Origin of the sequence: Sodalis sp. (in: enterobacteria) (genome assembly GCF_036327475.1) — a bacterium.
Lineage (GTDB): Bacteria > Pseudomonadota > Gammaproteobacteria > Enterobacterales > Enterobacteriaceae.
Map to the genome: position 1 here is coordinate 173,015 of NZ_CP132913.1, position 115,343 is coordinate 288,357.

A 115,343-nucleotide genomic window follows, 5' to 3' on the forward strand; every position below is an offset into this window, starting at 1 on the left:
GATCACAGCGGCGAACTGGACCGATTTCTGGTGGAGGGGCATTGCCACCAAACGGGCCCTGCCTGGCTGCCGCCTGATCCTGCTGCTGTTAAGCGCGCTGGTCATGCAGCTGGCGCAGATGAGTGGTCGCAATACTGGAAAGTCATCACCGGCCAAGAAGCCGCTGGCGGCGTATAAGATAACGTAATTTGCGCAGGAGTGAAGTCGCTGTTTAATGCGGTTTTCGGCATTCTGATGGCTTGGATCCTCACTTGCCACCGTTTTCCAGGCCGAGCGCTATTAAGATGGCCGATGGATTTACTGTGCGCACTGCCTACCTCGGTGGCTGATCTGACGCTCTGGCCACGCCATTTTCACGACCGATTGGCACGACGGCTGGCTGGCCCAATTTCAAAGTCCCTTATATCTGGCCCGGCATCGCCGTGTCGATAGCCTTTGGCGGCATCCCGTTTGTGGTGCGCACCGTGCAGCCGGTGCTCGAAGAGCTCGGGCCGGGATATGAAGAAATGGCCCAGACGCTTGGCGCGGGGCAATGGCAGACGTTTCGTCGCGTCATTTTGCCGGAGGTGGCGCGGCGCCGGCGTTGCTGGCGGAACTGCACTGTCGTTTATCCGCAGCTTGGGCAATTTGGCACGGTGATTTTTATCGCCAGCAACATCGACCGGAATCACGCTTTGGCCGCCGGTTAGGAGGGTAATAATGACAGATATCTCTGCTTCTAACGGCGCCGCGCGCGTCTTCCCGTGGGGAAATGCCTGTTGATCGAAGCGCTGATTTCACTGCTGTTGCTAATGGTGTCGCTGATTTCGATTTTACACCTGTAGAGGGGCTGGCGGCGGTGGGGAGTATTATGGATACCACTGGCACCTCACAAGCGTCGGCCGATTTTTGAAATTGCGCCGTGCGGACGTCACCATCGTCGGGCTTCAGCCGCCTGCCTATTTGCCGGATATATTTCAGCCTGAGCTGGTAGATCGAACCCTGGATATGCTTCAGGACGAAGCGGAAACGACGATACGCCGATTGGCTCCATGTAATCTGGTGGCCGCCATCTGCTGAGACCGCGGCGATCGCTACTTATCTATCAGTCGATTAGGCTGATGCTGCGTCAGCGCTTTTGCCTGGCATTATTAGCAGCACCTTTTACTCACTTGCGGGTAAAGCAATGGCAGGTCCCGTGACACGATGGATGATGCAAAGCTGTTTGGCGCTAACGCAAGAGAGCAATAGCGACGTTTGTGAGGAGAAAAAATGAAAATTTTGCTGGTTGATAACGATCAGGAATTGGACAAAATGCTGAGCGAATACCTGACTGCGGAGAGTTTCGATACTTCCTTGGCCCTGGACCGGCCAAGGAAGGGGGATGCACGCTGTCCGGTAATTATGCTGCTACGATTCCCGATGTCTTGCGCCAGGTTCGCAAAAGCAGCTGTATGCCGATTAGCATGCTGACTGCGAAAGTCGGTAATGTCGATCACGTCATCGGCCTGGAAATAGGCGAAGACGATTACCAGGCCCTGCTATCCCCACGAGCTGGTCGTGTGGCTGCGCGCTGTGCTGCGTCGTTTCTAGGAACGGAGCCTGGCTGAGAGGTGTACGATCGCAGCGTCGACGCGCAGTATCGGCTATCAGAGTCCGCTGATGAGAATACCGAAGCGGTTGTTCTGGAAGATCCTGCTCAGCTTTGGTTGATATTCCTGCTGATTACCCAGGCGCTGTGGGTCGGTTTTATCGCCTGACGTTTCATCCATTTGCAAATGGTGTCGACCAGGTCAGCGCAAAACTGGTAGACTGCAAATTTATTTGCGACTACTCCACTGGCAGTAACCGTTTGCGGCCTGGCTGCCGACGACAAAATTAATGGCACTCGTTGAGCGCCGTTATTGTTGTTCAGGTCGCTGCGGCCGAAAAGGTAGGAGCTACTTGCGGATACGGATGATCGGTGTTTTGCCGACCACGACGCTGCCGGACAGTTTCACCAACTCTTTAATTTCATCCATATTGGAAATCACTACCGACGTCAGGGTCGATTTCGCTTTTTCTTCCAGCAATGGCAAATCGAACTCGATCACAACGTCGCCTTTTTTCACACGTTGACCTTCTTCAGCGATACGGCGGAATCCTTCGCCTTTCAGCCCAGCGGCATCGATACCGAAATGGACGAACAGCTGAATGCCGTTGTCGGATTCGACGGAGAAAGCGTGATTAGTCTCGAAAATTTTGCCAATCGTGCCGTCTACCGGAGCGACTATTTTGTTGCCGCTTGGCTTGATAGCAATCCCATCGCCCACGATCTTTTCAGCGAAAACAACGTCAGGAATATCTTCAATGTTTACGATCTCCCCCGAAATAGGTGCAACTATTTCAATGCTCGTGTCTTTCTTGTCATCGGAAATCAGAGACTTCAGTTTATCGAACAAACCCATGATCTTCTCCTAGGCATTTATATCGGGTCAGCGTCGTGAAATCAGCAGAGCATGTTTCTTCAGTAAATTTATTGACCGGATTCATCAACTCTTCTGCTGTTAGCTGAGTTAATGCTTCCTCGAATAATTTTCTTGATGCACGGAATAGGGATAGCACTCATGCTGAATTCATCCAGTCCCATCCCTAATAACAGTAGTGTAGCACGTTCATCTCCTGTCAGCTCGCCGCACATACCGGTCCATTTGCCCGCAGCGTGAGACGCGTCAATGACTCGGAAATAAGCTCACTACCGCGATCTACGGCAAGAGTATACTGTGTCAGGTCGTTCTGTCCCAATACTAAAGAAATCGACTTCTTGAGCCAGATGGCGGGTGATCACCACGGCGGCGGGCGTTTCCACCATCACGCCGACTTCGATACCCTCGTCGAAGGCCTTGCCATCTTCGCGCAGCTGCGCTTTTAATAGTGAGAGTTCCTGCTTCAGGGTGCGCACTTCTTCTACGGAAATGATCATTGGATACATAATGCGCAGCTTGCCGAACGCCGAGGCGCGCAGCTTCGCGTGCAACATCTCTTTACGATCGAGCCCGATGCGGATAGCGCGCCAGCCAAGGAACGGATTGTCCTCTTTCGGCAAATTCATAGTAAGGGTAAATCTTTGTCGCCTCCGATATCCGTGGTGCGCACGATAACCGAACCGGTGGGCATGGATTCGACCACCGCTTTGTACGCCTGGAACTGCTCCTCTTCGCTTGGTAATAAATCGCGGTCCATAAACAGGAACTCAGTGCGATACAGGCCTACGTCTTCCGCGCCGTTATGTTCGGCGCTCGTCACGTCGCGCACGGTGCCGATATTTAGCGCAGACTTCCACCTGATGGCCGTCAAGCGTGACGGCGGGTAGATCCTTAAGCTTGGCCAATTCGCTCTTCTCGGCGGCGTATTGGCTTTGCAGCGCTTTCAGCTCTTTAATCATCGCTGATTCGGGGTTGATATAAATCTGATTGTTGAGAGCGTCTAGAATCAAGTAATCGCCGTTGGTAATTTGCTTGATGATGTTACCCGTCCCAACAATCGCCGGTAGTTCCAGCGAGCGCGCCATAATGGATCTATGGGAGGTTCGGCCACCGATATCGGTGACGAAGCCAATACTTTATCCAGATTCAGCTGAGCGGTTTCCGACGGAGTGAAGTCCACCGCGACCAGCACGGCTTCCTCGCTGATGGCGCTCAGGTCGATAATCGGCATAGCGAGAATATTTCGCAGTAAACGTTTACCAATATCGCGCACGTCGGTAGCGCGCTCTTGGAGGTATGCGTCGTCAAGTTCTTCTAGCGCTTTCGCCCGCGTTTCAATCACGGTATACACGGCAGCATCCGCGCTGGCAATGTCTTCTTTGATAAGGGCTATGATGTCCTGCTCAAGCTCTTCGTCTCCCAAGAACATGATATGGCCTTTGAGATTGCTTCCCTTTCCTCGTCGAAGGTTTCACCCGCTTTGGTTTTGATCGCTTCCAGCTGCGCGGAAGCTTTGACGCGTCCAGCAAGAAACGCTCAACTTCAGGTTCGATTTAGTCCGTAGTGATTTTTCCGGTTGATGAGAATCTTATCTTCCTTCAGTAGCAGCGCTTTACCAAAGGCTATGCCGGGTGATGCTAAAATGCTTGAAATCATAATCCTACCTACTCATGACACATATGAACTAAAAGACCGAGCCGTATGTTACTCAAGGTCTGCCATCAGTTTAACCAAATGTTCTACCGCCTTTTGTTCATCCTCGCCTTCCGCGGCGATAGCTGGCGACGGTACCTTGCGTCAGACCAAAAGTTTGCAGTTTGAACCAGCTTTTCGCGCTGGCGCTTTTGCCATTGGAGGTCACGGTGATTTCGGAACTAAAACCTTTGGCTTCCTTGACAAACCGGGCGGCGGGACGGATATGCAGACCATCGGGAGCCTAAAGTTTAGCCTAAAAGATTCACTTTAGCCCATATGATGGCGGAGTTTGCGGCACGATCGTAGGCTATACTCGTCCTGGAGAGACCTCACAGCATTAATTGCTTCATTACGCTGTTTGAGGCATTAATGCTTTTGACATTAATCATTATGTCGCTTTTCGTCGGAATCAATAGGCCGGCCAGCATTTTTATTGACTGTATGATAGTGGGTTAAAAGCATGATCTTGCCGACAAAAGCACCCGCAAGGTGCTTTTTAAAGCAGATCAGCAAACAGCGCGACGCTGAGATAGCGCTCAGCGGAGGGGCAGGATCACCACAATATTTTGTCAGCGCTGCCAAAAAGGCGCGCCAGAGGGAATACCGGCTAGGGATGCCTTCCCTTTCCATTATGTGGCACGCAGTGTTGATCGCCTCATCGTTAATAATTTTTCGACCCGGTCGATAAGCTTCAGATCCAGATTATCGGGAATGAAACCGGCGCCGATCCCATGGATTTTATGCGGTCCAGACTTGAGTTTTTCTCCGGTCAGCGCCTGGATGATGACGGGAAGTCGGTGGGCTCTACCGCGACGGCAAACACATTTTTACCCTGGGTATTTTTCAGATAACGGCGATAAAAACCTCTACATCTCAGTCGGTGTCTTGTCAGATTCCCTGGCAGGTGATCTGCTCATGAATGGCCGGATTGCTGAACTGCTGGAGCATCAGAGAGCGCTCGGGATCGGTCGCGACAATTTCTTCCGCCTTAGCAATGGCGCCTTTCATCCCTTGTGGGCCGTCTGGCAACACCAGTTTGGCGCACAGCCTTTTAAAGGCTTACGGCGCTCGTGCTCATCGTTTCAGGCATAATCAGCGTCAGTTTATAGTAGAGGGCTACCGCGGCACAGGCCAACGCAATAGCGGTGTTGCCGCTGGTGGGCTCCACTAGCTCCACGCCAGATTTAAGCACACACTGCTTTTTCGCATCCACAATTATATTCGCGTCAATGCGGCATTTGACACTGCAGCTGGGATTGCGTGATTTCACCTTCGCCAGGATATGGCTATTGCCTATACGGTTTAGACGGACCAGCTGGGTGTGACTGATAGTTCAGTGAACTATTTTGATAAATTTTACCTATGACAAGTCCTATAGTTCTGGTGTGGAAATGGGGGGGGTAAGCAAAGCATACCCTTTCAACATAGGGGTGAAAGTGGCAGAATCTTGCATTATTATATTGTTAAAACATAAATTTTAAGAACCGGATAAAGTATGGTCGGCGCGATGGTTGTTTATCCACATCGCCGTGGCGCCACATACTGCCACCGGCAAAATCACCAAATTTACCACCGGTATCAGGGTAAACAGGCTCACCATCGCCCCAAACTGCAGATTCGCGACCTTGTGACGGCGCAGCGCGGCGCGCATCGCCGGAAATGGGACCTTGTGATTATCAAACGGATAATCGCAGTATTGAATTGCCAGCATCCAGGCGCTGAAGAGGAACCACAGCGCTGGAACCAGCGTTTGGCCGAGGGGGGGGATAAAATGCAGGATCAGTAATACCAGCGCTCGAGATAAGTAATAGCACAGCTTCACAAATTCGCGGCGCAACATGCGCGGTGTATCGCGCATCAAAGCCACCAGGCTACTATTTTGGGCAATATGGCCAATCAGACGCGATTCTAGTCGTTCGGCCAACAGCCCGCTGAACGGCGCGGCAATTAAATTTGCCACGGTACTGAAGAAATAACTGAACGCTATCAGTACTGCTAGTACGCATAAAGGCCAGAGGAGGTAATTAAACCAGCATAGCCAATGAGGCATGTGGCCCATCAAATACGGTATCCAGACGCTGAACTGGCGATACAGCCACCAAAAAGCGCCGCCCAACAGCACGATATTGATCAATAGCGGTAGCAGAACATAGCGTTTAATTCCGGGTAACATGATCAAGCGCCAGCCGGCGAAAAAATAATGCACGCCGCTGCGGGGAGTTATCTCGTTTTGCATGTCGTTTGTGCCATTTTTGAATAGATAAGAGCATATGACCCTGGTTTTAAGTGTTTATGGCTGCCGCTTGACCAATTGTGTCTGAAAAAGCAGCAAAAAATAACGTGCTAAACTCTTTTTGCCAGAAAGTATCCTGTAGACTTGCACTTGCCTACGCAGGCAAATACAGTTAAGGGAGTAAATGTTTGCCGCTATGGCAATGTGCAATGAATTAGAACAGTTGAGATGTGAGATGGCAATAATGCAGGATTTGCGTCTGGTATTGATCGTCGTGGGTACGGTCGCAATTATGGTGTTACTTTTACATGGTCTTTGGACCAGTCGTAAAGAGCGCTCTGCAGTTTTTCGCGATCGCCCGCTCAAACGACTGAAACAAGAACGTCAAGATCAAGACGAGCCGCCGTTGTTTGAACGGGATGGGGGGGTGGACGAAGTTCGCATCACGTCCGTGTGCCACCACGACGACGCGCCGTTCTCACGTCCCTCCGCTCGCGCCGCGGCGCCGCAGGATGAATACCGGCCGTCGGCGCCGTCCGCCGCACTTGACCCTGTAGACGTGGACGCGGCGCAGCCATCGCCGGTACGGGAAAAAGAAACAACGGTGCTCGTGCTTCATGTCGCTGCCCACAACGGGACGGTGTTAGGCGGCGAGAAATTACTGCAAAGCGTACTTCAGGCCGGTTTTCAGTTCGGCGAAATGAATATTTTCCACCACCATCTCAATCCCGGCGGCAGCGGGCCAGTACTGTTTAGCCTGGCCAATATGGTCAAGCCCGGTTCTTTTAATCCTGATAATATGGCTGATTTCACTACTCCCGGTATCTCCATGTTCATGATGGTGCCTTCCTATGGCGATGCCCACCAAAATTTCAAACTGATGTTGCAATCCGCACAGCGTATCGCTGATGATTGCGGTGGCGTCGTGCTTGACGACGAGCGACGCATGATTACCCCGCAGAAACTGGACGGGTACAAAGCACGCATTCGCCAAGTGCTGGATGCCAACGCCGGAGCCTGAACGCGTGAGTGACCTGTGCGCACCGCCGGTTGACCTTAAGCGGATCGGGTGTCACCAGCGCCTACCCGTTCGTGGGTTTTGCCAGACCATTTGGCGGCTGGCGACAGCGTTTGATGCGCTCGCCGTCGTGACTGTGCTTATTCAGTCGGTTACCGCTAAATAGCGTTACTCTTCAGCCCCGCCTGCAGGGGTTTTACTGCTGATGGCGCATCATGGAACAGATTGAACAACAGATCCTGCGACTGCGTGAGCAGTTGAGACATTGGGAATACCTCTATTACGTGGCATCCGCCCCTGAGGTGCCCGATAGCGAATATGACCGGGTCATGGCGGAATTGCGCGAGCTGGAGGCTAAACGGCCGGACCTATTGACCACCGATTCTCCAAGCCAGCGCGTTGGTGGGCAGGCACAAAATAGTTTTGGCCAAGTGCGCCATGAAGTGCCGATGCTTTCGCTAGATAACGTTTTTGAAGAGCCCGGTTTCCTGGCATTCGACAAACGGGTGCGAGACAGGCTTAAGCGCGATGACGATATAACCTACTGCTGCGAACTCAAACTGGACGGTATGGCTGTCAGCCTGTTGTATGAAAACGGCGCGCTGGTGCGGGCCGCTACCCGCGGCGACGGCGCCACCGGCGAGAATATCACCGCCAACGCGCGCACCATTCGCACCATTCCGCTGGATTTGAAAGATAACGGCGACCTGCCGCGTCTGCTAGAGATTCGCGGCGAAGTGTTTATGTCGGAAGCGGGCTTTCAACGGCTGAATGAAACCGCCAAACGGGAAGGGGGCAAAGTTTTCGCCAATCCGCGCAACGCCGCTGCCGGGTCCTTGCGCCAACTGGATCCCGCCATCACCGCTAAGCGACCGCTGACATTTTATTGTTACGGCGTTGGCCTGCTGGAAGACGGCGCACTGCCGGAAAGTCATTGGGAACGGTTGCAGCAGTTTAAAACATGGGGCGTACCGGTCAGCGATCGCGTCCGCCGCTGCACCGGCAGCGCCGCGGTGCTGACGTTTTATCAACAGGTGCACGAGGCGCGCGCGACGCTCGGCTTTGATATCGATGGCGTGGTCATTAAAGTAGATTCGCTGGTGCTTCAGAAGCGCTTGGGGTTTGTCGCCCGCGCGCCGCGCTGGGCTATCGCCTATAAATTTCCGCCTCAGGAGCAGTTAACCCTGGTGCGGGACGTAGAATTCCAGGTGGGACGTACCGGTGTTATCACTCCGGTGGCGCGGCTTGAGCCGGTTCTGCTGTCTGGCGCCATGGTCAGCAATGCCACTCTGCACAACGCCGATGAGATCGAGCGGCTGGGATTGGTGATTGGTGATACGGTGATTGTCCGCCGCGCCGGCGATGTCATCCCGAAGATCGTCGGTGTCGTTGCCTCTAAACGGCCTGAGGATGCGCGACCGGTGGTGTTTCCGTCCCATTGCCCGGTTTGCGGCTCGGGTGTGGAGTGTATCGAGGGCAAGGCGGTATTGCGTTGTACTGCGGGCCTTGTCTGTGCCGCGCAACGCAAGGGAGCGCTGAAACATTTTGTTTCTCGTCGAGCGATGGACATCGACGGCATGGGAGATAAGATCATCAATCAGCTGGTGAGGCGTGAGCTGGTAAAAACTCCGGCTGATTTGTTCCGACTGACGAAAGAGATCCTGGCCAGGCTCGAGCGAATAGGGCCAAAATCGGCGCAAAATTTGCTGGATGCGCTAGAGAACGCCAAACAGACCACCTTCGCACGTTTTCTTTATGCACTTGGGATCCGCGAGGTGGGCGAGGCGACGGCGTCAAATCTGGCTAGCGCTTATGGTTCACTGGACACGCTGATAGCCGCCGATATTGACTCACTGACTGGAGTGCAGGGTATCGGCAAGATTGTGGCAACCCACGTAAGCCACTTTTTCGAGGAAAGTCATAATCTAGAGGTCATTAGAGAGTTGCTGAACCCGACGATAGGCATCCATTGGCCGGTGCCTGCAGCCGCATCCGTCTCGGCGGGGGATAACCCGTTTGCCGGTAAGACCATTGTGCTGACAGGATCGCTCAGCACCCTGTCGCGGGATGAGGCCAAAGATCGGCTAGTGGCCCTCGGTGCTCGTGTCAGTGGCAGCGTTTCCGCCAAGACCGATCTGCTGATCGCGGGGGAGATGGCCGGTTCTAAACTGTCCAAAGCTCAGCAGCTAAATATTCCGATAATGGATGAGACGGAAATGATGCGTTTTTTAGGAGATTAACCTGACGCGCAAGGAAAATGGAAAGATGGTCTGGCTTCCATTGCCAATACCACGACGTTTAGCAAATATCAGGGGCGGATGCTTATCGATCCGCCCGAGCCTTACCTGCTCCTGCCCGCAGAGGGGAGTTTCTGGAAGGGTGGCTGGGCCCGCTTAGCACTAGTGATAAATGGAGGGGTTGGATAGCCTCACGCCGTTAAAGCAGCGTTAAACGCCGTCTCAGCCAGTGGTAGCGGGGCGTTAGGGCACCACACCCGCCCAGGGCGCTGGCTGGCGGATGCGCCGAGGAGGCTTCCCTTGGCCGCACGCCTCGGCACGCCGATGCTGGCGTGCCGCCACTGAGTCTCGCGTTGAGACTCCGTGCGTTATTAGTGTCCCTCGTGCGCGAGAGCCTGATGCCGTTAATACGTTACACAGCACAGCGTGGGCCAATAATACCGCCAGCAGACCGAGCAAAAGGCCGTTGGAAACCTGACCGCCAACAGCATCCGCGACTGTTGTTCCCAGGACAGATTGCGGGTTTGTGGCACGGTGGTGGCCGGATCCGCCAGTAATAGCTTGACCAGCACATTGGTTAGCGAAATGCCGAGAAAAGATATCAGCAGCCCATGCGAGTTAGCGAAGTCTGCTACTCAGAGAGAGCCAGACGTCATTCGTCATTTACGCAGGATAAGACTATGATAGGTCAAAAGGTTGACACCAATCAGTCCAAGCAACAGACCGGCCATCAGAAGTGTTAATCCGATAGGTGGCAAAGAAATCCCGTTTCCAGACATAAGCGCCTTAACCCGGCATCGGCACTATTTTGACCATGTCAACGATCTGTCCACGGCGCAGGATCGCAACGCAATCGGCAAGGCCAGCAGTTTATCGAGAGCGGGAGAACGGGAAATAAGCATAACCACCGCCCCTGTGCCACTGTCTGGCGTGTGTGTTCACGGATGGCCAAGCTGTTGTGCAAATCAATACCATGGGTAGGTATTGGCAAAACATCACCGCTCGGGCACGGTTGTTGAGATCGTATGCCAACAGCGCTATTTGCCTATTTCCACCGGATAGGGGTACCGTGGTCGGGGAGACAGATATCGAACGCGCAGTCCCGCCGGTGGGCAAAGGCATTGATGCGTGCCAGGTGGCCTATGCCAGCGCGCCCAAAAAGAAATGCCATCTGCTTGAGCAAGAGATTTTCCGCTACCGGGAGAACGCGCCACATGCCTTTGCTCAGCCGGTGTCGTGCGTGCCAGTAATGCCGCGTCGATTATAACAGTCAAGATTAAGCAATACGGCACCATCATAATCTTGTCCGACGATTTAACTGCGCCTTTGATTGATGTGGAGGCCAATGTGGCGCGCGCAGTTGATTGCGCCGGCCGCGGTGAGCCTGCCGAAAGGTTAGTCGAACGCCTTTTATCCCAACTTGCGGTTTATCTCTAACGATAAGGGAAGGGAAGCCTGCATGCAGCGTCAAAGTGTAAGCTCACACCTTTGCGTTTGCCGCCTACGTCAGCGCGGCGGGCGTCTTCTACGCTGCTGACAAAGCTTCCGGCGACCGGCGTAGTCATGTCTGTGCGCCGTAAAGAACTGAACAAGATGGACCAATGCGACAACAATCGCGACAATCTTCGCATAGGTTAGGTTTCACATGTGAAAAATAATAATACGGCGTGGGTGGTAAAGACGTCTATGGGTGGTAAAGACGTCTATGATTAGTTTTGTCTTGAGTACGATCAACTAATAGTGTAGCGAAAACCTCGTCTGATATACCCAAGAAATTTATTGCTTGCGAGATAATCGGCGATGCAAGTTTTCTGACAAAGGCAATTTCGCTGCATCATCTCACCTTGAGATAATCCGTTGTTGTCTGGTATTGACGATCTTTACCGGTAGGCAAGCATAGGGTGTATGCACCAATCGGCAGCTCTCGCAATGTCATCGTCGGGCTGTCTATACGTATTTTATAAGCGTAACGCGCCTCCTCTTAACAGAATCAGGTCATTACCATAAACCTACGAAAAGTCATCAATACTCAAACGCAAGCTGACATTGCCTTTCTGGTCGGTAGCTTTTAACTGAGTTGCATCAACCAGCCAAAGGGTAGCATCAAACTGCAATTAGTTTTTCACCACCTCAAACTGATGTTTATCAACTAATTGATACAGCGGGTACACGGCCTTGGCGTGACTAAATTTATTGCGATTGTGCCGCGGTTTATGGCCTAACTGCACAAAAGGATTTACGCCCACCTGCTCTCCAGCTACAGAAAAACTTTCAGACAGTAAATCCAGCAGTGAATGTACGTAAGGAGCAAAGTCTGACGTATTACAGCTTTTATTGTACTTCTGATTAAAATATGTGAAGGAATTCTTACTAACTTTGTCCATCATAAAGTAAAGCTTGAAACGCAAATACCACTGATTAAGTGGCTTCCCTTTGAGCGATCAGTTGAAAGATAGTCCCCCCTCTTCCTCATATAGCTAGCCGTCTTGGTACTTACGATCATCCCAGCATCACATCCTGGTAACTGATGGCATAAATGTTACCCCAGTTGCTGGCTTGCGGTGTTAGCCAAAAACATCTAACCGAAGCGGAAGATTCCGTTGTCCAATTACAGCCGTAATAGCCACCCCTGCTGTCACCTTTGTCGTCTTTCATTCATTAAGTATCGATTGATAATATTTCAATCTGAATCGCGCTCGGCTTCGTAGGAGAGGCGGATAGCGTATTTTAGAAGCTAAAACACCTTCATATAAGGTGTTTCAATGAAAGAACTGAGACCGCGCTGACGCTAACATCTACCTAGCTACTGCCGACGCTGAAGCTAGCTTCAGTTTTTCTGTCCTCAATGCTGGGTGATCGTGGTTAACCAATTTACTCATGCCAGCAGCGTCTAACCAATAAAGTCTTGTCCGCGTATAATTGGTAACACTATGCATTTTATTTTCCTCAATGGTTTTAGTTAGCTTGAAAAAATTGAGAATTGGTCTGTCACAGGTTTTTAACAATTAAGTGTGCCTGGTGATATGTTATCAAGAAAACAGAATGGTAAATACTTGAATTGGGGAAAAGAGAAATAGCATTATTGCTGCAATAGTAAATATCTTTACCATCTAGAAAGGAATACACACTTCAAGCAATTCGGCAGTTTTGCTGTTGGTCAGAAGTATGGTAATGGATGCCATATTTATGAGAGTCAATCATAAATTTTGGTTACTTTGAGCCTAAAGAAGGATGCTGTTTCCAGCAACGATATCAATTCCTTATTCTGCTCAGTTGTAAGGGTATTATTTATTCATGGATATAAAGTCTTGTTATTCATTCCACTGGCGCCCATAAACGTGATATTGCTCCAGAGGATTTTATAACACCGCCATAGGCACTATGTTTATATATAGTCAAGCAATGATATATTATGATATTTGCGCCGATTAGCCTGCTGTGGCATTTGAAGTTGATGTAACGAGCTAGTGAATCGTAGGCAACGTAATCGATTTTTGTCTATGACAGATAGCGTGGTCGTTTTGCGTTTTGACTAGATAAAGGAGAACAGGGCACAGAGACTACCGTCTGCGGCGGCGAATAGCAACCTGAACGCACGGACGTATTTGCAGCGTGCCTTTGACAGCAGCACGACAGGGTAGGCGACGATGTGTACAGCAGGCAAACGGAGAAGAGAAAAAGAAGTGGTGGGTCGTGCAGGATTCGAACCTGCGACCAATTGATTAAAAGTCAACTGCTCTACCAACTGAGCTAACGACCCACCTAAAAACGTCAGAATTGGTGGGTGATGACGGGATCGAACCGCCGACCCCCTCCTTGTAAGGGAGGTGCTCTCCCAGCTGAGCTAATCACCCCGCTACGTGGAGTCGCATTATAGGGAACCGCCGCAATGAGTCAACGATTTTTCCTGTGAATTTACGTGTTCGTATTAAATTTAGCCATCCTGGGCGGCGGTCTTAGGCCATGATGTGTGTGAAAACCGCCCCGATGAGGAAGACAGGCGTTGAGGATTCTGGTATGAGTGGTAGACTATTTGCCACTTTTTATTCTTGGCCGGATTGACTGGAAGTACCATTCCGGCCCTTCGCCATGCGTAATGCGTAATGAAGGCAATGTAGCTGATGAAAATTAAAACCCGTTTTGCACCCAGCCCCACGGGCTATTTGCATGTTGGTGGCGCGCGTACCGCGCTCTATTCGTGGCTGTTTGCCCGCAAACTGGGCGGTGAATTCGTGTTACGCATTGAGGACACCAATCTTGAGCGCTCAACGCAGCCGGCGATTAAGGCAATTATGGACGGTATGAACTGGCTCAACTTGGACTGGGATGAAGGTCCATATTTTCAGACTAAACGTTTCGATCGCTATAACGCAGTCATTGACGACATGCTGTCCCATGGCAGTGCTTATAAATGTTATTGCCCCAAAGAGCGGCTAGAGACGCTGCGCGAAGCGCAGATGGCTTGTGGCGAAAAACCGCGTTACGATGGACGATGTCGCGACAGCTACGACCATCACGCCGCAGATGAACCCTGCGTGGTGCGTTTTAGCAACCCGCAGGACGGCTCAGTGGTCTTTAACGATCTTATCCACGGGCCTATCGAGTTCAACAATCAGGAGCTCGATGATCTAATAATCCGCCGAACCGACGGATCGCCCACCTATAATTTCTGCGTGGTGGTGGATGATTGCGATATGGCGATAACCCATGTCATCCGAGGTGAGGACCATATCAATAATACGCCACGGCAGATTAATATCCTCAAGGCCCTGGGCGCACCTGTGCCGGATTATGCCCATGTCCCGATGATTCTGGGCAACGACTACAAGAAGCTTTCCAAACGCCACGGCGCGGTGGGGGTCATGCAGTACCGCGATGATGGTTTTTTGCCGGAAGCGCTGCTGAACTATCTGGTGCGTCTAGGATGGTCCCACGGTGATCAAGAAATTTTCAGCGTCGACGATATGAAGCGACTATTCAGCCTTGACGCGGTAAGCAAATCCGCCAGCGCGTTCAACACCGAAAAACTACTGTGGCTTAATCATCATTACATCAATCATCTTCCGGCTGACTACGTTGCCACGCATCTGGTCTGGCATATTAAGCAACATGGGATCGATACCCGTACTGGGCCCCAATTGGCGGATCTGGTAAAACTGCTCTGCGAACGCTGCAAAACGCTCAAAGAGATAGCCGCCAGCTGCCGCTATTTCTACGAAGATTTCAGCGAATTTGATGTCGATGCGGCCAAAAAGCATTTGTGTCAGGTGGCAGCCCCGGCGCTGCAGGCGGTTCGCGCTAAGCTAGCGGCGCTCAATGAATGGACGCCGACTTCAGTGCATGCGGCCATTGAACAAACGACCGAGCAACTGCAGGTTGGCATGGGCAAAGTGGGTATGCCGCTGCGCGTTGCGGTAACCGGCGCCGGTCAGTCTCCAGCCCTTGCTGTTACTGTGCATGCAATAGGTCAGTCGCGATCTCTGGCACGCATTGATTTGGCACTGGATTTTATCGCCCAGCGGGCGCAATAAAGGGCCCATCACGGCTTTTCCAGCGTTTGGCCCGTTTGGCGATTTAGCCATTGACAGAGCTTGTTGGAATTCATATCATGCGGCTCGTCTACCAGAGCGACATCATGATGTATACGGGGCTATAGCTCAGCTGGGAGAGCGCTTGCATGGCATGCAAGAGGTCGGCGGTTCGATCCCGCTTGGCTCCACCGATAAAAAACCGGCCGAGGCTGGTTTTTACGTCTGAAGCGGGCGTCTTCAGAAAAACGGTCCGGCTAGGGTCCGGCTAGACTGACCCCAACCGACAGGCCGAAGTACATCTCACGCGGCAGGCCTAGTGCTAAATCACCAGGCCTGCGATGGCGGACGACAGCACGCTGACCAACGTAGAGCCATAGACCAGTTTCAGGCCGTAGCGGGAGACCACGTTACCCTGATGTTCGTTCAGGCCTTTGATTGCGCCGGCGACAATACCTATCGAGGAAAAGTTGGCGAACGACACCAAAAACACCGACAGAATCTCCACCGAGCGCGGCGATAATTCACCGGCGACTTTCTGTAAATCGATCATAGCCACAAATTCATTCGACACCAATTTGGTAGCCATGATGCTGCCAACCTGTGGCGCTTCATGCGCGGGCACGCCAATCACCCAGGCAAACGGAAAGAAAATATAACCGAGGATGCCCTGGAAACTGATGCCAAACAGCAGGCTAAACAGCGCGTTAACGGCAGAGATTAGCGCGATAAACCCGATAAGCATCGCCGCGACGATAATTGCCACTTTAAACCCGGTGAGGATGTATTCTCCCAGCATTTCAAAGAAACTTTGTCCTTCATGCAGATGGTTCATCTGCAAATCTTCTTCTTTTTTTACCCGGTAGGGATTAAGCAACGATAGAACGATAAAGGTACTAAACATATTAAGCACCAGCGCCGCCACGACATATTTTGGCGCCAGTATGGTCATATAAGCGCCGACGATGGACATGGACACAGTCGACATCGCCGTGGCGGCCATAGTGTACATGCGCCGTTCAGACATTTTGCCGAGGATATCTTTATAAGCGATGAAGTTTTCCGACTGGCCGAGGATCAACGAGCTCACGGCGTTGAATGATTCCAATTTGCCCATCCCGTTGATTTTAGACAGTACAGTACCGATGATGCGGATAACAAAGGGCAGCACGCGGATATGCTGCAGGATGCCGATAAGCGCCGAGATGAATACAATCGGGCAAAGGACGTTCAGGAAGAAGAACGCCAAACCCTGTTTATTCATATTCCCGAACACAAAACCGGTGCCTTCGGCGGCAAAACCCAGCAGCTTATCGAACAGGGCGGAGAAACTTTGCACGAAGCCCAGACCGATGTGAGAATTGAGGAAAAAGTAGGCGAGTAAAATTTCAATTGCTAACAGTTGGATAATAAAACGCACGCGAATGTTTTTACGATCGCGGTTAACCAGCATTGCCAGGCTCGCCACCACGGCGAGTGCCAGGACAAAGTGAAAAATACGAGACATAGTTGCTCCAAAAATGAGGCAGGCAGAATTCGCCGCTCATTCTATTTAACGGGGCAGGTAAAAACGAGTTAATAAGTTGCAATACAGCAAAATCCTCCTTCTCTCCCGCGTGGCCATCGTCCACACCCGAAATTTATACACTTTATTAATTATTAGTATCAAAATGATAATGACCACGATATAGTATAGTATGTACTTTTGTCAAGGTGAAACGACGTTGAGCCCAGGCCGCCAGCCCGTGCATTAATAGCTATTATCGTAGAGATAAGAAGAATTGCTATAAATACACTTGATGATCATTATTATTTGTTTATTCTCATAAACATGTTCTATGATTGACGGCCGTGCCAATCGTGCAGCGAGAAAAGTGAACCCCCCTATTCGGACCAGCTTTTACCGCTAATATTATGGCGATGCTGATTCAGCTTTTGTCCACGAAATTGGGATCGCCACCGATCTGGTTGAACATATCAGCGATCGTTTTCTCGTCCGTTGGTCTAGGCCTATAGGTACAGGTGGAAATCATCGCGATGGCTACTGATCTGTCAGAATTTATCGACGCCGCCATCGGCAAATGCTGCTGAGCAACGCTGCTTCAAGGCGCAATACTTACCGGCGTTGTCACCCCACCTTCAATCTTGATGCTGAAAATCGCGGGGAAAAACCGCTTGAAGTACGGCTAAGCGGTATTCTTGGCCGCCGGTGCATCGGGCGGCCAAGAATACCGCACGCAGTTTATTTGCACTCCTCATTAACCCAGAACAGCTGCGTGGGCAGCCCGCGCCGAACGTTTAAACTGGATGTGGCCATCATGACGACTGCGGGTTCGTCAATCTGGCAATGATGGTAACCGCAATGGCGGTGTTTCATTTCAGCGGACAGATATCGCTGGTTTGGATGAAGCCTACTTGACGTTGTCGCCATTGCTCAACCATACCGCCGCCGCTACGGTGTTCTGTTTGAGTCTGGTCGCGGTGGGACTCTTATCCACGGTGGTAGGCATGATGGCCGATCAGGTTGTGATGTAGGATTTGTGCATTCCCATATCCCGCTGTTGCTTCGGCAGGTGATAAACATGCTGCCGTCGTTTATCGTCATTCTACTGGGGGCTGGATCCGACGTGTATCCTCTCAGCTTTTGCATCGTGCTGGCGCTCATGCCGTTGCCGGTATTTCACCGGCAACCTCCAGCTAGTAAAATTGGTTAATAAGCCGATCATCAACATATTGTGCTGGCCTATCGTGGCGGTAGGCGTCACGCTGGACCCCAGCTCGCGCCCGCTAAATTTCCGGTTAGACAACATGGCGGATGCCGTTAGTGTACCTATCGGTCAGTACTCCGCCCGTCAGCGGCGAAAAGGTGATTGCGTCGACGGCATGGCTGGCCAGACTGGATAATAATTGCGGTTCCGCCCAGGAATACCGAATATTTCGGCTGATGAATAAGACAGGGTGTGTCAAGCTCACACAGCAGATCGAATGTCCGCTCCTCCTTCCGGCCGGTGATGATAGAAAATATCCATATAATCCAACCTCAGGCGCCATAAACTCTGATTCAGGTTAGCCACCAGATACTTCTTCGATCCACAATCACAATAAGACATGGTGTAGTCCGCCTTGGTGGAGATAATCAAATTCACCACGGTAGGGTGTAAAATCCTCGCGCAGCAGCCTGCTAAAGTTTTCCTCTGCCGATTCCGGAGATGGGCCATAATTATTGGCAAGATCGAAATGGGCAATGTCCAGTCGAAGGTATGACGCAACATTTTGCGGTTAGTATCCAACAAGGTGGCATCGCCAAAATTGTGCTAAACCCCAGCGAGACCGCCAGATAACTTCAGTCCGATGTTGCCACAGTGGTGATATTCCATCGTTTCGTAACGGAACGGGTTTGCCTGATATACCATAGAGATTCCTTACTGTTCGCCAAAATGAGAAAAAAGGCGTCAGAATGACGTGGGCTAACGCTGCGCCAGACGGTATCTTTATCGAGCGCTGGAAATAACACAAGAATTATCCACACGGACACCCCAAGGAAAGCGGATGAAAACATTGGGATTGCTAGTCGGCATGAGTTTGGAATCCACCGTGCCGTATTATCGGTTAATCAATCAGGGTGTCAGCAAACGTCTGAGCGGATTGCACACGCCTCCATGGTTTTGGCGAGCGTGGATTTCGCCGATATTGCCCGCATGCAGTCCTCAGAGTCATGGCAAGAGACGGGAGAGGTTTTGTCCGAGCGCGCGTCGCTGCACCAAGTCAGCGCCAAGGGCGTCGTCCTGTGCACTAACACCATGCATAAAGCGGCGGATATTATCACGCAGCGCTGTCCGCTACCACTGCTGCATATTTCTGATGCCAACGCTCTCCACATCAATCGCACGAAGGTGCGGCGGGTCAGTTTGCTCGGAACCCGCTCCATGGAAGAGGCGTTTTATCGTAACCGACTATCGGCGCTACACGGGCTGGAAGTAGTGGTTTCAGGGCCTGACAAGCGTAAGCGGATGTACGACATCATTTTTACCGATATGACATCATTTTTACCGAACTGTGTTTAGGCATTTTACGCGACGTTCCCGGCGGACGCTGAGCCAGATTATCGCCGAATTGCAGTTGGAGGGAGTGGAAAGGGTAGTGTTGGGAGACACGGAAATCGGCTTGCTGCTCAGCCAGGATCAAGTCTCGGTTCCGCTATTCGACATCACGGCGATTCATGCCGCAACAGCGGTAGAATTTGCCGTTGGCTAAAGGGACGATCGGCGGCGGCACCGCCCGTTGTCATCATTCCTAAGTGGTTATCTAGCTTATATAAATGAAGCTTATAAATATTATTATTTTACTATTGATATTAAAGCTTGTCGTCCGGCTAACGCCTTGCGGCAAGCGATTGAGCAAGTGGAGCCTGAAACGAATGACAAATTATGTCCTGGTCGGCGATGTTGGCGGAACCAATGCCCGGCTGGCGTTGTGCGATGTGGACACGGGAGAAATCTCACATATCCATACCTATTCCGGAGATGATTACGACACCCTGGAGCGAGTTATCTGCCATTATTTGATCGGCCAAAAGGTTGCAGTCAAAGAGGCCTGCATCGCTATCGCCTGTCCGATAACCGACGATTGGGTTGAGATGACCAATCATTCCTGGGCGTTCTCCATCAAAGCGATGAAAGCAAGCCTTGAGTTGGAGCAGCTCGAAATTATCAATGATTTTACTGCAGTATCGATGGCTATTCCGATGATGACAGCAAAAGACGTCATTCAGTTCGGCGGTGGTCAGGCCATCGCCGGAAAGCCGATTGCGATTTACGGTGCTGGCACGGGGCTGGGTGTCAGCCATTTGATCCAAACGAAGAAGCAATGGATTAGCCTGCCGGGCGAGGGCGGCCATGTGGATTTCGCGCCTAACAGTGAAGAAGAGGATAATATTCTGTCGGTGCTACGCGCAGAGTTAGGGCACGTTTCCGCGGAGCGTGTACTGTCCGGCCCTGGACTAGTGAATTTATACCGCGCGATCGTCAAAGCCGATGGACGCTTGCCAGAGAATCTGCTGCCCAAGCAGGTGACAGAGCAGGCGCTGGCCGACAGCTGTATCGATAGTCGCCGCGCGCTCTCGCTGTTCTGCGTACTGATGGGCCGTTTCGGCGGCAACCTGGCGTTAAATATGGGGACTTTCGGCGGCGTATATATCGCCGGCGGTATCGTACCGCGCTTTTTGGATTTCTTTCGCGCCTCCGGTTTTCGCGCAGCATTTGAAGATAAAGGGCGTTTTAAGGATTATCTGCTGAATATTCCAGTGTACTTGATTCGCCATCAGCAGCCCGGATTACTTGGCGCCGGCGCCCATATGCGCCAACTTATGGGCCATCAGCTTTAACATGCGCGCTTCCCGCACCCGCCGCGGGCGGGTACTCTCCTTCCCATCGCCGTGTTTTATATAAGCGCAGGCCGGTGGGAAATTTACCTCGTGCGTTTTCCGCGCCACAGCACAGGCCGCCGTTCTGCGCTTTGAGACTCTGGGGGATTAACCGTCGCGTCTGGCTATCCTTTGGCTTTTGCCATGAGCCGACATTATGCCGGCCGATATCAGAGTCCTATCATCAAGCGAAGGGCTTTCATCTTGCCGCGACTGACCCGTCACCTCACAATCAAAATCGTTAAGGTGAAGCAGGTGGGTATTGTTAAATCAGGGCACAATTTCTCCGATTTTATCTTTGTTGATGGTGTAAGAGCGGCGAAAATACGTCATCCGGAAAACGGGCGCAAAATCCGTTATCTCCATCAATATCGTGTAGATTTCGCTGGCATAAAAACCTGCGTGACCTTCTCCTGCGCGGTGGCATAACAGAGGTTTTCATGTCGGATAATGCGTTCATCTTTGATGAGATTAACGGTATGGCTGTTGCGGGCGCCGGGAGTGCTGAGTGCGCTGAGCTGGGTAGGGGGTCGGTGGCCTCAAGCTTTTGCAGCATGGTGACGCTACGCTGCTCGTAGAAGGGCTTGCTAATACATCAAACACAGCTCAAAGGTTTTAAGCAGTAATAAAAAATAATCGCCAGTCTCAGGTGGCAGCGATGTCCAGATGGTTGTGTTTTTACAAATAGCATAACTCTTCCTGGAAATTAGTCTTCAACAATAATGGCTTTCATTCTGTTTCGCTTGTCAGCCGCGAAAATAATTATACGTTAGACAGCCCGCTTGCGGCCGTCGGCGGTCAAATAAAACTAAATCTCAGTGCCGAGCTCCCAGAGACGGATGTGTAATCTTTCGTCGCAGAGCAAGGTGGCCCGTTAATGCATATTGAGTAATCCGATGCGTCACGACAGCTGTTCGTTGCGCCGCACCTACTCAATTGCCGCCTCGCTGATGCCGCTGTCGGTATCGGTGACGAAAATGCGAATACGCTCCTGCTCGGCTTTAATGGCAGTCACCACCGCGCTACTACCATATCCGATGGCGTTCGTCAACGGTTGAACGAGTAGACTGGGAATGGTGAACGACGATTCTTCATCAATATCGTAGATGACGGTAAGTCTATTGCCGAAGCGCGCCTGCTCAATCGCGATATAATCTTGAATTTAGTAAAGCTTTTTTAATATCAATGTGTTCGTCGTTCAATTCCAGATTAATAGCATGAAAATATGCAGATCGATACACGGTTGACTTCGATACAGAAAGCGAAGTGGCATTTAAATTTTCCATGAAATTGAGCAGGGATATTCCTGTAAAAAGGTTTTATTATAGTATAGTCATCCATAATAATTCTCCGTTTAACAAAATTAGATGGAATTACACTTAAATTATCTTTAAGTCTGTGGTATAGCTTGAAGAGAAAAAATATAATGACCATGATGATTGCATGCGGGAGTGAATGGCTATTCATCCCATCGAGATAATTAGCATATCATCGTATCATTTCTCCTTGCTTATTGAGATATTAAGCATAATTATAAATCTCTCTCGCCTTGTTCAACAAGTACAAGTTGACTCTCTATCATATCCGGATCGAAACCGTGCTCGTTTGAGATTGTACTCATCTGATCACGGAACCCGTGACTCATGGCCATACTATTAAAGCTGATACGAGCGGATTTGCTAGAGTTTCCATGTAGGCTTATTTTGTCATTTCTCCCTGGAGAGTGGTATGTACAGTGGCCAGTGATGATAGGCTTTAAAAATTAAAGTAAAGCAACTAATGGACACAGGCACAATATGAGGCCAGCGAGGCTTTATCAATTCTGCGGGTATTTCCAGTGTCTTATTCTCAAGATTGATTTTTACCGGAGCACCTCTACCAATAAACCGGCCAATGTACGATTAAATCCCCCTATTCGGTTTATGAAGAAACAGGAAATTTCAGATAAATGTAAAAATGTCTTTGTCAAACATGCTCATGATTTCGGTGGCATATTTCTGACCATCTTTTTCGGCTTTCAGCACCAGGTCGCGACACTGCAGGCGTTTTAACGCTTTCTTGTCGCTGGCTGGATTGTTGCCGGCCTGTCTTTCAGTTTAGTTGGCGCCTGGATGGCTCTGGCTCTGACAACGATATGCCCGGATAATCATCAGTGCTAAGTGCTTGTTCCTCACCCGAAACGATAACGTATCCGCCAGACCTTGGCGCCAGACTGGGTTATGAACAAAAAAAAGCCGCCCATATCGGACAGGCGATAACCTTTGTCTTTTGGTTTGGCTTGCTCTATCTGCTTTGCGGTTAGGATGTGTGGGTATCGCTGTAAGGGCATTTAGATTATGCTCGTATGAATGCCCGCGAGAGTTCGGCATCGTCAATGTATTTTATGTAATGTCAAGTAATTGCAATTTGGCCGGAGGCATTGTATGGAAAAGGCCAGGTAATGCGGGGCTATGCACGTGGAATGCTTAGCACGTGGAATGCTTAAATGGTATCCCCGACAGGAATCGAACCTGTAACTAGCCCTTAGGAGAGGCTTGTTATATCCGTTTAACTACGGAGACATGTCACGCAACAGTCAGTATAGCGTATCTAGCCACGGAAATAAGCACTTGGCGGCGCGTTTGCTCAATGCCTGGCCAAAGGCGGCGTTACTCGCCTCATGGAGAGAAACTCGTATTAAGAGGGAGAGGGACTGACGTCAGAGAGGATGTGCTGCGCATGCTTCATGCTGGCCAAGTGGCATCGCGCGCATTGCGCGACTTAAGTCTTTGGCGTCACACAAAGGGCCTGCCGCAGTGCCCGGGTCGGGACTAATCTTGCTTGTCGGAGGCCGTTCTATATGCCGCTAGCGGCGGATGTCCCGCCGGTGATGGCTCAAGTCGTTGAAACGGATAGAAAATTGCCACCACGAGATATTGCCGTTGAAGACCAAACACAGGATTTCGATCGATCCCACCACGATATGGGTCAAATTACCGATGCATATTAAATATGTAATCAGGATAATGATGAGTAACTCATTGTGTTTTATGGGTATCATCTAGACCAGCGATGCGATGATTCGGCCGGAGATAATGGCGTTGCAAAATATCTCCACAGGGTGTTGCCCATCGCCCCTTGGAAGAGCGAAATAAGAGCCGCGCGCATAGCGCTGTCAAACACAGGCAGGTAGATTAAAGGCGAAAGCCATCAACACCGTGCCAATCGGGTTACTTACCAGCACCACGTCCCAAAGCCGCATCAGGATAACAAAATTATGATGGGTCGGTTTATACATAAACGGCAGCACGGCGGTCAAGGTGCTCTCCGTGAGCAGATGCTAGCGCGCCATGATGACAACCACAAAAACAATGGTGTAGTCCAGATTTTCGACAAAACCGATTGCGCCTTCAGGGAGCACGCGCGTGAAAACGCCCTTTGCCATTGCGAGGTGCCCATCGACAGGTCGGCTGACATGGCGGACATTCTAATGCCAGACTGTCACCTTCCAGCCCTTTCTCTCCTTCCTGGCGAATCTCTTCATGTATCACGGCGGCGGGGAAGGGAGGTTATCCTCCTTCACCTCAATCACCTCAATATCGATTCCTTCTTCATTCTCTTGGCTTTCAACTGCATGCTCTTTGCCGCCGGCATGGGAAAGCTCGTCGTCCCGAAGCGGGCTATGGTATTTGCTGATGGGCGACGGGGTCTTTTCGCGTGTCTGGTGCGTAGATTGGTCTCTTTAACAGCGGCAAGGATCGCAAACCTTAAGCATAGCGGATATGGCGCAATCGGTCGCGTGCGTGCGGCGGCGGTCGTGAAAATATGTCCAACTATAATTTAGGGTGAATGAACAACAAAATTTTAACGTTACTGGTTGCATACGTTTTATTGATCTAATACAGACTTTCGGCAACAGACAGAAGGCAGCATCGGCGACGGCTTTTCCTGCGATGCCCAGTGTTATGATACGATCCTTTGTTAATACATGGTTTAATTTCTGATGCTAGCAATCCACAATTTAGCCTGTGTGCGATGATCGCCGCTTATTTTTAGCGGATTGAACGATGAGAGCGGTCCCGGTGATTAGGTGCAAATAGAGGGCGCGAACGGTGCCGGCAAAACATCGCTGCTGCGGATCCTTGCCGGTCTGGCACCACCGGATGATGGTGAGATCCGCTGACGCCAGCGCCCGCTACGTCAGTGCCGGAGCGACTATTGTCATGAGCTGCTTTTAGGCTATTAGGCAGGCATTAATGCCGCCCTAACGCCGTTGGAAAATCTGCTATTTATCAAGGCATCGGTGGAGCACGACATGACGTGAGATCGGGCGGGCGCTTGAGTAGGTAGGGTTTAGGAATGTGAAGATGTGTGCACAGCGGGGTTATCGGCGGGGCAGCAGCGGTGTATCGCCTTGGCTAGACTGTGGTGACGCCGGCGTTGATTTGGATCCTGGATGAGCCGCTCACGGCGCTCGCCTCCATGGGCAAGGAGTTGATTAGGCAGTTTGAGCAGTATTGCGCCACTGGCGGCGTGGTGATTCTAACCACCCATCAACCATTGCCGCTCTCGGCGTGTCGGGTACGCAAGATGGCATTGGATATGGCGTCATGTTCTGGTTAGTGTTGCGTCGTGAGCTGTAGCTGGCGTGGCGCTATGGCAATGAGCTAGCTAATCCGCTTTTCTTATTGTTATTACGCTATTCCTTTGGGAATAGGCCGGAGCTGGCGTTGCTCAAATGTATCGCGCCGAGCGTCATGTGGGTAGCGGCGCTATTGGCCTGTCTGCTCTCTCTATGAACGGTTGTGAACGGTTGTTCCGCGACGATGTGCGGGACGACTCGCTAGACAATTGCTATTATTGCCGGCGCCGTTGCCGCTTACAGTACTTGGTTAAAGTCTATACCAATTGGCTGGCATCGGTCTACCTCTGTTGTTGATGTCTCTGCTAGCGGCGCTTTCACCGTGCAGTTGACGCGCAGCGCCACGGTGGCGGTTTTACGCACCTGGGGTCGGCGTTGATAGGAAAACCGTTGCCGGCTATGACCATGGCGTCTTTGTGCCATCTGTCTGCGCTGAGTATCAATTCCTTAACGGCCTCGCCGCGCGGGGCGCGAGGATCCTCGGCATCAATTACAAAGGTAGTCGCAAGCAGCCTTGGCCTGGCTGAACACGTTCAGCAACCCCTACACCCTGAACGTGATAGACGGCAACGGAATGCTTGGTCTATGGGATGTATAGCGCCGGCGATATGAACGACCGGGTCTGTCGGTAGGGGATTGCGCCGCTCTTACTTTCCAGTAAGGTGGGGAAAAATGATGTGCTCAGCGATATTGGCGTCGTTGGGCGACCTGCTGCTTAGTACTTACGCTGCGGAGGCGGTTGATATTCATCAATTCAGCAGCGTGGCGCAAGAACAGCAGTACCGAGAATTGATAGCCGAATTATGCTGTCCGAAATGCCAGAATACCAGCATCGCCGATTCGAATGTCGTCATCGCCGACAAATATGCGCGATAAAGTTTATCACTTGATATTGCAAGGCCAGAGTAAACAATAAATTGTAGATTATATGGTGGCGCGCTACGGCCGTTTCGTCACCTATACGCTTACGCTCTTGCTGTGGCTTGGCCGTTGCTTATCAGTCGCCCACCGCAAGCACGCCATCAGCGCGCTGTCGTCGGCGCAACAGTAGCGTTTGGCGCGAATTCTGCCTGCCGATAGGGATGCGCCATGATAGCTTCTCTGCTTCTGGCCGTCCGTCCTGTCGATGCTTTTTGTCTGCGCGCTTTTGTGCTACCGACGCTGCGCTATCGCAGCGAAACCGAAACCGTTAGCCGTGATCAACTCATCAAGCGCTTTTATCAGCGCCGGCTCCATGAGTGGCCCACGTGGTGAGTGTCGGCGCTGGCGTGGTCCTCGCTGCTGCGTTGTGTGCTTATCCCGGGGTGGACTGCTGCTGGCGGTGGCGCTGGGAATGCATGGCCTGACCGGCGGCGCGAGTCAGGTACTACGCAGGCGGCAGACGGTTAACGAATTTCCGCAAGGGCAACCGTTAAGTACCGAAGTACTTAGCCGTTTCGCCGTCGATTTGCGCGCCGAGCTGCAACAGCATCCGGAGGACAAGCAGAACTGGCTGATCCTCGGCCGTCTCGGTGTAGTGCTCGATAACATCGATATGGTGACCCAGGTGTTCGCTAAGGCTAGGCGTCAAGCGCCGGAGGATGATGCCATTGCACTACTTAGTGCTGACCCGTTCTTCTGATTCGACGGCAACGGCAGCGGGCAATCAGCTGCCGCGCGAGATTATCACTAAACACCTACATAATCTACAGATACTATCAGCAGCCCATGATGCCAAGCGATCGCGCTGTGGCACGAGGTGTTGGCCCGTCTGCCAGCTACCGACTCCCGCGCTGACGCCTTTTGGCAGTACATTGAGTAGGAAAAGGCGCAGGGCTGGCTGGAGTGGGGCGCTTTGAACGGTTGAGATAGACCAGCAACTTCCCTAGCGATGGTATAAGAAAATACAATGGAGTTTATAATGCATTTCCGCCTGTCAGGTGTCGCGTTTGCCAGTGTCCTGCTTCTGGGGTGCGCCACTCATCAAAATCAGGACGACCAAGGCCGGCCAGATCCTCTGGAAACTTTCAACCGCAGCATGTTTAATTTCAACTATAACGTGCTGGATCCCTACGTGGTGCGCCCGGCGGCTGTGGCCTGGCGGGATTATGTGCCGAAGTCGGCGCGTAACGGGTTGAGTAATTTTTTCACCAACCTGTCAGAGTTCGCTACCACGGTCAACTACTTTGTCGAGGGCAAGCCATACAAAGCGATGGTGCATTTCAATCGCTTTTTCCTTAATACCTTGCTTGGCATGGGGGGCTTAATCGATGTAGCCTCCATGGCGAACCCAAAACTGGCCAAAGAGGAGCCTCGGTGCTTCGGTAGTACGCTGGGCCATTATGGTATCGGTTATGGCCCGTATGTACAATTGCCTGGCTACGGCAGTTTCACGCCCCGTGAGGACGTCGGCGGACTGGTCGATGACCTCTACCCACTCTTGAACTACCTGACATGGTGGATGTCCGCCGGCAAATGGGCGCTGGAAGGCCTGGAAACCAGTGCCCAACTGCTGGATTCGGATGGCCTGCTGCGCAATTCGCAAGATCCTTATGCCATGGTGCGTGCCGCCTATTTCCAGCGCCATGATTTCCTGGCCAGTGACGGTATGTTGACGCCGCGGGAAAACCCGAACGCCGCCGCGATCAAAGGCGATCTTAACTCGATAGATGCCCAATAAGCGGAGCTACCCTGTGGTCGATGGGCTAACGTCAGGATGGAAGAGAGGTCGTGCGCCGATCGGTAAGGGCGTGTGTGCGGACAAGGGCTGAAGTGTAACGACCCGACCCGGAGCGGTGATGTTAGTGTCATCGCACAGGGTATGACGTTCCGTTTATGGCGCTTGCTATATCGGTAATGCGCTGGGAATAGCGAGCAATTCCGTTTACCTCGGGTGACAAAACACGTCCTTGACGGCTCTATCGTCCGCCTGATCTGCTGTTAACGCCGGCGCAAGGGGCGTATAATTGTTTTTCCTATAATAAGTAAGGATGACCAGCGCCATCCCGGATTACCGGGCGAGGAGAACACAATGGCGAATGCACTGAACAAATGCAGCGCAAATGAAACGGCAGCCTGCTGTTGTGTTGACGTTGGCACTATTATTGATAATGAAAACTGTAAGGCGAGCTTTAGCCGCGAAGTTACGGTTCACCAGTAAGTGGAATCGATGTTGGCCACGCTGACGGAAAATCCCGCGCGGGGTGAAATCCGATCCTTGCCAAATCGATGCCAGGATTAAACCGTAGGACAACGATTTCACTGTCAGGTGAAAGCGCTGATTTTCCAACTGGACCTGTGTTAACGCCCGTGCCGAATCTCTTTGCTGAACTTTTACGGCGCGGCGGGGAACCGTTTTGTTCCACGTTGAAAATATTTCCACTGTGTTTATGCACAATTTGACTAAAGTGTTGTCATGGCCTGATAGTCATCGTAAAGGCGCGGTGCATTTTCATTCCGAAATCGCGGCTCGCGTGCAAATGGCCTTGCGCGTGATATTGACTTCTTGGGTGGAGTTGATGTAAAAGACAGCGTTTTGGCCAGATGAGACTGTCCATCTGGCACGGTCGTTATGTCGTCACCGCAAGTACATGGCGGCACGATCCGTGCGTCGATGGCAGGCTGTGGGCATTCCCAAGCCGACTGGGCGCGTTTTCCCAACAACAACGGTGCATTATGCAAGTTCTAATTATGCGGCATGGCGATGCTGTTTCCGAGGCCGCCAGTGATGCGGAAAGGCCCCTAACCGATCGGGGTCGTGACGAATCCGGTCTGATGGCGCGCTGGCTTAGCGGCCAAGCAGCAGATATCGATCGGGTATTGATCAGTCCCTATTTGCGCGCTAGGCAGACGCTCGACACCCTGCAGACATATCTGGTATTGCCGGATGGCCATGAAGTGTTGCCGGAGCTGACGCCAGGCGGAGATGCCGGACTGGTGTGCTGCTATTTACAAGCGCTGGCGAATGAAGGGCTTACCCGGGTGCTAGTCATCTCCCATTTGCCGTTGGTGGGATATCTGGTGGCGGATTTATGCCACGAGAAGCAGCCGCCGATGTTCGCCACTTCTGCCGTGGCAGGCGTGGATTTGAACGCCGTCAGCGGCAGCGGCAAGCTGTGCTGGCAAATGGGGCCAATGCAACTGCTGTCGAAAGTCTGAACAAATGGCGTGCGGACGCAGCGAAAACTGTCCCTTGAGAGGTGACTTATAACCTTCCCATACTAGACCGTTGCCGCGACGACGTTTTTGACGCTGACGCCGCTACGACAATGCTATGGCTTACGTCTAACGGGTTTCGCGCCCTGCTTAGTGGCTTATCGCTCTGTCGCGCTGGCGAAAGACTGAGTGGTGCTTTGGCTGAGATCGCCGCTTTTGTGGCACTTAATCTTCCCGATGCGGGTTAGCAGGGCGCTTTGTCAGGGTGAGGATCGGCAGCAGATGTCTTATTCTTACCGCTCACCGTATTTTGTGCGCCAGACTTGTCTCGCCTTCCGGCGCGTCTTCGTCCGTCCTTAAGAAACATTAACCCTCAAATCCATCCCCTCCACAAAGCTCATCCCTAATGTCAACCGTATTCGCCATAAAGCGTGGTTTACACGGTGAATCCGCTGGTGCTATTAGGCTCCGTGGTCAGGTGGAGACAGTCGGTACCGTCCGGTCTAGGAGGGAGGTTGTGGTTGCGACTTACTTGGGTGAAACGGTATATATTGTTATATAACAAATCAATTAATAATTATTAATATATGAAAGTTTTGTGTTTGTTAACATATTAAGACTTGCGAAGAACCGGCGACATTTTGACCAGCGGAAACAGGAGTTTAATGGGAATAAACTGAAAAATTTAGGTAATCAAGCACTGTAAGCCATTCCGTTTATTATCCTGCATTCCAGGTGATTCGCTCACACAAACGGCAAAATTTTGTTTGGTCGGGTTACCAAATACCGCGCCCACAGCGGCGGTTATTTTCACCCTTATTCATGTTGCACCCTTATTCATGTTGGCATCAACATTTACCTGACTAATTTCATCTGTTGTGCGGTTAGCATAGTTTGCGGTTTCATTTTTGCGTGCACTATCGAAGAAATGGCGACAATTGTTTTAAGCGAACCCCCACTACCCTTTTATCAAGTCATGACCTCAATGGGAGTTGAATACATTCAAGATTAAGCCGATTTCAGACTTCTCAGCCGGCGCGCATTAAAAGCGTTATTAACTTTATACAAAATATTTGTCTGTGTGATATGGTTCAGTTAGCAAAGGTCTTTTATTCACGCGCGGTGCGCGTGGCTAGCGAGAGAACTGGACATCGATATCGCTTTCTATTTTGTTTTTCGTCTGTGTGCAGTTACTTTGCCTCAGTGTGCTTGGAATACAAGCGCAAGTGGCTGATGTTATCCAGATATAATATTTTAAATAATAATCCTAAATAATGGCAGATAAACCGCAATGAGTAATCATAATTTAGCACTGAATAAAAAATTACTGAACGGTAAGTAAGCTTGCTGCACTCATTGCCGTTTTGTTGATTTGGTTGGCTATCGGATTTATCCATCAGTATTACATCTATCTTATCTAATTTTATGCAGGTGCTTGCACTTGTTATCGTAGAAAACATAGCCTGCCGAAGGTTTTTCCTATGGCAATCAGATGATCTTCCTCCGTTCTAGTTATTTTATCGCCATTGTCATGCTGCTTGGGATGTCTGATTATAAATCTTATATCGTTAGCTCTACGCTCAGTCGGTGTTCCCGCGTTGTTCTAAACGATCTGAATATGATATTAGGGCAACAATCGCATTGGCAAATATTTTATTAGCGCTTGTCGCGGCTTTAGAGTCACTCATTAGAGGTGCATTGGTGGCACTGTTACTGGTTGTGTTTTTATTCATTTGCTTCGGTGTCGGCAGAAGCCTTTTTCTTTAGTGTTATCATTAGCTGGCATCATCGTCGGTTTTGTTGGTAATGCAGTATTACCTAGACACACCAGTCCCCTCGAAGTGCAGTTGTTAACGTTTTATAATTTTCCCGCTGTCATGGATAATCTATCATAATTCGTAATTGTCCTGCTGAGCTCAACAATGGTCACGGATTATTTTGCAGGAATGCAGATAGTCAGTGTGGGTTTCCTGCTTTATATCCTATTTATATCCAAAGCATCGACATACTACTCTGTTACATGGCCTCACTTATTTAGGGCTATGAAAAGAGTGTGGGAAAGCTGGCCGCCGTTAATGATGGTGAGCCTGGCTTGATCAACTTTTTCTTGATACTCGTAGCGATAGGTATCGTAATCGGTTTATTCGCGGTGTCAAGTCTGAAGCCCGACCAACCACGTCACGTGCAATGGACTATGGCGGCTCTCTACAGCGCGCTGGTATCTCGTAGTAAGCAATAAACACTTTAATCTCAGTATTCATATCACGTTCCATCGCAATCTCTAATATCTATAAAATTCACAGCGTAGACTCTTGATAATATTATTGCTAAATGCGATTGATAATCGGGTGTTGCCATGAATGGAAACAACTTTGTTTCTCTGCATCACAGGAGGTGTTTTACTATTTAAACCAGGATGTCGAAACAGATAGGTTAGCAAAAGATCGGATAGTGAAGCGCCATCAATGCATTAACTGACCCCCGATTGATTATTAGCGTAAACACTTGCGCCAAATCCTAGTAACCGGATGGCTTCGCTATCGTAGTAATCGTCATCTTTAGGATGCCAGCTCCATTCAGTGCTAAATAAAACCTTTAATATCAATAATATTGTGCTAGCCATAAGGGGAATCTGTTGCTTTAAAATATGTTTGCCGTATCTATACGCAGGCGCAATACACATTTTCTCGTCGGCAGGCGGCAAGAAGTGCGCCGAGCTCCTGTTTTACCTCCGCCTGCGTGAGTCCGTGCAGATCTAAAAACATCTCCAGCAGCTTTTCATCTAATGAGGCCCACATCCGAGCGGACATAGCACGACACTCCCCTTCCTGAAGCAGGGACTGGGATGCATCGAAAAGTAAAACTGGCGTCCACCTGCTCCTGAATCAATCGTCACTGGAGTAGAGTGGATTCGTATGCCGCAGCGGTGGTTTTACCCGGCTCTGTGGCAGCGGCTTGACACCTACCACCGTCTGCCTGACATAGCGGCAGATCGTCCTCCGTCAGTGTCAATCGTTTCTTCATTGTTTCGCTCTGCGCCTAGTATTTTATCTCAGTTTACACTTTCCTTACCGTCGACGGCGAAAAAGTGGCGCCGGTTTCCCTTCAAGGCTTACCTGGCTGCTGCTTTGTCAATCACTTCATAGAACACTAGCACTTGTTGAAGAAAGTGAAGGTCACGAAGGGTGGATTGGACAAAATTTTGGATGAAGATTTTGGATGAAGTAGTAGCGGAAATATATACCTACAGGATATGCTGTGTTGGACGATCAACCGGTTTACGCCGCGCAGTTCTATTACGGTCACAGTAATCCCTGGGATGAACCGGTTACAGCTAGTTTCGCAATCTACCCCACTCCGGTGCGTATCCTTGATATGTTTACCGGTAGTGGTTGCATTGCCATCGCCTGCGCTCCGCCCACCCAGAAGTGGGGGTAGACGCGATGGATGGGGGTAGACGCGATGGATATTGCCCGGTGTATTGGTGGTGGCGGAGCAAAATATCCAGGCGCACGGCGTTAAGCATCAGGCCACTCCGATTCGCTCCGATTTATTCCCTGACTTACCGCCGCTGGCCTATGACGTGATCGTGACTAATTCTCCCTATGTGGATGAAGAAGATATGAACGATTTGTCGGCGGAGTTTAACGCTGAACCGGTGCTGAGCCTGGCTGCCGGCAGCGATGACCTAAGTTGGTGTGGCATATTCGATATCTTGCCAAGAATGGCATGTTAGTGTGTGGTGAATTTAGTGGCGCAATACCTGCAGGTGCCATTCCGCTGGCTGGAGGTTGCCATAAGGTGGCGACGGTGTATTCATGTCGACGCGGCAACAGTTGATCCCCTGCGGCGAATAAGCTGCACCATGATAAAACCCCCGGCGCGGCCGCGGAACTCGCGTGCAGCCATGTTGTGTCTGTTTTATATATCAAGAATTGGTAAGGAGTCCCAATGACAGGGAACAGTATTGGACAATCTTTTCGCGTTACCACCTGCGGGGAATCCCACGGCCCGGCCTTGTGCGGGATCGTCGACGGCGTACCGCCAGGTATCCCGCTTAGCGAGGAGGATCTTCAGCGCGATCTCGACCGCCGGCGTCCTGGCACATCGTGCTATACCACGCAGCGACGCGAGCCGGACCGCGTGAAGATCCTCTCCGGAGTATTCGAGGGTGTCACTACCGGCACCAGCATCGGGTTGCTTATCGAGAATAAAGATCAGCGCTCCCAGGATTACAGCGCTATCAAAGATCTCTGCCGTCCTGGCCACGCTGATTACAGTTACGAACAGAAGTATGGCCGACGGGATTATCGCGGCGGCGGTCGTTCATCGGCGCGGGAAACGGTGATGCGCGTCGCCGCCGGCGCCATCGCTAAGAAATATCTAGCGCAACACTGCGGCGTGCAGGTGCGCGGTTTTCTGGCGCAAATGGGCACTATTCGCTGCGAGCTCAAAGATTGGACACAGGTGGAGCAAAATCCCTTCTTCTGCCCGGATGTTGACCGTCTGGAGGCGCTCGATGCGCTGATGCGGGATTTAAAAAAATCCGGAGATTCCATTGGCGCCAAGGTTACGGTCGTAGCAGAGAATTTGCCTGCCGGCCTGGGTGAGCCGGTGTTCGACCGCCTTGATGCCGATCTGGCGCACGCACTGATGAGTATTAACGCGGTGAAAGGAGTCGAGATAGGCGATGGTTTCGCGGTCATCAGCAAGCGCGGCAGCGAAAACCGTGATGAGATTACTCAAGAAGGTTTTCAAAGCAATCACGCCGGTGGCATTCTCGGCGGCATCAGCAGCGGCCAGCCGGTCATCGCTCATCTTGCCCTGAAACCCACTTCTAGTATCATGGTCCCTGGTCGGACGGTGAACCGCAGCGGCGAAGTGGTGGAAATGGTGACCCTCGGTCGTCACGATCCCTGCGTCGGCATTCGTGCAGTGCCGATCGCTGAGGCTATGATGGCGATCGTGTTGATGGATCACCTGTTGCGCCAGCGTGTGCAGTGCGCGGGTGTTGTTGCGGTGCGCCGATATAGTGACCATGATGCGTAGGCTAATACGGTCTGGCTGGCGCTGGTGGCATTCGACGCCGGCGCCGTGCAGACGCCGTAGCAAAAATAGAGCATCCCATCGCCGGCTCGCCCAGCGTCATCAGCGCTTCGCCAACTGATGTATTGTCGGCGCTCAGCTGTTGCCGCTGGAGGTGGGGAATGATCGGGTGTTACGGCCGAATCAGCGGCGCTACTTCAGCCATCCGGATCTGTTGTTGCCCATCCAACGCCTGAGTAATCAGGTGAAACATTTAGGGCTGGGAGAGGTGCTAGTCGGTGATATGGCGATGCTGACGGACGGTCGGTTCAGTAGCGGACTTTAGCCACCAGTCGTGACTGGATGCGGATATTTTGTTACAGACGCCGCGTCAGCGCTGGAGCGCCTCCAACTGCTGAAACCCAGCCGCTGGATCTCATGTCGGCCAACGTCTGTGTCGTAGTGCCGTGCCTACGCTGTGTTAATTAAACTAGCAGCGGAGGATGAACGGGTCACCCGTATTTTGTCAACCCGGCCATTATAAAGATGCGGGCAGCGATCATTGGGGAATTGAGTGTGGATTGGTTAGTGGTTTTGTCCTGGCTGCTGAAATGCGTGGTTATTAAAGGCGATGAAGGCCCCTTCATACCCATTTAGCCGCGCGGGGCGCTGATGGATAGCGACGGGGAGTAGCACGGTTACGCGCGGCGATCAGTGGCGGTAGCGGACACCAGGTTCAGCTGTCCCGCGCAGCGGCTTACAACAACGACTGTCCAATTAGGAGAGTAATGCAGTCCTCCTTGCGCCCCGCGCTCGCTTCACCCACTTATGAGTCCTCTGCGCGTGGTGAGGAAGGGCTGTTGCTGAACGATCTCTTTCTTCTTCAATAAGTTGCGTATCCAGAAACGGTTGGGATTCAAGGTCTGCGCCACGGTGCGATTGACTGGCAAGGTCTCGCCAAATATCTGGGCCGCCACGATTTCCGCCGCCAGCGGCGCGCTGAACAGGTCGCTGGAACCCAACCCCCACGTATGGATAAATTGGCGAACCTCAGCCTCCAACCGTCGCTGCCATCGACTCTTAGGCCGTTGACCGGCCTAAAGTAGTGTGTTTAAGCCCCTGGCGCTCGGCAAGTTGTAGCGCGCTAGCAACAACTGCGCCGGATTGAACCAGTCTCCAATCGGGTAAATTAGGTCGTCCCGGTCGGTTTCTACCCCGACTAGAGCGGCCATGTCTTCACGCGCCACCGGCTGCATCAAGATAGTTAGCCAGCCGAAGCCAAGGATCTGGGCATTCTTGACGGCGCTTTTCTCGTCCAAGGCCAGCTGGGTAACATCGCACCAATGATGTTCAAAGACCACGCATTGTGCCGCTAGCTGTTGATAACAGCGCAAGGGAAAAACGAAATTAGACCAAAGCATCATACTGGTTGGGTGGCGGATAGAGTGTGCCCTGCCATCGTCAACGCCAAAAAATTGAGGCCGGTGCCGAATCCGGTTTCCGTTACCCTAAACACTGTCCGTGGATAATAGCTAAAGCGGGCGGGCAGACTGTTTCCTGTTGAGAAAGCGTGACGCGTTTCCGCCAGTCCATCTATCTTGATTGGGAAAATAAACGTTATCAAATTTTTAGGATGCAGGTGTGCCCTGTTCGCTCCAGTGCGCGAAGAGGAATACAATAGCGTGACGGTTCACGGCAGCAGGCTCACGGCAGGAAAAGTGGTACGATTCTAACCACGCGGGCTTTTTTTGCTAACATCCACCGATCGGACTTGTTCAGCTTACATCTGTAAGCTAAAGTGCGTGACCGAGACTCAAATATTATCGCAAGGGGTATTAAATGAAACGTGCTGTGATCACCGGCCTGGGGATCTTATCAAGTATCGGTAACGACAAAAAAGAAGTCCTGGCCTCGTTGCAACAAGGCCGCTCCGGGATTACCTTTTCTCAGGAATTGAAAGATTCAGGCATGCGCAGCCATGTCTGGGGCAATGTCAAACTCGATACCACTGGGCTGATTGATCGCAAAATAGCGCGCTTTATGAGTGATGCCTCTGTCTACGCCTTCCTGTCTATGGAGCAGGCGATTGCCGATTCCGGCCTAACCCCCAATATGGTCTCCAACGATCGTACCGGCCTTATTGTGGGCTCCGGCGGCGGTTCACCGCGCAATCAGGTTGCCGGATCCGACGGCATGCGCGCCCGTGGTTTGCGCGGCGTGGGGCCATATATGGTCACAAAAGCCATGGCTTCTGGCGTATCGGCGTGTCTGGCGACGCCTTTTAAAATTCGCGGCGTCAATTATTCCATCAGTTCCGCCTGTTCGACCTCCGCGCACTGTATCGGCAATGCAGTGGAAATGATCCAGCTTGGCAAACAAGATGTGGTCTTTGCCGGCGGCGGTGAAGAGCTGTGCTGGGAAATGGCCTGTGAATTTGATGCCATGGGGGCGTTGTCCACTCGCTACAACGAAACGCCGCAGAAAGCGTCGCGAACCTATGACGTTAATCGTGACGGCTTTGTTATCGCCGGCGGCGGCGGTATCGTTGTCGTGGAAGAGCTGGAACACGCTCTGGCCCGCGGCGCCTATATCTATGCTGAAATCATCGGTTATGGCGCGACCTCCGACGGCGCGGACATGGTAGCGCTGTCCGGCGAAGGTGCCATTCGTTGTATGCAGATGGCATTGAAAAAGGTTGATACGCCGGTGGATTATCTTAATGTCCACGGCACCTCCACCCCTGTCGGTGACGTGAAAGAGCTGTGGGCGATTCGTGAAACCTTCGGCAGCCAGCATCCGGCGTTCTCCTCTACCAAAGCGATGACCGGCCACTCACTGGGCGCAGCAGGGGTACATGAGACAATCTTTACGTTGCTGATGTTGGAGCATGGTTTTATCGCTCCGAGCGTCAATATTGACGAACTCGATCCTCAAGCGGAAGGGATGAATGTCATCACTGAGCCGACTCAGCGCACCTTGACTACCGTGATGAGCAACAGCTTTGGTTTCGGCGGCACCAACGCTACGCTTGTGATGCGGAAATACCGTTGAGCCGCGTCAGATGCGGGCGTGCCGTGGAGTGGCGGCCTTCGCGGCTCCTTTGTCGCACACCGGCGTGAGCCGTCACGCTAACCAATGCTTCCCTTTCTACCGTGATGCCCTCGACAGAGGAAAGGGTGTTGGTTTTTATAATCTCTATTTCATTAATTATCATGAACAAGCCCGCACTGTGCACGCCGAACCGGCTATGCTGGCTATTCAGGGAACAAGACGATGTTCTCGCTGTGTAGCGCGATGTTTCTGTGTTATTTAACCGTGGCGTTATCGCTATCGGTTGTCCAGTTCGTCCATGACGAGCTTGGGCTAAGTAATACCTTGGCTGGCGTCGTAGTCGGTGTTCAGTTACTGGCTACAGTACTGATCCGCAGTTACGCTAGCAGACTCGCCGACCAGTTCGGCACCAAGCTGATCAGCACTTCAGAGGATGGCGGCATGCGGACTTGCCGGCGTGTTCTATCTGCCTTTCGCCATGCTGCCGTCCCCGGTTTATCCGGTTAGGCGCTGCTGCTGATAGGACGCGTAACGCTGGGTTTTGAGCCAATCGCTAACCGACACCCTAATTGGGGCAGCCATTGGCAGGATCGCTTAGGCGGCGTATGGCTTATGGCTGACGTTCCTCTCGCTGGATGGGAAGCGCTCGGCCTCGCCCTACCTGTGGCTAGCGACGGATCCCGGTTTGGTACTGTTAGGGCTGGCTTGACCGGCGCTGGATGCCATACGGTAGGTGGCTACAGCGTGTTTCAGGATGTTGCCTATGCCCTGCCGGACTATTACGCGCCTCGGTATTTAGCGCTGCCATGCTATCGCGCTGCGCTGACGTTGCCGTAACGCTGCTGAACAGCACCTGTGTGCGTGCAAACGGCGGATTTCGCGCCGGCCTACCATGGTAACGCCTCCCGTGCGGCGCTAATCGCGCAAAACCGCGTTTGCTGCAGCACAACCGTTGTCGCCCGTGCCAACTCGCCGCAGGCCGGCGGCAGTTGCGTCCAGCGCAGTAACCACCTCAACCGCGTTCATCGTCAATCTTTCCTCGCGCCTATCCTGGCGCCGTGCCAGGCTATCGGTGGGTCAGCAGCCAGACGACAAGCAGCGCCACGGTGACAAACACCAAGATCACCAGCGGTGAACGCGCTGCGCGGACGGACCGCGGCTCGTGTTCCGTCGCGATGAGTGGATGAGTCATCGGCTGAAGCAGTCGGACATCGGTGGTTAAATGCTGGCTGTGGGTGCGGCTCAGGCGATAAATAAATAAACAGATACAGATACTGCACACCGTGTCAACCTAGGCGCTAATTTCGCCAGGGTGGGATGCCCTTACTGCGGCAGCGTAAGATGGCTTTGTAAAAACTGGCTTAACAGCGGGAAATAGCGGGCAAGAATCGGATTGCCGGATTTCAGCCTCATCATGCGATGCAGACTTTCCCAGCGCGATCGGCGTTTCGCCGATCAATGCCGCCAATCTTGTAATGAGCTGACTGATGACCTAGTGTGCCGCCGCCAGCAGAGTGTGATCGGTCCGGAATATCCAAGCCCGCTTTGCAGTATTTCGCGGGTTTGCTGGTACTCAGAGCCAAGATGCGGGTAATCAGCCGCTCAGGCGCGGTGCGCTGGACGGTGGTCAACAGCTGATCAGGGCCGGCGGCGGTGACGTCTGACACCGTGGCGGCGTACCGGTAACTGGTTGGATGGCAGACGGTGAAAATCCGGCGCGACGGCGCGAACGCGTGCGGCTGTAGGGGACTGATAATAGCAAGCCCCGCCGCAAAGGTAGCCTTTGGCGCCTGGAGGCATTTTCTGCCGGACTGGCTCATTAGACTGTGCCACGCAATCTTAGCTGGTTGCGTTGACGACAATGGCAAAATGAAGTGTGATAGAATTGTGATTCCTGTGCATTCGGTGGCAGAATATTCCCAATTTAACGTTTGAGAGCGGGGTATTACCGGAGTCTAATGTGAAAATCCTGGTCGATGAGAATATGCCCTACGCCAGTGCGCTGTTCGGTCGCTTGGGCGATGTACAGGCGGTAGCGGGCAGAGCTATTCCCACGCCGGCGTTGGCGCTGGCCGACGCGCTAATGGTGCGTTCGGTGACCCGTGTCGACGGCGCTCTGCTCGATGGCAGCCGAGTCGCGTTCGTCGGTACCGCCACCGCTGGAACCGATCATGTGGATGAGGATTGGCTGGCGCAGGCGGGAATTAGTTTTTCCGCGGCCCCTGGCTGCAATGCGATTGCGGTAGTGGAATATGTTTTTTCCGCGCTGCTGTGGCTGGCTCAGCGCGACGGTTTCGCCCTACGCGATAAGACCGTCGGCATTGTCGGCGCCGGCAACGTCGGCGGCCGTTTACAGCGGCGGCTGAATGCGTTCGGCGTACGTACTTTGTTGTGCGATCCGCCGCTGGCGGAAGCAGGGGCACCGGGCGACTGGCAGCCGCTGAAAAAGCTGGTGGCTGAGGCGGATGTGCTGACTTTTCACACGCCGCTCACCCGCGACGGCCGGCATGCGACCTGGCATCTGGTCGACGAGACGCTGCTGGCGGCGTTGCCGGCCGGCCGTATTATCATTAATGCCTGCCGAGGTGCGGTAGTGGATAACGCCGCCCTGCTGCACACGCTAGAACAGGGTAAGCCCATGGGCGTAGTGCTGGACGTCTGGGAGCCGGAGCCGGCGTTGTCGCTGCCGCTACTGGCCCGCATTGATATCGGTACCGCTCATATTGCCGGCTATACGCTGGAAGGCAGGGCGCGCGGCACGATGCAGATCTTCAATGCCTACAGTGCCTTTGTTGGCAGCGACGCGCGCGCGAGCCTGGCGGCGATGTTGCCGCAACCGGCGGTGGATCGTATCCATCTACGCGGTGCTATTGATGAAGAAGCGCTGCGCCTGTTGGCGCATCTGGTCTATGATGTGCGGCGTGATGATATGCAGTTGCGTCGCGCGGCCAGTCTGCCTGGCGAGTTTGATCGCTTGCGTAAACACTATTATCAGCGCCGAGAGTGGTCGTCGCTCTGCGTAGAGACCGACGACGACGCCGCTGCGAATACTTTGCAGCAGCTGGGGTTCCAAGCCAGGCCGGCCGTCGATTAAGGCCGCGAAAGGCATATGATGTCTTTGGTGTCGAGTGATGCCCCATCGCGCCGGCGGGCGCGTACTCGCTCACGCATCCTCAGGCCTGTGGCGGGCAGCGGATACGCCAATGGCATCTCACCACATTTTGATGACGCATACTGCCGCGGAGCGCCATAGAGTATCTCAGTAATGGGAGACGGCAATATCGCCCTTCTTGGGGCAACTGGATATTGTACAAGAACGCCAATTCCTGTTAGGGGAACTTTTTAGTGAGACGGTGTGGATCAACGAGCAAATCTCCAGGTCAGTGAAGCGACGCAATTTGACTGGTCGCAGGCGCAGTGTTTTTATCGCCGGCGCCAGATCTCGGCGCTGTATGCCGCTGACGCCGCCGTCGGCCGTCTGGTTATGGATGTCGGTGACCTGTTCACCCTGGAACCGGACGTCCTGCTCGTGGCGCTGGGGTTAATGATGATGTGCTTGTCGATTACCGAAACTGTAGCATGGTGGCAGTAGCGGATGCCCTGATCAGTCAATTACTGCTGGCGGTAAAACCCCTGACTGGTTTGTTGGGTCAGAACGCGTGTCTGTTGAATGGTTTGGCCTCTGAGCCCGGCTTCTTTCCGCGTCATTTGCCGCCGCTGCTGCCAGACGATGCGGGATCGGCGCGTAGCGAGCGCCGCCTGGTAGGCGAAGTGCGCAAATCCTGTGCGATGAGGGGCTACTGTTTCGGTCAGCAGCGTGCAACGCCGATGTTCTACGGCCATACACAGCTGGTGCATCTGGAAACGCTGCCGCCAATGCAATGCCGCAGAGAGATACGCGTGGCGCTGGCGGCCAGCAAGGGGCTGACCTTGAGCGATGAGCCGAACTACCCGATGCCGGTGGAAGGTGCCTCAGGGAATGTCGATCTGAATATTGACTGTTTGCGTATTACGTAACGATTATGGCATACCTGATTTACTGTAATTCTGGTCAGTAGTGGGCAATGTTCACTTCGGCGGTGCATTGATGGCGGCACTTACTGCGGAAAAACTGATAGCCGAGACTAACGCATGGTAATGGCGCAAACGGCGCTGCTCTCAGGGGTTGGACGAAGCGCCGGCGTCGGCGGCCAATTGGTGGCGTGATGAAGCTGGCGCTCGGAATTGAGTATGACGGCAGTGCGTACTACGGCTGGCAGCGTCAGCAGGAAGCGCCCAGTGTGCAGGCGTGTCTTGAGCGCGCTCTCTCGACGGTCGCCAATGAGCCTGTCGTGGTTCACTGTGCCGGACGTACCGATGCCGGCGTGCACGCGACGGGGCAGGTCGTTCATTTCGACACCCGGGCGCGCCGGCCGGCCACCGCCTGGACGCTAGGCGTTAACGCCAATCTGCCCCATGATATCGCCGTGCGCTGGGCGGCGCCGGTGACGAACGATTTTCATGCGCGTTTCAGCGCCACCTCCCGGCGCTACCGCTATCTTATTTATAACCATCGCCTGCGTCCGGCGCTACTCGGCCGCGGGCTGATGCACTATTATCACCCCCTTGATACGCCATCGATGGCGCGCGCGGGCCAGTGTTTGCTTGGAAAGCAGGATTTCACCTCTTTCCGCGCCCTGCAGTGCCAATCGCGTTCTCCATGGCGCAACGTGCACCATTTGTACGTCACGCGTCAGGGGCAATATGTAGTTGTGGATATCAAAGCGAATGCTTTTGTTCATCATATGGTTCGTAATATTGTAGGCAGTCTGCTGGAGGTAGGTTGCGGCAACCGGCCGGAAAGCTGGATAGCCGAACTGCTGGCGTGCCACGACCGAACTCAGGCCGGCGCTACCGCCCCGGCGGAGGGGCTTTATCTGGTGGCAGTGGAGTATCCATCGCGTTTCGCTTTGCTTTCGCCGCCGCCGGGGCCATTATTTCTAGCGGAGTGACCGCTCATGTCTATCGCGCTGCATTGATGGAATAACTGCATGAAATATATAAAATTTATCATCGATTTTATTTTACATATCGATCTCCACCTGGCAGAACTTGTGGCGCAGTACGGTGTTTGGGTATACGCTCTCTCATTTATGATTCTGCTTTGCGAAACCGGTCTGGTAGTCACGCCTTTCCTGCTAAGGACTTGCTGCTGTTTGTTGCCGGGCTTGATATTCATGTGATTGTGCTTTTAAAGGTTCTGGTAGCGATCGCCGGCGATACGATCAATTGTGCCATTGGCCGCCTATTCGACGAAAAGCGGTTCAGCCACCCCGTCAAAACTATTCCGACGAAGCTATCTAGAAAAAACCATTTATGCCCGCCACGGTGGTAAAACGTGCGCTATCGCCACCCGCCCGATGACGGTAAAAGTGAGCAATTTCTCGATGCCGCAAAATGTGTACAAAGTACAGAGTTTTCTACGAAAAGTCGCTGACTGTTATGGTTTAATTGGAAACTTTTCGGCGTAGAGTGCGCAAAACGGCGGCCTTCCCGCCGCGGTAAAGGTCAAGTATATATGTAAAGGTCAAGTATATGTAGCGGCCTGGCGGATGTCAGGTTCAAACAGAAAGGTTATCGATGAGCTGGATTGAACGAATTCTCAATAAGAGCACTATCACCTCGGCACGCAGGGCGAACATTCCCGAGGGCGTATGGACCAGATGTGATAGCTGCGGACAGGTACTGTACCGCGCAGAGTTGGAGCGCAATCTGGGGGTCTGCCCCAAATGCGATCACCATATGCGCATGACCGCACGCGCACGCCTGCGTGCTTTCCTGGATAAAAGAAGCGAGTCAGAACTCGGTAGCGAGCTGGAGCCGAAAGATATCCTGAAGTTTAAGGACTCAAAAAAGTATAAGGATCGCCTGTCTGCGGCCCAGAAGGCCACCGACGAGAAGGAGGCGCTGGTGGTAATGAAAGGCACACTGTACGGCATGCCGGTGGTCTCCGCGTCCTTTGAATTCGCCTTTATCGGCGGGTCGATGTCCTCTGTTGTCGGCGCACGTTTTGTGTGCGCTGTTGAGCGGGCAATGGCGGACGACTGTCCACTGGTATGCTTTTCCGCCAGCGGCGGCGCCCGTATGCAGGAGGCGCTGATGTCGCTGATGCAGATGGCCAAGACCAGCGCTGCGCTGGCGCGGCTGCGCGAACGGCGGTTGCCTTACATTTCGGTTCTGACCGATCCCACTATGGGGGGCGTTTCGGCCAGTCTGGCAATGCTTGGGGATTTGAACGTCGCCGAGCCGAAAGCGCTGATTGGCTTTGCCGGCCCACGCGTAATTGAACAGACGGTGCGTGAAAAACTGCCGGCCGGCTTTCAACGTAGTGAATTTCTGCTGGAAAGGGGCGCCATTGATCTTATCGTGCGCCGCCCGGAAATGCGTCTGCGTCTTGCTAGCCTGCTGGCGAAACTGACAAATCGACCGCAGCCGCAGGATCTATTGCCGCACGAACCGCGCCCTGATGTGGGCCCAGAGGATTATCAGGAGGAGGCCTAAACGAACGGCGCAAGCCCGCCAATAGCCATCTGCCGTGGCGGGCAGGCTTAGTGATAACCCAGCATAAGTCAAGAACGGACATATGGAAAATCTGCCTATCCCCCAAGCCACGTCGCCACTGACCGCGTGGTTTCGTTATCTTGAACGTCTGCACGCCAAACCTATCGATCTGGGCCTGGAGCGAGTTAACTATGTGGCTACCGACCTGCATCTGCTACGCCCGGCTCCCTGTGTCATTACCGTTGGCGGCACCAACGGTAAAGGCACCACCTGCCGGCTGCTGGAAGCCATCTTGCTGGCCAGCGGCATGCGGGTTGGGGTCTATAGCTCGCCGCATTTACTGCGCTACACCGAACGGGTGCGTATCCAGGGCAATGAATTGCCAGAAGCCGCCCATAGCGAGGCGATGGCGATTATCGAAACCGGTCGCGGCGCCACCTCTCTCACTTATTTCGAATTCGGTACGCTCGCGGCGCTACAGCTATTCCGGCAAGCGTCGCTGGATGTGGTGATCCTGGAGGTTGGGCTGGGGGGGCGGCTGGACGCCACTAATATCATTGACGCCGACGTATCCGTGATCACCTCCATTGCCCTCGATCATACCGATTGGCTAGGGCCGGATCGCGCCAGCATTGCGCGAGAAAAAGCCGGTATCTTCCGGTGCGGCAGGCCGGCGATTGTGGGTGAGCCCGATCGGCCGGATACCCTCGACGCCGCCGCGGCCGATATCGGTGCCATCTTGTATGCCTGCGACCGCGATTGGTGGTGGCACCAGGATGGCCAGCACTTGCACTGGTGGGACGGCTTGTGCGAGCTCACGGCTCTGCCGTTGCCTGCCATTCCCTTGGAAAATGCCGCCACCGCAGTGGCCGCTGTTGGCTGCCTGCCGTTCACGGTGCCGGAGGCGGCGGTGCGCCATGGGTTACGAAAGGCTGCGCTGCCTGGACGTTTCCAGTGTATCGACCGAGTGCCGTTAACGATACTAGACGTGGCGCACAATCCCCACGCCGCCGGATACCTGGCCCGGCGTCTGGCGGCCCTGCCCCATACCGGCAAGGTGCGGGCGGTGGTTGGCATGCTGGCGGATAAAGATGTCGTCGGCACGCTCGCTTGTCTGCGTGGGCAGGTGGATGTCTGGTATTGCGCCTCCCTCGATGGGCCGCGCGCCGCCAGTGCCGCACAGCTAGCCGCCCATCTTGACAGCGACGCGCAACGGTTCGAGGACGTGCTAAGCGCCTGGCATCAGGCAACAGCGGACGCTTCGCCGGAGGATTGCGTGCTGGTTTTCGGCTCTTTCCATGCCGTGGCACCGGTCATGGCGCTGACTGAAAGGGAGAAATATTGTGGCGAGTAAATTTCAGAACCGCCTGGTGGGGACTATTATCCTTGTCGCCCTTGGCGTCATTATTTTGCCTGGCTTGCTAGACGGTAAAAAGAAACACTATCAGGACGAGTTCGCTGCTATTCCGCTGTTGCCGAAACCAGGCGACAGCGATAAGCTCTATGCAACGCTGCCAGCCAACAGCGGTCAGCTAGCGGCGCCGCTGCCCAATGTCGCCAGGGGTTCTCGCCAGCCGGAAACGCTGGCGACACCGGAGATAAAAACTACGCCGCCCGTGCTAGCTAAACCCGAGCCTAAACCGGTCGCACGGCCTGAGAGCAAGTCGGTACCCAAACCGCAGGCGCCTAAGCCCGACAATGGGTCGGCCGCCGAGCAGGCGCCGAAAGGGCAGGCGTGGGTGGTGCAGTTGGGCGCGCTAAAAAACGCCGATAAAGTGTCGGAGATTGTGACCAGGTTGCGGCTGTCCGGCTACCGCGTTTATACCTTACCATCGGCGCCAGTTCGGGGACAGATTACGCGGATATTTATCGGTCCGGATGCATCCAAGGAAAAACTGCAATTCGCGCTCGACGAATTGAATCAGTTGAGCGGCCTTAACGGCCAATTGCGGCCCTATGGCGTACGTTAGGCTTTCGCCGTTCCTAACTACGGGTGCGACCCGATGCCAGTGCCAGATATAAAACGCTGCTCCGGCGCGGTAGGATGCTCACCTTCTACACGGGGCAGTAGAAGATAGCTGAGCTGGCGAATTTTATTGGATGCATGCATGATCTTGGTTGATTACGTCATTATTGGTATCATTGTTCTTTCCGCTTTTGTGGGTCTAATTCGCGGGTTTGTGCGCGAGGTATTATCTTTAGTTACCTGGGGTTGTGCATTTTTTGTCGCCAGCCATTGCCATGATTACCTTGCGATATACTTCACCCGCTTTGAAGAGCAGATGGTACGCAACGGCATTGCGATTGCCCTGTTGTTCGTGGCGACCATGATTGTTGGGGCGATCGTTAATTGCGCGATTAGCTCACTGGTGGAGCGGAGCGGTTTATCCAGCACCGACCGGATCCTTGGCGTCTGCTTCGGCGCGCTGCGGGGCGTTCTAATCGTGTCTGCAGTGCTGTTCTTTCTTGACGCCTTCACTGGTGTCTACCACGGCCAGGAGTGGCAGCAGTCCAAGCTGATACCGCAGTTCAGCAGTATCATCAGATGGTTTTTTGACTATTTGCAAAGTACGTCGAGTTTCTTACCGAGGTAGTAGGTTGTACCGGTAACGCTGATGAGGAAATCGGAATCGCCGGTTTTATGCCGGCAAACCAGAGTGTCTATCCATTGATGCATTAACGGCGCTGTAGCACCGTGGGCAGGATGCGGCACATTAAATTGCTTTCGCCTCCGTAAAGCCATGGACTGGTTAAGGATGTTTCAAGGGCTCATATGCAGCGCTTTCAGGGCAATTATGGGGAGCGAGCCATGTTTTGCTACACTACCTGACCGACAGCAGACAAGCGCCTCCGAGGCACAGCTGTTTTACGTTACTTCCCGTTCGGCATTACCCTGGCGCACAACAGTAACCTGACCAACGCTCACGAATTGCGTAAAAGTTGTTTGGAAAGGAGCGACACCATGTCAATACTACCTCCTACTCGAAAATCCTGTTTAGCGTCAACGCACTCTTGCGGGCGGGCGCAACGAGTATATTGTGGCCTCTGAAAGAATGGCGCCGGATACGCTTGGCTTCGATTTCCTGACATCTCGCCGGGCGAGGCGATGCATATCGCGGCAAAAGGGAAGCTATTTACCTGGCAGTGCGCCGAAAACCTCCGGCGCCATCCGCGTCCGTTCGAGTATATCTATTTCGCCCGGCCGGATTCGTTCATCGATAAAATCAGCAGGTTCGCCGGCAGTTGGTGCGCCGAAAGCGTAATATTGATGGACGACTCCATCGTGCGCGGTACGACCTCGGAGCAAATCGTGGAAATGACGCACTAGGCTGGCGCCCGTCACGTTTACCTGACCTCTGCTGCACCAGCATCCACTTCCCGAACCGCTACGGCATCGATATGCCCAACGCGTCAGAGCTGATTGCCCACGGTCGCGAGGTCGACGAAATCCAGTAACTTATCGGCGCTGATACGCAGATATTCCATGATTTGGCCGATTTGGAACAGACGGTGCGGGAAGATAATTCCGATGTGGAACAATTTGAATCCCGGTGCTATCTCTATTTGGAGTCACTGCCCAACGACAATTCCGAAGCACTACGCGCCCAGACCGAGGTCGAAAACCCTCTCCGGTATCGTCCGTGCGCGGCGGATATGGTACTAAAGGAGCGGCGCTGGTTTCAGCTCGTGGTGCGTGAAACGCTGCTGCATCTGGGCCACTTGCGCCTGATGACCATTGCGGCCGAGCTCGTCGCGGTCATCATGCCCAGGTCCTGGCCTTTTACTGGTCTGCCCAAACAACGATATCATTTGATCGACCGCACGCTCAATTCAATCTAGTGCGGCCGTAAAATCTGCTCCAGCGTTAGCATGGTGGCTGACACTTGAGTCAAGTCATATATTTAATTTTATAATTAATTGTTAATATTATTAAAACAATGAATATACTGGATAAAGCGTTGCCGACGGCGATCGTACGCGATGGGTGGCGCGCCTAATGCAGCGCGCGTTTGTTGCGGCGTAAAGGTGTGGGGCGGCGTAAAGGTGTGGGTTCGACGGGTCTCGCCGCGTTCAGCGCCATGCGCCCCGGCGGCGCGATACATGGCATGAAATATGCAATAGTTCAAGCGGAATTTGCGGCGCTGGCTTAGGTGGGGCAGCATGTTTGCTGCAGTATCCAAAACATCAAAATTGGCTCCGACTGCGCCCCTTTTAGCGGTGGTTGGTTTCGACAGCGATTTAGCCAAAAATCTGTGCAAACGTATTGAGGCAAGTGTGCCTTCGTCGAAAGCGATTTCGATGCACTGATCCCGTCGCTGGAGACGAAAAAATCGATTCAGTTATCTCATCGCAATTACTAAAACGCCAGCAGGAGCTCAACGTTACCGATAAGCTTTCTGCGGGGGTCGACACAAGAAACCTACACCAATGCAAGGTGACAGTCGAAGGGCATGGATGTGGTCGCTTATCAAAACCAGGATCTGATCTATGCCGATTTGATCTCCGGCCGCATCGATGCGGCATTTCAAAACAAGGTCGCCGGCAGCGAAGGCTTCCTGAAACAGTCCGCGGGAAAAAGTTATAGTCTCACCAGTCCAGCGGTGAAAGACGACAAATTCTTCAGCATCGGTACCGGTGAGACTTACAAGGAATGGGTCACGCCGGTATTTCTCCCCCAACAGGACAGGTATGATTGATGCTTTTGCGTATTCGCAATTGATTATCAACGGCGCGCTAGTGACGCTTAAGCTGGCGGCTCAGCTCCGTTTTACTGTCGGTGGTGATCGATCTTTTATCGACGTCGACAAACTTTCCTACAGCCGCTTGCTGACGGACTGCTTTGAAGACCATACTACTCTGATCGCGGCGTGCCTGATCTGGTGCTCGGGCCTCTGTTTTGCGCCATGATGCGCTTCGCTCTCGGGTGGTATACTGTCCCTCCAACGGCGTACCGCTGTAGCTGGCACGGCGCTATGAAGTGATTTTAATGCTGCACTCCACCGCCATGGTTCTGGATACATTAAAATAGCCCGCGATATCAACTCGGCAACCTATCAGCTATTTTATACCTTTGGCATTGCCGCGGTGATGTATCTGATAATCTCTTTTGGTTTGATTAAACTGTTTAAACAGGCGGGCAAAGCGCTGGCTGCGCCATTTCAAACCGCAATAACACACGTGCAGGATACGCATACAGAAATCAAACTGTCGAGATCCAGGAGCTGCATAAACGCTATAGTGACTATGAAGTATTGAAAGGCATGTCGATGGAAGCACATACCGGCAATGCGATCAGTATTATCGGATCCTACGGGTCGGGCAAAGGTACCTTTTGCGCTGCATCCACTTCCTGGAAACATATGGTGCGCGATTATGACGGCCAGATAAAAATGTTTGACAAAAAGCAGTTGCATTCCAGTATTTTGTCTCTTGAGACCTATGACTGTACTGGAAAACATTATGAAGCACCAGTGCAGGTGCTAGGTCAAAAACGACGCGCGCGAGCGCGCGGTGCGCTATTTGGACAAAGTCGGTATCGATGAACAGGCACGCACCAAATACCCCATCAACCTCTCCAGCTGGCAGCAGTGCGTTTCCATTGAGCGCGATGGTAATGGAGCCAGAAGTGCTATTGTTTGATGATCCCATCGGCGCTGAACCTAGAGCTGTTCGGTGAAGTGCTGCGTATTATGCAAAAGCTGGCCGAAGAGGACGAGGCTGTGCGCCATGTTTACAATCACGTCATCTTTCTGAATCAGAGGATTATCGAAGAGCATGGGCGCCGTCGGCGATATCATGGGCGCCGTCGGCGATATTCGCAACCTGCAGAGCCCGCGATTGCAACAGTTAAGTAACCGCGTCGATCTGTGGTTAGCATGAACAGCAGCGTGTTGACGCTATCATCGATGTGGATCTAGGACATAAACTGGGTGCCGTCGCCGATGGGGTCTCACCTAGCGCAACTTTGTACAGCGGCAAAAGCCTGCCAAGCAGGCCGTCGTCGGCGGCCTACACCACGACAGTGCGCGATAGACACACGCGGGTTTTCACTGCGGCCAGTAGCGCCAAATCCTCCCAGTCAGCGCATAGCGTGTGGGCGAAATCGATAAATCGGCGGTCCATCCTTGTCCACCATGACCTCATCCTGATCGCCATATCAGTAGATTCAACTGGCCGATAACGTCTCAACGGCTCTGGCGTACGGTTGTTTTTGCTCGTCGGTTCAGCGGCGTTTTGCGATAGGCTCGCCGGCAAGGTTTATCACCGCATCGAACTCGTTGAGGTGCGCCAGCGTAGTCATAGTGGTAATTTTCGACCCAAGCGTCTGCTGCGGGCGCTGGGCGTCGCGGGTCAACATGGCAACATAGTGCGACAAGGTCTGTAGTCCATAATCAGCTATCGGCTAATCAGCCTGAACCCGCCGGTCACTAAAATTTCATGGTGGCGTTCTCCGCCAGACGTCAATCGCTACGCGCGGACCGCGGGGTGTGTGGCAGCGATGGCAAACTCCATTCTGCCTAAAGCAGAGACCGCGGCGGCGGTAAATGCCAAAGTGGACGCAGCGTCGGAATTTGCGCGCTACCGAGGGTTTAGCCGTTGGCTCGCCGCCAGGCGCGCTACACCACCGGACGGGTATGGATTTTATTCTCTCATAGGACACCGCCAGGGGTAAGTGGCGATATCGGCGATACTGTGCACTTGCGATATAGCAATGGTTATGCGACTACTTGTCCAACACGCCGTACAGCTGCGTGGTTTTGGTACGGTAGCGATTGATGGTGTAAGGAACTTTTTCCGTAGGTACTGTCTACAGTGGTGGTTTGGCCAAGCACCGGGCCGAACCCCGCTATTTGCCAGAAGAACCACTGCAGGGTGGCGTGACGTTCACGTAGTTCGTGCAACAGCAGCTGGCCGGTTTTCCCGTCAAATAGAGTAGAATTGGCGCCAGATTCAAACAGCCTTAACGGCGCACCGCCGGCTGGTTGTCGACAATCGCTGGGATTTTGTTATTCAGCGAGATGGCTAGGAAGGCCGACTTGAATTGATCGCCGGCGCTGATATCCAAGCGGTGAAACTGATAAGGTACCCCGGTCTCCTCTAAAAACAGTGCAATTTTATGGCCATTGGGCGTGAGCGCATAATAAACGTCGAGCATAAAGCCTACTTAGGATAACGCGAATAAGCGGCATGATGAGCGGACTTATGGTGCAATAACGCTGCATCGGCCACTGGCGACGGGATAGCGCTGACGTAGGCGGGGTAAAGTTTGTTAAGCTTGGACTGCTGTACTGCCTGTGCAGGGGTGGCGGACCAACGCGTGTACAGGAGAAGGGAATGGAATTAATGATAGTGTCAAAGGTCGCCGCCGCGCTTAACGCTTATTTCCGGCGGATTATCACGGTACGCGGTAATTGCGACAGTGAATTTCCCTTTAGCGCGCCTTGGGCGCAGGTTTTGCTGGGGGAAACGCGGCAGCTGTTTCATTAGTCCGGTGCATCTGCCTCCGCTGGCGCCCGGCTACGCGTTCTTATGCAGCTACACCCACATTCCGTAGGCGGAGAGGCTGGGAAGCGTATTCTGTTCAATCCGGGATCGGTCAACTTACTCAAGGGCGGTTTTCCGGCGAGCTATGATCTACTGGCGGACAGTTGGTTACAGGTACTGTTTTAGATGGCGGGGAAACTATTTAAATTACGTAATCTCACCGCGCGGGCAGTTCGCGCTATTGCATAAGAGTGTCATAGGATGGAGCAACAGAGTCAGTCTGCCGGTGAGGAATAGGTCGACATTGTCAATAAAATATGAAGTTATAGCCAAGGCCAGCCGTCAGCAGATGCGCGCGCGGAACGTCTGCGTCACTGTGCCAGTTATATTGTGGTGCATGATGGTTCTGGCAATATTTTTGGTTTAGTATCGTACAGCCAGAAAAGATCTCTATCCGGGCTGTCTGGATGCGATCGCTGGCGACGTGGTGCAGAGCGGTGAAGGGATGCTCGTTCTGCCCATCGTGAGGTGGAAGAAGGGCTAGGCATTGCAGATGTGCTGTTCGCTGAACACGGGTGATTTGATTTTGAGAATACTGCCTACCGGGTGTGTGGATCGCTGTTTAGTTACGTGACTCGTGGCCCGTTCGCGCTACAAGGAGCGAGGTGGAAGCGGTCAATTGACTAACGCCGGAGGAAATACTGGCCGCTTCGACGAGTTCACCCCGGACTCCCTGAAAGCGTTATCACTGTGGCTGAGCCGCAATGATACTGTGGCTGAGCCGCAATGATGGCCAAAGCTTTGGAAAGCCCTTGGCCGCGCAGCGCGGGTCACCTTCGCGCATGGGCTAAATGTAGGCGTGCTATGGGAGGTTGCGCCCTGCTAGCTCGGGCAGGGCAAAACGCCGGCCTCAGACCGGCGTGGTCATATCTGACAAACACGGAATTAGCCTTCCGCCTGTTTCGACTGAATGGCGGTCAGCGCGATCGTATAAACGATATCGTCCACCAGCGCGCCACGCGAGAGGTCGTTGACCGGCTTGCGCATCCCTTGCAGCATCGGGCCGATAGAGATCAGGTCCGCCGAACGCTGTACCGCTTTATAAGTGGTATTACCAGTGTTCAGGTCAGGGAAGATAAAGACCGTCGCCTGACCCGCTACCGGTGAGTTGGGTGCTTTCAACAGCGCGACATCGGCCATAATGGCGGCGTCATACTGCAGCGGGCCGTCGATGACCAGATCCGGGCGCTTTTCCTGCACCAGGCGCGTGGCTTCACGCACTTTTTCGACGTCGCCGCCGGCACCGGAGTTGCCCGTCGAGTAAGAGATCATCGCAACGCGCGGCTCAATACCAAAGGCGGCAGCGGAGTCGGCCGACTGAATGGCGATTTCTGCCAGCTGCTCGGAGGTCGGATCCGGGTTGATGGCACAGTCGCCATATACCAGCACCTGCTCAGGCAGCAGCATGAAGAACACCGACGACACTAGCGAACTTCCTGGAGCAGTCTTGATAAGTTGCAGCGGCGGGCGGATGGTATTGGCCGTGGTATGCACCGCCCCTGACACCAGGCCGTCCACCTCGCTCTGCTCCAGCATCAGCGTGCCAAGCACTACGTTATCTTCCAGCTGTTCGCGCGCCACCACTTCGGTCATGCCCTTGCTTTTGCGCAGCTCGACCAGCCGTGCGACATATTTCTCGCGCGCCACTTCCGGATCGATGATTTCGATGCCGTCGCCGAGCGTAACGCCCTGTACCGCGGCCACACGCTGAATTTCATCGGGGTTGCCCAATAGCACGCAGTGGGCAATACCGCGCTCGGCGCAAATGGATGCCGCATTGACAGTGCGCGGCTCATTGCCTTCCGGCAGCACGATGCGTTTGCCTGCTTGACGTGCCAGCTCGGTCAACTGATAGCGGAACGCCGGTGGCGACAGGCGGCGCGAATGTTCGGAGCTGGCGGATAGGGATTCAATCCAGGTATTATCGATGTGGCCCGCGACATAGTTTTGCAATTTTTCCACCCGGCTATGGTCGTCAGCCGGCACTTCCAGGCTGACGCTCTGTAGGTTGAGTGACGTCTGCCATGTATTGGTCTGCACGGCAAACATCGGCAGACCGGTCTGGAAGGCGCGTTCACACAACTGCCGAATGCGCGGATCGATATCATAGCCGCCGGTCAACAGCATCGCGCCGATTTCCACTCCGTTCATCGCGGCGAGACAGGCGGCGACCAGCACATCGGGACGGTCGGCGGAGGTCACCAGCAGTGAACCTCGGCGGAAATGTTCCAGCATGTTCGGCAGGCTGCGCGCGCAGAAGGTGACGGATTTCACGCGGCGGGTCTGAATTTCCCCTTCGTAAATAATGGTGGCACCTAAATGGCTGGCTATGTCAATGGCGCGCGTGGCGATGAGATCGGAATTCCACGGGATGCAGCCCAGCACCGGCAGCGGGCTATTTTCAAGCAGCAGGTTCGGATCCACGTTGGTAACGCTGGCCTTGCTGGAGTCGTCGAAAATTTCCGACAGGTCAGGACGGGTGTGACCTTGCTCATCTACCGGCGCGTTCAATTTATTGACGATAACGCCGGTAATGTTTTTATTTTTTCTGCCGCCGAAGCTTAAGCGTACCAGCTCGATGCGTTCTTTCAATTGGTCTGGCGAGTTGTTGCCCAGCGAGAGCACGAAAACGATTTCGGCGCTCAGTGTGCGGGCGATTTCATAGTTCAGCGCGGTAGCGAACTGGTGTTTACGCGTGGGCACCAATCCTTCCACCAGAACCACTTCCGCTTCTTTGGTGTTGGCATGATAGTGGGCAATGATCTCTTCCATCAGCACGTCTTGCTGGTTGGAGCCCAGCAGAGATTCCACATGACTCATGGTTATGGGTTCGGCGAAGGGAATGGTAGAATTGGTGCGGATAATACGGGTGGTGGCGTCGAGGGTATCATCACCAGATCGGGACTGGGCGATGGGTTTGAACACGCTTAGGCTCACTCCCTTTTGTTCCATGGCACGGATTACGCCGAGGCTAACGCTGGTCAGACCGACGCTGGTGCCGGTAGGGATCAACATGATTGTGCGGGACACGGCTAAACCTCTTTCAACGGTTGCTCGTTAGTCAAAAACAGCTCCGCCGGACAAAACTGGCAGGGAGATGAGAATTATGCGGTCAGACGCGCGGCGTCCTGGGCGATGACCAATTCCTCGTTAGTTGGGATGACGATAGCTGGGCGGCTGGCGTCGACGGTGATCACGCCAGCGTGGCCGAAACGCGCGGCCAAGTTGCGTTCGTGATCTACCTCGAAGCCCAGTAGCGCCAGTTTTTTCAGCGACAGTGCGCGCACCATCGCGGCGTTCTCGCCGATGCCGCCGGTAAAGATCACCGCATCCAACCGTCCGTCCATCAGCGCGCTATAGGAGCCGATGTACTTGGCCAGACGGTGGCAGTAAACATCCATGGCACGGCGGGCGTCGGCTTTATCACGGTAGTTGTCTTCGACATAGCGACAGTCGCTGGTCACGCCAGTCAAGCCCAGCAGACCGGATTCTTTGGTCAACAGGGTGTTGATACGGGCGACTGACATGCCTAATACATCGTGTAAATGGAACACGATAGCCGGATCAATATCGCCGCTACGGGTACCCATCACCAGGCCTTCCAACGGAGTCAGCCCCATGGACGTATCTACGCACTGTCCGTTTCGGATGGCAGAAACGGAGCCGCCGTTGCCTAAATGGCAGGTAATCACATTAAACTGGTCAACCGGCTTGTTAAGCATCTTGGCCGCTTCGCGGCTGACATAAAAGTGGCTGGTGCCGTGGGCGCCGTAGCGGCGGATAGCATGTTCTTGATATAAGGAGTATGGCAGGGCATAAAGATACGATTCTTCCGGCATTGTCTGACAGAAAGCAGTATCAAAAACTGCTACATTCTTTTGTGCCAGCTGCGGAAATTCTTTCAGGACTTCGCGGATACCGACAAGATGCGCCGGATTATGCAGCGGCGCAAACGGGATGGAATCCTCGATGCCTTTTAATACCTCGTCATTGATAATGACTGACTGTGTGAACCGTTCACCACCGTGTACGATGCGGTGGCCGATGGCGGTTAATTGTGTGGATAGTTCCGGTTTTTGTGCCAAAATAGTGTTAACGATAAAGTGCAGCACTTCACTGTGCGCGCTGCCGGTACCCAACACCGCTTCTTTCTTGACGCCGTCCATCTTCCATTTGATACGTGCTTCCGGTAGATTGAAGCACTCGGCGAGACCGGAGATATGTTCTTCACCGTTGGCGGCATCGATAATGGCGAATTTCAAAGATGAACTGCCACAATTAAGAACTAGTACTAGTTTACTCGACATGGAAGTACCTACTTGTTATGTGTGGTTAATAGTTCGTCAAACAGGCCTTAATCGTCGCGCATTCCGGCGCTGACATTCATGATTAATACTATGGATGCGGTGAATTCGTTGTTATAATGTCGGCAATGCGCTCATGCGACCCTGATGTGTTAGCTCTATTCGGCTTTTGCCTGTTATAGCCGGCCTGAACGCGTGGCACCGCATGCTAAGCCACGTGGCACGGAATAGGATAACGAGAGACAGCGGTAAAAACAAAATATATTTAAGTGTTATAAAATGCTTATTGAAATTGTGCGAGGATTTTAATCATTGCTCATAAAGTTGAGAGCCGCTATGTCGGCGCTCCCTTCTGATTCGGTAAGTTGGTAAAAAATTTTTAATGCGGACAACACCATATGTGCCCGTCGAAAAGCCTGGTGCATATCTTCACTGAACACCGTGTGGTTCGCGCTACCTATTTCGGCGTGCACGACATGCCAGCGGTCGCGGTCTTTACCCTGAACTGGCAAATTGTCCTCGGAGGAGCAGCTCGGTCTCGCGGTGGCGACCCCTATCTTTGCCTGTAGCTTGCCGATAAGGCCTGCGGTGACTCGGCAGGCGGTCGGTTACGCCGACGCCTTTGTTATTGAACTAGTTCCACGAGATGCAGCAAAAGCTCAATGAGGCCGGCCAGGGGCTGACGTTGATGGAAGAGGTACCGACCCATCAGATGTTGGCTGAAGTGTTAAAAGAGCATTTAAGCTACTAAAGCGTTTCTGGATGACTTGTAAATTCTGCCGCTATAAATATTTCATCCGGTTATGCTTTACATCAAATAAAGCGGGTTTTGTATTACTCTGGCGTTCAGCGCTATGCCATATCTGACGCCTGCGAACTTTCCTGTCGCGGCCAGGCTTTTAACACCAAGAGTGTTTTATGGACATGACCAACGCCCAACAGATTATCTTGTCAAATCAATACAAAATGATGACCTTGCTTGACCCCGGCAACGGCGTATCGCCGATTGCAAACCATCGTCGAGCGCGGCTACGGTCTTCAAATGCGCGAGTTGGATCGCGATTTCGGCGCGTTGAGCGAAGAAGTTTACCGTATTATCAATATCATGGAAATGCATCACGTCATGCAGATGTCCTGGTCCAATTTGAAGGACCGCCATGACATTAACGAACGCCGCCTGACGTTTTCGGTTTTGATGCCACTACGAATGCCCGCTGTTTTGACTATTGTCCGTTTTATGGTATTCACCGAAGAGCGCTATACCAACTTTGATTCCGGTACCCGCGGTTTCAACGCCTAGACAAAAATATGGGATAAATACCTGCGTATGTTGGCTGTCTGGCAGACCTGCCCGCGTCAATATCACCTGAGCACGGTGCAAATCATCGCAGCTTGTGTGCGGTTGAGGTTTATGGGACTTTGATCGATTCGTTGCCGGCGGTGGAACTGGCCTTGGGCAACTGGGCGTGGTGTCACAGCACACCGGAGGTAGAGGTGTGATATTATCCACAAAGCCGAAGAGATGATACAGCATGAATTTCATCTGCTGAAACGCTTTGAAGCCGAAACCATCGACGGCGTAAGCGCGCTACCGGGCGCACACGAGCTGTTGAACGACACCAACCACCTACAGTCTGATCTGTTTGCTGCACCAGTTGGTGGTGACGTATATCCTGGTGAGTCGCTGAGAGGCCGCCTGATTGCACAAAATAGTTTGAGCCCCCTCGCCGAGAGTTTTTATAACATACCGTAATGTCTGTATTAAGACTGGGATGTTGATATGAGCGACAGACTCCTCTGGGTGCTTGCCTGCTGCTGGCGGCGGTGGCGCTGTTTATCACTGGGAATGTGCATGGATGTGGTGACGCTCTTAGTTATTTTCGCCTTCGTGCTGAGCGAACGCTGACCCTGGCTGAAGCTACTGCTGGCTTCAGTGCCCCTACCTAACGTGCTTCTTATCGCCGTACTGTTCGTCATCGCCGACGAAGTGATAAGTACTGGCATTGCGCTGTCGGTGGGATGTGAACTGGCTAGCATGAATGGCTGGCAGCAGCGAGCTGCGCATGCTACTGCGATATTCGCTGGGCAGGTTTATGAGCTCAATCGGCGTGGCGGCCATCTTTATTCTGGTAGTGCTCAGCACGCGCAGTGTATGAAAACATCGCTGGGCCGGTTGATGATGCCTCTCAGTTTCGCCTGACTTATCAGCGGCATCACTGGTGGTGACGCCGCCCAATATGGCGCTCAATAGCGAACTGTTGCGCAACAATCTGCCAGCGTTCGGCTTTTTCGCGGCGACGCCGATCGGCTATCTGGTGCTTGGTACAGATTATATGGCGGTAGCCGTTTTGGCTGACGCCCCTGATGACGGTCGTTCCGGCTCGCCGCTTATCGACCGCTGACTAGATGACATGCGCCTGCGCGATCGCTAACGTTGGCGTAAGTTCCACCGGGTAACGTCAGCGCTGGCGGTAATACCTATCTGCGCCCGTGTGATGGATGCAGGCCAGGCGCGTGACATGGAAATGACGGAGGTCAGCCTGATCCAAGAACCGCTCTGTTGGGCCATAGCCTAAGAAAAGGTGACGTTTCGCAGCCGTTACGGACTGAATGTGGCTGGCGTCCGCCGCAACGGCGAGACGCTACTGGGTATGCTATCGACGAGCCGTTACAGCTGGGGGATATCCTGCTGGTGATAGGCGACTAAAAACGTATCCGGCAGTTACAGTCTCGCACGCGCGATTTCATCCTGCTCAATCTGCCGGCCGAAGTGGACCAGGTTGCATCGGCGGCCAGTCAGGCGCCCCATGCGCTGTTGGCGCTGGTGCTCATGGTCTGCATGATGACAACCGACATATTCCTAATCCTATTGTTGCTCTCGTCACCTGTCTGCTAATAGGCAAGTTTCGCTGTATCGATATGGACAGCGCCTATAAAGCGATCCACTGGCCGAGGCTCATTCTGATTGTTCGTATCGGCCTGCCGTTCATCCTGTTAGTGGTGGCCGCGAGCGTGCCGGTGGTGCCGTTACTCCACCCTCTCTGACTGGCCAGAGGCAGGTCATCTCTTCAGGCGAAGGCACGTTTTAGCAAGGTGACGCTACGGCGGCGAATCTTGGCTAATTTCATCCAGCGATAGGCTGAAGCTCGGGATAAACACCGTCTGGAAATAGTCCATCGCAGGGCTGTGCCGCTCGTTCAGCGTTTTTTCTAGGCGCGCCATCGCTATGGTAAATTCGGTATTGCCGGCGGAAATCTCCTCCAGACACTTGAGATAGGCGCACAGCGCATCGGCCTGCTTGACTACGTCTTTCTCTTCCGGCAAGTAGTGCTGCTCGTCGATGAGCAGACGAAAATCCTCGCGTAGGGTTTCCGGGATCATATCTATCAGCTTTTGTTGGGCGATTTTTTCAATGTTTTTGTACTCGTGGGCGATTTGGGCGTTGTAATACTTAATGGGCGTCGGCATATCGCCGGTCAGCACTTCGCTGGCGTCGTGATACATTGCCAGCAGCGCAATACGCTCGGCATTCAGGTCAGCGCCGAATAGGCGATTATTGATGAGTGCCAGAACGTGTGCGATAAACGCCACCTGCAGACTGTGCTCCGAGACATTTTCTGTACGCACATTGCGCATCAGCGGCCAGCGGTTAATCAGTTTTAGGCGTGACAGATGGGTGAAGAAGTGGCTTTGGGTCATATACGTTTCCAGAAAGACGCGACAACGGAAATGCTATTGTGCGCACCCGGCGGTGGATATGCAAATCTCCCGATCGCCGGCGCGCAGTCCTCTAACACTCGGCGCCGACTCGCGGTAGCTCTAGATATCTCTGCTGCTACGGCATCATCGGTAGGGCTCTATATTAGCTTGCCGTGGGCTTGTTGGTGATAATGCTGCATAAAGCGGCTAAATTTACCGATGGCGGTTTCCGACTCACTGACCCGCGGCAATGTAACGACCAGCTTTGATCGTCATGGATACTGAAGCGTTTGGCGTTATGGGGATATCGTTGATAAGCTCCAAGGCCCAGTTCGCTACTCATATGGCCGTATGCCTGGTTGCATAACTCGCTGATGCTCTGATAACCGCCTAGGGCGGTCTGGAGCCATGCTGTACAGGCACATTGGCACACAGGCGCATCGACGCCAGCGTCTCCGGCCCTTAGATATAGCCTTTTGCGTGTTTCTTCTGGCCATTGAGTACCATCTAGCGCATGGCTGGCTACCGGACGCGCCCGCAGTCAGGCGCTTACCGCCGGTTCGGTGGACCTGGCGAGGATATTTCTGAAAACCGCGGCCTACGGGATGCTGCGCTTTAGCATGCCGCTGTTTTCTCACGCCTCGCACCAGTTCACCTATATCGCCAATGTGGCTTGGGGTGGTTGGCATCTTTTACGGCGCCTGGATGGCGTTCTCGCGGGCCGATATCAAGCGCCTCATCGCCTACTCAGTTTCCTACATGGGCTTTGTGCTGATTGCCATCTACAGCGCCAGCCAGGTGGCCTATCGCGGCGCGGTGATACAGATGATCGCTCACTGTCTGTCAGTCGCCGGCATGTTCATTATTTGTAGTCAGCTGTATTGAGCGCCCGCACACCCGCGATATGCGCCAAATGGGAGGTCTGTGGAGCAGAGTGACTCCTCAACAACTGATCGCATTATTACCGCTGTTGATCGTGGGCTTAACGGTGGTGGTTTTGATGCTGTGCATTGCGTGGCGACGCAACGACTTTATCAACTCAACGCTGACAAGTCATCTGGCTAAACCTGGCGCTGCTGTCGCTGTGGTTCGTAGCGCAGAATGACACGATGGACGTGACACCGATGATGCGCGTCGACGGTTACTCCAGCTCTGCGCAGGGCTGGTACTGATTGGCTATCCTGGCGATCAGCGCGCTGGCCTATGTCTGGATGGTAGGCTATCTGGACAATTGCAATGAAATTTTATCCGCTGGTGCTGATCCTCGGTATTGAGATGATTTCGCTGTCGCTATTAGGTATGGTGGGTTATGCATTCCGCCAAAAGCGCTCGCTGGAAGTCAGCATTAAGTACACACTACTGTCCGCGGAGACGCCTCCTTCTTGCTGTTCGTATGGCGCTGGTGATACTAGAACTCTTCACCTGCTTTTCACCGGCATTGGCCAAACGCTTAACGACGGCATGTTGGCGCAACCGGTTCTGTTGGCTGGTTTCGGCATGATGATTGTCGGCGTCGGCTTCAAGCTGCTGCTGTCGCCGTTCCACCCGTGGACGCCAGATGTTTACCAGGGCGCGCTGGTGTCCACCTTCCTGGCGACCGCCAGTAAAATCACGATTTTCGCGGTGGTGATGCGCTTGTTCCTCTGCGCGCCGGTGACCAACAATGAAGTGGTGCGACTGGCGCTGGCTATCATGAGCCTTCGCCTCAATGCTGTTCGGCAACCTGAATCAAACAGGTGCTGGGGATTATTCGTCCATTGCTCATCTTGGCCATTTGTTGGTAGGATTAACCGCGGTACAGGCCCGCATACTGGCGCTGGAAACCGCCGGCATTTATCTGGCGGGTTATGTGTTCGCAAGCCTTGTGGCGTTCGGCGTAGTCAGCTTGATGTCCAGTCCCCATACCGGCGAAGATTCGGATTTACTGTATTCCTACCGCAGTCTGTTTGGCATAAGCCACTGCTGTTGTCAGTGCTGACTGTGATGATGCTGTCGCTGGCGGGCATCACTATGACGCTCGGCTTTATCAGCAGTTCTACGTCATCGCGCTCAACGTGAATAGCCATCTGGGCTGGCTGACCGGTGCGGTGGTAGTTTGTACTGCTATCGGGCTATCTTACTACTTGCGTATCATGGTCAGCTTCTGCCTCGCGCCGCCGGAAAACCTGCGGCGCGATGCCCCATCCAATTGAGCACTGACCGCCGACTGGGTTATGGTGCTGATTTCCTCGCTGCTGGTGTTGACGATGACGTTCAGCTCCTGTTCGAAACTCTGGACGAGGTGCTATCTTATTCCGTTGATAAAACTGATCAAAAGTATGTCTAGCTAAGTGCGCAGCAAGCCCTAGATGATATTAAAACGCGGATGAGCCAGGCGCGACACCCACTATCTGAAAACCCGACAGGCAGTGAGTACCGCGGATGATTATTTGCAAGAAATCCCCTAGCACGGCGTCGGTATCGATGCCCTGGTTGTTCTGGTGGTAGGGCTGCTTTGGCACGCTGATATAACCCATCCCATTGTTTCAGTATTGAAATAAACGTATGCTGTCACTGTTTTTCCACTTTGCTTCAATACTTCGATGCTGGTTTGATGCCGGCGGCAGCTGGCGTTTGGCAAGTGATGCTGCCTTTGTCGGACGGCACGGCGGCGGCGATGCTGAACTGGCTCAAGGCGTGGCCGCTGTATCTGTTGGCAGCATCTGTTGGCAGCACCGCAACACTCATGAAGAGATGGCAACTGCAGAGCGGTGTGCCGTTTCCCCTTCCTTGGCGATGCACAGCGCTTCCTGATCGCGCAGCCGGCGGTAAGGGAGGGGATTGCGGATTTTGTGGTTCAACGCCTTTGGTGCCGACGCCAGTAAGCCGGAAAGCGCACTGTTTTGCCGCGCCTGGGCTGGCAGCATCTGCAGGATCGGTATCGGATAATAATGACTTTATCCACGGAGCCCCTTCCGTTGCTGACGGCCACAGCAGCCGGCGTAATGCATCTCCCCGAGAGCTGCCGGCGTAGCGACGCCTTGTCGCTCAGGTATTGGAGCATTCAGCCAGGACGGGCTGAAGAAAGTGGTGCTGCTTGCGTTCCACGCTGCACGTAAAAAATCAAATCTGCTGGCGGGGATATTTTCCAATGATTACACAGGCCCGCGCGGGCGCTAGATGTCAGCGGCCCAGAAATCATCCTCCTGTGCCGCACAGCATTTACGGCAGGGAATTCAGGGAGATTTGCAGCATGCCGACGACGGTTCTGACTAGCGCTATTACAGACGGCGGCAGCGTTTATCCGGCATCGCGAATCCCTTGCCAGCCGCTAGTCTGCCGGACCAGCAGACTACCTGACCCTTAATGAGAACAGGTTTTGTGTAGCGTTACGCTTGGCCTGGGTGTCAAGTCACCAGATCTGGCTGTTATGCCGGCGCCGGTATTGTGCCGGGATCCGATGCCGATTAAGAATGGCAGGAAAATAAAGCCGCCGGTCTCCAATAGTTATTCAGCGGTGCGGCGCGGGAGTAGCAAACGTCGCAAATCGGTGTTTACATATCTGCCTCCGCAGAGGACTTACAATAGGGTATCGTCCTCACCACACCTAAGCGCCAGGCCCATCATGTCCCGTATTGTATTTAACTCGTTGAGGACCGTTGCTGCTGGAAACTCTGGCCCGACCGACCAGCGTAGGGCTGTTTGTATCGCTTCAGTTCGCGCTCAACGCCGCTGACGTTCGCCGCAGCTGTTCATTTGCACCGACTCTCCATACCCATTTCGATGAGTGCAAGCTCGGATAGCTAGCGCTCGGCCTGACGAAAGCCGGCGGTAAGCCGGTGGCGTTGATTATTACTACCTCGCTTTGATAGAAGTCAGTCTGACCGGCGAGTGGTGGGCGCTGCTTACTGCGGACAGGCCGGGCCGGACTTATTGACTTCGGCGCGGATCGGGCGATTCGCCCGCCAGACCAGTATGTTTCTGGTTTTATTGTGCAAACCGGCTTTGGCGCAGCGGTTAATCTGCGGCGCCGGTGCGTCCATTACCATCTCGGCATCAATCCAACAAGTTACGGATGGTGATAATCACCAGTGCCGGTACGGCGCCAAAGCCGAAGATCAGTCGCCATAGCCAAGTAGTACGCCCTTCCGGCAATACTGGCGACTTTGTTATCTCGTCTACGTAGGCGGGAAAACTCCGCCAAAACGCCATCGCCACCGGCAAATTAAATCAATCCCCATACCCCAGCCCATCACAAGGCGTGCGGTGGTGAGCACCCATTCATCGAGGGTGAAGGCATAGGTTAGCGCTGCAAGCACAAAAACAGCAAATATCCAATAGCGGCCAATTTTATCGGTGAAATAATCACCGAAGAACGCGCCGAGGATAGCACAAAACGTAATGGCCGATGTCACCATGCTAGTGGCGGCCGGAGTCAGATTAAGCTCTCGCTCCACACCCTTATCGTAGGCATAGGCACAAAGAAACACTCTGCCGAGCACGATGGTAATAATGATGGAGGCATGAGAACGATTATCGGGTGAGAAAACATCGCTGACGCTGCAAATTGCATACCGCTCGCCGGTACGCTATGGCCATTGGCCAATGTGGCGACATGCGACGCAGTGAGAAGTAAAGATATGGATGTGAAGGCTTAGTTAAAAGTTTTCGGTAGCCAAGCATGCCGGTTTGCGCAATTTTGTTACGGAATAAGTTACAATTAATGGTTTAATCGGCCCCTTCGGCCACCCATTATAATGAGCGTGATGTCGGGAGAATACTGCTTTAGCCACGTCGGTAGATGTTCTTTGAGATTGTCTAGACTTTTCTGCTGGGAAAAGCTGACGTGTGTCAGCATTTTGGGTAATTAAGGTAAGGCACGGCATATCACACTAATTACGGAGCATTAATGATCCGACCATCGCCAGTGCGGGCGAAAATGGTTGGGAAGACGCTGAATGCGCTTTGTTGAAAGACTTCTATGGCCTGGGGAACCTTCGCTTTACGTCAGGATAGCCGCGTACGTTAAATGTGATAAGCGCTTCGAGTGGATTGACCGAGCATAACAGAGGATTCGACTTGAGAGGTTTTTCGAGTTTGAGGGGTGTCGCGCGTCGCGGTGTAACACGTCAACGGTGTGTGGAAGTTGTGTTGCGGTGAGGCCCTTACCTTCCAATTGACGGATCAGTAAGATGCTCGGCGTTCTCCTGGTAACCCGTCCTGCAGTAAACACGCTTTTGCAAGTTCAGCAATAACACCGGTTTAAGGTCTTTAAGGGTGAACTTCAAATCATTTACTTTGGTAAAGTGAAGCCTGTCGTCGCAGTTTGCTTTCCCTGCAATGATTCAAAATAGATTTTTGACAGAGTTCATGCAGGACGAAAAGACATTTCAGGGTGTCGCCTTTAAAGAAAGGCTTTGATTTTTTCCCAAGGGTCATGGTCGGTAAAGACTCACCGTTATTTTTGCCGAGTTGAGAGTGTTTGAAAAAACATTTCACTCATTGCTACAACACAATTAAAATAACTGCTGGTTCATGCATTTCCAATCATGCGGTGTTTGCGTATTATGGCGCTGCGCGACGCTGGAAAATCAATTTCATGGTGTATTTATTACGCACGATGGCGGCAGGTACATTGGGGTGAGGGCTAAAGTGGAGACGTTGAAGGTGATAGAGATGCCGGAAGGAAAATAAGAGCCTCTGGCCTTGCCAGGCCAGGATTACACTCTGGCTCAATATCGTCGACCGGTAAGCAGCAGAGCAGAATTTCCTCGCGGCTGACAAACATCTATTGGTGATATTTCACTTCTCCCGCCAGCAGGCGCCGCAGTAACCGGAGTGGCACTGGAATCCACCGGCACTTGATGCGCCTCCAGCGCGTCCAGCAGCGGTTGAGTTGTTTGGCGCAGGTGGATTACAGGCTGGGCCATGTTACAACTGGAAGTCGCTGAGGTCATTGCTGTTAACTTCGGCATCAATCTGCCCCACCAGATAAGAGCTTACTTCCACCTCCTGCGGCGCCACCTGAACGTTATCCGACACCAGCCAGGAGTTGATCCATGGAATTGGGTTAGAGCGGGTGGTAAAGGGCAGATCGAGACCGACCGCCTGCATGCGGATATTGGCGATGTATTCCACATACTGACATAGAATATCTTTGTTCAAGCCGATCATCGACCCGCCGCGGAACAGATAGCTCGCCCAGTCTTTCTCCTGTTGCGCCGCCAGCAAGAACAGATCATAGCTTTCCTGCTGACATTCGCGCGCAATCTCGGCCATTTCGAGATCGTCCTCGCCGGAGCGCATCAGGTTGAGCATATGCTGGGTGCCGGTTAGGTGCAGTGCTTCGTCGCGGGCGATGAGGCGAATGATTTTGGCGTTGCCCTCCATCAATTCGCGCTCGGCGAAAGCGAACGAGCAGGCAAAACTGACGTAGAAACGGATCGCCTCCAGTGCGTTGACGCTCATCAGGCACAAATAGAGCTTTTTCTTTAGCTCATGTAGATTCACCACAACCGTTTTGCCGTTGACCTGGTGCGTGCCTTCTCCCAGCAGATGATAATGGCTGGTCAGCTCGATAAGATCGTCGTAATAGCCGGAAATATCCTTGGCGCGTTTTAGGATCTCCTCATCGGTGACGATATCGTCGAACACCAGTGACGGATCGTTGACGATGTTGCGAATAATGTGGGTGTAGGAGCGCGAATGGATAGTTTCTGAAAACGCCCAGGTTTCCACCCAGGTTTCCAGTTCCGGTATCGAAATCAGCGGCAGCAGTGCGACATTGGGGCTGCGGCCCTGGATGGAATCCAGCAGCGTCTGGTACTTGAGATTGCTGATAAAAATATGTTTTTTGTACTCCGGCAACGCTTGATAGTCGATGCGATCGCGCGACACGTCCACTTCTTCCGGACGCCAGAAGAACGACAATTGTTTCTCAATCAGTTTCTCAAAAATGTCGTATTTCTGCTGATCAAAGCGGGCAACATTCACTGGCTGACCGAAAAACATCGGCTCCTGCAGTTGGTTATTTTTAACTTGTGAAAATGTAGTATAGGTCATGGGAACTCCCGTTACATGCAGGCGGCATCGTTACCGCCAGCGTAGATGTTCAAATCTTGCAGGCGCCGCCTTCGCAATCGTCCTGCTGCGTTGACTGCATGTCTTCCTGAGCGTCTTCTGCCCCATCGCGAGTATTCTGGTAATACAGGGTCTTCACCCCGAACTTGTACGCAGTCAGCAAGTCTTTCAATAGCTGCTTCATCGGGACTTTACCGGCCGGGAACCGGGACGGGTCATAATTGGTATTGGCGGAGATGGCCTGATCGACGAATTTCTGCATCACGCCCACCAAGTGCAGATAACCATCGTTGCTCGGCATTTTCCACAGCAACTCATAGGCTTCTTGCAAACGGATGGACTCCGGCACCACTTGACGCAGGATGCCGTCTTTGGAGGCTTTGATGCTCACCAGGCCGCGCGGCGGCTCGATACCGTTGGTGGCGTTGGAAATCTGCGAAGACGTTTCCGACGGCATCAGCGCCGACAGGGTGGAATTACGCAAGCCGTGCCGCTTGATATCCACGCGAAGCGCTTCCCAATCGTAATGCAGCGGTTCGCTGACGATGCTGTCGAGATCTTTTTTATAGGTGTCAACGGGTAGAATACCCCGCGCATAGGTGGTCTCATTAAACCACGGGCAGGCGCCGCTATCACGGGCCAAATCGTTTGAGGCTTTCAACAGATAGTACTGAATGGCTTCAAATGTACGGTGGGTCAGGTTATTGGCGCTGCCGTCAGAGTAACGTACGCCATGTTTGGCTAGATAGTACGCAAAGTTAATCACCCCCACGCCAAGGGTGCGGCGACCCATGGCACTGCGCTTAGCCGCTGGGATCGGATAGTCCTGATAGTCGAGCAACGCATCGAGGGCGCGCACCGCAAGTGTCGCCAGTTCGCCTAAATCATCCAGGCTATCGATTGCCCCCAGGTTGAAGGCCGACAGAGTACACAGGGCGATTTCGCCGCTATCGTCGTTAACATTCTCGAGCGGCTTGGTGGGCAGGGCGATTTCCAGGCACAGGTTGCACTGGCGGATCGGCGCTACCGCAGCGTCGAACGGGCTGTGGGTATTGCAATGATCCACATTCTGTACATAGATACGACCGGTAGAAGCGCGCTCTTGCATCATCAGCGAGAACAATTCCACCGCCTTGATACGGCGTTGACGGATGCTGCTGTCCTGTTCGTACAGGGTGTACAGCCGATCGAATTCATCCTGATCGGCGAAAAAGGCGTCATACAGCCCCGGTACGTCGGAGGGGCTAAACAGCGTAATGTCCCCGCCCTTGACCAGGCGCTGGTACATCAGTTTGTTAAGTTGGACGCCGTAATCCATATGGCGCACCCGATTGGCTTCCACGCCGCGGTTGTTTTTCAGCACCAGCAAGCTTTCCACTTCCATATGCCACATGGGGTAGAACAAAGTAGCCGCGCCGCCTCGCACGCCGCCCTGTGAGCAGGATTTGACCGCGGTTTGGAAATGTTTATAAAACGGAATACAGCCAGTGTGGAAAGCCTCGCCGCCGCGGATCGAGCTGCCAAGCGCGCGGATTCGGCCGGCGTTAATGCCAATCCCCGCACGCTGAGAAACGTATTTTACAATCGCGCTGGAGGTGGCGTTAATGGAGTCGAGGCTATCGCCGCATTCAATGAGTACGCAGGAACTGAACTGACGGGTCGGTGTGCGTACGCCGGACATAATTGGTGTCGGCAGCGAAATTTTAAACGTCGACACCGCATCGTAGAACCTTTTTACGTAGTCGAGGCGGGTCGCGCGCGGGTAGCCGGAAAACAGGCAAGCGGCCACCAGAATATAGAGAAACTGGGCGCTTTCGTAAATCTCTCCAGTTACTCGGTTTTGCGCCAGATACTTCCCTTCAAGCTGTTTGACGGCGGCATAGGAAAAGTTCATATCGCGCCAATGATCGATGAACCTGTCCATCTGCTCGAATTCGTCAGCGCTGTAGTCCGTCAGCAAATGTTTATCGTATTTGCCTATCTCGACAAGACGCGAAACGTGATCGTAGAGTTTCGGCGGCTCAAACCGGCCGTAGGCTTTTTTGCGCAAATGGAACACCGCTAACCGGGCGGCGAGATACTGGTAGTCTGGCGCCTCACACGAAATCAGATCCGCCGCGGCTTTGATAATAGTTTCGTGGATAGTGGCGGTTTTGATGCCGTCGTAGAACTGGATATGGGAACGCAACTCCACCTGGGAAACAGAAACGTTTTCCAACCCTTCGGCCGCCCAGTTGATGACCCGGTGGATTTTATCGAGATTAATGGTTTCTTTACGCCCGTCGCGCTTGGTGACTATCAGACTCTGGTTCATGCGCCTTTATACCTGTCTGTGTGACCCGCAGACGCCCTGCTGGCGCGCAGGAAAATAGTGCCTTGCCATGGCAAACCACTATATGGGGTCTTTTCGTTAGTTTGACAAGATAGTGACAAAGTCACCGCAATGCAAGTGAGTAACTTGCCAACTTCTGTGGATAACGTTAGGGGGGAATAGTCAGCAAACGGGTAAGCCGCTATTGTGCCTGCGCTTCGCCCTTGTCAATTAAGGGGATAAATTTTCTAAAATAACGCGATCGTTGCTTAATTAAACGCCGTCTGTTTTTGACGGCGCCGTACACGGGCACCAACAACCAGGCAATTGACGAATCTCGGGAAGAAACGGCAGCCCATGACGCGTTAAGCGGCCCAACAGAGAGGATTACGTCGTGACGAGCCTCCCCGCGAGGCGGTCAACGCCATCGACCTGACGAAGACGTCTGGAGGAGTGTGCACTCCTGCTCCGTGGCGGCTAGCACCTTACGCTTGCCGTCGCGTATGCAGCATATAATTCACATCCACATTACCGCCCAAATAGAAACGATCCCGCAGCGGATTGTAATGTAAACCGATAATATGCCGCTCGCGCAGCAGGGTGTCGTCCACCCAATCCAGTAGCTCGGCGGGTTTGATGAATTTATTGATATCGTGCGTACCCCTCGGCACCAGATGTAGCACATATTCGGCGCCGACGACAGCCATAAGCCAGGCCTTCGGATTGCGGTTCAGCGTTGAAAAAAACACCTCGCCGCCAGGTTTTACCAACCGCGCGCAGGCGCGGACGATAGACGCTGGATTTGGCACATGCTCCAACACTTCCATACAGATCACAACATCATAGGTGCCGGGATGCGCCTCGGCGTGCGCCTCGACCGTCTCTTGGTGATAATCCAGGGCCACACCGTTTTCCAAAGCGTGCAGCCGGGCCACCACTAGCGGTTCTGCGCCCATATCCAGACCGATCACCTTCGCCCCTTCGCGCGCCATACTTTCCGCCAGAATGCCGCCCCCGCAGCCGACGTCCAGCACGCTTTTTCCAAATAGCCCACCGGCGCGTTCGAGAATATAATCCAAGCGAAGGGGATTGATGCGGTGCAGCGGCTTGAATTCGCCATCAAGATCCCACCAGCGGGCAGCGACGGTGTCGAATTTAGCGATTTCGCCCGGATCGACATTTTTAAAGCGGGGCATTATGGTTCGCCTCTCTTACTTACTTCTGAGGTCATGCAAAAGCTCCTTACTCATTTATCGATTAAGTATACGTGCAACCGGGCCGTATTGCAGCCCGTTTGCTCACAAAAGCTTGTATTAGCGGCGCACGGAGAGCGTAGGAGGGTGCCACTGGGGCATGAGATGATTCCGCTGCGCCTTTCAACGGCGACCGCGCCCTTTCACAGAAGAAAGATGGTATACTTTTACACCTTTAAATCCGGGTAAAAGTTTCATTTAGTAGAGGGATAGCAGCTCCATGAGCGACCTTGCCAGAAAAATTACACCAGTCAATATCGAAGAAGAGCTGAAACGTTCTTATCTGGATTACGCCATGTCCGTCATCGTCGGACGTGCGTTGCCGGATGTGCGGGACGGACTTAAACCCGTACACCGTCGCGTGCTGTTTGCGATGAGCGTGCTCGGTAATGACTGGAATAAACCTTATAAAAAATCAGCGCGCGTCGTCGGCGACGTCATCGGTAAATATCACCCCCATGGGGATATTGCTGTCTACGACACCATCGTGCGTATGGCACAGTCGTTCTCGCTGCGTTATATGTTGGTGGATGGCCAGGGCAACTTTGGTTCCGTTGATGGCGACTCCGCCGCGGCGATGCGTTATACTGAAGTGCGCATGGCGAAAATTGCTCACGAGTTGCTGGCGGATCTGGAAAAAGAGACCGTTGATTACGTGCCCAACTATGACGGCACCGAGCAGATTCCCGATGTCATGCCCACTAGGTTCCCTAACCTGCTGGTCAACGGCTCTTCCGGCATAGCAGTGGGGATGATTACCAACATTCCTCCGCACAACCTCGCGGAAGTCATCGACGGCTGTCTGGCCTATATCAACGACGAGAACATTAGTGTCGAAGGTCTGATGGAGTATATCCCCGGTCCCGATTTCCCCACTGCCGCCATCATCAATGGCCGGTGCGGTATCGAAGATGCATACCGCACCGGGCGCGGCAAAATCTATATACGCGCGCGCGCCGAGGTAGAAACGGATGGTAAAACCGGCCGCGAAACCATCATCGTGCATGAAATTCCCTATCAGGTGAATAAAGCGCGTCTAATTGAGAAAATTGCCGAGCTGGTCAAAGAAAAGCGTATCGATGGCATCAGCGGCCTGCGCGATGAATCCGACAAAGACGGTATGCGCATCGTCATTGAAGTTAAACGTGATGCGGTTGGCGAGGTGGTGCTTAACAATTTGTACTCCCTCACTCAGCTGCAAGTGTCGTTCGGTATCAATATGGTAGCGCTGCATCAGCGGCAGCCGAAGATCCTGCCGCTGAAGGAGATTTTATCCGCCTTTGTGCGCCATCGCCGCGAAGTGGTAACCCGCCGTACTATCTTTGAGCTGCGTAAGGCCCGCGAGCGTGCCCATGTACTGGAGGCGCTGGCGCTGGCGCTGGCGAACATCGACCCGATTATCGAACTGATCCGCCATGCGCCGACACCGGCGGAAGCGAAAGCCACCCTGGTGGCGCGTTCGTGGGCGCTTGGCACCGTTTCCGTCATGCTGGAGCGCGCCGGTGACGCCAACGCCAGGCCTGAGTGGCTGGGGCTGGAGCCGCAGTACGGCATTCGCGGCGATCAATATTATCTGACCGCGCAGCAGGCCCAGGCGATTTTGGATCTGCGGCTGCAAAAACTGACCGGTCTGGAACACGAAAAACTACTTAATGAATACAAGGAGATGTTGACCCAGATAGCGGAACTTATCCGCATCCTACAGAATCCAGACCGCCTGATGGAAGTAATCCGCAAAGAGCTTGTCGCTATTAAAGAGCAGTATAGCGATCCGCGCCGTACCGAGATTACTGCCAATGCTTCAGACATCAATATCGAAGACTTAATTAATCAGGAAGATGTGGTGGTCACTCTATCCCATCAGGGTTACGTGAAGTATCAGCCGTTGACGGACTATGAGGCACAGCGCCGCGGCGGAAAAGGCAAGTCAGCGGCCAGCATCAAGGAAGAGGACTTTATCAACCGGCTGTTGGTGGCGAACACTCACGATACCATCTTGCTGTTCTCCAGCCGAGGGCGGATGTATTGGATGAAGGTCTATCAGTTGCCGGAATCCAGCCGCGGCGCCCGCGGCCGGCCGATAGTCAATCTGCTGCCGCTGGAGTCCAACGAACGTATTACCGCCATTTTGCCGGTACGTGATTATGAAGAAGGACGCCACGTCTTTATGGCGACCGCCAGCGGCATCGTGAAGAAAACCTCGCTTATCGAGTTTAGCCGACCGCGCAGCGTCGGGATTATCGCTGTTAATCTTAACGATGGTGATGAGCTGATCGGAGTGGATCTGACCGACGGCAGCAACGAAGTCATGCTGTTCTCCGCTTATGGCAAAGTGGTGCGTTTTCCGGAAAATCAAGTGCGCAGCATGGGGCGGACCGCGACCGGCGTCCGAGGGATCAATCTAGCGGACGGCGACCGGGTGGTGTCCCTCATCGTACCGCGCGGCGAGGGGCCAATATTGACGGTCACCCAGCATGGCTATGGTAAGCGCACCTCGCAGGCCGAATATCCGACTAAGTCCCGCGCGACCCAGGGAGTTATCTCCATTAAGGTGAGCAAACGCAACGGCGAAGTGGTAGGGGCAGTGCAGGTGGATAACTGCGACCAGATCATGATGATAACGGACGCCGGCACGTTGGTGCGCACGCGGGTTTCCGAGGTAAGCATCATCGGGCGAAACACACAGGGCGTGACTCTTATCCGCACCGCGCAGGATGAGCGCGTGGTGGGACTGCAGCGCGTCGCCGAGCCGGTGGACGATGAGGATTTGAATTCGGTAGCGATCCCGGATGTGGCGCCTGAAGACGGCCTCATGGGTACCGATGACACGGATGACAGCGTCATCGATGATGATGTTGACGGCGAACGCGAATAACACTCTCGTCCGGCGACGCTCCGGTGCGTCAAGGCGACAAACAAGTGCCAGCGCGGTTGCGCTAGCCTTTTTTGGTTCTCACTTGTTCTCTTTATCTGAACGATGAAATATCTCACTTCGTTTCGCAGTACGATCAAATCTCCTGCTACTTGTTCAGGACGCTGGCGCTAATGCTGTGGGCGTTCGGCTCGCCATTATCCTTCCTTATATCATTCCTTTATTTTATCAGCCTGTTGCATCAGTGTGAACTCGTACTGCAGCAGGAACACGGCAATAGCTACGAATTAAGTGCGGAATTATATCCGGCACTCGGCGGATTATCACGCACCAGCTGAGATACATGATGGAAAATAGGCTGACCGGCAGCCCGGGTTAGGCTGGAAGGCCGGACGCCAACGCCGGTGGCAAACTCAACTCAGCCGCACTACAGCATGCTCATCCCCAATGACGACTGCGCCAAAGAAACTCCGCGTTTTCATGATACGGTCAGCGCACTAACCTATTTCTCAGCTATTGGAAAGACAATTTTTCTGATACCTACGATCTCAACCAGGTGTTTATATCGGCTTGAGAGCCCGTACCTGCGCCGATTGCAATATGCGCAGCGTGGAGAACGGCAACAACGCCATGCTGAAAGCCTAGTATGCCAGGTGTCAAATTTCGCCACGCGCGCCTCAGCAACCGATAGGGAACGCATGTTGGGTCGCCTCCGGTAATCGGCACGACAGCGGCAGCTATTGTGTGCTTATCCCCTTTTATGGCGGCAATAAGCTGGAAGCGCTCATCGGCATCGAGCAAACGATAAGGCTGGATGATTCGCCAGCGCCAGAAAAATATACCGCTAAGCCTGACCAGCGGCGAACGCAGGCGTTTTGATCATAACCACATGCTGCTATTTGTTTAAACTGTGGTTGCTGAATCTCTTTTCCACTGCGATACTGATGCGTTTAACCTGGTTGTTTGGCGTCATCGATATCGTTATCTCGCTGTCCGTGGCGTTTCTGTCTGGAGTGCGAAATTGGCGCACGTCATATTCAGCGGGATAAGATCGTTGATGGACCAATCGAAGGCAATAATGGTTGCCAGATGGCCTGGCTGATTGAATATCATGCGCTGCGTGAAATAGTAGTCGTTGAGAAAACGTATTGCGTAGGGGAGAGAAGCTTTTGCGTTCATTCAGGATGTTGGCCTGCTGCAGCATTTCGACACGACGAGATCCGCCAGCGAGCCGATATAGCTGTCGCGAAGGCGTGGATTCGGGTCACGGCCCCGTTGAGATAGTGACGAAAATCATCGCGTCGGTTTTCTTGTGGGGTTTATTCACAAAATGGATGCCTGGACGCAGCCGTATCTCGTCGTTGGGTCGCAGCGCCTGCGGGTCGTTTGCCGGTAGCGTCATAAAGCTGATAGGCCGTGACGCAATATTTGTCGATGCGTTTTGCATGGAGGCGACAATGATGCTCAGACTATGCTGCTTTTCCACCATGTAGGTACAGAACACCTGATAACCCAGGAGACATAACGAAGAAATAAATAAGAGGATAAATACCAGAAAACTGCTCAGCAGCGCAGTCGCGATTAACATGATTTTTTTAATTTACCTAACTGGTCCGGCTCGGATTGTTCCTTAATGGGTTACGCGGCGCGCGCTGACCAGACAGGCGCTGGTAATGCCCAGAAAAGTCGTGAAAGCCGGATATCATGGTGCGGTCTCTGGCCTTCTTCTCGCTACTGCTTGAATGTTTATCGTAATATTCAGCGCGCTCAAACCGGCAAACATCGGAAGCGCTAGCAGCGAGCTGAACCCAGACAGATCAGCAGGCGAAGGGGCATCGTTAATCGCCAGCCGCGCTTTGGCGAAAGGCACCATCGACACCAAGGACTATGGTGAAGACGGCGATAAAACACCACACGGATGGCGACACGCACCGGATAGGCGGTATGAAGTTCTGGGAGAGGGCGGTGGTCATAATAATGGTCATGGTTAAAAACGTGGCCAATGCGGGTCGCAATCGAATTTGCTGCTTCCTGCGATGGCATCAATCCCCCTTGGTCGCCGTAGGGTGGTCGTTTCTCTATATGGGCGGCGGGTGCCGCCATCAGTTACCATCGCGCTCAGCCTGGCGAGAGCCGACACCGCTCTTGCCAGGCTGAATCGTCGCTGTTTTGATCCTTTCGTCTTACATTATGTTTACCTTGTCATGACTTGCCCTGTTTGGCATGCGTAGGGCGCACAATGTAGCACGCCGTACGCTGGCAAAAGATGGAGGGCAGTCAGCAGTTTACGCCACCCCTCGCGCATCCATCCCGCGAGGGGTGGCAGAACGCTGGTAGGAATGACCATATTACCTTATTTATGCACTAGAAATAAATTCTACTTGCCTCACTTTACAACCTGAAGCATCGTTGCTGCTCGGTATAGTATTCTCAGTCTCTCTCACTCTCACTAAAAAATAACGGCGAATGCTATCATGAGCAACGGTTTATTTATTTTGATCACCGAGAATTTTATTTCGATCATCTGGTAAAGTGTGAGGATAGTTGTTTTTAACGTTATGTTTATTAGCATTGATATTAATTAGCTCTTTTAATATAGTTATTTAGTATTTATTATTTTCATTATTATGATGTATGTCAGTTATTTGTTGTCCTCTAATGGCTTGAAAGGTCAAAATCCATCGAGTATGATTCTGCGGTCAGTGCAATATCCAATCTATCAATGAAATCAAGATCTGTTGAATGCTCGTTTTTATTTGAGCCTCTGCGGATATCAAATTATTAGTGGCAAAATATAATAAATATAGAGGGTAATCAACATGAAACTACAGTATCTGTCTGTACTCGTTTCGGCTATGGTGATAGCCGGCAGTGCCGGGGCCGCCGAAGTTTATAATAAAGACGGCAATACACTGGATCTGTACGGCAAACTCAACGGCATGCGTTATATGTCCGGCGGTGATGATAAAAACGGCGATCATTCTTTCATTCGTTATGGTCTCCGTGGAGAAACTCAGCTGAGTGACGGACTTATCGGATTCGGTACCTGGGAGCATGAAGTCGGGCTGCGCCATGCCGAAAGCGAAGGCGCGAAAAGTTCCTTTACCCGACTAGGTTTTGTTGGGATTAAGTTTGACAACGGAGGCAGCATTGACTACGGCCGAAACTACGGCGTGTTATATGACGTCGGCGCCTGGGCCGATGTGATGCCGAAATTCGGCGGCGATACCACCGTTACCGATAATTTCCTTTCCGGCCGCGCCAATGGCGTGCTAACCTATCGCAATACCAATTTCTTCGGGAAGATGGATGGTCTGAACTTCGCGCTGCAATACCAGGGTAAAAACGACAGCAAGGAGGGTGATACTACTGGCCGCGGCCTCCAGGAAGCCAATGGCGATGGCTATGGTCTGTCCGTCACCTACGATTTGGGTAACAGCGTGTCTGCCGGTGCCGCCGTTAGCAGCAGTAACCGCACTCTGTCTCAGCGATCGTCGACGGTTGCGCGCAATCATAGCAAAAAGGCTGAGGCCTATGCCTTCGGCCTGAAATATGACGCTTATAATCTTTACCTGGCCGCGCTGTACGGCGAAACCCACAATATGACACCCTACGGTAATTTCTCGAGCGGTTTACACGACTTCGCTGAAAAGGCACACAATCTCGAATTGGTCGCGCAATATCGGTTTGATTTCGGTCTGCGTCCCTCTCTCGGCTATCTGCAATCGCACATTGACAGCGATCAAGACGGTAAGAGCCACGATATCAAAAAATACTTCGGGGTGGGCGCCAGCTACAACTTCAATGAGAACATGCTGACCCTCATCGATTATCGCATTAATCTACTGTCTAAGGACGACTTTACACGTGCTGCGCAGATTTCCACAGACAATATTGTCGTATTAGGTATGACTTATATGTTCTAATGAATTCACCGCGACAAATATAGGGTTCCTGAAAAACGGGGCGTGCGGTGTGTGACCGCACGCCCCATTGTTTGAGACCGGCACGTCGTCGCTCTGCTCAGTGCGAATAAGGGGATACCAGCGAGCAAGATTGCCTCACGATAAGTGGTTACGTAGTGAAACGACGCGCTGATTTATCATCGCTTTTGCACATTTGTCTGACCGCTTTAATTAGCGAAATACGGCAAAGCTGAGCAAAACGGCTATGAGAATCAGATTCATCATCTCTTTGCTCTCCTTCCATCCTGAAAGGCACCTGTTATCGGTACGGAGGTGGATGAGGACTATGCAAGAAGGCGTTACAATGCCTGATATTTTTGGGTATGGCGTTTTAGGGTTTCGGTTTCGGTATAGCGCTTTATTTTTTTTGATGTTAACGCCCGCTACGGTGTATCGGATGGCTTTGCGCGCCGGCGTTTGCCGCTCCAGCGCCGGAAAAAGTCACTTTTGTACAGGAATAGCCAGTAGCGGATGGTTTTTGGTGGGTCCTAGCGCGATGAGGACATCGTTTTGATCGTGGCGCCGCCAACTGTGGCCGATGCTATGAAATTTCTCGATACCGGCCGGGCAGATGTGGCGTCTACCACCGTCATGGGTTTCACTTTGGTAGGGCGCCGGCCATCTCCATCAATCGCTACAACACCGGCAATAACTGGGTATTTACGCCCGAGGGACAATCCGCTTGCTATTACAAAAACGGGTGGACACAATGACCGGGATTACCAACTCCGAAAAGCAAATGATAAAGCCTGGCGTGATGTACTGGATGCGGCGACCTCATTCGGGATTGTGAAAAGCGTATTGCCGGTAAAGGAGTACTATATCAACGCCTATTTAGTTCAGGGGCGAGAGTGACGACACGCGCCTGCAACCCCGCGGTAGCGCGCTCCATAATCGCTGCCGTTATCCTTCGTGCCGCCTGGCATTAGGCGCGCATTATGCGCTCACCGCATCGATATTTTAAATGTGTAACTTACCGATTTTCCATTTGTCGATTATGCCACTGCAACTATCATCTGACCGACGTTGCGGGCATGCTTTTCACTTCGCATCGGGCGTTAGCCGTCGTATTCGTGAACTTGAAGATGAACTTCCGGTCAAGACACTGCTGTCGGTAACAGAACGCATTTTAAGGAGGTCAATAATATTCGCCGGTTTCTGATGTGTTTGCCAATAAAGATTCTGGTGAACTCTCCATCGTTACCACCCATACCCAAGCGCGCTACAGTCTGTCAGAAGTTATTAAGCAGTTTCGTAAATTGTAAGGGCAGCCTCGAGGAAATTGTTGCTATGCTGCAATCCGGCGATGCCGATATCGGTATCGACAACGAGAAATAACCCGATCGCCGCAGCTTACCCTTGAGACCCTGAGCACGGTATTACCTGTGCTCGCGAATTGATGTGGTTCTTCAGGCGGCAGGGCTGTATTTAGAGGTGGTGATAGGCACGCACAATTCAGCCGTTATCAAGACCTATATCGCACTCGGGCTGTGGTAGGCCTGCGCGGATATGTCATATAACCGTAAAATGGATACCAGCCTGCTCAGCCTGAGCGTGGAGCATTTGTTTGATGCTAACACCGTCTGGTTTTGGGGCAAGCGAGGTCAATGTAAATATGCTTGGTGGTTCATCTAACTGTGCAATCCGCAATTGTCATTAGCCGAAATAGAATAGGCGAGGTTTGCCATTGCAGCGCCCAATTATCATATTTGGCGCGTTTTACCGACGGGTTGCGCTGTGGTAAACAGTGTTAATGGCCGCGGGCAGGAATCACCTGGATTATGATAATTATTACTGTAAGTAAATTCAGACCAATCCTATAATCGTACGTCCTTTACAGAGCTAACTCCATGGGCCCACTCATGAGTGCCTAGGATAGGCGCCGGAACATGGTATGCCCTACACGATGGGGTTTTAGCAGAAAGCGCATCCGGCAACTTACCTCCCTGCGAGAGGGAGTGCAGCGAAGGTCGTCGGTATGTTTTCTATCACGCCACGTCACAACGTGCGCTGTTAAGTATACATCACCGATACGAAACCAATGATGGCCAGCGCCAGTTCAATCAAAAAGCGATATCGTTGGTATGCATAATATCACCTCCGTACTATCACTTTCGTTTTCTTATCATCATGGATCTGGCCTGCACTTGAGATTATGATTGGTTTTCAATTTTGATTAAAAGCTGCGAACTTTATTCCCACTGGGTGAGAACGCTTCGTGACATGCTCAGTAGGGCGCCGCCAGTCGCCGCCATAGGGGGCCGTTTTCACCTTTACCACCGTTCTTTTGATGAGGGGCAGCGTGTTTCCTTTGGCCCGCTTCAGTTCATCTGGCGTATTCTCTTGGCAGCCATGATGTTTCTCACCTCTTAAATGGCACCCTTTCCCTGGAACGCACCCGGAAAAGAGTGGCTTGGTACACCTGTCATGCGTTGCGGTGAGTCGCGTTCATAGCGCGGCGCACAAAAATTAAGCGCCAATCGGAGCATCATCTGGCTCGATTTTCCAGGTATAGGATCCGTCGGCGCCGCGCGATTTACACGCCATTTTAGTTAAAATAGGTATAATGATTTACTTTTATTTTTTCTGGTAGTGATTTAATCATGCTGGAAAGACGACGTATTAAGAAAGTCAGTAGGGAGTGGATTGTGCGGTCGCTTTATCAAAATATTATTGTGTTAATCAGTCTATGTGCTTTGTTTTCTGCCGTATTGGCAGCGACGTCGGTGATCGACAGCCAGCCGGTGTCGTCTACTGGTCTTTGGCAGCAATTTTCGCAGAATGTAGCCGAGACCTGGCGTAACTCCCCCCATCAGGATCTCTATGTGCCGGCCATTACTTGGCATAATCGTTTTACTTATGACGATGAACATATTCGCCGCTACAATAAACGCTCTTTGGGCGCAGGCTATGGTATCTCACGCTATGACGAGAAAGGAAATTGGCATGCCATCTACGTGACGGCGTTCAAGGATTCTTTTAATAAATGGGAGCCGTTTAGCGGCTATGCCTGGGAAAAACAGTAGTATCCGTTTGACCACTATCAGGATATCCACTTTGACGCTGGTTTTACCGCCGGGGTAACGGCGCGGGATAATTGGAAATACATCCCCGTACCAGCGCTGTTGCCGCTGGCGTCGGTCGATTATAAGCAACTAACATTCCAGGCCACCTATATCCCTGTCACCTATAACAATGGCAACGTATTCTTTGCCTGGCTGCGTTATCGTTTCTGACGCGGACCCCTACCACCGTGATGCCTTCGAGATAAAACTCCTGCCAGGCGGTTTGTATACTTAGACAAGGTTGCCGCCCGCGGCGCAACCAAACGCAGTGCACCTGATGAGCCTCTGTGGCGGGCTGGGCTAAACACGTGTCGGAGTGGTGTTAAGCGACGATTTTATTCCCATCACACTAAATATATTAACGAAACCGGCACGTTGATGGGTGGTTGTCGGCCGACATCAGACAGGCCGCCCGCGATGAAATCTGCGCATCGCGCGATTCACCGCCCTTAACTGCGCCGGCGTAGCGCAGGTGCTTGACAACTGATAGCGGGGTGGTAGTCAATGGGGTGAATACGCTACCGGATTTTACCGATATCAGTATGTACCCAAATTGTGGCAGGCGATCAGCTTTGGTCATACCGACCTCATTGATTGAATTGGTGCTGGCGTGCTACCGGCAGAATTAGAGCCTTGTCAGATCGCTGAACCTAAGCGGCCAGGGTACGCCCAGATAAAGCACCGCCGTTGGTCGCGGGTTATTTTCTGTTAGAGGCCTGGCTATTAGAGGCTACTAACAGCCCGCCGTACGCCAATTGGTAGGCCAGGCCGGCATACACCGAGGCCAACAATAGCGCAGCTACTGCGGCGCGCGGCACTGGGGGCTACAGGCCGCGACCAAGATGGCTGGCGGCAAGGATCACGTCCTAATTCACCATGAATCCGATGGCATTGAGTACAGTGGCCATCAGCAAAATCTGGGCGCTACCAACTCCGCCTACGGCTGCACAAACTGCAAAACAACGCCAAAACAAATAACGTTATCTTGGGATTGAGCAGGTTGGTCATCATGTTCTAGCGGAATATCGTCCCTTATTCCTGATACGGACAGCGCCTGTCACCGCACACGCTGTGGGATTGCAGTTATAAATACATTCATGATGTTGATGGTCGGGTGTGACCGCTATTGCCTATTGGGATTCATTATGGACAACACTGAATATGCCGATTGTCGATTTCCTCGGCAAGGTATAGATGTAGCGACGATCGCCCGTGCGCGCCATCCGCCCATGACACCGCATTTTGTGCTATAACTCAGCGCGAATTTATTAGCGGCGGTGCCGAATGTGTCTTATGCGTAGGTAACCGACGGCGGCCGCTGGAAAGATTTACGTACCATCTTATCCGCCGATGAAGAGGTTGATGATTATTACGTTACCAGCGACACTCAGCCCGGCCATGGAATTATTCTGGATAGAGACTATCTTCAGGCACACAAAATATAAGCATCGAGAGCGGTAGCGGAGAAGTAAAATGGAAGATACCTTATTTTCTGTTAAAGATAAAATCATCATCGTCACCGACGGTCTTGCCAACTTGTCACCCAATTTGTCACCCAATCAATCACCCCCGCGCGATTGGCGTATACCCCCGTAGATATTACCGACGAGGATAGCGTCAATCGGGCGCTTGACGCTATCGAGCAAATGGGTGCGCCGGGGGCGGTCTGGTCAATAATGCCGGTGATACGCAGCCCAGCGCGCCGCCGGAAGTATCTGGTCCGTTTGAGCACTTCCCGTTAAATGTTTTCCACAAGGTAATCGAGGCTAATTGGTGGGCACCTTTCTCATGACCGACCAGGTGGAAAACAAGAGTCAATCATTACTATCGGATCTATTGATTGTATGGTGTCGCTGGTTATAGGACATTTATAGTTACAAAAGAGGACACCGGCGTGCCTTTTACCAGCGGCCTATTGTGTCGCTAAATCGGATAGTTATAACTTTATCCGCTAGTGTGCGACCTATTGGGCGGGATGGGAGTCTGGTAAATGCCCTGACGACTTCCGGCATGGTGCTGGAAGATCAGGATCCGCAGTTTCAGAAAAATTATATCCCCGCATGCTGATCTGTCGCATGGCCAATGAGGATGGCTAACTAGAATATGACAGAACGGTGGTATTTCTTCTTTCTCGGTCTATATGACCAGCACTAATGTTGTCGTGTACGGAGGTGAAGTAGAATAAGTGGGATGAATATCAGAGTCATTTCGGTCATCTTAACGTCGACGCGTTGGCAACCGTGGTCGAGAATCAATTGCCGCGTGGCATGGAAGGTTTTATTGCTGCGGATCGTCTGGCGAAGGTCCGCTTCTGAGCCTGGAGGAAAGACAACGTATCTTGCGTACTCTGGTGGGGCAGGTTTAACGGTAAAGGTTCCCCTGATTTTTCGTGTGGGCGCTGTCAGTACCCGCCGATGCGGTTTATTTGGCGTACTATTACAAATTCCCCAAAGCGAAAATCATTGCCTATTGCCGCAAAGTGCTTTCTACGATTTTAATACCGGCCATTATCGCGGTGGAGCTTGATGCAGAAATTGCCGGCGTGTTAATTAACTGATGAGCAGAGCAGCTTCTCGGCGTGAAGCATACGTCGCACAATATTTATTCCCTGGAACGTATAGTGGCGCCTGGAGAAAGTGTTTTCAACGATTTTGATGAAATCCATTGTCGGTGTTATCTGCCTAGCGTCACCGCCACGATTGACACTACGATCAATTTACAGCCCGAGCGCTTTATCACCGTGCGCGATGTCTTTCGGCGGCTGACTTTATCTTGGCAATACCATTATGGCAAAAGATAGATGAATGACGCGGTAGCGTTTATGGTCGAATGTGAGATCTTTCAATCCGTAAATGCCTGGTGGGATGTCATTATGACCGATCTTGGACCGGTGCGAGCGCTCTTCACCTCTCTGATTCCAGCGCAAAAGGCGCTGGACGCCGCTCGATGATATCATCAGGGAGAATCTTGCCCATGACAAAGGATAGCTATGCTTTTAGCGCCCGCTCTACACTTAGTAATAAACGGCACTCAAGATTGTCGTCGAACTGATTAAGTCCACGTCAAACCCCCACGCCATCGCGCTGGCAGTGGCGATTGTGTGTGTTTATGGCGAACTGGTGGCCTTCGGCACACAACACCCACCACCATTGTTGCGGCTGCTGGCGTAGCGCAAAGCCTATACGGCGCGCATACTGCGGCGGAGTACGTGTCTGGTGTCAGAAAGGGTTCAGCGCGATTCTCTGGCTCTCTGCGCATTGAACAACGCGCGGCTATTACCGATGCCGCGCGGTATGCTCATTCGCCTGCAGGGTAGGTCGTGGGCGCCACTGGCATTAGCAGACTACCGATCGAGCAAGATATCGCGTTGACGGAGTATTGGGCTGAATGGTTCGGCTGGCAACAGCGAATAACCGTCACGCCACAGCGCCATAGCGACAGCCTTACATTAGGCAAAACCAATCACTTGTGATTTGGTTTTCGGTATAAATTGGTCGGCATGAGAGGATTCGAACCTCCGCCCCCCGACACCCCATGACGGTGCGCTACCAGGCTGCGCTACATGCCGAACTCATGGGCGCTTATAGTACCCGTTCCTGTTATGAATGCAATAGCTGACCATAACACAACTGCTTTAGTTTTAAACGGTCAGTTAGCAGTAAAGCGTTTTTCGTTGGTTAGTACCTGCAACAGCAGCGTCAGCTGATGTTTTTACTGCGGCAGCGCCTTGTCGTCAAAGGTGCGATAACTACCGTTATTGTCCTGCCATGGCGTTTTGTTTGCCGTGGTGATGGCCAACTGGTGTCTATCCACGCTCAGGACCCAATCGTTTCGGCGGCGCGGGGCGAAAAGATCCTCTCCCTGTGCATAGTCGCTGACGCGGTTGCTAACATGCGGCAGGCGCTGCATAAGTGTCACGGTCACGTTGTTATAGATTGGTGAATTTCGTCGTTGTGATTAGTGAATTTCTGGCTAATGTTCCACCAGTAGCACTTGCAACTTTGCGTGTGGTTGAAGCGAGCGCCGCTCTCGCGCCGCAACATTTGCGCCAGGCTATTATCCCAGGCCTTGCGCCCCTTAACTGATAGCGACGAGTGATATCCGGCGTATTCGCCAAGTCGGTGCTGACGCTGGTGCCGTTGAACGAAACATAAGAAAACCAGGGTGAGGTGCCGCTGTAGCCGTCTGCTGCCATTGTTTGGCGGTTTGCGCATCTCTCCGGCTGATGGGTTCATGGAGCGCAAAGCCGGCGAGTAACACCTGTCGGTAGAGCAGATCCGAAAACTGTCGAATGGGAGTAGGCTTGAGCTGATTACCCTGTTTGTTGAGAGCGTCTAAGAGCATCGAAGATTTACGCATCGCCAGAATCTCGTCCAGATAAGAAGCCGATAAGAAGCCGATAAGAAGCCGAAATGCCGTGAAACAGCCCGAATAACTCCGTACCAACCTGATTGCCAGTGCTAAAATGTTGTGTGAAGCGGATGTTTTGTTGGGTGAGGCGCTTAAATGGCCGGAATTTACTGGTCTAGGGCATCATTAGATAATAAGTAGATTAAGGCCGCTACTCTTGTTGTTAAAGCTTATTGGACTCAAGGAATACTCTACCACCACCGCTGCCTGGTTGCCCTGCTGGACCAGACACCGCTCGAAGTCCTGGGCGGATAGAATAGCGGAAAATTGGTGCGCTGCATTGTGATGGGGCGGTAAAAATTCGCATCGGCCCAAATATAAGCCACATGCGAGGCGCAAAAAGCGGCGATAAACAGAGCGCTATGGGTTTACCGATGCGATAGTGATTAAGTCTGCGTAGTTTTTGCCAGCTCCAAGTGCCAAACAGTATCTCTACCAGGAAGATTACCGGAATATCGATAAATACAAATTGCCAGTCGCGGGCCGACTTTGTCTGGTCCGTCACCAACCCCCAAACTATGTGGTTAAAATGCTGATGAAAACGGATGAAAACTTCGGTATCCACCAACAGCAGCGTCAATCCGGCGGTGGCGATAATGGCTGATAGAAAGCGCAATAGCCGCTGCGGCATTACCACGAAGGTGATGGGAAACACCACTAGCAGATACAGTGTGAAACCGAGAAAGCTGAAATGGCCGAGCCAGCTGGCGAACGCGTACAGCCGCCCCACCAACGAGCCGGGCCAATCTGCAATAAACAAATAGCGACTACCAAGCCCCAAGCTAAGCAGGATATTGAGAAGGGTGAACCAGTGACCCCAGCTGATCATTTGTGATACTTTGTCATGGTAGCGCTGACTATTTGTTACCATAGCCCTGTCTTGGCTTGTGCTTAATGCGTGTCTGGAAGCGGCACCGAAGCATACAGGGCATCGGTGAACGATTTTACCAGCGTGCCGTGCATCTCTGGCGCGACGCGGGTGCTAATCACATGAGTAACCGTATTTCCAAGAACCATCAGCACGAAATCGGTCGGCGTACAATGTTTCCAGTACCGCAAAAGGACTTCTATCTGTTCATCAATGTAACGGGATGCTTGTGACATAATATCATCTATGTGGCCTGTCAAAGTTCGACATTTTACCGTATCACCTCTCATTTTTCTGCACTTTTATCGTTTCTCACCCTTGTACAACGGAGTGGCAGCGGCGGAGCTATTCGGTGTTTGAATTCGCACTTGACCAGAATGGAGAATAGATTATGAGCTTTGATATTGACCAGATTGCTCTGCATCAAATGATTAAGCGCGATGAACAGACGCTGTAACTGGGTGCTGCGCGAATCACCGTTCGAGAGGTTTCGCCGGCGGTGTAAGACATGATAGCCGAACTGCACCGCATCTATAACACCTAAGAAAGCTTATGGTGTTTTACGTCGCAAAGCGAGCTGGCGGACGCGATACGCTTCAGCCGTAGGGAGAATAACGACTTTCTCGGCTTCAGCGTCGCTGCGACGGGGCGACTGCGCCATGAGTTGGCGAAATACCCTTTTGCCGAAGAAGGATTGTACTGTTTTGCCAATATTGTTATCTGGCGGTGGAGTGTCTCATTATTCTCGGAACCTGCCGCAGTACGCGGGTGAATGAACGGCTTGATGTCAGCAATCCCACTGGGAAATCCAGCCGGACTCGACACGCTATTTGGCGTTTTTGCAAGAGCGCGTCGGACGTAACGTCTTCGATTCTTTATTTTCTCGCGGCCGTCGAATGGTTGGATGCCAAGACACAAAACTGCGATCTGCTACAAGCGATGGATAATTATTGTGCCGAGACGCATTTCGATAACCACCAATGGCAAGATATTCGCCAGCAGGTACATGGTTTCTGTAAAGAAAAAGTTACAGGCCGGCGAAGAGATCGTGTTGGCGGCGCTTTCCGTGACTCTTTCGCCAGTGGGGAAAAGACTCCAGGTTTTCTCCAGTAAACAGGGCTATGTACTACTAGAGGAAACGTTCCCGGCCGATCACAGCACACTACGCCAGCTAACTAAATACCCCTACCCTGAATTTCGATGCACACTTGTTCGGCGAGCGTATATTCTGGGATGCCGCGACGGGTATCTTGACCATAAAAGGAACACCGCCGAATTTGCGCGACCAACTGACCCATCGGCGGGTAACTAACGCCACTAAACCTCAAAGCACCGCCCAATATTTGTGGTGTTGCCTCAGGCACCCAAGTCTCTACTTACCTCTTTCTGGCGAGTACGTTTTTGTTGCAATGTCGACTGACGCCATGCTTTTTTCTGAAAAAATAACATTAGCCAAGTCCTGGAAACTATTATACTGATCCTTTATTGTTGCATGATTGCCAGAATCTTATTCTCCTATTCATATAATATTACGCCAAGTGTTCCGCGCTTTATTCTCTGAATGAAGAATAGTAAATATAACGGGAGGTTTATGATGTCCGTATCATCTGGCACAACCTATTCGGTAAATAACGATAATAATAACAATATTTGCCGAAAACTGCAGAGACCGGGTTTTACTTCTAAATCCGGAAACCTGCTTACATTCCTGTCACTTCTCTACTAAACCTGTGTCATTGACAATTTACATCCTGCGGTAGCCCATGTAGCATAGGTTAAACCGCACTGACTCTTAATGGATCACCACTGGCTGAAAATAGCCAATAAATCCTATGAGCTATTGATTGTTGCCAAACGGATGTGTAAACAGGTCGAATATCTTTTGAGGCCCCGGTTGATAAATACGATCTCAATTAAGCAGGAAAGGCACACTTACGTAAAATGAAAATGCCGTCAAAGAGGCGTGAAATGCCTACCAGTCGTTTCTATACGCTTGTCAGTTCGGAAATGCCAGACATTATTGAGAAAAATCAGTAAGACCTATGCGTCACAGCAAGAGCAGGCATTCATAGCTCACTATGTTATGCCCTGTAAGAAGAAGGCCAAACTCGAGGCTCAAAAAAATCAACTCATTCCTCATACCCCTATTGTAGTCGGCGGAAGCGCCGCCGGCGCCGTGAGGTATGAGGAGGTGCGTACTATTTGTTGAGCAAAAGCACATCATCGCGCCCACCGACGTGGCCACTGAAACGCAATAGGTTAACGGTGACGCCGATATCTCCCTGGAAGAAGAAGATATTGCGCAGACATAGCTGAGTGGAGGGCTATGGAAATACCAGCGGAAGCGGTTATACAAGCGAGGCGGATGAGGTCATGGCATCGGCAGCACTAGGGGATATCCAAGCCGATGCTGGTTAGTTCCTGGAGTTAGCAGGAAGTACAGTTATAGAGGCCGGCACGAGATAGTCGCGGAAGCCTTGGAGAAGTTACTGTTGGAAATCTTGAGATTAGCGCCGAAGAGGCAAGGGCGTGGTCGGGGCCGGTTGTTGCTATTGCCGCGGTGGCGGCCTATGAAACGGTTAAAGAAATGGGCGCAGCCATCGTCGAGGCATTGGCCGAATCGGCGGCGGAACCGTTAGGAGAGGCGATGCAAGAAGCGGTGGTTCGGTACTCAAATCGGCGGCCGCGGCCATAATGTAGAGGCGACGGTGGATAAAATATGAACGCCAAGATAGAAAGCGGGTTGGCGAACAAACTTTAAAACCGCTGCAAATGCGCTAGATACAACACTGATAATCGTGGCAGGCTCATGTGGTCCCGGCGATGCGCACAGCGGTCGGTTGTCACGGCCGGAGCCCAGAATGCGGCGTTTTCTCACGAGGTATTCGCTTAAGCGCGAACGAAATCGATATGAGTCAGTTTTGGTTTGAACGGATGACGCTGCACCGCCTGTACCTTCACTTTGCTTTCTTTACCGTCGATGACTAGGGTTAGAACGTCAGTGTAAAAACCTTCTTTAGTCTGGGTGTTCAAAACGATGTTATGATCCAGCTCGATGGCAACCGGTGCTTCAGTACTGCCGTAAACGATGGCCGGGAACTTGTTCGCGAGACGCACTCGGCGGCTCGAACCCTTACCCTGGTCTTTGCGAATTTCAGCGTTAATAGTTAACATAATTTTTCTCAAAACCTGGAATTGAACCTACTAAAGGCGACCCAACAGTAGGCAGGATAGGCGTGCTTGTGAGTTGTCGGGCAGAATTCTACCGAAATTACTGGAGCTGGGCAAACAAAACCCGGTCAGTAGCGTAATTCATGAGCGCGGCGGAAGCGGCCATAGTAGTCTAAGACCTTATGCGCACTTGCTAAAAGTAGCCGCGCCAGGGCGGCGACGACAAAATCCGGCGCCAGGGTTTATCCGTCTCCGCCTCGATATCCCTCGCGCCAGGCAAAAGGCATTCCGCAGCGCGGAGGCTAAGGGCACATCCTGGCCCGCGCACAGCGACATGCCGCTACAGCGCAGCGTATCTTTCAAACGCAGTGCAGCCTTAAGCATATCGTCTGGGTCTAGCAAAATTCGCTAGCAATGATGGCAGTAGCGGGCGGCGATATCGTTCTTGGCGTTGCAACTGGAACACAGTTTGAAACGAAAACGATAATCGCACTGCTGGCGTGCACCGCTTTCGTCCTCGAGCCGGTTGTTTGCTCAACAACAGATTGGCGAAACTGCAGATGGGACAGAAGACCTGGACCGATTGGCTCCCTGCAGCTGGTTTGTCTGCCCGACTTCCGGAATAGAGATCGTGTCCATTCCCGGAATAATCCAGGATCATGTGCTCGGTTTTATCGGAATAAAGGTGAAAGCCATAGCCGACGTCTGTTGATATAGACTTACCTATTCCGTTGGGCGCAGGATGGCGATAACGGCAACATGCGGTGCATCGGTGATCGCGCTCGGCGGCCGGATGAAATTTCGCCGGCGTGCTCGACGGTCGTGACAAAGATCATCATTCCCGTCTAGCGGCGCCGTAATCGCGGATCTGCGCGACAATCAGCGGCGTGATGCGGCGCTGGCGCTGCATCACGCCGCTGAGGTCGACCGCGGGATAATCTCTCAGCGCGTTGGAGCTGCTGAAATCATAAGAGCGCGCCGGCATATCCAATTCTGGCGACACATCAGATAGCCATGTTTTACCATGTCTCGCATGGAATAAGTAAATACATACTCATGGCATAAACAGCAACGGCTGTTCCGCAAACGATCCCGATCATCCCACTCTCTTGTATTTCATTAATGAACCGGTGCCGGATAAGCCGCACGTCGCCGGCCGGCTGGACATTGATACGACCGGTCTGGTGTTGCTAACCGATGATGAGCGATGGTTGCACTGGACAACATCACCGCGAAAGCTGCCTACTCGTCCCGTCCTTTTGGAAGCGCTTTCGCTACAGTGGGTTCGTCTGACCTTCAGCGGGGAGGCTATCACCACTAAACGCATGTTCACCGCGCTCGACAATTGGGCGATAGCGCTGCATCGCGAGCGAATCGGCGCCATTGTGCTGGATGCGCATCTTCGGCCGGGAGTAGATCGCGCCGACAGCCAAAAAAGATCGCTAGTGTAGGCCTGTCGACGGATTGAATCATTAACACATAGAATCAGGCTGAAAAAGGAATATGGAGAGTGGATACCGAACGTAAAACATATCGGTATTGTGGTCATACTGGAACTGTTGTTCATGCTAATCGCTCGCTGTCGCTCGTCATGATCGTGGCACCTTTTCTGGCACCGATGATCGGCGGCCGCCTTTGCCGTCATTTCCGCTCTTTCCTTACTTTCATAGTTGGTGGATCACCTTGTTTTCTTCTTTAGCAAAGATAGTCAATATCGTTCTTATTAATATTTATTTGAAATGGTCTGCGCCCTGGAGGCAAATGAGGATAAATGATGTTTGTGCCATTTCTTATCATGTTCATGGAAGGGCTTGAAGCAGTGCTGATTGTTAGTCGCGGGAAAACCTGACGCGATCAGTGGTTGATAGGGGTGTGGCTCGCTGCCATCACCGCGGCGCTGTTGTGTCTGGCGCTGGGGCTGGCGATTAACGCCACCACCGGTGAATTTCCGCAAAAGGAACAGGGGCTGTTCATGGCATTGAAGCGGCTATCGCCTTCGCCGCATTAGACTTAGCTTGTACTATGGATGCAAAATGTCCCATTCGGTGAAAAAATCAATTGGAAATAGCAGTGGACCAGGCACTGGCGTAATCCCGGCGTCAAGGATGGGCGCGGACATCACGGCGCCGATGCCGTCGCCGGCCTTTTCAAATGGATCAGCGTGTTTATTTTGTTTGTCGCCGCCTGGCTTGTCGCTGGTTCGATCCGCTCGTGCCATAAAGCCGGATTATGGAACGGCTATCAATTAATCGCCTTTGATTGGAGTCAGGTGCTCTCGACGCATACGCTATTCGATACGCTTTTGGAAGGTTTTTAGACTATCGGGAAACGCCGACGGCGAGGTGGCGGTATATTTGCTTTCCTGGTACCGGCACTAATTTTCCGGTACGCCTTGACGGTAACGTTCGCCAAATAAAAAATTTTTCATCAGCTGCAAAACATCGGGATAATGTTATGCGTTACCCTGGCGATATTTTGATCGTCGCCCGGCACCGGTGATGCTGTTCTCTCTGCCGGTATTCACGACAGACGGCTTGCCCGCGTGAGCGACGGATATTCCAGAAGTCAAGATCACCATCAATAACAAACAATATGGAAGGGGTGATGGTGGTGGAGGATCACGAAAATATCGCGCCGGGCTTACCCAAAAAATAACCGCCAACCTGGAGCTGAGGGTATGACATGACCTGCGGACTGTTAAGTAATTCCAGCGGCACGAAATCTACCGGCTTCCGCTGGCTGAAAAACGCTATTCGCCGATAAAACCACCGACGCGATGACGCCATTCGCCGATAATCTTTACCGCGATGTGCTGGAGTTACAAAAACTCATCAGTGCACTGACTTTCTGTCTCAGTAAAATCGTCGGCGGGGCCCACCGGCTTGATTGAAGAAGTGGTTTCTAGCAAAATCAGCGGTGAAGAGGAATGCCATAGCCGCACCGACCTGTGAAACTTCCAGGTCAATATCGACGGAAAATTGTCAATCTGCTGCGCCCGCTGTTGACAAAAGCCAACGCGCCGTTACTGAGTAAAATTGACGGCAATTTCAGTAAAGTCGACACGGTGCTGACAGAATGTCGTGCGGCGCAATGTTTCGAACCCAATGAAAACTGACCGAAACCGATCGCAATGCGTTGAAAGGGCCGATCACCAACTGGCGGAAGATCTTGCGCAGTCGCGTGGCGCGCCAGGTATCATGACATGTGGTCGCTGGAGATTTTCAACAATCGTTACCGGGGTAGTCAGCACTAGCGTCGGTGGCCGCGGAAGGTTTTGTCTTTACAGTGGTTTCGGGGCAGGTCGAGGCCCAGAACTAACGCGATGCCCGCGCCTGTCTTCCTTAACTGGTAAAACTGTTTTACCGGTGTGCCCAGCGGCAAATTTGACACACCTGGCTAACATCCTGGTCCGTCGGGGTAAACGTACGTTTTTGCGTTCCGTGCTGGCGGTGACCCAACGGCGAATTATTCTGTTTAGCCCTGTGAATAATGTCGGTCAGGCGGCGAGTTTGGCTTATTCAGACGGAAGAGGGGTAACACAGTATTCCTGGTAACAATCACAAAACAATTAAACTACAGGGTGGTGATATGGTCAATAAGTAAAGTATTAATTGACAGTCATTAATTGAATTGCAAATATCGCATTCAATTATTTTTATTCATTAATTCATCGCAGGAATGATCAAGGATATGGGTAGCTAGGATATTCAATAAATAACTAAATTAACCTTGTGTGCCGTTGGGGAGGACTCGGCGGATTTCTCGATAGCTGGCCTTTCAGTGATTTTTCATTCAGGCTAGATAATACACCGCTGCTGGTGGACGCATGAACAAATTGATCGTTACCCAGATAAATACCTACATGGCGGCCCGTTGAACCGACGCCTAGCATAAAGGGTGGCAGGTCAAGGCCAAACTGTTCACGGAGAGTCATCTATACGAAGCCAGAGTAATCAATGTCGCGTTCAGTACTGTCGCCCAGGCAGTGGCGCACGCCTTTCCAATCGGCATATTGATCCATCATTTTGAATTTAATATCCACTAACCATTTCTTCAAATTCATCCTGAGAAGCCTTCAGTAAGAAATGGTTTAAATCGTTTACTGCACGTATGTCAACGGTTTGTTTCGGAGCATGAGAAGTACTGCAGGTGGATAGCATGGCCGCAACCGTCACTGTGGGTGAGCCACAGAACATATTTTAATGTAGGCTAAGATTTGACCATTGCATGTGTTATTTCTTGAAGTCCTTAACTACAATGTCGTTATAAAATGCCAGTGCAGCACGTGTTCTAATTGACTAGATTTCGTTCATTAATTGTGTGATATTACTCACACAATCGTTGCAAAGACCGAAAATAACGGATAGGACGTCGAGCGGGTTCAAGGTTACCGTAATGAACAAAGGAAAGCGGGGATTCTTAGCCGTTTATTACTTTTAATCATGTAATTACTTGTTAGCGTGAAGAGAATAACGTGAAATAATCGGCAGGATTTGGCGAAAGCAGCGCCGACACAGAGCAGCGGCACGTATGGTTGCATTTATAGGGGCACGGCGTTTCGCCGGGTTGCTTGTTGGCGCGAATAGCGGCAAATAATATTTTCTTATCCGTGCGGCTGGCGGAGGCCCGCTGAACTTCGCCGCGTTCGGAAGGTAGCGTCAACCCGCTTTACCAGCGCATCACAACCGCCGCCGGGTAGCCACAGCTACAAGCCCACAAGAGCAATGGACAGTGAACCGACCGCCACATCGGTGAACCGGTGTGCGCCGGTAAGGATCCTAGGTGTCGAGAAGGGAGGTTAGAATCAGTACGCCCAGCAAAATCTCTTACGGCCAAAGAGGCGCAGCATGAAGATGGCGAAAATCATCAGCAGCATGCCGTGATTGCGCGCGAAGCTATGGCTCAAATATTCTTTGGTTGGGATTTACGATGCTGAGGACACCGGGTATTGCCTTGAAATAGTGCGACGAACTGATATGCGTCACCGGTACCAGATGGCCTAACTGGTTGAGCAGCATGGCGGTAATGACCATGGCCAGGCCATGGTTAGCATGAGGCGGCAAAAGGCGCGGTTGTTGGTAACAGCGCCAGCTGCCCCTTGGCGACTGTGGCAAGGTTTCGGTGTACAGATCATTACCCAGCGGTTTATCCGCTGACTTCACTCACCTGCAGCACCCCTTTAACATTCTACCGGCACCGGCGCGCCCATTCCAACAGCCCAAGGTGTCGTTCGCGCTAGCGCGGCGCCACACTGCCAGCGTCCTAGTCTGCGTTGGCATAGGTTTCTTGCTTGCTGGCGATAATAATATCGGTCTCGGCCAACTGATCGCTGCCGTGCCGTAAATGTTAACACAGCGGTCGAGAATGCACTGTGGCAGTTTTTTGTGTACTGTTCATCGCGATTTGTCGTGTACGATGTTTTAGGGTGTGGTTGGCAAAACACGTCGCAATTGCCCGGCGTAGTCACCCGCGTCCGCTCCCTCGATAACTCGCAGAGTGGTGCTTGTTCGTTGATCATCAATTTCTCGACCGCTGGCGCGCAGCATATCATGCAGTCGCTGATCATGCAGTCGCTGATATGGATGGAAGCCAAACGAATGACCACCGTTCAGTATTCGCAGCTTCATTTCTTTAATGGGCCACATCGTTGACCAACTTGGGCGCCCGCTCGCTCCCACTGCTGGCATCCGGGACAAAGTGATCTTTAATCACCCATTGAGTGAAGGGCTCAGAGGCGATTGCGCATAGATCGCGCACGCCGAGCATCGCCACCACGTCCGCCAGCGAGGAGGTGCTGGCAGCTGATACGATCCACCATGGTGGCCGGGAAGAACGCATGATCGGCTATCCAGCGCCCCAGCGCCCCAGCGCCCGCATCCCGCGTTTGTGCTAATTCCAATACCAACGCGCGCACCGCCTGGCCGTTCTGAGGATGTGTCGCAGGGGAAAAGCGTTAAAGGCACCAGGCCGCGGCAAAGCGGATGTTAAGCGCTTCCATCAGAATGTCTGACACCGCGCGAGGCGCGTGTGGCGCTGTCAGATCCGCAATCATCCTTGGGTGGGTGCGGTCGAGTTGACTACTGTCCGGTTCAATACAATAGCCTTTCTCGGTAATGATCAGTGACACGATAGCTACCTACGGCTCGGCCAGCTTTTCCAGCAGATCGTCGTACCCTGCTCGACAACGACCCGCGAGTCGCATACAGCGCCTATCACTCGCGCCTCCGTCGGGGTCACTAACCAAGTACGGTGTACAACAGATCGGTGCTGTACAGGATAATCTCGTATATCCCCCAATCGCCGCCGTGCCGATTAAGCACCAGGTCTGTCATCACTCCTTGGTTGGCACAGTGAAACGCATCAAAACCAATATGGACGATTTTGTAGCCCGGTTACTGCATTTGTTCCAGTGGCGGCACTGAGACGATAGTTTGGCATAGGGTCTCTTTAGTGGGGCGCTCCCTGCGACGGCGGGGACGGGGCGAAAGTGACTTTTTATTAACAAAGTAAGCATGAACAGTTAATGCGGCAAGCCGGACAATCTAAAACCACTCAATCTGTCAGGATAACGACGGCGTCTTTCGCCAAAGTTAACCGTGTGGCGTGGCAGGCCAATGTACAGCGAAGGGCACGAATCGCGAGCGCAAGCCCTTGCGCTATGGCTACATAGCGCGATTGACCGACGCGTTGTACTAAGCGGCGAACCGCGTTTATCTCATGCATCGCGGTTCACCGGCGTGGTAGAGTTAACCGATGCGATCCGGTTCGATGCGATCCGGTTAATCGGCGCGTCCTATGTAGCGGCGTTCCGTCACGTGGATCCGAATACGCTCGCCGCTATTTTGGCACATGCGGAAGCTCCTGTACTGCCCTGCGCGGTATCGACGATACCCAGTCCACGGTCTGCGGTAGCTCCAGCGCCAGCACTGCACCATCCCATCGGCAGCACTTGCATGCTGGGAATGCCGCCATCAGGGATAAGCGGAGTGAGGATGAAAACACGTTTGATCCGGAAGTGTATTGTCCAGGTCCGCGACCATCTATTTTGAACAGCATTGCTTGATGCGGACGAGAAAGCGGGCTTCAGTTGGTCAACGATGACCCTGATACTGAAGTGGGTACTGGTGGCGAAGGGGCCGAGGATACGACGCTGGGCGGCAAGATTGCTTTTCAGAGAACGATAATGAACGCCGCCAACAACCCTGACGTCTTTTTGCAGCGCGCCCGTGCGCAGGCTGCGCCGTATCAGGTATCGCAATCATCGACCGCAGCATTTCTCCTTCCTCATGGCGTCGCCGCCCAGTCTAAAGTGGGTCGTGGCGGTGAAGACTGGTCCATCGGCGTTGCGCATACCTCAAAAACGCGGCTGGTGGGCAGAGCTCGCAACCCGCGGGTCGGTCGGCGCTGGCAATGCTATCACACAAGAGGAGGTACAGGAGGCGGATCCGGTGATTGTGGCGGCGGATATTGAAGTGAATCCCGCTAAATTCGCCGGCAAACCCATGTACCACACCAGAAAACAACCCAAATGTCAACAGTGGCGAAAACCCAGGTCTTCCAGACTGCGGACAGAGAGTAGCCGTCCAGCGCCGGTGCGGGTTTTATCGGTGGCATTATCGCTGGTTTCCTGGTGGCTATGTTTGTTGCCAAGCTTCAAAATATGGCGGCGCTGCAGTCCATTCTTATCATTCCGTTTATCGCGACTTGATGACTGGCTATATCATCGCGATTGCCGCCGGTACTCTGTTGCTTGGCGTGCTGTACAGTCTACTGAAACGCTCTGACGTAGAGGTGGCGCTGTCCTGCCTTCGCCATCCCAATGCCGGGGAAGCGAAAGCGCGCTGGTGAGATAAAATGCCCAGCGGGCCTCCACCAGGTACCATCAGTACCCTCCCGACATTAAGAGGCGAGTGGGCGCAAACGTCCTGACGCACCGGGCGAAGGGCGTTGACCCTCCGCCTGCCAGCGCATCTTCGCCAGCGAAGACAGTGACGCTTAAAACCTCCTAACTGCGTGGCGTGATAGGACGCATTACGGCCTCAAGATTATCCCGCCAGCCACTTCTTGGCGCTTAGCTTTCAACCGGTGTTGCGGCAGTGTTGCCGTCGGTGCTCAATGCTTTCAGCCAGGCGATTTCCTGCTTCCAGATATTCGCATCCACCGTTTCCAGAATCATCGGAATGCCGTCAAAGCGTTTATCGGCCATGATCCAAGAAAAGGCGGTTTTTCCTATTTTGCCCAGGCCGAGGCTGTGGTGGCGATCGACACGGATACCGCGGTCGGTTTTGGCATCGTTAAGGTGCATCCCGCGCAAATAGTGAAAGCCAACGATATCGGCGAACGCCTTAAAGGTGTCGGCGCAGGCCGAGGTCGTGCGCAGATCATAACCGGCGGCAAAGGCGTGGCAGGTATCGATGCAGACGCCGACACGGTTTTTATCGTCGACGCGATCGATAATCGTCGCCAGTTGCTCAAAACGAAAGCCCAAGTTGCTACCCTGGCCGGCGGTGTTTTCTATGACGGCGGTAACTCCTTGGGTTTGCTCCAGTGCTAGATTAATAGAATTGGCGATGAGCGTGAGACATTCATCTTCCGCAATCTGGTGCAAATGGCTACCGGGATGGAAATTAAGCAGGCTGAGTCCCAGCTGCTCACAGCGCTTCATTTCATCGATGAAGGCTTCGCGCGATTTTTCAAGCCCTTCGCGCGTTGGATGGCCGAGATTAATCAGGTAGCTGTCATGGGGGAGGATCTGGCAGGAAGCATAGCCATAGTGCTCGCAGGCGTCGCGGAAATTATTGATAGTCTCGGTGGTCAGCGTCGCCGCTTTCCATTGCCGCTGGTTTTTAGTGAAAAGTGCGAACGCTGTCGCATTCAGGTCGTGGGCGCGCGCCACTGCCCGATCGACACCTCCTGCTGCGCTAACATGCGCGCCGATAAACTTGTTTTCGCTCATCCTGGCTAGGCTCCCCAATTAAAGTGATGAAGAGAGGAAAGAAATGATTATGGTTTGTTATCTCGTTAATTTGTAAAATGTTTGCTGACTAAAGCTATGGCCATATTACCCTGCGCCATCTAGACCACCTAGGCCTCACAGATATTATCGTTGTCGCAGTCGGCGATGAGTGTGGCGCTGATCGAAACAGCAGTTAAAAGTAAAATTGTTTGACCGCATGGGCAAACGGCTAGTGCCCAATTAGCATGGCAATTGCTTATCCACGCGCCGTTGCGCTGCTGGAGCAGGTGGGAGAGACAAGCGTACTGTTCTCCCATGGCAATGACGCGTTACGGCTGTTTGCCAGCAGTACCATCGATAATTATATTTTAATTGATTGCCAATTACTCGCGCGCGGTGCCAGACATGCCGCTGTTATTGCAAGCGGGCAATAGCCGGGAGGTAATAAACACCGTTGCGGATTTCCACGTCGATATGCGGCTGATTGAAGGACCAAGCTACCGCCCAGGTCCGGTGGCCCGTCCGGCGCAACAACGAACTGGTGTTTGCCGTCTCAAACCACCCGATCACGTGGCGCTAGCACCCGCGATATGCGGTACGTCACGGATTGAGTATTGGCTGCCTGTCGCGCCGATGGTGGCAGAGGCACTGGCGCTCGGACCCTGGCGTCGCTGCTTTATCGCACGTTGTATGTGGTGTGCCATCGATAGGAACACTTCTTCCAATACCCTGCAGCGGTTTATCGACTATTGTCGGCACACCGCCGGCACTGATGCCCGCTACCGCCTCTTTACCCAGATGGGGTAAAAGGTGAGCCATGTCTCCTTTATAGCGATAATCAACTGCAACGGCGCGGTGCAGCTGTGTAAAAACGCCGAATTTGTCATATGACGCTTATAATTAAGCGTACATTATCAATATGTCTTATAATTCAATTAGTTGGTGAGCAGCTGGGATTATTTTCCACAATCCCGCCTCGATTTTTGCAGAGACCCGTCAAACGCTACACAATATAACCGCTTTTGCGGCCTGTGCTGCAAATTGAAGGCGCGCTATTTGAGCATGATCGCCATCGGCGACATTATCATCGGCACCGGCCTCTTTGTTATCTTCGCAACCATATCCCTGTCTGGGCCGGGTGCACGCTGCTTTCGTATGCATTTATTTGATGGTGTATTCCTGATGAGCAGTCTCGGCGGGTTTGAGGTGTTTCCACTAGGGGCCGGCGCTAGCGTTTATTTTGTATCTGCTGATTATGCTTGGGAAAAACTATCAGGCACTTTGGTACAATCCATTGATTATAATGGATTTATCTCGACTTATATCGGTATCCCGCTGTTTCCGCTTATTTGGTTGGGCTGCCGTTGGCGCAGTAGCAGTCGGCTGGTTCGTTATGAAGACATGACATTTTTCGATAGCTGAGACAACCAGTAATTGCGCGCTGTCAGCACGGTCTGGATGTGAGTTGCGCCGCGGCGCTACCGCTATCCGGTAAAGGCTTAATATTTTTTATAAAGTTTATCATTTGCCTTATCGTTAACGTCTAATGGCCACCGCCCCATCCTGACCTCGCGCCTTTCCAGCTGCGAGACGGTGTGCGTTGTATCCGACATTTGCCCTGACGCCGCTAATAGCGGCCCGCGCCGACACGACAGCTAAATCAGCCTTTCAGATAGAGCGATGTGTATAATCTCCGAATCGATGTCAGCGGTGTAAAACATTTCGCAAACCGCCATGATAGGGCAGTATCGGCATCTTTTTCGCCGGCGCCTACTGCTGAAAGCGCTGGTAGCGGTAATGCGCTTGCATGCTGGTGACTTCATCTTGGGCCCGTCTGGCTGGGCCAAATGTCTTATTGAAAACGCTGCTTCATCTTCAGTTGGTGGGCGGTGGTGCGCGGGTGATCATCTTGGATATCCATCTGCCGTATGCGTTGATGGCGATTGCTGAGGCCTGCCACTGGGACTGGCCGGCGCGGAAATGCAGACTATCCTCAATAATCCTCTCGCCTGCCCCTTTACTTTTAGCTCGTCATCAGCATCCTGTCAGCGCTGGCGGTGGCGTTCGTCGTGTCCATCGGTTTTATCGGACTGGCGGCGCCCCATATTGCACGACTGATGTTCGGTGAAGATCACCGCTTTTATCTGCCTCGCCAGCGTGCTACTGGTAGTGCTGGTTTTGCCGATGACGTCAAGTAGCATCTAAAAATATCGTGTCGGACACGCTGATTCCCGTCAGTATCATGATCTCGCTGCGGGGTGCCTTCTTTTACTTATCATTATTGCGCCACCAGTAGAATGTGTGATCACGAGACTGCGTATCGCCGGCTTTGTGCCGGTTATCCGAAACGTCGGGTGTCGACCATCTCGATGCTTCCTGCTCGCCGCGCGATTAAGTCAGCGTGCTTTAGGGTCTAACGGCTGCGATAAATCCACACTGCTGCGATCACTAGGCGGTTGAATTCGGCTCGCGACCGAAGGTGGTGTATCTGCCTCAAAGCCTGCTCGCCGGCGTCCATTTGTAAGTGCTGGAATCGGTCATGTGGTGCAGCACGCCTCCGGCGGCCGTGCCTACCAATCTGATGAACACGAGGTCATGGCCTTGCTGGCACGATTGGGCATCGCGCATTTAGCTCTCCACTATCTGAAAGCTTTATGGCGACCAGAAGCAATTTGTGGGATTGGCGCAATCGCTGATACGCCAGCCAGCGCCGTTGTTGCTCGACGAACCATCAATTAATGTTATGTCGCTTATCGGTAGCGAAACCCAGCGGCGGAATATGGTCACTCTGATGGTGGTTCGTGATATCAATATCGCGCTGCGCCACGGTCAGCATGCACTGATGCTGCGTAATGGCCGCTTGTTGGCGGATGGTGCGCCTGACGGGTGATTCTCCCGCCAGCCTTGCCACAACGTGTAGGGCGTATCGAACGTCGTTCACAATGGCGGCCGCAGGTGTTGATGGACGATTTGGTCAATCCACTGATCTGGACTTACATCTATTACGGTTTTACTCCGCCGTCTTTCCTTTGCAGTAAGGCGATGGCGCCAAAGGCCCGTTATAACGGCGTGTTGTTTTTGAGAGTACTATCGCCTATCGCGCTGGCGTTGAGGCTCGGCACCTCCCTTTACGGTGCTTGCCCCCTTTATCTGGCAAACTGTACTTCCCTCCACTACCGCCAGAGACTTTTAAGCGTAAGCGCTATGGTGTCGTGGATCCGTCGCGTTTTACACCAATCGCGCAATCGCTAAACGCGCCGCAAAATCACTAGGCGCAACCGCTTTCCATTAAAGCAAATAGTTATGATAAAATTATTTTTATATAAAAGTGTTTTCTTACAAATAGTTCATGCAATTAAGGCAAGGTGGTAACACCGTAAGAAAGTTTTGTTATGCGTAACAGAGCCACGTCCCGCTCCATGCTACTGTCGATGGAGACCTTATCGCTGGCCGGCGCAGCCTAGAGGGATGTCTCTGGCGGTGTGGGCGCCAAGTACACGCTGTCCTGATGGACGACAAACGCGTCGACATCTGCGGCACACGCCCCAATAGAGATGTCCCGGTATTGAACAAGGCTGGCTGTTCCTGTTGGCGATGATTGTCTGATGTCCTCATTTTGGCAGGGTGATTAATATCATCATCAGTAAGGTCGGCAAGTCCTAGCAAACCTCCGTGCGTAGCGAGGTATTATGGCAATAATACCACGGAGACATTTGCCAATCCAATCTTTGTACTGCCTTGGCCGCTGATTGATGGTTTGATGGGGATCACGCTTACCGGTCAACTAGCGCCGTGACGAGGATCACATTATCGAAGGGTACAATGGCCAGCGTATGAAAGTGGTGGCGTCACCTTTACACTGACACCGGACGACGCCAACAAGTTTAGCGATGCGTGCTATGCGCTCAACAACTAGGCACTCACGCATTACGGTAACAATGATGGCGGTATGACCACCAGTTATTGCAGCGGAAGGAAACCCGCGATCCGCCTCGGAAAATGGAAATGGATAACACTCCGCTGAATATCTATAATGCGTTCTATTTTCCAATCATGCCCTCAGAGCCGGCGCGCAATTTCGTCCGAAACCCTAAGGCCTCTGACCGGGAATTGAACTGCTGGAGCTTGGCGCTGTCCGCTGAAGGATGCATAGCTGACGACCCAGGACTTTGCCCTAACCATCGGCTTGCACATCAATCGTGACGAAAATTACGGTAGCCACTGGACGCCTTGGCTGTATGGCGCCTGGTGACCGAAACATGGACGCTGAAAGGCGGCGTCTCTGGCGGTTACCGATCGCCGGAGTTGCGTCAGGCTGTGGTGGAATGGGGACAGAGCAACGGTGAAATCTGAAACCGGGAAAAGCTTCAATTAGGAAATCGCGCTGTCATGAAATAACCACAGCTATTTAAATGCCGGCGTCACGGTGTTGAATACCGATTACCGCAATAAAATCACCGAAGTATGCAGTTGCACCAATCCCAGTGGCACGGCCCCGGCGCCTGCGCCACTGGCGGCGCTAACTATAGAAACCGAACAGCAGAGAGGCGAATTCAGCGGTCAGCCGTTAAAAACATATGATTAACGCCACACTGAATTGACAAGCCACTCCTAATATCGCCAGGTGGGTGATGCAATAGCTGCAACTACAGGCGGAGGCGTATACCTGCTGGACAAGCGCATGGATTTATATCACCTATGGTCGCGTACTGGACAGTGGACGCTACCTATTCGGCGTCAATATGGACTTTGATCGGCAGTGCTGGGAGCGTGGCGCGGAAAAGGGAGAGCCAGTAGGTAAACCAGCAGTGCGATGGCTCGATGGCCCGCCGCTCGCGCCCGGTGCTTCCCCTTCCTTCCACCGGAAGGAGCGCCTCTTGCAGATGGCGGCACAGCGCTTTCCCAGCAGCGCCTTTGGCCAATTATAGCTGGTATTTGACGCCGCTAGCGCCGCCGGCGCGCACTCGGCACCTCATCCGACACCGGTTGTCCGCCGGCCGCCACCTGGCGCTGATGTTGTGGGCGGCTAGGTCTCGGGGGTCTTGCTGATAATTTTAGCTTGCCAGGTATCAGTGGCTTCATTAGCTGTCCGCTGTATCCACCTGATTGACCAGGCGCCTTGAACCGGCATTGCTGACATCGATGCGAGCGTTGGTCGTTTCCAGCATATTGGTGTGGCGCCAATAATAGCAGACTCAGTTGTTCAGATTCAGCTATTATGAAACACATTCACTGGATTATCCCCGCGCACTCGACTAGAGTGTTGCCCATTCCGTGGTAAACCCCGCGGGAGCGAATTGCCTCCTGGAGAAGAATAAATATGGTAATGCTGACAAGAGAGGCCTCGCAGGTGCGCGAAGCTTTACTGGCCAGAGGACTCGAAACACCGCTGCGGAGCGAGGTTCTGGACAACGAAGTGCGTAAACGTCTTATCGCCGAGCACATGACGGCCATTATGACGCTGTTTAACCTCGACTTGACCGATGATAGCCTGGCGGAAACGCCGCATCGCATCGCCAAGATGTATGTAGATGAGGTGTTCGCCGGCCTGGATTACGCCAATTTCCCCAAAATCACGGTAATCGAAAACAAGATGAAAGTGGATGAAATGGTCACGGTGCGTGATATTATACTGACCAGCACCTGTGAGCATCACTTCGTGATTATCGACGGCAAAGCGACGGTCTCGTATATTCCCAAACACTGCGTCATTGGGCTGTCGAAAATCAATCGTATCGTGCAGTTCTTCGCCCAACGGCCGCAGGTGCAGGAGCGGCTGACGCAGCAAATCCTTCAAGCGCTGCAAACACTGCTCGGCACCAATAACGTGGCGGTCTCCATTGACGCCGTGCATTATTGCGTCAAAGCGCGGGGAATTCGCGACACTACCAGCACCACCACTACCACATCGCTTGGCGGACTATTTAAATCCAGTCAAAATACCAGACAGGAATTTTTGCGTGCTGTCACGCATCATAACGGTTAATCTGTTGTTAACCCTCAATTACGATGTCGCTGGCGGCGTATGGCAGAAGAGATTAACCGTGCGGCAGCGCATCGCGATGCTGGATTGCGTGCGGGATTGCCATTTTGGGCATCCTGCTGATGAACATCACCGCCTTTATGGCTGCCGAAGCGGCTTACCTCAACTCCGCTTATGCCGGGCAGTATTACTCTCACGGCGAAACTTGAACCTGGGCCATCTTAGATATGGTAACTCGGGGGAATTCCTCACCTTGTTTGCCCTCTTGTTTGGTGGTGGGTTGGTGCTGTTGTTTCTGCACGGCACGCGCTGGATCCGTGCGCGGCTATTCTGGTTAATTGTTTGGTCTCCTTCGGATTACGGCCTGGGTAGGGCCACTGTGTTTTGGACTGATTCGCCAGGCGCTAAGCGAAATGTGATCGACACCGGTATTGTACTGTATCTATTGGGGGTCGTGTTACTGATGTACTGATGGTTTTTCAGCCATCGCTGAGCTCTCAGCTTCTGGCCGCTCTGGCTACACGGTATTGCTAACCGTGTCTATGAACATTCTGGCAAACCGTCGCGACCCGGGAGCCTGGCGTGAGCGGATCAACCCGCTGCACGGCAGTCTTCTGGCAATGGCGTCACAAATGGCTATCAGTTGGTCGGTGCAATGCTTGATTGGCGCGGTGCTAATGCGTAACGGTTGGTTGGATGGCTACGGCGCGCCACGCATTATCGACGAATGGCGCTGTGGGTTATCCTCATGAGTCTGATTATTAATCTGACAGCGGTGGTAGACAAGTGGCAATTGGGCTGGGATCATCACTGGTGCGGCTTTCTGTCGCAGATACAGTTTAGTGCACTGTTTCAGGTGTTTGGCTGTGTCGCCCTGTTGTATGGATTCTGGCCGCGCTTGGCTGGTGAATATGACGGTACCGCCCTGTGGTTAAGACATTTTCGTCAGGGGACCACGGAGAGCGTATGGCGTTATTTAACGCAATTGACAGGCGGCGCGCCGTTGCGGCAGGTGCTGGAGCAGGAGTGTCGCCCGTGAGCGCACCACCGACTTGCGTCAAATCGAGTCGCTATTAGGCGCCACGTCGTATAGCCTGATTATTCTCGATGTAGGTTTGCCGGACGGCGATTAGATGATCCCGGTAGAAAAATTTCGCCGATGGGGAATGACGTACCGGTATTGATACTAATCGCACGCGATGAGATTGATGAGCGGGTACGCAGCCTGGATTTTGGCGCAGATGATTATCTCATTAAACTTTTGCGTCAAGTGAATTGCTTGTTGCTCTCGCCCAAGCTATTATTTGCCGCGATCATGGCGTAAGCTCCAACGTTATCAGGGTTGACACGCTTTCGTTGGCTTTAACCAACCATGAGTCACCGTGACGGCAAATCGGTGAGTCTGGCCACAAAAGAGTTCGCGATCTTGTTCCTGCTCATGCAGTTGGCATGGCACCATATTCGTCGTGAAATTTTGCATAAGGATTTGTTCTGTTAGAATGTTGATCCCTCCTCCGAGTTGGAGGAGGGATCAACATTGTTCTGGACCGTTGTAGGTAACCTACAATTCGCACTTTAACGTCTCAGGAATAACACGCCCTAATTATTCTTGATAATTATCCTGAAGATTAGATCGTTTCATCGCACCAAACGAATAATCTCACAAAATACTGTGAAACGGGTCGCTATTTGCTAACGTAGTTTCCTTTTCCAAATCACGGCGCATGGCGAGAAGAGAGGTCGTGCAGTTGAATGAAGATGCCGTCTTATCTCGTACGTTAACGCGACGTCAGTGCTATTAATTTTATTGATTTTAAACAATAATTTATGATATAGGCTCTGAAAAACGGCTCAGAGCAATGGGTCCTCTTTCATTTCTTTCTCTTTGGCCAGCGATTCCATTATGAGGGGTGAAAATACGGAAAAATTCCGGGTAACGTAAGCGCCGATGAATTCCGCCAATAACGGCACTTTGTGGACTTCAACGATGCCAGTATAGGTGAGTTGTACGCGGTACGACGGATAGTCTAATCAATTAGTTGCGTGTCTAATACACGCTGGCGCGATACGCGATAGTGGTGTCGTCGGTAAACGACTGCAGCGCAGCGGGAGAGGGGCGCCAGCCTCCCGGGGGGTATCGGTCTCGTTATAGCTTGAGGTGATGCCGCGTTCGGCGCGAACGCACGCGGCGGATAAGGACACACTCGCCAGCAGCATTTTGCGGCCAACTCCGCGGGGTTGAATGGCCGTACCCACGGCCACCGCTAGCAGCGTATTTATGGTGTCCGACGGGGCACATCACCGTGCGGGAGGCGCTCACTGGCGGGCAGCTAGATTGGGCAATTTCTCCTTTGTGACGGCTACGTCAGAGGCCATCCCGGCGGTTCATTTCACGCCGTTGTCTAAGATCAGCGCGGGCATTGCTCTTTGCAACGAAAGTCAGTTGCGCCCTATAGGGTTCGACGTGCCAATTGATTTCCTTTGAGGGTGGGGCGATATTGCCCAGCAACGACCAATAAACCTGTGCTTTGGCGAAAATCTGACTTACACAGAGAGGTAATTACAGTCAGAGACGCTTAGGCAGAGACGGCGTGGACGATAAGTGCGAATCCAGTGCTACGACCAGATAGGCAAGTGCCAGAAAAGTCGGATCCAGATTCTCCTAGTGTTGTTCCGCATCGAATAAGCGAGTTAACAGATTATCCCAGACGTATTTGAGATAACTGGCAAGTATCGCCAGCGGATTGTTGGCTGCACGCTAGTGATTGGAGGTCAGCGCAAGCCCTTCCATTATCGCCATAGCGATACCACGCGCTCGGCGATGGAGACATAGGAGACATATATCGCCTGTGCTAAAGAAATAATTTGCAGCGGTAAAATAACGGGGTATTGGCCAAGGCTTGGAACAGTAAGTACGATTTGTCGTCCGAAAAGGAGTAGCGTTAGTTGACGTGTAACACGCCGGGAATGAACGTCTCTCCATGGCCGCAGTAAGCGGGAACCTCGCTCAGCGGGAACGAAAAACGGAGAAATAAAGTCGAAACCAAACACGTGGATCGATAAGGAGTAATCACAATATCATCATTGATTGAATGAATAACAATAACGACAATCGTTGTTAGTACGCTAAGCCATAACTACTTTATTGACCGAGTTAAAAGCGCAAAGAAAGATAATTCAATTCTCGCCATGCTTTTGATCAATAATGAATGCCAAATAAGGTCTTGGGTTTAATCTGCGTTGCAGTGAAGGTTCAAACCAAATGATGAACGTAATCCAAAACTGTAAAGAGGCCGTTTGGATCAGTGATGTGTGATGGAAGTTGTTTAGCCCATAATGATTTAGCCTATGATGATTCGGCTTCATCGTGCTCCAGGAGTATTTCTGGCTGGCTGGATAGCGATAATGACCACGCGATGACAGTGTAAGACCTGTGCCGAACGCGCGGCTGGCGGCGCCGACGTCGGTAGTGTCGCTCGTGAAAGCGGTCGTATCACTGACGCCAGACCCACTTGATATCTCGACGACGATGCAGAGAATCTCGCCGTTGCGCCTTCAGCTGGGCGGTGCTACGCCAGACGATGCCCCGGCAAAACAGCCCTAGGCTTAACTGCGTTGCCAACATCAACACCGAAGATAATCACTGGCGGCGTATGGGTTAATAACAGCCCGGTCAATAACGGGTTGACGGCAGCACTCAGACTACTTGCATGCCATAATAACTGCCTTTAAGGTGTAGCGGGGCGATAAAATCGACAAACATGTATTCTGCGGAAATGATAAGTTTTCCCAAAGAAAATACGGCAACAGCTAGCACAAAAGTGGCAATATGCGCTGTGCGAAAATAATTCCGCCAGGAATAGTAGAAAAACACCGCTGAGCGCGGTGCGCGTCATGTGGTGACTTACCAGGTATTGCAATGTCACGACAATGATCGTGTTGTGCGGCAAAATGATCCCATACGACTTTATAGGAAAAATCGGGATTGAAGGCAATCATCAGGCATTGGGAAATACAGCTGGTGAACTGACTGCCCACTATGCTATAAAAGGTACTGTCAAGGGTAAACCAGATGAGCCGCCGATCCTGGCGTAAATGGTTAGGGTTTGACGGAAATTAGGTGTCTAGCGCTCCGTGGGTCCGCTGGTCGTCACTGTGCGCCACCGGCGGCCCGAAACCATCCTTGCCTTCCCAATAGTAAGGTGGCCAACAGACTCAATATGCTGGCCAATAAAGGGTGGTTGTGTGTTGACCACAGCTACTTCAGCGGTGGTCCGATAGCCAACCGACACTGACTAGTGTATGGTTAGAGGGGAACGCCTTAGTGCGCTCGTTCATCGGCAGCCCCTCTGAGCATAGCCTAGAGGGTTAGGCTAAACAGCAAATAGGTAAAGCTAATCATACCCATCAAAACGATAAGCAACATGACTGACACGGTGAATGGTAATAAAAAAGCTGACCGCAAAGCTTGTCATGGCGCGCAGAGCGAGCTGTTGCTTATTGCACCGACGGCATAAGACTCATCACCACCAGTTCCGTCTGTTCGGACGTTATGTCGTGCTGATGCGAGAGGAACACAGCCAGGAAGCGCTTTTATAGGCGATGGAGATCTTTTCATGACAACACACATCCATGATTATTTTCTATTGGCATTCAGAATAACAACTTTCCGGTAAACTGAACAGCGGCTGGCAGGAATAAGAACTCGGAAATGAACGCGCGAGAGATGGCGGTGAAAACAATGAGCGATTGACTGCAAGGAAATGCCCGAGCGGCGGCGAAGACCACCGCCGCCCGAGTTAGCACGCCTCTAGCGCTTGAGGATCGGGGTAATCGGCGCGGATGCCGGAGAACATTTGACGGCTGAACCGTCAAGCTCAAGCGTGAGCTTCAGCAGCTTATCGGGATCTTCCACGTGTTCGGCGTGGTTAATCAGCGCTACGCGCATATCCCCACTTTGACAAAATTATCAAACGTAATTGTGGCGGCGATGGGGGGATTCGATTTGCGCGATTTTCGGCTCTGCTGTTGGCGAAGCGGCCGCAGCCGCTTCCTGGTGCGACGCCTCGATAATAGCCTCTACTTGCGCCAGTTCGATTCGGCTAAACAGCGCCTTGAACGGATTGATGCGGTGGGACACCAGCGGTGTGGATACCGTATCCCAGCTAAGCAGTGAAACGAGGAAAGCTTCTGTCCGCGCTGCCAGCGCGGGGAGTGCCGGTTTCAAATAAGTCATCAGTACTCGAAACAGTTGGATCCCCATTGAACAGATAGCCTGCAGTTCTGCTTCACGGCCCGCGTGTTTCGCCACTATCCATGGCGCTTGTTCGTCTACATAGCGATTAGCTAAATCAGCTAGCGCCATGATTTCGCGAATGGCGCGGCTGGTTTCACGACTGTTAAATGCTTCACCAATCGACGTCGCGGCATTGACAAAGGTGGCATACAGCACTGGATCGGCCACCGTGGATGCCAACTGACCGTCAAAACGTTTATTGATAAAGCCGGCGTTACGTGAAGCCAGGTTGACCACTTTATTCACAATGTCGGCATTGACCCGCTGAACAAAGTCTCCCAGATTCAGGTCAATATCTTCTATGCGCGACGACAGTTTGGTGGCATAGTAATAACGCAGGCAGTCAGCATCCAGGTGCGCCAGATAGGTGCTGGCCTTGATAAGCGTGCCGCGGGATTTAGACATCTTGGTGCCGTTGACAGTGACATGGCCGTGGACAAATAAACTGGTCGGCTTGCGAAACTGACTGCCTTCCAGTATGGCCGGCCAGAACAGGCTGTGGAAATAGACAATATCCTTGCCGATGAAATGGTAAAGATCAGTTTGGGAATTGACCTCCCAGAACTCGTCAAAGCAAAGATCGCTACGCTTTTGGCAAAGATTTTTGAATGCGCCCATATAGCCGATGGGCGCATCCAGCCAGACATAAAAATATTTGCCGGGCGCATCCGGGACTTCAAAGCCAAAATAGGGCGCGTCACGGGAAATGTCCCATTGTTGCAACCCTGACTCAAACCATTCCTGCATCTTATTGGCCACCTGCTCTTGCAGCGCGCCAGAGCGTGTCCAGGCGCGCTGCATGTCGCTAAAGGCGGGCAAATCGAAGAAAAAGTGTTCCGATTCCCGCATCACCGGCGTTGCACCCGACACTGCCGATTTTGGATTGATGAGATCCGTAGGGTTGTAGATGGTACCACAGACATCGCAATTGTCGCCATACTGATCGGGCGAATGGCATTGAGGACAACTGCCTTTCACAAAACGATCTGGCAGGAACATGGCTTTTTCGGGATCGAACAACTGGGAAATAGTCCGCGACTTAATATAACCGCTTTCTTTCAGCCGCTGATAAATCAGCGTCGACAATTGGCGATTCTCCTCACTGTGGGTCGAATGATAGTTGTCATAGCTGATGCTGAAGCCGGCAAAATCCGCCTGATGCGCTAGATTAATTTCATTAATCATCTCTTCCGGCGCCATACCCAATTGTTGCGCCTTTAGCATGATCGGCGTGCCGTGAGCGTCATCGGCACAGATAAAATAAACTTGATGGCCGCGCATTCTCTGATAACGGACCCAGATATCCGCCTGTATATGCTCAAGCATATGGCCAAGATGGATAGAACCATTGGCGTACGGTAACGCACAGGTTACCAATATTTTTTTCGTGACTTGGGTCATGGTGGGGTTGGCTTTCGTTAAGTGTCATAAGAGCGGTCGATGGTAACCGATAGCGATACCTCGCGTAAACAAGCGGCATGCGCACCCGCCCCTCCGGAAAATTTTTTCTGATGCGGCCGATGAGCCCTGTTATGCTCAGGGTAATGGCTACTCGTCCTTTAAACAGAACCCAAATGGAAGAGCCATTTTGCGCAACAAACCACCCTGAGAGGCACTACGCAAGCAGATAAACTGCGTACTGAACGCCTTTCAAACCGTAAGGTTGGTCGATTGTGGTCAGCACTGGAGCAAAACGAGTAATCATAGTAGGCCCTGTTCTTTGAACAGGCGATCATTGTAAACAGGGATAACGCGATTAACTACGATCGATATCTTATTGTTAAGAATTAATTTAATAATTTGCAAAGAGGCGACAATAATTAACGTCAGCGAACTGAATGCCCATTCTTGACAATCCAGCTCGGCACAGCGGGCGGCGCCCAAAGCGTGAGATGCGGTACCCATTATCAGTCCATGCGACACCCGCGTAAGAGATCCGTAATAACTTGAATACGATGTGACAGAAACCACTCCAAGAATCCAGACGAAAATGACACACAGCGCCGTCATCCGACGCTGAAACACTAACTGTGTTGAAAGCATCATAGTACAAGCGCGCTGCTTGACGGCACGCTGCATATTGAGCTCGTGACGCCGTTTGTCTGGCAAAGCGGTTCACGGAGCTGCAGGAGCGCCAGCGCCAAACTGCTGCGTCTGACCAGCGTCACCGCCATCGACTGAAAATTATTGCATATAAGCTCCGGTAAAGGCGGCATAGGCAAATTCAGCGCCACCGGTAATCTTGCGCTGGCGGTAGAAGTGGACGCGTCGAATTGCTGGGCTCCGATATTTACGGCCCATCGATTTCCGCTATGCTGGGCACTACCAACGAGCGCCTGACGTCACCGGATGAGTAGCATATGGAGTCGATGCAGCACATGGCCCACGGTCTGGCCACCAGCTCTAGCTATATGGTCACCGAGGAAGCACCATGGTCTGGCGCCGCCCATGGCCAGTAAGCCCTTTTACAACTGCTCACCGAGATACACTGTAGTCGGGCTGGATTATCTGATACTGGATATGCCTCTCGGCACCGGCGATATTCAACTGACTCTGGTGAAAAATATTCCGGTGATCAGCGCGCTGGTGGTGACGACGCCGCAAAACATTTCGCTGGCGCCGACCGCGTGCAAAGGAATTGCAAAGTTTGCCAAGGTTAGCGCACCAGTACTGGCTCTATCGTGGAAAACATGAGTATACATATCTGTAATCATTACGGCCATTTTGAATCTATTTCAGCTCCTGTGGCGCGGAAAAGCTCGTGGAACAGCAACCAATGCGCTCTGCTTGGCAAACTGTTGTTACACATTAGCCTACGCGAGGATCTGGATCGCGGCGAGTCGACAGTGGTGAGCCGTCTCGAGAGCGAATTTTCCGAAATCTATTGCCAACTAGCGGGGTATGTGGCGGCGAAACTCTATTGACAGGGAGAGAACATTCCGACAGAGATTGTCATCTCGGCGCTTTTCCATGAACTACCAGCAACAGCGTAAAATAAGTATCGCCACGATCTAAGCGTCAGAAAATGGATATGCGTATGTCGACCATACTGCAACAGCAGGAAAAACTGCTTATCAAGTAACCCGGCCGGTGTTCGGACAGAACTTCAGACGGCGAATGCGCCTGAATATCAACCGTAAAACGCCAATCGCCAGCGCCAACAGGTAGCTCGCCCACCACCGCTGTAATGCGCAACGCAAGACGTGCGCGGCTAAAAACATGAGCGGCCCTGTCCGATAACGCTGAATGACTGCTAAATCCCGTAAAATCATAAGCGCGGCTTCCGATAACCCAAGCCTATAAAAGTCAATTTCTAAACGACGTCGTCGGCGAGGCAGAACAGCAGCAGCCATTGTCAGCAGGCCTGACGAATATTCACTTTCAGCAATAAAACCACGGCAATCAATCCCGCGCAAGGTAGTAATAGCGTGCTATAAAAGCGAACCAGTGCAAACTCATGGAATCCATCACAAGATACGGCAGACCAACGACCGCGGTCACGACGGGCAACTCTACCTGCATGACTTTAGCAGCTCCAATATTAATGATCTCAAACTGGGCAGTAAAATCCACGCCCGAGCGTCTCGAAGCCCGGTAATGCTGGCGTGCGATTGCCCAGTACCCCATAATTGCCGCGTAAAATGCAGCCTCACAGCCTAGCATTTTATATTGCCCGGCCATTGATTGTATGACTGATAAGCCATACAAGTGCATTATTATCTGCATTGCCCGACGCATTCGTACTGATTTACGCCTGCGCCAGGAGATAAATTTCTCTATTTTTGTGGATACGCCGCTAAATATTTGTTTGGTGCGCCGTATAAAACGCGACGTCAATGAACTCAATGAACTCAATGAACTCAATGGGGCTCCGTCGTCATAGAGCAATACGCTGACATCATTGTCTCGCGCGGCGGTAACAACCTGATTGCCATCGATATTTTAAAAGCGAAGATCAGTCAGCTTTTCAAATAATTTCCGTGTAGTATTTGAGACCTGAACGGTTGCCGCCGTGGCGGTACCCCACATTCACGCCCTTATGGAGAGACAAGCGATGAGACTGTGCGACCGTGATATAGAAATCTGGCTGGATGAAGGTCGACTGGCTATCTCTCCGCGCCCGCCGCAAGAAAGGATTAACGGGGCAACGGTGGATGTCCGACTGGGTAACCAATTCCGGGTCTTTCGGGGCCATACTGCAGCGTATATTGATCTCAGCGGGCCCAAAGATGAAGTGGCCGCGGCACTGGACCGGGTGATGAGCGACGAAATTCAACTGGTAGAAGGAGAGGCCTTTTTTTTGCATCCGGGTGAGCTGGCGCTGGCGGCGACCTTGGAATCTGTCACATTGCTAGATGATCTGGTTGGCTGGCTGGACGGACGCTCCTCGCTGGCGCGCCTGGGCCTGATGGTTCACGTGACCGCGCACCGAATCGATCCCGGATGGCATGGTAGAATCGTGCTGGAGTTCTATAATTCAGGTAAGTTACCGCTGGCGTTGCGTCCCGGTATGCTGATAGGCGCCTTGAGTTTTGAACTCTTGAGCGGTCCTGCGGCCAGACCCTATAACAGGCGCGAAGATGCTAAATACCACAATCAGCAGGGCGCAGTGGCCAGTCGGATCGACAAGGACTAAATCGTCAGAGACCTGTGGCACCAGGTAACGCTGTTCATTTTTCTGGTGATGGCCTAGCTGACGGCCATGGTAGCGCTAATCAAGCGGCTATATGATCATCCATTGTCGATGAAACGGGTGACGTTGAAAGGGGTGGTCATTATGCTAACCCCGGTCAGTGTAGCCCGTCGTCCCAAGATGCCCCATCGCGCCGGCGGGCGCGTACTCGCTCACGCATCCTCAGGCCTGTGGCGGGCAGCGGATACGCCAATGGCATCTCACCACATTTTGATGACGCATACTGCCGCGGAGCGCCATAGAGTATCTCAGTAATGGGAGACGGCAATATCGCCCTTCTTGGGGCAACTGGATATTGTACAAGAACGCCAATTCCTGTTAGGGGAACTTTTTAGTGAGACGGTGTGGATCAACGAGCAAATCTCCAGGTCAGTGAAGCGACGCAATTTGACTGGTCGCAGGCGCAGTGTTTTTATCGCCGGCGCCAGATCTCGGCGCTGTATGCCGCTGACGCCGCCGTCGGCCGTCTGGTTATGGATGTCGGTGACCTGTTCACCCTGGAACCGGACGTCCTGCTCGTGGCGCTGGGGTTAATGATGATGTGCTTGTCGATTACCGAAACTGTAGCATGGTGGCAGTAGCGGATGCCCTGATCAGTCAATTACTGCTGGCGGTAAAACCCCTGACTGGTTTGTTGGGTCAGAACGCGTGTCTGTTGAATGGTTTGGCCTCTGAGCCCGGCTTCTTTCCGCGTCATTTGCCGCCGCTGCTGCCAGACGATGCGGGATCGGCGCGTAGCGAGCGCCGCCTGGTAGGCGAAGTGCGCAAATCCTGTGCGATGAGGGGCTACTGTTTCGGTCAGCAGCGTGCAACGCCGATGTTCTACGGCCATACACAGCTGGTGCATCTGGAAACGCTGCCGCCAATGCAATGCCGCAGAGAGATACGCGTGGCGCTGGCGGCCAGCAAGGGGCTGACCTTGAGCGATGAGCCGAACTACCCGATGCCGGTGGAAGGTGCCTCAGGGAATGTCGATCTGAATATTGACTGTTTGCGTATTACGTAACGATTATGGCATACCTGATTTACTGTAATTCTGGTCAGTAGTGGGCAATGTTCACTTCGGCGGTGCATTGATGGCGGCACTTACTGCGGAAAAACTGATAGCCGAGACTAACGCATGGTAATGGCGCAAACGGCGCTGCTCTCAGGGGTTGGACGAAGCGCCGGCGTCGGCGGCCAATTGGTGGCGTGATGAAGCTGGCGCTCGGAATTGAGTATGACGGCAGTGCGTACTACGGCTGGCAGCGTCAGCAGGAAGCGCCCAGTGTGCAGGCGTGTCTTGAGCGCGCTCTCTCGACGGTCGCCAATGAGCCTGTCGTGGTTCACTGTGCCGGACGTACCGATGCCGGCGTGCACGCGACGGGGCAGGTCGTTCATTTCGACACCCGGGCGCGCCGGCCGGCCACCGCCTGGACGCTAGGCGTTAACGCCAATCTGCCCCATGATATCGCCGTGCGCTGGGCGGCGCCGGTGACGAACGATTTTCATGCGCGTTTCAGCGCCACCTCCCGGCGCTACCGCTATCTTATTTATAACCATCGCCTGCGTCCGGCGCTACTCGGCCGCGGGCTGATGCACTATTATCACCCCCTTGATACGCCATCGATGGCGCGCGCGGGCCAGTGTTTGCTTGGAAAGCAGGATTTCACCTCTTTCCGCGCCCTGCAGTGCCAATCGCGTTCTCCATGGCGCAACGTGCACCATTTGTACGTCACGCGTCAGGGGCAATATGTAGTTGTGGATATCAAAGCGAATGCTTTTGTTCATCATATGGTTCGTAATATTGTAGGCAGTCTGCTGGAGGTAGGTTGCGGCAACCGGCCGGAAAGCTGGATAGCCGAACTGCTGGCGTGCCACGACCGAACTCAGGCCGGCGCTACCGCCCCGGCGGAGGGGCTTTATCTGGTGGCAGTGGAGTATCCATCGCGTTTCGCTTTGCTTT

90 protein-coding genes, 5 tRNA genes and 38 pseudogenes (1 of these 133 cut by a window edge) are annotated in these 115,343 nt (G+C 52.6%); 83 read left to right on the forward strand and 50 right to left on the reverse strand.

The annotated features are described in order from the left end of the window. Position 1: 1 nt before the first annotated feature. From GPOALKHO_RS00950 to GPOALKHO_RS00960, 3 genes and pseudogenes are all read left to right on the forward strand, one after another. A pseudogene (locus GPOALKHO_RS00950) lies at positions 2-659 on the forward strand (ABC transporter permease subunit); the annotation flags it as partial. Positions 660-1,251: 592 nt separating this feature from the next. Continuing rightward, positions 1,252-1,569, forward strand: a pseudogene (locus GPOALKHO_RS00955) (DNA-binding response regulator); the annotation flags it as partial. 23 nt (positions 1,570-1,592) lie between these two features. Next, positions 1,593-1,739 (forward strand): hypothetical protein, encoded by a 147-nt coding sequence (locus GPOALKHO_RS00960; RefSeq protein ID WP_406702567.1) that lies wholly within the window; start codon positions 1,593-1,595, stop codon positions 1,737-1,739. Positions 1,740-1,919: 180 nt separating this feature from the next. Here the strand turns inward: GPOALKHO_RS00960 and crr are convergent, their stop codons facing one another. The 5 genes and pseudogenes from crr to cysZ form a co-directional block, all read right to left on the reverse strand. After that, complete coding sequence (gene crr, locus GPOALKHO_RS00965; protein WP_406702568.1) at positions 1,920-2,426, reverse strand: PTS glucose transporter subunit IIA; 507 nt, start codon at positions 2,424-2,426, stop codon at positions 1,920-1,922. Further along, positions 2,410-4,100, reverse strand: a pseudogene (gene ptsI / locus GPOALKHO_RS00970) (phosphoenolpyruvate-protein phosphotransferase PtsI). The gene crr and the pseudogene ptsI overlap by 17 nt, the downstream one beginning before the upstream one ends. A 48-nt stretch (positions 4,101-4,148) precedes the next feature. Then, positions 4,149-4,368: pseudogene (locus GPOALKHO_RS00975) on the reverse strand (HPr family phosphocarrier protein). A gap of 267 nt (positions 4,369-4,635) precedes the next feature. Next, a pseudogene (locus GPOALKHO_RS00980) lies at positions 4,636-5,503 on the reverse strand (pyridoxal-phosphate dependent enzyme). A gap of 113 nt (positions 5,504-5,616) precedes the next feature. Beyond that, positions 5,617-6,375: a sulfate transporter CysZ gene (gene cysZ / locus GPOALKHO_RS00985; protein ID WP_406702570.1), complete on the reverse strand. Its 759-nt coding sequence runs from the start codon at positions 6,373-6,375 to the stop codon at positions 5,617-5,619. A 238-nt stretch (positions 6,376-6,613) separates the two neighbouring features. Between cysZ and zipA the strand changes: the two genes are divergently transcribed. The 3 genes from zipA to GPOALKHO_RS01000 all read left to right on the forward strand — a co-directional run bounded on the left by zipA (position 6,614) and on the right by GPOALKHO_RS01000 (position 10,894). Next, on the forward strand, positions 6,614-7,393 hold the full coding sequence (zipA, locus tag GPOALKHO_RS00990; protein ID WP_406703305.1) for a cell division protein ZipA: 780 nt from the start codon (positions 6,614-6,616) through the stop codon (positions 7,391-7,393). A gap of 212 nt (positions 7,394-7,605) precedes the next feature. Next, entirely contained in the window at positions 7,606-9,630 is a 2,025-nt protein-coding gene (gene ligA, locus GPOALKHO_RS00995; protein WP_406702572.1) for an NAD-dependent DNA ligase LigA, read from the forward strand. 931 nt (positions 9,631-10,561) lie between these two features. Then, positions 10,562-10,894, forward strand: a complete 333-nt coding sequence (locus GPOALKHO_RS01000; RefSeq protein ID WP_406702573.1) for a hypothetical protein — start codon at positions 10,562-10,564, stop codon at positions 10,892-10,894. A gap of 847 nt (positions 10,895-11,741) precedes the next feature. On the opposite strand, the gene GPOALKHO_RS01005 is transcribed toward GPOALKHO_RS01000, so the two are convergent. The 3 genes from GPOALKHO_RS01005 to GPOALKHO_RS01015 form a co-directional block, all read right to left on the reverse strand. Beyond that, the gene (locus GPOALKHO_RS01005) at positions 11,742-12,014 is read right to left on the reverse strand and encodes a hypothetical protein (protein ID WP_406702574.1); all 273 of its coding nucleotides are present in this window, start codon (positions 12,012-12,014) and stop codon (positions 11,742-11,744) included. A 1,297-nt stretch (positions 12,015-13,311) separates the two neighbouring features. Continuing rightward, positions 13,312-13,387: transfer RNA gene (locus GPOALKHO_RS01010), tRNA-Lys, on the reverse strand. Between the two features lie 18 nt (positions 13,388-13,405). Beyond that, positions 13,406-13,481, reverse strand: a tRNA-Val gene (locus tag GPOALKHO_RS01015). A gap of 267 nt (positions 13,482-13,748) precedes the next feature. On the opposite strand from GPOALKHO_RS01015, the gene gltX reads away from it, so the two are divergent. Together gltX and GPOALKHO_RS01025 are read left to right on the forward strand one after the other, a co-directional pair. Continuing rightward, on the forward strand, positions 13,749-15,158 hold the full coding sequence (gltX, locus tag GPOALKHO_RS01020) for a glutamate--tRNA ligase (protein WP_406702576.1): 1,410 nt from the start codon (positions 13,749-13,751) through the stop codon (positions 15,156-15,158). 115 nt (positions 15,159-15,273) lie between these two features. Beyond that, positions 15,274-15,346, forward strand: a tRNA-Ala gene (locus tag GPOALKHO_RS01025). A gap of 131 nt (positions 15,347-15,477) precedes the next feature. Here GPOALKHO_RS01025 and GPOALKHO_RS01030 read toward each other — a convergent pair. Continuing rightward, complete coding sequence (locus GPOALKHO_RS01030) at positions 15,478-16,662, reverse strand: NupC/NupG family nucleoside CNT transporter (RefSeq protein WP_406702577.1); 1,185 nt, start codon at positions 16,660-16,662, stop codon at positions 15,478-15,480. A gap of 331 nt (positions 16,663-16,993) precedes the next feature. Between GPOALKHO_RS01030 and GPOALKHO_RS01035 the strand changes: the two are divergent. Beyond that, positions 16,994-17,927 (forward strand): annotated as a pseudogene (locus tag GPOALKHO_RS01035) (divalent metal cation transporter); the annotation flags it as partial. Positions 17,928-17,969: 42 nt separating this feature from the next. On the opposite strand, the pseudogene GPOALKHO_RS01040 reads toward GPOALKHO_RS01035, so the two are convergent. Next, positions 17,970-18,568: pseudogene (locus tag GPOALKHO_RS01040) on the reverse strand (aldo/keto reductase); the annotation flags it as partial. Positions 18,569-18,704: 136 nt separating this feature from the next. Between GPOALKHO_RS01040 and GPOALKHO_RS01045 the strand changes: the two are divergent. The 3 genes and pseudogenes from GPOALKHO_RS01045 (at position 18,705) to GPOALKHO_RS01055 (ending at position 21,006) form a co-directional block, all read left to right on the forward strand. Next, positions 18,705-19,409: pseudogene (locus tag GPOALKHO_RS01045) on the forward strand (amino acid racemase). Between the two features lie 163 nt (positions 19,410-19,572). Further along, positions 19,573-20,538, forward strand: coding sequence for a glucokinase (gene glk / locus GPOALKHO_RS01050; protein WP_406702578.1), 966 nt, complete (start codon positions 19,573-19,575; stop codon positions 20,536-20,538). Between the two features lie 294 nt (positions 20,539-20,832). Next, positions 20,833-21,006: a hypothetical protein gene (locus GPOALKHO_RS01055; RefSeq protein WP_406702580.1), complete on the forward strand. Its 174-nt coding sequence runs from the start codon at positions 20,833-20,835 to the stop codon at positions 21,004-21,006. 499 nt (positions 21,007-21,505) lie between these two features. Here GPOALKHO_RS01055 and GPOALKHO_RS01060 read toward each other — a convergent pair whose 3' ends face one another. From GPOALKHO_RS01060 to GPOALKHO_RS01080, 5 genes are all read right to left on the reverse strand, one after another. Then, positions 21,506-21,628 carry a hypothetical protein gene (locus GPOALKHO_RS01060; protein WP_406702581.1) on the reverse strand — a complete coding sequence of 41 codons (123 nt, stop codon included), beginning with the start codon at positions 21,626-21,628 and terminating at the stop codon, positions 21,506-21,508. Positions 21,629-22,747: 1,119 nt separating this feature from the next. Next, on the reverse strand, positions 22,748-22,906 hold the full coding sequence (locus GPOALKHO_RS01065) for an Arm DNA-binding domain-containing protein (RefSeq protein WP_406702583.1): 159 nt from the start codon (positions 22,904-22,906) through the stop codon (positions 22,748-22,750). A 157-nt stretch (positions 22,907-23,063) separates the two neighbouring features. Beyond that, a tRNA-Arg gene (locus tag GPOALKHO_RS01070) sits at positions 23,064-23,138 on the reverse strand. Between the two features lie 284 nt (positions 23,139-23,422). Further along, complete coding sequence (locus tag GPOALKHO_RS01075) at positions 23,423-23,617, reverse strand: hypothetical protein (RefSeq protein WP_406702585.1); 195 nt, start codon at positions 23,615-23,617, stop codon at positions 23,423-23,425. A 114-nt stretch (positions 23,618-23,731) separates the two neighbouring features. Beyond that, positions 23,732-23,875 carry a hypothetical protein gene (locus GPOALKHO_RS01080; protein WP_406702586.1) on the reverse strand — a complete coding sequence of 48 codons (144 nt, stop codon included), beginning with the start codon at positions 23,873-23,875 and terminating at the stop codon, positions 23,732-23,734. A gap of 729 nt (positions 23,876-24,604) precedes the next feature. Between GPOALKHO_RS01080 and ccmA the strand changes: the two are divergent. The 9 genes and pseudogenes from ccmA (at position 24,605) to sixA (ending at position 29,335) form a co-directional block, all read left to right on the forward strand. Then, positions 24,605-25,179 (forward strand): annotated as a pseudogene (gene ccmA / locus GPOALKHO_RS01085) (cytochrome c biogenesis heme-transporting ATPase CcmA). A gap of 20 nt (positions 25,180-25,199) precedes the next feature. Then, positions 25,200-25,515: pseudogene (locus tag GPOALKHO_RS01090) on the forward strand (heme exporter protein CcmB); the annotation flags it as partial. Positions 25,516-25,873: 358 nt separating this feature from the next. After that, positions 25,874-26,249 (forward strand): annotated as a pseudogene (locus GPOALKHO_RS01095) (cytochrome c-type biogenesis protein CcmH). A 38-nt stretch (positions 26,250-26,287) separates the two neighbouring features. Next, a complete protein-coding gene (locus GPOALKHO_RS01100) occupies positions 26,288-26,452 on the forward strand; it encodes a hypothetical protein (protein WP_406702587.1) in 165 nt (54 codons plus the stop codon). Between the two features lie 34 nt (positions 26,453-26,486). Next, entirely contained in the window at positions 26,487-26,819 is a 333-nt protein-coding gene (locus GPOALKHO_RS01105) for a hypothetical protein (protein ID WP_406702589.1), read from the forward strand. Between the two features lie 279 nt (positions 26,820-27,098). Beyond that, entirely contained in the window at positions 27,099-27,857 is a 759-nt protein-coding gene (gene mlaA, locus GPOALKHO_RS01110; protein ID WP_406702591.1) for a phospholipid-binding lipoprotein MlaA, read from the forward strand. Between the two features lie 351 nt (positions 27,858-28,208). Next, positions 28,209-28,481: pseudogene (locus GPOALKHO_RS01115) on the forward strand (YfcZ/YiiS family protein). A 52-nt stretch (positions 28,482-28,533) separates the two neighbouring features. Continuing rightward, a complete protein-coding gene (locus GPOALKHO_RS01120) occupies positions 28,534-28,701 on the forward strand; it encodes a hypothetical protein (protein ID WP_406702593.1) in 168 nt (55 codons plus the stop codon). Positions 28,702-28,852: 151 nt separating this feature from the next. After that, positions 28,853-29,335, forward strand: coding sequence for a phosphohistidine phosphatase SixA (gene sixA, locus GPOALKHO_RS01125; protein WP_406703307.1), 483 nt, complete (start codon positions 28,853-28,855; stop codon positions 29,333-29,335). 2,604 nt (positions 29,336-31,939) lie between these two features. On the opposite strand, the pseudogene GPOALKHO_RS01130 reads toward sixA, so the two are convergent. Further along, a pseudogene (locus GPOALKHO_RS01130) lies at positions 31,940-32,100 on the reverse strand (Smr/MutS family protein); the annotation flags it as partial. A 541-nt stretch (positions 32,101-32,641) separates the two neighbouring features. Between GPOALKHO_RS01130 and GPOALKHO_RS01135 the strand changes: the two are divergent. The 3 genes and pseudogenes from GPOALKHO_RS01135 to GPOALKHO_RS01145 form a co-directional block, all read left to right on the forward strand. Then, positions 32,642-33,189: pseudogene (locus tag GPOALKHO_RS01135) on the forward strand (HemK family protein methyltransferase); the annotation flags it as partial. A gap of 94 nt (positions 33,190-33,283) precedes the next feature. Further along, entirely contained in the window at positions 33,284-34,381 is a 1,098-nt protein-coding gene (gene aroC, locus GPOALKHO_RS01140; RefSeq protein WP_406702594.1) for a chorismate synthase, read from the forward strand. A 121-nt stretch (positions 34,382-34,502) separates the two neighbouring features. Then, positions 34,503-34,703, forward strand: a complete 201-nt coding sequence (locus GPOALKHO_RS01145) for a penicillin-insensitive murein endopeptidase (protein WP_406703309.1) — start codon at positions 34,503-34,505, stop codon at positions 34,701-34,703. Positions 34,704-35,175: 472 nt separating this feature from the next. Here GPOALKHO_RS01145 and GPOALKHO_RS01150 read toward each other — a convergent pair whose 3' ends face one another. Both GPOALKHO_RS01150 and GPOALKHO_RS01155 read right to left on the reverse strand, forming a co-directional pair. Beyond that, positions 35,176-35,418 carry a hypothetical protein gene (locus GPOALKHO_RS01150; protein WP_406702596.1) on the reverse strand — a complete coding sequence of 81 codons (243 nt, stop codon included), beginning with the start codon at positions 35,416-35,418 and terminating at the stop codon, positions 35,176-35,178. A 36-nt stretch (positions 35,419-35,454) separates the two neighbouring features. After that, the gene (locus tag GPOALKHO_RS01155; RefSeq protein WP_406702598.1) at positions 35,455-35,751 is read right to left on the reverse strand and encodes a hypothetical protein; all 297 of its coding nucleotides are present in this window, start codon (positions 35,749-35,751) and stop codon (positions 35,455-35,457) included. A 445-nt stretch (positions 35,752-36,196) separates the two neighbouring features. Here GPOALKHO_RS01155 and fabB point away from each other — a divergent pair, with 445 nt between their 5' ends. Beyond that, positions 36,197-37,408 (forward strand): beta-ketoacyl-ACP synthase I, encoded by a 1,212-nt coding sequence (gene fabB / locus GPOALKHO_RS01160; RefSeq protein WP_406702600.1) that lies wholly within the window; start codon positions 36,197-36,199, stop codon positions 37,406-37,408. A gap of 1,066 nt (positions 37,409-38,474) precedes the next feature. On the opposite strand, the gene GPOALKHO_RS01165 is transcribed toward fabB, so the two are convergent. Further along, positions 38,475-38,690: a hypothetical protein gene (locus tag GPOALKHO_RS01165; protein ID WP_406702601.1), complete on the reverse strand. Its 216-nt coding sequence runs from the start codon at positions 38,688-38,690 to the stop codon at positions 38,475-38,477. Positions 38,691-38,820: 130 nt separating this feature from the next. Next, positions 38,821-39,228 carry a hypothetical protein gene (locus tag GPOALKHO_RS01170; protein WP_406702602.1) on the reverse strand — a complete coding sequence of 136 codons (408 nt, stop codon included), beginning with the start codon at positions 39,226-39,228 and terminating at the stop codon, positions 38,821-38,823. A gap of 140 nt (positions 39,229-39,368) precedes the next feature. Between GPOALKHO_RS01170 and pdxB the strand changes: the two genes are divergently transcribed. From pdxB to GPOALKHO_RS01220, 10 genes and pseudogenes are all read left to right on the forward strand, one after another. Continuing rightward, on the forward strand, positions 39,369-40,502 hold the full coding sequence (gene pdxB / locus GPOALKHO_RS01175) for a 4-phosphoerythronate dehydrogenase PdxB (RefSeq protein ID WP_406702603.1): 1,134 nt from the start codon (positions 39,369-39,371) through the stop codon (positions 40,500-40,502). A 261-nt stretch (positions 40,503-40,763) separates the two neighbouring features. Further along, entirely contained in the window at positions 40,764-41,000 is a 237-nt protein-coding gene (locus GPOALKHO_RS01180) for a hypothetical protein (RefSeq protein WP_406702605.1), read from the forward strand. Then, positions 40,961-41,425, forward strand: coding sequence for a hypothetical protein (locus GPOALKHO_RS01185; protein ID WP_406702607.1), 465 nt, complete (start codon positions 40,961-40,963; stop codon positions 41,423-41,425). The genes GPOALKHO_RS01180 and GPOALKHO_RS01185 overlap by 40 nt, the downstream gene beginning before the upstream one ends. Positions 41,426-41,613: 188 nt before the next feature. Continuing rightward, positions 41,614-42,399: a tRNA pseudouridine(38-40) synthase TruA gene (gene truA / locus GPOALKHO_RS01190; RefSeq protein WP_406702608.1), complete on the forward strand. Its 786-nt coding sequence runs from the start codon at positions 41,614-41,616 to the stop codon at positions 42,397-42,399. 39 nt (positions 42,400-42,438) lie between these two features. Then, a pseudogene (locus GPOALKHO_RS01195) lies at positions 42,439-42,798 on the forward strand (hypothetical protein); the annotation flags it as partial. A 229-nt stretch (positions 42,799-43,027) separates the two neighbouring features. Then, positions 43,028-43,948 (forward strand): acetyl-CoA carboxylase, carboxyltransferase subunit beta, encoded by a 921-nt coding sequence (gene accD, locus GPOALKHO_RS01200; protein WP_406702610.1) that lies wholly within the window; start codon positions 43,028-43,030, stop codon positions 43,946-43,948. Positions 43,949-44,030: 82 nt separating this feature from the next. Further along, the gene (gene folC / locus GPOALKHO_RS01205) at positions 44,031-45,302 is read left to right on the forward strand and encodes a bifunctional tetrahydrofolate synthase/dihydrofolate synthase (protein WP_406702611.1); all 1,272 of its coding nucleotides are present in this window, start codon (positions 44,031-44,033) and stop codon (positions 45,300-45,302) included. Further along, on the forward strand, positions 45,292-45,918 hold the full coding sequence (dedD, locus tag GPOALKHO_RS01210) for a cell division protein DedD (RefSeq protein ID WP_406702613.1): 627 nt from the start codon (positions 45,292-45,294) through the stop codon (positions 45,916-45,918). Before folC ends, dedD begins: the two co-directional genes overlap by 11 nt. Positions 45,919-46,056: 138 nt before the next feature. Beyond that, on the forward strand, positions 46,057-46,542 hold the full coding sequence (gene cvpA, locus GPOALKHO_RS01215; protein WP_406702614.1) for a colicin V production protein: 486 nt from the start codon (positions 46,057-46,059) through the stop codon (positions 46,540-46,542). A 231-nt stretch (positions 46,543-46,773) separates the two neighbouring features. Further along, positions 46,774-47,572: pseudogene (locus GPOALKHO_RS01220) on the forward strand (hypothetical protein); the annotation flags it as partial. Between the two features lie 290 nt (positions 47,573-47,862). Here GPOALKHO_RS01220 and GPOALKHO_RS01225 read toward each other — a convergent pair. Further along, complete coding sequence (locus GPOALKHO_RS01225) at positions 47,863-48,129, reverse strand: hypothetical protein (protein ID WP_406702616.1); 267 nt, start codon at positions 48,127-48,129, stop codon at positions 47,863-47,865. Here GPOALKHO_RS01225 and GPOALKHO_RS01230 point away from each other — a divergent pair. The 4 genes and pseudogenes from GPOALKHO_RS01230 to GPOALKHO_RS01245 form a co-directional block, all read left to right on the forward strand. Continuing rightward, positions 48,110-48,585 (forward strand): annotated as a pseudogene (locus GPOALKHO_RS01230) (transporter substrate-binding domain-containing protein); the annotation flags it as partial. The gene GPOALKHO_RS01225 and the pseudogene GPOALKHO_RS01230 sit on opposite strands and share 20 nt — an antisense overlap. A gap of 52 nt (positions 48,586-48,637) precedes the next feature. Then, positions 48,638-48,856: a hypothetical protein gene (locus GPOALKHO_RS01235; RefSeq protein ID WP_406702618.1), complete on the forward strand. Its 219-nt coding sequence runs from the start codon at positions 48,638-48,640 to the stop codon at positions 48,854-48,856. 67 nt (positions 48,857-48,923) lie between these two features. Continuing rightward, a pseudogene (locus GPOALKHO_RS01240) lies at positions 48,924-49,121 on the forward strand (amino acid ABC transporter permease); the annotation flags it as partial. Next, positions 49,105-49,828 (forward strand): annotated as a pseudogene (locus tag GPOALKHO_RS01245) (ATP-binding cassette domain-containing protein). The pseudogenes GPOALKHO_RS01240 and GPOALKHO_RS01245, both read left to right, overlap by 17 nt. Positions 49,829-50,171: 343 nt before the next feature. On the opposite strand, the gene GPOALKHO_RS01250 reads toward GPOALKHO_RS01245, so the two are convergent. Together GPOALKHO_RS01250 and GPOALKHO_RS01255 are read right to left on the reverse strand one after the other, a co-directional pair. After that, complete coding sequence (locus GPOALKHO_RS01250) at positions 50,172-50,324, reverse strand: hypothetical protein (protein WP_406702620.1); 153 nt, start codon at positions 50,322-50,324, stop codon at positions 50,172-50,174. 287 nt (positions 50,325-50,611) lie between these two features. Continuing rightward, positions 50,612-51,104 (reverse strand): annotated as a pseudogene (locus GPOALKHO_RS01255) (thiol:disulfide oxidoreductase); the annotation flags it as partial. Between the two features lie 179 nt (positions 51,105-51,283). Here GPOALKHO_RS01255 and GPOALKHO_RS01260 point away from each other — a divergent pair. Together GPOALKHO_RS01260 and yfcD are read left to right on the forward strand one after the other, a co-directional pair. Continuing rightward, a complete protein-coding gene (locus tag GPOALKHO_RS01260) occupies positions 51,284-51,436 on the forward strand; it encodes a hypothetical protein (RefSeq protein ID WP_406702621.1) in 153 nt (50 codons plus the stop codon). A 300-nt stretch (positions 51,437-51,736) separates the two neighbouring features. Continuing rightward, positions 51,737-52,223 (forward strand): annotated as a pseudogene (yfcD, locus tag GPOALKHO_RS01265) (NUDIX hydrolase YfcD). Between the two features lie 155 nt (positions 52,224-52,378). On the opposite strand, the gene pta reads toward yfcD, so the two are convergent. Further along, a complete protein-coding gene (gene pta / locus GPOALKHO_RS01270) occupies positions 52,379-54,523 on the reverse strand; it encodes a phosphate acetyltransferase (RefSeq protein WP_406702622.1) in 2,145 nt (714 codons plus the stop codon). Positions 54,524-54,597: 74 nt separating this feature from the next. Beyond that, a complete protein-coding gene (gene ackA, locus GPOALKHO_RS01275; RefSeq protein WP_406702623.1) occupies positions 54,598-55,800 on the reverse strand; it encodes an acetate kinase in 1,203 nt (400 codons plus the stop codon). 395 nt (positions 55,801-56,195) lie between these two features. On the opposite strand from ackA, the gene GPOALKHO_RS01280 reads away from it, so the two are divergent. The 5 genes and pseudogenes from GPOALKHO_RS01280 to GPOALKHO_RS01300 form a co-directional block, all read left to right on the forward strand. Then, entirely contained in the window at positions 56,196-56,366 is a 171-nt protein-coding gene (locus GPOALKHO_RS01280) for a DUF412 family protein (protein WP_406702624.1), read from the forward strand. Positions 56,367-56,839: 473 nt separating this feature from the next. Continuing rightward, positions 56,840-57,220: pseudogene (locus GPOALKHO_RS01285) on the forward strand (YfbU family protein). Positions 57,221-57,319: 99 nt separating this feature from the next. Beyond that, positions 57,320-57,550 carry a hypothetical protein gene (locus GPOALKHO_RS01290; protein WP_406702625.1) on the forward strand — a complete coding sequence of 77 codons (231 nt, stop codon included), beginning with the start codon at positions 57,320-57,322 and terminating at the stop codon, positions 57,548-57,550. A 27-nt stretch (positions 57,551-57,577) separates the two neighbouring features. Next, positions 57,578-57,703, forward strand: a complete 126-nt coding sequence (locus GPOALKHO_RS01295) for a hypothetical protein (RefSeq protein ID WP_406702626.1) — start codon at positions 57,578-57,580, stop codon at positions 57,701-57,703. Positions 57,704-57,836: 133 nt separating this feature from the next. After that, positions 57,837-58,785: pseudogene (locus GPOALKHO_RS01300) on the forward strand (SLC13 family permease); the annotation flags it as partial. Between the two features lie 111 nt (positions 58,786-58,896). Here GPOALKHO_RS01300 and yfbR read toward each other — a convergent pair. Together yfbR and GPOALKHO_RS01310 are read right to left on the reverse strand one after the other, a co-directional pair. Beyond that, the gene (gene yfbR, locus GPOALKHO_RS01305; RefSeq protein ID WP_406702627.1) at positions 58,897-59,496 is read right to left on the reverse strand and encodes a 5'-deoxynucleotidase; all 600 of its coding nucleotides are present in this window, start codon (positions 59,494-59,496) and stop codon (positions 58,897-58,899) included. A gap of 158 nt (positions 59,497-59,654) precedes the next feature. Continuing rightward, positions 59,655-60,003 (reverse strand): annotated as a pseudogene (locus tag GPOALKHO_RS01310) (aminotransferase); the annotation flags it as partial. A 3-nt stretch (positions 60,004-60,006) separates the two neighbouring features. Here GPOALKHO_RS01310 and GPOALKHO_RS01315 point away from each other — a divergent pair. Both GPOALKHO_RS01315 and GPOALKHO_RS01320 read left to right on the forward strand, forming a co-directional pair. Continuing rightward, positions 60,007-60,433: pseudogene (locus GPOALKHO_RS01315) on the forward strand (proton-conducting transporter membrane subunit); the annotation flags it as partial. Next, a pseudogene (locus tag GPOALKHO_RS01320) lies at positions 60,410-61,685 on the forward strand (NADH-quinone oxidoreductase subunit N); the annotation flags it as partial. The pseudogenes GPOALKHO_RS01315 and GPOALKHO_RS01320, both read left to right, overlap by 24 nt. Before the next feature lie 165 nt (positions 61,686-61,850). Here the strand turns inward: GPOALKHO_RS01320 and GPOALKHO_RS01325 are convergent. The 7 genes from GPOALKHO_RS01325 to ubiG all read right to left on the reverse strand — a co-directional run bounded on the left by GPOALKHO_RS01325 (position 61,851) and on the right by ubiG (position 70,062). Continuing rightward, positions 61,851-62,012, reverse strand: coding sequence for a hypothetical protein (locus GPOALKHO_RS01325; RefSeq protein WP_406702628.1), 162 nt, complete (start codon positions 62,010-62,012; stop codon positions 61,851-61,853). A gap of 207 nt (positions 62,013-62,219) precedes the next feature. Further along, positions 62,220-62,402 (reverse strand): hypothetical protein, encoded by a 183-nt coding sequence (locus tag GPOALKHO_RS01330; protein WP_406702630.1) that lies wholly within the window; start codon positions 62,400-62,402, stop codon positions 62,220-62,222. 978 nt (positions 62,403-63,380) lie between these two features. Beyond that, positions 63,381-63,524 (reverse strand): hypothetical protein, encoded by a 144-nt coding sequence (locus GPOALKHO_RS01335; RefSeq protein WP_406702631.1) that lies wholly within the window; start codon positions 63,522-63,524, stop codon positions 63,381-63,383. A gap of 129 nt (positions 63,525-63,653) precedes the next feature. Continuing rightward, positions 63,654-63,977 (reverse strand): MFS transporter, encoded by a 324-nt coding sequence (locus GPOALKHO_RS01340; RefSeq protein ID WP_406702632.1) that lies wholly within the window; start codon positions 63,975-63,977, stop codon positions 63,654-63,656. A 1,429-nt stretch (positions 63,978-65,406) separates the two neighbouring features. Continuing rightward, on the reverse strand, positions 65,407-66,537 hold the full coding sequence (gene nrdB / locus GPOALKHO_RS01345; protein ID WP_406702633.1) for a class Ia ribonucleoside-diphosphate reductase subunit beta: 1,131 nt from the start codon (positions 66,535-66,537) through the stop codon (positions 65,407-65,409). 49 nt (positions 66,538-66,586) lie between these two features. Next, positions 66,587-68,869: a class 1a ribonucleoside-diphosphate reductase subunit alpha gene (gene nrdA / locus GPOALKHO_RS01350; protein ID WP_406702636.1), complete on the reverse strand. Its 2,283-nt coding sequence runs from the start codon at positions 68,867-68,869 to the stop codon at positions 66,587-66,589. 482 nt (positions 68,870-69,351) lie between these two features. Further along, complete coding sequence (gene ubiG / locus GPOALKHO_RS01355) at positions 69,352-70,062, reverse strand: bifunctional 2-polyprenyl-6-hydroxyphenol methylase/3-demethylubiquinol 3-O-methyltransferase UbiG (protein WP_406702637.1); 711 nt, start codon at positions 70,060-70,062, stop codon at positions 69,352-69,354. A 277-nt stretch (positions 70,063-70,339) separates the two neighbouring features. Here ubiG and gyrA point away from each other — a divergent pair, with 277 nt between their 5' ends. Both gyrA and GPOALKHO_RS01365 read left to right on the forward strand, forming a co-directional pair. After that, positions 70,340-72,994, forward strand: a complete 2,655-nt coding sequence (gene gyrA, locus GPOALKHO_RS01360) for a DNA topoisomerase (ATP-hydrolyzing) subunit A (protein ID WP_406702639.1) — start codon at positions 70,340-70,342, stop codon at positions 72,992-72,994. A 741-nt stretch (positions 72,995-73,735) separates the two neighbouring features. Then, on the forward strand, positions 73,736-73,870 hold the full coding sequence (locus GPOALKHO_RS01365; protein WP_406702640.1) for a hypothetical protein: 135 nt from the start codon (positions 73,736-73,738) through the stop codon (positions 73,868-73,870). A gap of 385 nt (positions 73,871-74,255) precedes the next feature. Here the strand turns inward: GPOALKHO_RS01365 and GPOALKHO_RS01370 are convergent, their stop codons facing one another. Then, positions 74,256-74,579: a hypothetical protein gene (locus GPOALKHO_RS01370; RefSeq protein ID WP_406702641.1), complete on the reverse strand. Its 324-nt coding sequence runs from the start codon at positions 74,577-74,579 to the stop codon at positions 74,256-74,258. A gap of 154 nt (positions 74,580-74,733) precedes the next feature. On the opposite strand from GPOALKHO_RS01370, the gene GPOALKHO_RS01375 reads away from it, so the two are divergent. The 7 genes and pseudogenes from GPOALKHO_RS01375 to GPOALKHO_RS01405 all read left to right on the forward strand — a co-directional run bounded on the left by GPOALKHO_RS01375 (position 74,734) and on the right by GPOALKHO_RS01405 (position 82,578). Beyond that, a complete protein-coding gene (locus GPOALKHO_RS01375; RefSeq protein WP_406702643.1) occupies positions 74,734-74,982 on the forward strand; it encodes a hypothetical protein in 249 nt (82 codons plus the stop codon). An 828-nt stretch (positions 74,983-75,810) separates the two neighbouring features. Continuing rightward, positions 75,811-76,917: a porin gene (locus GPOALKHO_RS01380; RefSeq protein WP_406702644.1), complete on the forward strand. Its 1,107-nt coding sequence runs from the start codon at positions 75,811-75,813 to the stop codon at positions 76,915-76,917. 555 nt (positions 76,918-77,472) lie between these two features. Beyond that, positions 77,473-77,811 carry a hypothetical protein gene (locus tag GPOALKHO_RS01385; protein ID WP_406702646.1) on the forward strand — a complete coding sequence of 113 codons (339 nt, stop codon included), beginning with the start codon at positions 77,473-77,475 and terminating at the stop codon, positions 77,809-77,811. 1,748 nt (positions 77,812-79,559) lie between these two features. Further along, positions 79,560-80,192: pseudogene (gene pagP, locus GPOALKHO_RS01390) on the forward strand (lipid IV(A) palmitoyltransferase PagP). A 305-nt stretch (positions 80,193-80,497) separates the two neighbouring features. Further along, positions 80,498-80,650, forward strand: a complete 153-nt coding sequence (locus tag GPOALKHO_RS01395; protein WP_406702647.1) for a hypothetical protein — start codon at positions 80,498-80,500, stop codon at positions 80,648-80,650. 948 nt (positions 80,651-81,598) lie between these two features. Then, positions 81,599-81,763, forward strand: a complete 165-nt coding sequence (locus GPOALKHO_RS01400) for a hypothetical protein (RefSeq protein WP_406702648.1) — start codon at positions 81,599-81,601, stop codon at positions 81,761-81,763. A gap of 647 nt (positions 81,764-82,410) precedes the next feature. Continuing rightward, a complete protein-coding gene (locus GPOALKHO_RS01405) occupies positions 82,411-82,578 on the forward strand; it encodes a hypothetical protein (RefSeq protein WP_406702649.1) in 168 nt (55 codons plus the stop codon). 934 nt (positions 82,579-83,512) lie between these two features. On the opposite strand, the gene GPOALKHO_RS01410 is transcribed toward GPOALKHO_RS01405, so the two are convergent. From GPOALKHO_RS01410 to GPOALKHO_RS01425, 4 genes and pseudogenes are all read right to left on the reverse strand, one after another. Next, positions 83,513-83,589, reverse strand: a tRNA-Pro gene (locus GPOALKHO_RS01410). A 143-nt stretch (positions 83,590-83,732) separates the two neighbouring features. Further along, positions 83,733-83,939 carry a hypothetical protein gene (locus tag GPOALKHO_RS01415; RefSeq protein ID WP_406702650.1) on the reverse strand — a complete coding sequence of 69 codons (207 nt, stop codon included), beginning with the start codon at positions 83,937-83,939 and terminating at the stop codon, positions 83,733-83,735. 532 nt (positions 83,940-84,471) lie between these two features. Next, a pseudogene (locus GPOALKHO_RS01420) lies at positions 84,472-85,302 on the reverse strand (DUF3413 domain-containing protein); the annotation flags it as partial. A 20-nt stretch (positions 85,303-85,322) separates the two neighbouring features. Then, positions 85,323-85,535, reverse strand: coding sequence for a DUF1414 domain-containing protein (locus GPOALKHO_RS01425; RefSeq protein WP_406702651.1), 213 nt, complete (start codon positions 85,533-85,535; stop codon positions 85,323-85,325). A 155-nt stretch (positions 85,536-85,690) separates the two neighbouring features. Between GPOALKHO_RS01425 and GPOALKHO_RS01430 the strand changes: the two are divergent. Further along, positions 85,691-86,600: pseudogene (locus tag GPOALKHO_RS01430) on the forward strand (nucleoid-associated protein); the annotation flags it as partial. Between the two features lie 1,588 nt (positions 86,601-88,188). Here GPOALKHO_RS01430 and rplY read toward each other — a convergent pair. Both rplY and GPOALKHO_RS01440 read right to left on the reverse strand, forming a co-directional pair. Next, complete coding sequence (gene rplY, locus GPOALKHO_RS01435; RefSeq protein ID WP_406702653.1) at positions 88,189-88,473, reverse strand: 50S ribosomal protein L25; 285 nt, start codon at positions 88,471-88,473, stop codon at positions 88,189-88,191. Positions 88,474-89,305: 832 nt separating this feature from the next. Further along, positions 89,306-89,473, reverse strand: coding sequence for a hypothetical protein (locus GPOALKHO_RS01440; RefSeq protein WP_406702655.1), 168 nt, complete (start codon positions 89,471-89,473; stop codon positions 89,306-89,308). 43 nt (positions 89,474-89,516) lie between these two features. Between GPOALKHO_RS01440 and GPOALKHO_RS01445 the strand changes: the two genes are divergently transcribed. Continuing rightward, on the forward strand, positions 89,517-89,921 hold the full coding sequence (locus GPOALKHO_RS01445) for a pseudouridine synthase (protein WP_406703310.1): 405 nt from the start codon (positions 89,517-89,519) through the stop codon (positions 89,919-89,921). A gap of 419 nt (positions 89,922-90,340) precedes the next feature. Continuing rightward, positions 90,341-90,478, forward strand: a complete 138-nt coding sequence (locus tag GPOALKHO_RS01450) for a hypothetical protein (RefSeq protein ID WP_406702656.1) — start codon at positions 90,341-90,343, stop codon at positions 90,476-90,478. A 12-nt stretch (positions 90,479-90,490) separates the two neighbouring features. Here the strand turns inward: GPOALKHO_RS01450 and GPOALKHO_RS01455 are convergent, their stop codons facing one another. Continuing rightward, on the reverse strand, positions 90,491-90,688 hold the full coding sequence (locus GPOALKHO_RS01455) for a hypothetical protein (RefSeq protein WP_406702657.1): 198 nt from the start codon (positions 90,686-90,688) through the stop codon (positions 90,491-90,493). Between GPOALKHO_RS01455 and GPOALKHO_RS01460 the strand changes: the two are divergent. After that, positions 90,605-90,781, forward strand: a pseudogene (locus GPOALKHO_RS01460) (FTR1 family protein); the annotation flags it as partial. The gene GPOALKHO_RS01455 and the pseudogene GPOALKHO_RS01460 sit on opposite strands and share 84 nt — an antisense overlap. 432 nt (positions 90,782-91,213) lie before the next feature. Beyond that, positions 91,214-91,667, forward strand: a pseudogene (locus GPOALKHO_RS01465) (imelysin family protein); the annotation flags it as partial. A 526-nt stretch (positions 91,668-92,193) separates the two neighbouring features. Here the strand turns inward: GPOALKHO_RS01465 and GPOALKHO_RS01470 are convergent. From GPOALKHO_RS01470 to GPOALKHO_RS01480, 3 genes and pseudogenes are all read right to left on the reverse strand, one after another. Beyond that, positions 92,194-92,661, reverse strand: a pseudogene (locus tag GPOALKHO_RS01470) (NlpC/P60 family protein). 1,440 nt (positions 92,662-94,101) lie between these two features. Further along, positions 94,102-94,308, reverse strand: a complete 207-nt coding sequence (locus GPOALKHO_RS01475) for a hypothetical protein (RefSeq protein WP_406702658.1) — start codon at positions 94,306-94,308, stop codon at positions 94,102-94,104. Positions 94,309-94,423: 115 nt separating this feature from the next. Further along, positions 94,424-94,597: a hypothetical protein gene (locus tag GPOALKHO_RS01480; RefSeq protein WP_406702659.1), complete on the reverse strand. Its 174-nt coding sequence runs from the start codon at positions 94,595-94,597 to the stop codon at positions 94,424-94,426. A 960-nt stretch (positions 94,598-95,557) separates the two neighbouring features. On the opposite strand from GPOALKHO_RS01480, the gene GPOALKHO_RS01485 reads away from it, so the two are divergent. After that, entirely contained in the window at positions 95,558-95,941 is a 384-nt protein-coding gene (locus tag GPOALKHO_RS01485; RefSeq protein WP_406703518.1) for a hypothetical protein, read from the forward strand. Positions 95,942-96,177: 236 nt separating this feature from the next. Continuing rightward, positions 96,178-96,318 carry a hypothetical protein gene (locus GPOALKHO_RS01490; RefSeq protein ID WP_406703519.1) on the forward strand — a complete coding sequence of 47 codons (141 nt, stop codon included), beginning with the start codon at positions 96,178-96,180 and terminating at the stop codon, positions 96,316-96,318. A 223-nt stretch (positions 96,319-96,541) separates the two neighbouring features. On the opposite strand, the gene nfo is transcribed toward GPOALKHO_RS01490, so the two are convergent. After that, positions 96,542-97,426 carry a deoxyribonuclease IV gene (gene nfo / locus GPOALKHO_RS01495; protein ID WP_406702661.1) on the reverse strand — a complete coding sequence of 295 codons (885 nt, stop codon included), beginning with the start codon at positions 97,424-97,426 and terminating at the stop codon, positions 96,542-96,544. A gap of 245 nt (positions 97,427-97,671) precedes the next feature. Between nfo and GPOALKHO_RS01500 the strand changes: the two genes are divergently transcribed. From GPOALKHO_RS01500 to GPOALKHO_RS01555, 12 genes and pseudogenes are all read left to right on the forward strand, one after another. After that, entirely contained in the window at positions 97,672-97,860 is a 189-nt protein-coding gene (locus tag GPOALKHO_RS01500) for a hypothetical protein (protein WP_406702663.1), read from the forward strand. Beyond that, positions 97,832-98,233: a hypothetical protein gene (locus GPOALKHO_RS01505; protein WP_406702664.1), complete on the forward strand. Its 402-nt coding sequence runs from the start codon at positions 97,832-97,834 to the stop codon at positions 98,231-98,233. The genes GPOALKHO_RS01500 and GPOALKHO_RS01505 overlap by 29 nt, the downstream gene beginning before the upstream one ends. A 234-nt stretch (positions 98,234-98,467) precedes the next feature. After that, on the forward strand, positions 98,468-98,848 hold the full coding sequence (locus GPOALKHO_RS01510; RefSeq protein WP_406702666.1) for a hypothetical protein: 381 nt from the start codon (positions 98,468-98,470) through the stop codon (positions 98,846-98,848). Between the two features lie 312 nt (positions 98,849-99,160). Next, positions 99,161-99,722, forward strand: a pseudogene (locus tag GPOALKHO_RS01515) (iron chelate uptake ABC transporter family permease subunit). Between the two features lies 1 nt (position 99,723). Further along, positions 99,724-100,402 (forward strand): annotated as a pseudogene (locus tag GPOALKHO_RS01520) (ATP-binding cassette domain-containing protein); the annotation flags it as partial. A 2,344-nt stretch (positions 100,403-102,746) separates the two neighbouring features. Next, the gene (folE, locus tag GPOALKHO_RS01525) at positions 102,747-103,412 is read left to right on the forward strand and encodes a GTP cyclohydrolase I FolE (protein ID WP_406702667.1); all 666 of its coding nucleotides are present in this window, start codon (positions 102,747-102,749) and stop codon (positions 103,410-103,412) included. Beyond that, positions 103,387-103,881 carry a hypothetical protein gene (locus GPOALKHO_RS01530; protein WP_406702668.1) on the forward strand — a complete coding sequence of 165 codons (495 nt, stop codon included), beginning with the start codon at positions 103,387-103,389 and terminating at the stop codon, positions 103,879-103,881. Before folE ends, GPOALKHO_RS01530 begins: the two co-directional genes overlap by 26 nt. A gap of 64 nt (positions 103,882-103,945) precedes the next feature. After that, positions 103,946-104,161 carry a hypothetical protein gene (locus GPOALKHO_RS01535; protein WP_406702669.1) on the forward strand — a complete coding sequence of 72 codons (216 nt, stop codon included), beginning with the start codon at positions 103,946-103,948 and terminating at the stop codon, positions 104,159-104,161. Next, a complete protein-coding gene (locus GPOALKHO_RS01540; RefSeq protein ID WP_406702670.1) occupies positions 104,158-104,448 on the forward strand; it encodes a hypothetical protein in 291 nt (96 codons plus the stop codon). Before GPOALKHO_RS01535 ends, GPOALKHO_RS01540 begins: the two co-directional genes overlap by 4 nt. A gap of 120 nt (positions 104,449-104,568) precedes the next feature. Then, positions 104,569-104,733: a hypothetical protein gene (locus GPOALKHO_RS01545; protein WP_406702671.1), complete on the forward strand. Its 165-nt coding sequence runs from the start codon at positions 104,569-104,571 to the stop codon at positions 104,731-104,733. A 48-nt stretch (positions 104,734-104,781) separates the two neighbouring features. Continuing rightward, on the forward strand, positions 104,782-104,907 hold the full coding sequence (locus GPOALKHO_RS01550; protein WP_406702673.1) for a hypothetical protein: 126 nt from the start codon (positions 104,782-104,784) through the stop codon (positions 104,905-104,907). Between the two features lie 2,438 nt (positions 104,908-107,345). Further along, positions 107,346-107,504, forward strand: coding sequence for a hypothetical protein (locus GPOALKHO_RS01555; protein WP_406702675.1), 159 nt, complete (start codon positions 107,346-107,348; stop codon positions 107,502-107,504). A 716-nt stretch (positions 107,505-108,220) separates the two neighbouring features. On the opposite strand, the pseudogene metG reads toward GPOALKHO_RS01555, so the two are convergent. Both metG and GPOALKHO_RS01565 read right to left on the reverse strand, forming a co-directional pair. After that, positions 108,221-110,106 (reverse strand): annotated as a pseudogene (gene metG / locus GPOALKHO_RS01560) (methionine--tRNA ligase); the annotation flags it as partial. A gap of 414 nt (positions 110,107-110,520) precedes the next feature. Further along, positions 110,521-110,715 (reverse strand): annotated as a pseudogene (locus tag GPOALKHO_RS01565) (LrgB family protein); the annotation flags it as partial. A 489-nt stretch (positions 110,716-111,204) separates the two neighbouring features. On the opposite strand from GPOALKHO_RS01565, the pseudogene GPOALKHO_RS01570 reads away from it, so the two are divergent. Further along, positions 111,205-111,629 (forward strand): annotated as a pseudogene (locus GPOALKHO_RS01570) (P-loop NTPase); the annotation flags it as partial. A gap of 150 nt (positions 111,630-111,779) precedes the next feature. Here GPOALKHO_RS01570 and GPOALKHO_RS01575 read toward each other — a convergent pair. Further along, positions 111,780-112,121, reverse strand: coding sequence for a hypothetical protein (locus tag GPOALKHO_RS01575; RefSeq protein WP_406702676.1), 342 nt, complete (start codon positions 112,119-112,121; stop codon positions 111,780-111,782). Then, on the reverse strand, positions 112,108-112,368 hold the full coding sequence (locus tag GPOALKHO_RS01580; protein ID WP_406702677.1) for a hypothetical protein: 261 nt from the start codon (positions 112,366-112,368) through the stop codon (positions 112,108-112,110). Before GPOALKHO_RS01580 ends, GPOALKHO_RS01575 begins: the two co-directional genes overlap by 14 nt. A gap of 43 nt (positions 112,369-112,411) precedes the next feature. On the opposite strand from GPOALKHO_RS01580, the pseudogene GPOALKHO_RS01585 reads away from it, so the two are divergent. The 6 genes and pseudogenes from GPOALKHO_RS01585 to truA (GPOALKHO_RS01610) all read left to right on the forward strand — a co-directional run. Continuing rightward, a pseudogene (locus tag GPOALKHO_RS01585) lies at positions 112,412-112,680 on the forward strand (uridine kinase); the annotation flags it as partial. Between the two features lie 79 nt (positions 112,681-112,759). Next, positions 112,760-113,341, forward strand: a complete 582-nt coding sequence (dcd, locus tag GPOALKHO_RS01590; protein ID WP_406702678.1) for a dCTP deaminase — start codon at positions 112,760-112,762, stop codon at positions 113,339-113,341. Positions 113,342-113,407: 66 nt separating this feature from the next. Continuing rightward, positions 113,408-113,653: a hypothetical protein gene (locus tag GPOALKHO_RS01595; protein WP_406702680.1), complete on the forward strand. Its 246-nt coding sequence runs from the start codon at positions 113,408-113,410 to the stop codon at positions 113,651-113,653. An 89-nt stretch (positions 113,654-113,742) separates the two neighbouring features. Then, positions 113,743-113,979: a hypothetical protein gene (locus GPOALKHO_RS01600; protein ID WP_406702605.1), complete on the forward strand. Its 237-nt coding sequence runs from the start codon at positions 113,743-113,745 to the stop codon at positions 113,977-113,979. Next, on the forward strand, positions 113,940-114,404 hold the full coding sequence (locus GPOALKHO_RS01605) for a hypothetical protein (RefSeq protein ID WP_406702607.1): 465 nt from the start codon (positions 113,940-113,942) through the stop codon (positions 114,402-114,404). Before GPOALKHO_RS01600 ends, GPOALKHO_RS01605 begins: the two co-directional genes overlap by 40 nt. 188 nt (positions 114,405-114,592) lie before the next feature. Further along, positions 114,593-115,343, forward strand: partial view of a tRNA pseudouridine(38-40) synthase TruA gene (truA, locus tag GPOALKHO_RS01610; protein ID WP_406702608.1) — the 5' portion only. It continues 35 nt past the right edge of the window; 751 of the gene's 786 nt are visible here — the first part of the coding sequence; it begins with the start codon at positions 114,593-114,595; its stop codon lies off the right edge, out of view.

What these genes read in the sequence shown, in the direction of transcription:
- GPOALKHO_RS01235 (WP_406702618.1), top strand. Translation starts at nt 48,638, where the DNA reads ATGATTGATGCTTTTGCGTATTCGCAATTGATTATCAACGGCGCGCTA.
- gyrA (WP_406702639.1), top strand. Translation starts at nt 70,340, where the DNA reads ATGAGCGACCTTGCCAGAAAAATTACACCAGTCAATATCGAAGAAGAG.
- GPOALKHO_RS01295 (WP_406702626.1), top strand. Translation starts at nt 57,578, where the DNA reads ATGAGCGACAGACTCCTCTGGGTGCTTGCCTGCTGCTGGCGGCGGTGG.
- gltX (WP_406702576.1), top strand. Translation starts at nt 13,749, where the DNA reads ATGAAAATTAAAACCCGTTTTGCACCCAGCCCCACGGGCTATTTGCAT.
- GPOALKHO_RS01005 (WP_406702574.1), bottom strand. Translation starts at nt 12,014, where the DNA reads ATGATGGACAAAGTTAGTAAGAATTCCTTCACATATTTTAATCAGAAG.
- GPOALKHO_RS01455 (WP_406702657.1), bottom strand. Translation starts at nt 90,688, where the DNA reads ATGGCACGAGCGGATCGAACCAGCGACAAGCCAGGCGGCGACAAACAA.
- GPOALKHO_RS01290 (WP_406702625.1), top strand. Translation starts at nt 57,320, where the DNA reads ATGATACAGCATGAATTTCATCTGCTGAAACGCTTTGAAGCCGAAACC.
- nfo (WP_406702661.1), bottom strand. Translation starts at nt 97,426, where the DNA reads ATGAGCGAAAACAAGTTTATCGGCGCGCATGTTAGCGCAGCAGGAGGT.
- GPOALKHO_RS01030 (WP_406702577.1), bottom strand. Translation starts at nt 16,662, where the DNA reads ATGTCTCGTATTTTTCACTTTGTCCTGGCACTCGCCGTGGTGGCGAGC.
- truA (WP_406702608.1), top strand. Translation starts at nt 41,614, where the DNA reads ATGAAGCTGGCGCTCGGAATTGAGTATGACGGCAGTGCGTACTACGGC.
- folC (WP_406702611.1), top strand. Translation starts at nt 44,031, where the DNA reads ATGGAAAATCTGCCTATCCCCCAAGCCACGTCGCCACTGACCGCGTGG.
- cvpA (WP_406702614.1), top strand. Translation starts at nt 46,057, where the DNA reads ATGATCTTGGTTGATTACGTCATTATTGGTATCATTGTTCTTTCCGCT.
- sixA (WP_406703307.1), top strand. Translation starts at nt 28,853, where the DNA reads ATGCAAGTTCTAATTATGCGGCATGGCGATGCTGTTTCCGAGGCCGCC.
- crr (WP_406702568.1), bottom strand. Translation starts at nt 2,426, where the DNA reads ATGGGTTTGTTCGATAAACTGAAGTCTCTGATTTCCGATGACAAGAAA.
- ackA (WP_406702623.1), bottom strand. Translation starts at nt 55,800, where the DNA reads ATGTCGAGTAAACTAGTACTAGTTCTTAATTGTGGCAGTTCATCTTTG.
- ligA (WP_406702572.1), top strand. Translation starts at nt 7,606, where the DNA reads ATGGAACAGATTGAACAACAGATCCTGCGACTGCGTGAGCAGTTGAGA.
- GPOALKHO_RS01490 (WP_406703519.1), top strand. Translation starts at nt 96,178, where the DNA reads ATGACTGGCTATATCATCGCGATTGCCGCCGGTACTCTGTTGCTTGGC.
- GPOALKHO_RS01075 (WP_406702585.1), bottom strand. Translation starts at nt 23,617, where the DNA reads ATGATACCCATAAAACACAATGAGTTACTCATCATTATCCTGATTACA.
- aroC (WP_406702594.1), top strand. Translation starts at nt 33,284, where the DNA reads ATGACAGGGAACAGTATTGGACAATCTTTTCGCGTTACCACCTGCGGG.
- GPOALKHO_RS01595 (WP_406702680.1), top strand. Translation starts at nt 113,408, where the DNA reads ATGGTAGCGCTAATCAAGCGGCTATATGATCATCCATTGTCGATGAAA.
- GPOALKHO_RS01380 (WP_406702644.1), top strand. Translation starts at nt 75,811, where the DNA reads ATGAAACTACAGTATCTGTCTGTACTCGTTTCGGCTATGGTGATAGCC.
- ubiG (WP_406702637.1), bottom strand. Translation starts at nt 70,062, where the DNA reads ATGCCCCGCTTTAAAAATGTCGATCCGGGCGAAATCGCTAAATTCGAC.
- yfbR (WP_406702627.1), bottom strand. Translation starts at nt 59,496, where the DNA reads ATGACCCAAAGCCACTTCTTCACCCATCTGTCACGCCTAAAACTGATT.
- GPOALKHO_RS01325 (WP_406702628.1), bottom strand. Translation starts at nt 62,012, where the DNA reads ATGGGTTATATCAGCGTGCCAAAGCAGCCCTACCACCAGAACAACCAG.
- GPOALKHO_RS01335 (WP_406702631.1), bottom strand. Translation starts at nt 63,524, where the DNA reads ATGGTAATGGACGCACCGGCGCCGCAGATTAACCGCTGCGCCAAAGCC.
- rplY (WP_406702653.1), bottom strand. Translation starts at nt 88,473, where the DNA reads ATGTTAACTATTAACGCTGAAATTCGCAAAGACCAGGGTAAGGGTTCG.
- GPOALKHO_RS01375 (WP_406702643.1), top strand. Translation starts at nt 74,734, where the DNA reads ATGTTTATCGTAATATTCAGCGCGCTCAAACCGGCAAACATCGGAAGC.
- GPOALKHO_RS01425 (WP_406702651.1), bottom strand. Translation starts at nt 85,535, where the DNA reads ATGTCACAAGCATCCCGTTACATTGATGAACAGATAGAAGTCCTTTTG.
- GPOALKHO_RS01540 (WP_406702670.1), top strand. Translation starts at nt 104,158, where the DNA reads ATGAGTCTGATTATTAATCTGACAGCGGTGGTAGACAAGTGGCAATTG.
- mlaA (WP_406702591.1), top strand. Translation starts at nt 27,099, where the DNA reads ATGCATTTCCGCCTGTCAGGTGTCGCGTTTGCCAGTGTCCTGCTTCTG.
- nrdB (WP_406702633.1), bottom strand. Translation starts at nt 66,537, where the DNA reads ATGACCTATACTACATTTTCACAAGTTAAAAATAACCAACTGCAGGAG.
- GPOALKHO_RS01170 (WP_406702602.1), bottom strand. Translation starts at nt 39,228, where the DNA reads ATGAGCCAGTCCGGCAGAAAATGCCTCCAGGCGCCAAAGGCTACCTTT.
- GPOALKHO_RS01280 (WP_406702624.1), top strand. Translation starts at nt 56,196, where the DNA reads ATGTGCCCGTCGAAAAGCCTGGTGCATATCTTCACTGAACACCGTGTG.
- GPOALKHO_RS01260 (WP_406702621.1), top strand. Translation starts at nt 51,284, where the DNA reads ATGGAATTAATGATAGTGTCAAAGGTCGCCGCCGCGCTTAACGCTTAT.
- dcd (WP_406702678.1), top strand. Translation starts at nt 112,760, where the DNA reads ATGAGACTGTGCGACCGTGATATAGAAATCTGGCTGGATGAAGGTCGA.
- GPOALKHO_RS01100 (WP_406702587.1), top strand. Translation starts at nt 26,288, where the DNA reads ATGATAGCTTCTCTGCTTCTGGCCGTCCGTCCTGTCGATGCTTTTTGT.
- folE (WP_406702667.1), top strand. Translation starts at nt 102,747, where the DNA reads ATGGTAATGCTGACAAGAGAGGCCTCGCAGGTGCGCGAAGCTTTACTG.
- GPOALKHO_RS01065 (WP_406702583.1), bottom strand. Translation starts at nt 22,906, where the DNA reads ATGCCCTTACAGCGATACCCACACATCCTAACCGCAAAGCAGATAGAG.
- GPOALKHO_RS01550 (WP_406702673.1), top strand. Translation starts at nt 104,782, where the DNA reads ATGAGTCACCGTGACGGCAAATCGGTGAGTCTGGCCACAAAAGAGTTC.
- GPOALKHO_RS01330 (WP_406702630.1), bottom strand. Translation starts at nt 62,402, where the DNA reads ATGCTGCCAGCCCAGGCGCGGCAAAACAGTGCGCTTTCCGGCTTACTG.
- GPOALKHO_RS01475 (WP_406702658.1), bottom strand. Translation starts at nt 94,308, where the DNA reads ATGCGTTCTTCCCGGCCACCATGGTGGATCGTATCAGCTGCCAGCACC.
- cysZ (WP_406702570.1), bottom strand. Translation starts at nt 6,375, where the DNA reads ATGCAAAACGAGATAACTCCCCGCAGCGGCGTGCATTATTTTTTCGCC.
- fabB (WP_406702600.1), top strand. Translation starts at nt 36,197, where the DNA reads ATGAAACGTGCTGTGATCACCGGCCTGGGGATCTTATCAAGTATCGGT.
- GPOALKHO_RS01545 (WP_406702671.1), top strand. Translation starts at nt 104,569, where the DNA reads ATGGGGAATGACGTACCGGTATTGATACTAATCGCACGCGATGAGATT.
- accD (WP_406702610.1), top strand. Translation starts at nt 43,028, where the DNA reads ATGAGCTGGATTGAACGAATTCTCAATAAGAGCACTATCACCTCGGCA.
- GPOALKHO_RS01580 (WP_406702677.1), bottom strand. Translation starts at nt 112,368, where the DNA reads ATGCTAGGCTGTGAGGCTGCATTTTACGCGGCAATTATGGGGTACTGG.
- glk (WP_406702578.1), top strand. Translation starts at nt 19,573, where the DNA reads ATGACAAATTATGTCCTGGTCGGCGATGTTGGCGGAACCAATGCCCGG.
- GPOALKHO_RS01370 (WP_406702641.1), bottom strand. Translation starts at nt 74,579, where the DNA reads ATGTTAATCGCGACTGCGCTGCTGAGCAGTTTTCTGGTATTTATCCTC.
- GPOALKHO_RS01500 (WP_406702663.1), top strand. Translation starts at nt 97,672, where the DNA reads ATGGCAATTGCTTATCCACGCGCCGTTGCGCTGCTGGAGCAGGTGGGA.
- GPOALKHO_RS01505 (WP_406702664.1), top strand. Translation starts at nt 97,832, where the DNA reads ATGCCGCTGTTATTGCAAGCGGGCAATAGCCGGGAGGTAATAAACACC.
- nrdA (WP_406702636.1), bottom strand. Translation starts at nt 68,869, where the DNA reads ATGAACCAGAGTCTGATAGTCACCAAGCGCGACGGGCGTAAAGAAACC.